This is a genomic window from Sulfuricurvum sp. (genome assembly GCF_041651515.1).
Taxonomy (GTDB): Bacteria; Campylobacterota; Campylobacteria; order Campylobacterales; family Sulfurimonadaceae; genus Sulfuricurvum.
The window spans coordinates 346,030-461,372 of sequence record NZ_JBAZJF010000001.1 but is presented as its reverse complement, the minus strand read 5'-3'; the positions used below and the strand labels follow the sequence as shown (position 1 = coordinate 461,372).

Genomic DNA, 115,343 nt, shown 5'->3' with positions numbered 1-115,343 from the left:
TTTTTGCCGCTTCTTAAAACCAATGCAGCGGATTTGATCGATTATCATATGCCGGAGAACGGGGTATTCCATAATCTTATTTTGGCGAAAATGAAGCCCTTGTACAAAGGACATGCGAAGCAATTTATGCATATATTTTGGGGATCAGGGCAAATGAGTTTTGTAAAACATGCCCTCTTTTTTGGAGAAGATGCTCCAAAATTGAACAATTATGAGGCTTTGATTACCTATGCATTGAACCGATTTATCCCTAAATGTATCTTTATCTCTGAGGGGATTACCGATGCTCTGGATCATTCCAGTCCCGAAGCTCTTGTCGGTGGAAAAATGGGGATTGATTTAACCGCTTCATACTCACCTATGGCTCCGATATCGATACAAAGTACCGAGTTACTTGAAAAATTACGACCTTTGATCCCTGAAATATCCGATGTGACACAGTATATGCGTCATACTGCCAATCCTATTACCGTCATTAGTATCTCTAAAGTACGTGCGCTTCGCGAGTGTTTTTCTCTTTTGGAGTCATTGAAAACGTATTTGCGAATTGTTGTTTTTGTGGATGAAGCGAAAAATGATATACACAACCCATACATGCTGATTTGGCGAGTGACCAATAATATGGATGCGGTTCGTGATGTGTATCGCAGTGAATCGATTGTTGCGATAGACGGTACGACTAAAACGGATTTAGACGGATTTGAGCGCGAATGGCCAGGAGATGTAGAGTGTACCCCTTCTGTGGTGCAACGACTCAAAGAGCTTTCACTTTGGGATTTAGATCTAAAATTAGAGCAAAAATATCGTCTATGACGCTTTATTTCCCCTTTTTTAGGGGATTGTAATTAAGCACTTTATTAGATTTAGTAATGTAACATTAATAAAGATTTTATTTAACGAGGAAGACCAATTCCGATGTACAAATTTTATGCTACAGTAGCAATTACTTTATTGGCTGGTTCGACATTGTTAAATGCAGCCACCTACAAAGGGCAAAAAGTTTATATTGAGACATGCAAAGCGTGCCATGGCGGCGGTCAAGCACTTGCCGGATCAAAAAAGCAGCGTGTGTGGGGGAAAATGATGGATAATAAAGGGGAAAAACTTGCCGAAATTCACCTCTCCTCTAAGAAAGCACAACCTTCATGGGAATATTTCAGCAGTCGTAATTACTCCAAAGATGCTAAACATCTTGAAGATTTTTTAGTAGATTATGCGTCTGATAGCGGTAATGTGCCGGCTTGTAATTAATCATCTCCTCCCTTTTACCGCTTTGCGGTAATCTTTTCTAAACCAAAGTTCGCTAAAATACCTCACTTACTTATTATTCGGAGATACTATGGAAAAAATGTGGTCCGGACGTTTCGCGCAAGATGCGTCAACCCTTTTAGAAAAATTTAATGCATCCATTATGTTTGATAAAAAACTCTATCGTGAAGACATTGAAGGCTCAATCGCACATGCTCAAATGTTAACCCATCAGGGTATTTTGACTCATGAGGAACTAAGTGCGATTGAATCAGGGATGGCACAAGTGCTTGAAGAGATCGAATCGGGCGTGTTTGAGTGGAAAATCGGTGACGAAGACCTTCATATGGCGATCGAAAAACGGCTTACGGCAATCGTCGGCGAAGCGGGAAAAAAACTTCATACGGCGCGTAGTCGTAATGATCAGGTAGCGCTCGACTTCCGGCGCTTTGTTTTACGTAAAAACCGTGAAATCGTTGAACAAATCAAATCGTTAATGGGGACGATCCTCGATATTTCGCGCGATCATACTGCAACATTACTTCCGGGTATGACGCATTTACAGCACGCTCAGCCGATTAATTTTGCGTTTCATCTGCTTGCGTATGTTTCAATGTTCAAACGTGATTGCGAGCGATTTGAGAGCAGTGCGGCACGTAATAATATCTCTCCGATCGGATGTGCCGCACTCGCCGGAACTCCTCATAATATTGACCGTGAGATGACGGCTAAAACGCTCGGCTTTGATTCGGTGAGCGTCAATTGTCTCGATACGGTCAGTGACCGTGATTTCGCACTGGAAATTTTGTTTAATATTTCGACGTTAATGATGCATATTTCACGACTGGCCGAAGAGATCATCCTCTGGTCGAGTTATGAGTTTCGTTTTGTGGAACTTTCCGATGCGTATTCGACAGGTTCGTCTATTATGCCTCAAAAGAAAAACCCTGATGTACCGGAATTACTTCGTGGAAAAACAGGGCGGGTAAACGGGAACTTGATCGGTCTTTTGACGGTTATGAAAGGGCTTCCGTTAGCCTACAACAAAGATACTCAAGAGGATAAAGAAGGAGTTTTTGATAGTGTTGAGACCGCTGAAATCTCTCTTGAAATCTTGCGTGAAGCGCTTAAGACGATGACCATAAAGCCTCATAATATGGAACGTGCGTGTAAACTTGGACATCTTAGTGCCACCGATTTGGCCGATTATTTGGTTGAGCATTGTGATGTTCCATTTCGTGAAGCGCATCATATTACTGGGCGCGCTGTTGCGCGTGCCGAAGCCCTTGGAATTGATCTAAGCGATATTGAATTCAAAGAGCTCCATGCCATTGATAATCGTATTAAAGAGGATGTATGTCCCTTTTTGGCGATTGAACACTCCATGAATGCCCGAACATCTCAGGGGGGAACGGCAGAGCTGCGAACCCTGGAGCAAATACTCTATTTTGACCACTATCTAAAAGACGTAAAATAAAGGACAATAGTATGAAAATTACCCTCTCCCATCAAGACGGTATGCGCTTTGAAGCTAAAACTGAAAAAAGCAGTTTTATTATCGACTGTCCTCAAATCTCGCCGATCGAATATTTTCTGAGCGGGATTATCGGCTGCAGTGCAACCGACGTTGTGATGCTTCCGCAAAAACAAGGGTATGAGGTTAAAAATCTTGAAGTGGACGGAGACGTTGTCCGTAATGAGAGTGCACCGCGTAAATTTAATTCCCTACATCTTGAATACCGTTTTGATTCTAATGCCGATGATACTATGGCGGCACGCTGGGTTATGGCAAGCTTAGAGACCTATTGTTCGACGATTAACACCATTCGTGACAGCGTCGTTATTACTTATACGATTAAACACAACGGCACTGTAATTCGGGAGAATGAAAAGATGATCAGCGGTGGAGGAAGTGCCATTGATTTTGGCACACTGCAAGGGTGTAATGCATAGTGCAGTTAAAAAAAAAGGACGCAAGGGTGTGCGAGCTCTCTACCGAAGAGAACTCAGCGTTAGCGTAGCCAATCGGGATTTTATTCCGATGGCGTTTAAATCAGATAATTAAAAAAAGTCTTTTGGATCGGCATCAGCGAAGTGTCCCCATCGGAGTTTTGCTCCGCCGATAAGGTGAAAATGGAGATGGGACACTTCTTGTCCGCCGTTTTCTCCGATATTACTGATAATTCGGTATCCGCTTTGATCGACGCCCAGAGTTTTAGCTACTTCTTGCATGAACGTCCCCATTTTTCCCATCAATTCTCCCGGAATATCGTTGAAACTGTCGTAATGTTTTTTCGGAATTACAAGGACATGGACGGGAGCTTTTGGGTTAATATCATGGAATGCAAAAAAGTCCTCATTTTCTTGGACTAAATTGGATGGGATTTCTCGGTTAACGATTTTACAAAAAATACACATAGGTAACCTCATTTTTTAGGGGTATTGTAGCACATGGCGTAAGGCTTGAAGCTTATTATAAAAGAGAATAGATTACAATACGCGAACTTTAAGACTTTTGGAGACGCTATTTTGCAAGAGTGGTATGACGCTATAAAATCGGCCGATTCGATTGATAAAATTGAAGAGATCCGTATTGCCGTATTTGGTAAAAAAGGGATAATGAACGCTGAGTTCGCCCGTATGAAAGATATTCCCGACGCTGAAAAAGGGATGTTTGCTAAAGAGCTGAATATCCATAAAGAAGGGTTGAACGCTTTATTGGTTGAACGTAAACTCGTATTGGCAATGGCCCATTTGGAAGAAACAATGAAGCGTGAACAGATTGATGTGAGCCTTTATTCAACCACCAGTGAGCGTGGATCGTTGCATCCGGTTATGGAGACAATGGATCGAATCGTCGAGTATTTTATCGCGATGAATTTCTCGGTACAAACGGGTCCAATGGTCGAAGATGATTTCCACAATTTCGAAGCATTAAATCTCCCTAAATATCATCCGGCGCGCGACATGCAGGATACGTTTTATTTCAAAGATTCAAAACTTCTCCGCACCCACACCTCTCCGGTACAGATCAGAACGATGCTGAGTACGAAGCCTCCGATCCGTATGATCGCTCCCGGTTCGGTGTTTCGCCGTGATTATGATATCACCCATACACCGATGTTTCATCAGGTTGAAGGGTTGGTGGTTGAAGAGGCCGGAAAAGTATCCTTTGCCAATCTGAAATTTATTTTGGAAGATTTCCTTAAAACCATGTTCGGGGATGTCGATGTCCGTTTTCGTCCTAGCTTTTTCCCGTTTACGGAACCTTCGGCCGAAGTGGATATTAGTTGTATTTTTTGCGCTGGTGAGGGATGTCGTGTGTGCTCAAAAACCGGCTGGCTTGAAGTTTTGGGATGCGGCATTGTTGATCCGAACGTCTTTAAAGCGGTTGGCTATGAGAATGTCAGCGGCTATGCGTTTGGCCTTGGCGTAGAACGGTTTGCAATGTTGATTCACCGTATCGGAGATTTACGCTCGCTGTTCGAGGGAGACGTTAGATTATTGGAGCAGTTTAGATGATCGTAACAAAAAATTGGTTAGATGAATGGATCGATCTAAGCGGAGTGAGCACGGAGCATCTCCTTAAAACTTTTAATGCTATTGGTTTGGAAGTGGATCGGCACGATGTGATCCGTATTCCGGATAAAGTGGTTATTGGATATGTCGAGAGCTGTGAACGTCATCCGGATGCCGATAAGCTAAATGTATGTCAGGTTAATGTCGGAGAGGGTATTCGTCAAATTGTGTGCGGAGCTTCCAATGTTCGTGCCGGAATTTACATTGCCTTAGCAACGGTTGGAGCAGAACTGCCCGGCGGATTAATGATCAAAGAGGCAAAACTTCGCGGCGTAGAGTCTCATGGGATGATTTGTTCAGCAAAAGAGATTGGGTTACCTCCGATGGGTGAGGGGATCATGATCTTTGATCCGAGTATCGGCGAGCTTGAAGCGGGTAAAGCCCTTAATGCCTATGATGTATTTAATGATGATGTGATTGAGATAGAGTTAACCGCAAACCGAGGGGATTGTTTAAGTATTTACGGTATTGCCCGTGATCTTCGCGCCGCGTTAAATAAGCCGTTGCGGGAAACGCTGAAAAAAGAGAAACCGGAAGGGAGACTCGGGATTGGGCGTTTATTACAACTGCATCATAGCGATATGGTCGATGTGGATCTCCGTTTCGGTGCGGTAGAGGTTAAAGAGCTTGAAACCCCGTTTTTAATAGGACTCCGCCTCGCCTTGATTGAAGAAGTATGCAACAGTGCTATGGATGCAATGTTACTCTATACGACGCACAGTACGGGGGTTATCTTACGTGCATACCCTTTTGAAAAATTTGATGATCCCGATACCGCAAAAGGGATTATAACCCTCGAAAATGATGAGAACGGTTTTGCCGCTTTATACGGCAAAGAGAAAGTTTCCGTTATTGGGGTTTCGCAAGCTAAAGAGGCTCATTTCAGTGCTAAAGAGGGGCTTGCTATTATTGAAGCCAGCTATATACAACCTGAAATCATCGCCAAAAAAATGGGTGAAAACAAAGTTCAAAGCTGTCCCCATTACTATCGCAGTTCACGCGGAAGCGAGCCAAAAATTGATTCGGGGATCGATTATGTAATGGAGCTGTTGGAAACTTATTCTTCTTCTCAGATTTATGCAGGAACCATAGAGCTTCAGTCGGCGTATGAACCTCGTACGGTCAGTATGTGCGAAGAAGAGTTTGAATCGTTTATCGGAATGAAAATCGACAAAACGACGATTACAACAATTTTTAAAAATTTGGGGATGGATATCGGTAAACCGAAAGGATCTACCTTTGCTATCGGTATTCCAAGATTTCGCCATGATATTACGAATAAACAAGATATCGTAGAAGAGATCGTTCGTATTGTTGGGATTGATAATATCCCTTCCAAAGCATTGGTTTTTTCAGAAGCGAATCAAATGAGTGATGATTTGTCGGCATACAAAAAAACACGCGAATACCGTCACCGCGCGGCGCAAAGCGGATTTTTTGAGTCTGTTCATTTCGTCTTTAATGAGCGTGCCCAAGTTGAAAAATTCGGGTTTGCTTGTACGGATTCTACTAAAGAGCTTTTAAATCCGATTACTGCGACTTTTGATACGCTTCGTCCGACCTTGTTGGTCGGATTGTTGAATTCGGCTTCTGCCAATGTCAAAGTAAATCAGAAGAAAATTTCATTATTTGAATCAGGGATGGTTTTCGATACCGATCGAAATGAGTCCAAACGGATCGGATTCATTATTTCAGGTCCGATGGAAAATGAAAAAATTGCAAATGCGGGAAAACCTGCACCGGTCGATTTCGCAGCGTTTACCCAACTCATTTCCAATGTAATCGGATCTTTTGATTTGGTTACACATATACCGGTACATACCCTTGCACACCCTTATCTGTGTGCAAAAGTGATGATCGATGGCAAAGAAGCGGGGGAAATATTCCGCGTTCACCCTCATATTGAGGAAGCGTTTGATTTAGCCCAAACCTTTATGTGTGAAATTCATACGGATCTCCTTCCGTATGGGTTAATTGAAGCTGCTCCCTATTCAAAGTATCAAGCATCCTTTCGGGATTTGAGTATTCTGGTCTCTCAAACGCTTACTTTCGATGCGATCAAAGCGGTCATTCAAAAGCATTCGTCTGAACAGATCAAACGCTTTTATCCGGTAGACCGGTATGTATCCGAAGCGTTAGGCGATCAAATGAGTCTTACTCTCCGATTCGTATTGCAGTCGGATGAAAAGACCCTTGAAGAAGAAGATATTAATGCGGCAATGGAGTGGATTTTGAGTGGTCTGCGAGATGAGCTTGGAGTGAGTTTGCGATGACAAAAGCAAAAGTTTATCCTGCACACCCTTTTGTGCTAAAAAGCGATGCAATCGCTCCTGATAAATCGATTTCGCACCGATGTGCAATGTTTGCCGTTCTTGCCGAAGGGGAGAGCCGTATTGAGAATTTTTTACGAGCGGAAGATACCTTTAATACCCTCAAAATCGTCGGTCATCTCGGGGCTGAAATCCATGATGACGGAAAAATTATTACTATTTGTTCTAATGGGATAAAAGAGACATCTGAAATTCTTGATTGCGGCAATTCCGGTACGGGAATGCGTTTGTTTTGCGGGCTCCTTTCCTCAGCTGAAGGACATTTTGTTTTGAGCGGCGATGAGTATCTTAAACGTCGTCCGATGAAGCGGGTTACACAACCCCTTCGAGGTATCGGAGCAAAACTCGACGGTCGAAACAACGGTGATCTAGCCCCCCTCTCTATTCGCGGAGCATCGCTTAAAGCCTTCGATTATACTTCCCCGATTGCGTCGGCGCAGGTTAAAAGTGCAATGATGCTTGCCGCTTTGCGCTCTGATGGAGTTTGTACCTTTAAGGAACCCGAGCTTAGCCGCGATCATACGGAACGTATGCTCAGAGGGATGGGTGCCCAGGTGGAAATAAATGGCCTTGAAACGAAGATTTGGCCATTGAAAGCCCCTCTTTCTCCCTTAAATATCCGCGTCCCTGCTGACCCTTCCAGTGCCTTTTTCTTTGCGGTGGCGGCAGCTATAACTCCGGATTCATCTGCTCTGATTGAAGGGGTTACCCTTAACCCTACCCGTATCGAAGCCTTTAAAGTACTTGAAAAAATGGGTGCTAAAATCACCTATACTCTTATCGATGAACGCTATGAACCGATCGGAAATATTTACATAGAATACGCACCGCTTAAAGCGGTACGTGTCGAAGAAAATATTGCATGGCTGATTGATGAACTTCCCGCATTATCTATTGCTATGGCGTGTGCCAAAGGGACAAGTTATGTCAAAAATGCCGAAGAACTTCGGGTAAAAGAATCCGATCGGATCAAAACGGTTGTTGACAATTTGAATCTGTGCGGTATCGAAACCGAAGAATATCCGGATGGCTATGCGGTAATCGGTGGAGAACTTAACGCTGCATCTATCAAGAGTTACGGTGATCACAGAATAGCAATGAGTTTTTTAATCGCAGGGTTAAAATGCGGTATGGAGGTTGAGGATATCGATTGTATCAACACCTCGTTTCCCAACTTTTTTGAACTTCTTTCACAGTGCGCTCGAGTAGAAAAATGAAAATTCAGCTTGCCGAGAGTTACGGATTTTGCTTCGGCGTTAAACGGGCTATTAAAATCGCCGAAGAGAATAAAAACTCTGCAACTTATGGTCCTTTAATCCATAATGCCAATGAAATCGATCGCCTTAAAAATGATTTTAACGTGGCATTGAGTGAAAATATCAATACATTTAAAGCAGGAGATATTGCGGTTATACGGACTCACGGTATCCCTAAACAAGAACTTTCTCTCTTGAAATCACGAGCGGTTAATGTTGTCGATGCTACTTGTCCTTATGTGACCAAGCCCCAGCAGATTTGTGAAGAGATGTCGGCTCAAGGGTATGATATTGTTATTTTCGGAGATGAAGCACATCCTGAAATCAAAGGGGTCAAAAGTTACGCCGATGAGCATGTTTTTGTTGTAAACAGCGGGGATGAAGTGGATCTTTTACGATTACGGGAAAAAGTAGCGGTCGTTGCCCAAACAACCCGTAAAATTGAAGAGTATCAAGAGATTGTCGGGAAACTGATGGCGACGCACAAAGAAGTCCGAGTTTTTAATACGATATGCAATGCGACGTTTGATAATCAAGACGCCGTTCGGAAACTCTCTCAAGAAGCCGATGTTATGATTATAATCGGGGGGAAAAACTCTTCTAATACGAAGCAACTCCATTCGATTGCAAAAGATTATTGTACGGACAGTTATCATATTGAAAGTCAAGATGACCTTCAAGAGAGCTGGTTTAAGGATAAAAACTTTTGTGGTATCAGTGCCGGTGCTTCTACTCCGGATTGGATTATTGATGACGTAATCAAGCGAATCCAAGCAATTTCAAACTCTTAAAAAAACATCGTCTAAACTCCAAAAAAGCATTTTTTCGCTATAATCAGCCAATTTTTAGTTACAAGGGAATAGGCATGGCTTTCGATAACGAAGCATTTGAAGAAGAAAATTTTGCTGAAATGCTGGAGGCATCTTTCAAAGAGCAAGAATCCACACGCATTACAGAGGGTGAAGTAGTAGAAATTCAAGAGAGTGACAACCGCGCGTTGGTAGGCGTCGGAGAGAAACTTGAGGGGATTATTTCACTGGATGAAATTCGTGATGCGGAGGGGAAACTCCTCTTTAATGTCGGCGATAAAATTATGGTGATGGTGATGGGACACTACAATGAGCGTCCTAAAATCTCGTACAAAAAAGTACTTGAACAAGAGAAAACTTTGGCGTTTATCAATGCGCATAAAGAAGATTTTGAATCGGTAGTCATTGAAGCGTTGGTTACGAAGAAAAATAAGGGCGGTTATTTGCTCGAAGCCGATGATGTCCATTTCTTCCTTCCACGTTCACTTGCAGCGTTTAAAGATACTGACCAAGTGGTTGGTAAAACGATCAAAGCACAAGTGGTTAAAGTGGATGCGGCTGAAGCATCCATTGTTGTCTCTCGACGTAAGCTGTTCAATGATGAGCGCAAGCGTAAAAAAGAGGTCATCGATGCGTTGATGGAAGAGGGTAAAATTATCGAAGGTACCGTTAAAAAGATCACTAGTTACGGTATGTTCGTTGATGTCGGCGGAATTGACGGTTTGGTTCATTACAATGAAATCAGCTATAAAGGGCCGGTTAACCCTTCTAAACTTTATAAAGAAGGGGATGTCGTTACAGTTAAAGCGATTGCGTACGATAAAGACAAACGTCATCTTTCCCTCTCTATTAAAGCGGTACAGCCTGATCCGTGGAGAGAAGTAGAAGAAGCGTTGGAAGAGGGTGATACTATCACCGTTACCGTAAGCAATATCGAGCCTTACGGTATTTTTGTTGATTTGGGTAACGATATTGAAGGATTCCTTCACATCTCTGAAATCACATGGGATAAAAATATCAAACATCCTAAAGATTACTTGACCGTTGGTCAAGAGATCGATGTGGAAGTTATCGAAATTAACTCTAAAACGCATAAGTTACGCGTATCGTACAAACGTCTTCAACCGAAACCGTTTGAAGAGTTCACCAAAAAATTCAAAGAGGGTGATCTTGTTAAAGGGACCGTAACCTCATTGACCGATTTCGGTGCATTTGTGAAAGTCGGTACAGTAGAGGGATTGCTTCATAACCAAGATCTTTCTTGGGATAAAAATGCAAAATGTAAAGAGACCCTCAAAGTCGGAGACGAGATTGAAGTAAAAATTGCCAAGATCAATTCCGAAGACGAAAAAATTTCCTTGAACCGCAAATCATTGGAAGAGAGCCCGATCGATCAATTTGCAGCTAAGCATAAAATGAACGAAGTTCTTACTGCTACGGTACGTGATATTAAAGATTTCGGTGTGTTCGTCTCTATTGACGGCGGTGTTGATGCACTCATTCGTAACGAAGACCTTTATCCGATGACTCCGGAAGAACTGACTATCGGTCAAACCATCGAAGCAGCCATTTTGGTTATCGATGCAAAACGTGACCGTATCCGTCTTTCCGTTAAAAAATTAGAGCGTATTAAAGATCAAGAGATGCTTGACGAGATCAATGACAACGATGCGCACAGTCTCGGTGATTTGATTAAAGATAAATTGAAATAAATCGATGCGACGATTTGCCTACTGGCTGTTTCCCCTTATAGCGGTTTCGGTAGCGGCATTCATCGTTATGTTTATGTTTCAAATGAATGCAGCCTCACCGGAATCATCGGGTGAGGCCCAAATGCAAATACAACAGCGTACAAAAACCACACCGGATGAGAGCGTTGGATGGCTTGAACGTTTCTCATTGGGAGAAGATAAAGGATACATGTATCCGGTGAATGAGCTGACCTTAAAGCTGGATACACCCAATGTTCCAGAGAGTCCTACTCATTAATCTCGCTATATGTCTCTTGTAACAAAACTAAAAACCTACCAAATTACGGCGATCGTCTCGCCGGTCATAGAGGAAAAGTAATGGAAAAATTTAAAATTGTTGTATGTGATCATATCCATGAAGAGGGATTAAACTTACTTCGTCGTGATGACAAGATCGAGATGATTTTCGCTGCTGATATGGATAAAACTGCACTTTTAGATGTTATTAAAGATGCAGATGTTGCAATTACCCGTAGCTCAACGGATGTTGATGATAAATTTATCAATGCTGTCAAAGGGAAAATGAAAGCTATCGTTCGTGCCGGTGTCGGGGTTGATAATGTCGATATTCCGGGATGTTCAAAAGAGGGGATTATCGTTATGAATGTCCCTACCGCTAATACCATTGCTGCGGTTGAACTTACCATGACGCATATGCTCTCCTGTATGCGTATGTTTCCGTATTCTCACGATCATTTGAAAAATCAACGTGTGTGGAAACGTGAAAAATGGTACGGGTATGAGCTTAAGGGTAAAAAACTCGGTGTTATCGGTTTTGGTAATATCGGAAGCCGTGTAGGTATCCGTTCTAAAGCGTTCGAGATGGATGTTATCGCGTATGACCCTTATATCCATCCGTCCAAAGCAACCGATGTGGGTGTTAAATATACTACCAATTTTGATGATATTTTAGCGTGTGACATCATTACTATTCACACTCCGAAAAATAAAGAGACCATCGGAATGATTGCTGCGGATGAAATCGCTAAGATGAAAGACGGCGTTGTTCTGATCAATTGTGCACGCGGTGGATTGTACGATGAAGATGCGCTGTATGATGGTCTTAAATCAGGAAAAATCCGTTTTGCCGGTATTGATGTATTTAACAAAGAACCTGCTATTAATAATAAACTGCTTGATTTGGACAATATCTGTGTCTCTCCACATTTGGGTGCCAATACCTTTGAATCTCAACTCGGTATTGCTCTTGAAGCAGCACAACAAGCGATAGAAGCGGCAAAAGGGATCGCATATCCTCATGCATTGAACTTGCCGATCGATGAGACGAAGATTCCTGCATTTGTGAAACCGTTTTTGGAAATGGGTCAAAAAATAGGATTTTTAGCTTCACAAATGAATAAAGCGCCAATTGTCTCAATAAAAGTAAGCGGACGAGGTGATATTGCCGAATACGTTAACTCTTTGGCAACCTTTGTAACTGTTGGCGCATTGGCTGATATTTCAGGGGATACGATTAATTACGTCAATGCTGATTTTGTCGCCAGTGAGCGCGGTATCAAGATCGAGACGGAAGAACTTCCGGCAAGTATCGTATACAAAAATCTTGTAACCGTTAAACTGACTACGGATAAAGATGTTATCGAAATTAGTGCAACGATGTTCAATGACGATGTACAGCGTATTGTCGATATCAACGGTTTCGGTGTCGATGTTGAACCAAAAGGGAATATGATCCTTTTCAAAAATACCGATGTACCGGGTGTTATCGGACAAGTGGGCACATTACTTGCCGCACATGAAGTTAATATTGCCGATTTTCGTCTCGGACGTAATAAAAGTGGCGAAGCCCTTGCCGTCATTATCGTCGATTCTGCGGTTAACGATAAAACAATCAAAGAGCTCTCAAGCCTTAACGCTTGTATTAGTGTTTCTTACGCTCGAATGTAATCTTTTTCCCTTCGGGGAACCCCTCTTTATACTTTCTTGATACTTCCACACATCATCCTGAGATCGCGCTGATAAAAATCAATTTATAATTCTTGTTATAGAAATCCTATTCTAAAGGGACGTTATGACATTACGAGAACGTATTAAAAGTGAGATGATGGTAATCAAATCACTGGGTGTTGTGTATGGAGATATCGGAACCAGCCCGATCTATACCTTTGCTGTTATTTTGCTCTTGGTACAGCCAACGAGTGAGACAATTTTTCAAATACTATCGATGGTATTTTGGACGATGCTTATGCTTGTCACCGTTCAATATGCGTGGTTGGCCACCAGCCTCTCCAAACGGGGTGAGGGGGGAACGGTGGTATTGGTTCAACTCCTCCTTCCCTATCTTAAAGGGGCGCGTATCACCGCTATTGTGGGGGCATTGGGTTTTCTCGGCATATCACTGATGATCGGGGATGGGGTTATTACCCCTGCGATCAGTATTCTGAGCTCCGTTGAGGGGATTGCATTGATCCCAGGATACGAGGAGACCCCGAAAATTATATTGCTTCTCATCGCGGCAGGAATTGCGTTTGCCCTCTTTGCCGTTCAGAAAAAAGGGGTCGAAAAAGTCGCCAGTGCATTCGGTCCGATTATGGTCGTGTGGTTTTTTGTCCTTGCTTTAGGGGGCGGCTACTATCTCCTCCAATCCCCCGAAGTGTTAAAGGCAATCTCACCGCTCTACGCGATCGATTTTATTGTTCAGCACCCCTATATCGCTTTTGTAGTGTTAGCTGATGTCCTCTTATGTGCGACGGGAGGTGAAGCATTATACGCCGATATGGGGCATCTGGGTCGTCTTCCGATCCTCAAGGGGTGGTTATTCGCCTCAATAGCGCTACTCATCTCCTATTACGGGCAAGGGGCATTTTTACTCTCCCACCCCGAAGCGGCAAAAGCGCCGTTCTTTGAACTCTATCACACGCTCGTTCCGAGCTTATACGTTCCGTTGGTATTGTTGAGCGTTATCGCGACGGTTATCGCCTCACAAGCGATGATCAGCGGTATTTTCTCCGTTCTCTATCAGGCGATGACGACCCGTATCTTCCCGCATTTCAATGTTAACTACACCTCCAACGAATTGCGCAGTCAAATCTATGTCGGTTCGATCAACTGGTTTTTGTTTATCTGTGTCGTCGCGATGCTCTTTATCTTCGGTGAATCGGGAAAATTGGCGGCGGCATACGGACTCTCGGTTGCGGGGGCGATGAGTATCACGGGGGTACTGATGAGTATGATTTTCATGTATAAACGCCAATATCTCAAAATGGCGGTTTCCATCATCGCGGGACTCACGAGCCTAGTGTTCTTTGTCTCATGTTGGCTAAAAATTCCAAATGGCGGGTATTGGTCCCTCATCATAGCCTCGGTTCCACTCTTTATCGTGATCCTCTATACCCAAGGGCAAAAACGGCTATACGCCTCATTCGTACCGATTGATAAGGATCTTTTTTTAGCAGAATACCTTAAACGCTATGCGCAGGGGTTCCATGTGGAGGGTACGGCTCTCTTTTTTGCCCGTCATGCCGATGCGATTCCTGCTTATATCTCTAAAACAATGTTTCAAAACGGGATCATGTATGAGCGTAATATCATCGTAACAGTGCACCCCTCTTATGAGCCACACGGGATTATCAGTGAACTTTCACCCATTGGTGAGGGGCTTGATTTATTGAGTATCCGGCCGGGGTACATGGAGACGTTGAACGTTGAAGCCCTTTTACGTGAAAAAAATATCGATGAGCGAACGATTTTTTACGGTGATGAGGAGATAGTATCTGAAAGCTTACTATGGAAAATCTTTGCCTTTATCAAAGATGTCTCCCCAAATTTTGTCAGCTTCTACCATTTCCCGCATGAGAAATTGATCGGAGTTGCCCGCAGAGCGGAGATTTAACGATGAAAATATTGGCTTGTATTCTTTTGGGTATGTCACTTTTTGGATCGGATTTTCTCCCTGAGCGGCAAATGCAAACGGTCTCTCAAACGCCAGAGTCGTTGATGTGGCAGGACGATGAGCAGGTTTCGGAGCAAAAAATGAGTTATAAAAGTGCCATGAGTTATTGCGAATCGCTCGGACTAGGGGATATGACCGACTGGCGTATGCCGACTCGATCGGAGTTAATGCGGATTGTTGATACACAGCGTACACCGACAATCTTCCCTGTTTTTGCCCATACGGCAACGGAGTGTTATTGGACCATGTCGAAAGATCAAAATAACCGTGTAAGCTTTATCGATTTTGCAACAGGTAAAGCGATGAATGTCATTGGGATAAATCATTCATGCTTGATTCGATGTGTCCGCAAGACGAAATAGAATATAATTCAGCTATGTACCCGATAATACCCCCATTTTTGCTCCTGATAGCTCTATCCCTGATCTCCAAACTCTTTAGCGAGGAGCTCCAACTGGTCAATATCGGGATGATCCACCTAATCCCCATCCTTTATGCCGCAATGCGGCTAGGGCGTAGAGATACATTGATCATTTCATTGGCTTCTGTACTCTCATTTGATTTCTTTTTTATCCCGCCGACATTAACATTTACGGTACATGATGTCCGTTATATTTTCAGCTTTGCAATTATGATCGTGGTAGGACAAATTGTTTCATGGTTGAGTGCACGGGCTGCTATTGCCAAAGAGCTGGAGACGTCTGAGCGGCTTCAAGAGACCCTTTTAGGGTCACTATCGCATGAGCTCCGTACACCCCTTGCCGCCATTATGGGTGCATCGTCTGGTTTGCTTACCGAAGAACTCGATCTTAATCCTGAGCAGAAAAAAGAGCTTTATTGGACAATTGATAATGGTGCCCATCGGATGCGACGTTTGATTGATAATCTTCTCGATACCGCCCGTATCCAAAGCGGTATGTTAAAGCTCAAGATGCAAGAGTGCTATATTCCCGATCTATTGGGAAGTGCTCTTTCCAAAACCGAGAATGTTTTTCCGGCGACTTTGATGATAGAGGAGGGGCTGTCCTCGATCCAAGGGGATGCTGTTTTGATCGAACAGGCGCTTTTTAACCTGTTGGAAAACGCATTTAAATACGGTGATGCTGTAAACGTTGCGGTAGAACACGACCCTAATGGGATAATGGTCCGTATATGCAATACGGGTTCTATTCCACCGGAACATGAAGCTTCTATGGCATGGAAAGCATTTTCGAGATTGAGTAACGTACGTGGTGAAGAGGGGATTGGATTGGGGCTGTATGTGGCTTATCGAATCGCCAAAATGCACGGTGGAAGTGTTGAGACAATGAGTGATGGGATAGTATTTTGTGCGACGATGCGACTTTTGCATAGAGGTGAGGGATGAAAGAGACAATTTTGGTAGTAGATGATGACAGTGCAATCCGCAAACTTCTTGAAGTGGCACTGGGTGCAGCAGGATATCATCCCGTCTGTATCGCTACAGGCAAAGAGGGGCTCAATCGTGCAGCAATCGATGCTCCGGCATTGGTACTGCTTGATTTAGGATTACCCGATATGGATGGTAAAGAGTTTTTGAGTCGCTTTCGTGAATGGAGCCAATCGCCCGTGATTGTCCTCTCCGCCCGTTCAGGTGAAAGTGAGAAAATAGCGGCATTGGAGGGGGGGTGCGATGATTATTTAACCAAACCGTTCGGTACCGGAGAACTTCTTGCCCGTATCAAAGCAGCGCTTCGCCGTCGTGGCAACAGTATGGACGATTCTTCTGCCGGTTTACTGAGTGATAATCTCTCATTGGATATTACTTCCCATACGGTGATGCTTGATAAGGAAGAGCTAAAACTGACACCTAAAGAGTTTGAACTCCTCAAGATTTTGATGCAAAACAGTGGTAAAGTCCTCACCCACGCATGGCTGCTTAAAGCGATATGGGGGGTAGGATATCAAAATGAGACACACTATCTACGGGTTTTTATTAATCAACTCCGCCAAAAGATCGAAACCGATTCTGCCCGTCCAAAGCGGATTATTACCGAGACTGGGATCGGATATCGGTTTGTGAAGTAAGGTTTTCTGATGCTTCCTTTATCATTTCTTAATACAAAGCTTATGAAAATCACCATATAATAAAAAACGGCTTCTATTTGCAAGGAAATCAATGACTTTAAAAGAACGCATTAAAAATGAAATGATGGTGATTAAATCACTCGGGGTCGTGTATGGTGATATTGGAACCAGCCCCATCTATACTTTTGCGGTTATATTACTCCTCGTACAACCGACAAAAGAGAGCGTATTTCAAATTCTATCCATGATTGTATGGACATTGACAATGCTTGTTACGGTACAGTATGCGTGGCTGGCAACCAGTCTTTCCAAAAGAGGAGAGGGGGGGACGGTAGTGCTCGTACAAATTTTACTCCCCTATCTCAAAGGAGCCCGTTTAGCCGCACTTGTCACTGTATTGGGATTCCTCGGTATATCGCTGATGATCGGAGATGGGGTTATCACTCCTGCTATCAGTATCCTGAGTGCCGTTGAGGGGATTATGTTAATTCCGGGATATGAAAGTACCCCGAAACTGGTATTGCTCATTATTGCCACTGGGATCGCATTTGCACTTTTTGCCGTTCAGAAGAAGGGGGTTGAAAAAGTCGCCAGTGCATTTGGTCCGATTATGGTGGTATGGTTTTTTGCTTTGGGGATTGTCGGCGGGTACTTTATCTTCCAAAATCCTGAAGTGCTCTATGCTCTTTCACCGTTTTATGCGGTGCAATTTATTATCCAACACCCGTTTATTGCTTTTGTTGTTTTGGCTGACGTTTTGTTGTGCGCAACGGGAGGGGAAGCCTTATATGCCGATATGGGGCATCTCGGACGGCTTCCCATCCTGAAGGGGTGGCTTTTTGCTTCAGCGGCATTGATATTATGTTATTACGGACAGGGTGCATTCTTGCTTTCTCATCCTGATAGTGTAAAAAGTCCGTTTTTTGAGATGTTCCACGCTTTTGCACCGACACTCTATATTCCATTAGTAATATTGGCTATTTTTGCAACGGTTATTGCCTCACAAGCAATGATTAGCGGTGTTTTTTCGGTGCTGTATCAGGCAATGACGACTCGTATTTTCCCCCATTTCAACGTTGATTACACCTCCGATGAACTTCGCAGCCAAATCTATGTCGGATCAATCAACTGGTTTTTATTCTTTTGTGTCGTTTTAATCCTTTTTGATTTTGGAGAATCGGCTAAACTCGCCGCAGCGTACGGTCTTTCTGTCGCGGGAGCAATGAGTATTACGGGTATTTTAATGAGCATGATTTTTATGGTTAAACGAGAATATTTGAAAATGAGTGTTGCAATGTTTACCGGTTTAATGAGTTTTGCTTTCTTTGTTTCCAGTTGGATGAAGATCCCTCATGGGGGCTATTGGTCATTGATTATTGCCTCTGTTCCTCTTTTTATCATTGTTCTTTATACCCAAGGGCAAAAGCGTCTTTACGCCTCTTTGGTTCCCGTGGATAAAGATGTTTTTTTAGAGGAGTATTCCAAACGCTATCGATCGGGAGATCACGTAGCCGGAACTGCCCTTTTCTTTGCCCGTAATACCGATGCTATCCCTGCGTACATTGCTAAAACGATGTTTCAAAACGGTATTATTTACGATTATAATCTTATCGTTATTATTAAAACGTCGCATGACCCTCATGGGATATCCAGTGAACTTTCTCCCTTGGGTGAAGCGCTGGATTTGTTGATTATACGTCCGGGATATATGGAAAAACTCAATGTTGAAAAGTTATTGCGTGAACGAAATATCAACGAACGCTCAATTTTTTACGGAGATGAAGAGATTGTTTCAGACAGTTTTATATGGAAAATATTTGCTATGATTAAAGATCTGTCACCGAATTTTGTGAGCTTTTATAATTTCCCGCATGAAAAACTGATTGGGGTCGCACGTCGGGCGAAGATTTAAAGCTTGATACTTTCCTGACACGATCTGCGCTACACTTTCCGCATGAAAAAGACACTTTTAATTTATGTGGCGTTAATCCTTTTCTTCGGGATCGCCATTGCGGGAATTCTCCATTACGGAACGCTTTTAGAGAGCCATCTATTCTCTGAAATCATCGCCCCTGCGGCTTCGTCGCTACCTACAACGATTGGTGATACGTTTCTCAAACAGCTTCATCATCCACTCCCTCTGTTGCTGATTCAGTTTATTGTTATCATGGTGGTTACACGGCTGTTTGGCTATCTGGTCTCCTTTGTTGCTCAACCCACCGTTGTGGGTGAGATTATTGCGGGAATTATCCTCGGTCCCTCACTCATGGGAGCATTGTTTCCCGATATGTTTATCGCTCTTTTTCCCAAAGATTCACTCGGCAACCTCCATCTCATCAGCCAACTGGGATTGATCTTTTTTATGTTTGTCGTGGGGATGGAGCTGGATTTCGATAAAATCAAAAAACAATCGAGTGCTTCGGTATTTATCAGCCATGTCAGCATCATCTTCCCTTTTTTCTTGGGGGTGGCATTGGCCTACTGGCTCTATCCGATCTTCGCACCCAAAAACATCTCGTTTATCCCTTTTGCCCTGTTTATCGGTATAGCAATGAGTATCACCGCATTTCCCGTACTGGCGCGGATTATCAAAGAAAAAAATCTCAGTGATACGAATTATGGGTCGATGGCAATCACCTGTGCCGCTGCCGATGACATTACGGCATGGTATATCTTGGCTTTGATTATCGCCATTTCCGTTTCAGGATCACTCAGCTCCTCTTTCGTGTTATTGCTCCTCATCGCCTTGTATGTCGTTATTATGTTTTACGTCATTCGCCCCCTTTTCGCCAGAATCGGACATGCTCAGAGTGAACGGCTCAGTATGAACGGGATGTCGTTTATCATCGTCTTGCTACTCCTCTCCTCTCTCGCTACCGAAGCGATAGGAGTTCATGCGCTGTTTGGTGCGTTTATGGCGGGGGCGATGATGCCCTCATCGACCGTATCGAGACTTAAAGAGCTCATTGCGCCGCGCTTGGAATACGTCAGTCTATTAGTATTACTGCCCCTCTTTTTCGCCCTAACAGGATTACGCAGTGAAATCGGCTTGCTCAACAGTGTAGATGCGTGGCTGATCTGCGGCGGAATCATCGTTCTTGCGGTGTTTGGTAAACTCTTCGGAAGCGCACTTGCCTCCAGATACATGGGATTTAGCTGGCGCGATTCGTTTGCTCTGGGGACACTCATGAACACACGGGGGCTGATGGAGTTGGTCGTTCTGAATATCGGGTATGAGATGGGGATACTTTCGACTGAATTATTCACCATGTTTGTCGTCATGGCACTGGCAACAACCATTATGACCGGACCGTTTCTAAATCTCATCACCCGTGGATTCAAAGAGAATAAAGTCGTCGAAACGATGCAAAAAAGTATAATCGATCTCCTCTCTCACGAACTGCGTACACCGCTGACTTTGATACGAGGAGCTGCCAGCAATTTATCCAATCCCCAATTCGCACTTGAAGATAAGGATAAAGAGGAGATGGTGCAGACCATTGTAGAGGGGTCACGCCGTATGGAAAAAGTGATCGATAATTTACTGGTTAACGCGCGATTTCGTGAGGGAAAAACACCTCTGAACCGGACAATGGTGCGATTGGAAGAGGTGGTTTCATCGGCTTTGGCGGTAGCTGAAAATGACTGGAATCGACAGGCTAAACTCTCCTTTTCACCTGATATCCCACCCCTGTCTGCTGATATTGCCTTGCTTCAGTTAGCGATCGGTAATCTTTTGGATAATGCGTTTAAATACGGGGATGAGGTGAGTGTTGAGATGAGCAGTGCGTTTAATGAAATCAACTTGGTTATTTGCAATAACGGTGATCTCCCCACCGCTGATATGATAGTAAACCTTGGAAATACACCCGGTAGGCTTGATAATGCGCTGGGAAAACCGGGTTCAGGGATCGGCTTGCGTCTTTCGCAAAATATCATTGAGGTTCATGGCGGAAAATTAACGATAGATATGGAAAACGATCATTTCTGCGTTCGAGTAAGCCTTCGGAGTGAGTCGTGATTTCTAAAATTTTAATCGTTGATGATGATCCATCCATACGACGGTTGCTGGCTATGACCATTGCATTCGCAGGATTTATGACGGAGATGGCATCAACGGCAAAAGAGGGGTTAAAAAAAGGAATCGATGATCATTTTGATTTGATTTTACTCGATTTAGGATTGCCCGACATGAGCGGGGTTAAATTTTTAGAGCGTTATCGCGAGAATAAACAAACCCCTGTCATTGTCGTTTCCGCAATCCACGATGAAGCGGATAAAATTGCTGCGCTCAATGCGGGGGCAGATGATTATGTTACCAAACCGTTTAATGCAGACGAACTGATTGCCCGTATAAAAGCAAATCTGCGTCGTGTCCCTCCTGCTCAGGAAGTTTCACCACTTTTAGTTGTTGGCACAATGCGTATGGATGTTACGAACCGAATCGTAACGATAGCGGATGAACTCATCAAGTTGACCCCGAAAGAGTTTAAACTTCTCCGCATATTTATGGAGAATCAGGGAAAAGCATTGACTCATTCATGGCTGCTTAAAGCAATTTGGGGAGTTGGGTATCAACATGAGACGCACTATTTACGCGTTTTTATCAATCAACTCCGCCAAAAGATCGAAACCGATTCTGCCCGTCCGAAATGGATCATCACCGAAACGGGTATCGGGTATCGGTTTGTTGGGTAAGATTCATATTATTCTACTCGAGCATGATGTGTGGATCATCAATTTATAGAGTTGTGCTATACTTTTTACACCAATAATTTATGAGGTCGCACCATGACTACGACATTCAGACTCAACACAGATGAGATGACCCCCGCTTTCTTCGATTCTTTGAAACTCCTCTTTCAGGGAAAAGAGATTGAAATAATCGCCCGATCAATAGATCCGGAGTTTGAACGTGAAAAAGAAGAGTACACGCAAGCTCTTCGTGAAGTCGAAATGGGAAATAGCTATCCAATAAACGAAAGTTTTTGGGAGAAAATGCACGCATCCATCGAAGCTGTCTAACAACGATGCAGCTGAAAAGAAGCGAAAAGTTCGCCGAGGATTTGGAAAAAATCCTCATCTATATTGCCAAAGACTCTAAACCCTCAGCACACCGATTTGTTAATGAACTTTACGAAACGCTTTACAGCATTGAACCCTATCTTTACAAATACCGTAAATCCATCTATTTTGACGACGAAACGATCCGAGATTGTATTTTCAAGGGGTATGTGATCCCTTATAAAATTTCCGATACTAAAATTGTTTTATTGGGGATGACAAAATACCGTAGAGGGTTGTAGAGTTAATACTCTTCCGTCATACCCTATAGGGGACGAGTACCTCTACGAGGTTCCCGCAAAGGTGGGAATCCAGTTATCTTTTGAATATATTTTTAGCATCTTCAATGATTGAAAATATGATACACGTGATACTAAATGAGAAAAATCGGAAATTCCGAATTTTCTATCAAACCTACTAATTTTTTCTCGCTTACATTTTCAAAGTTGGCGTGTATAGCGTCAGTCTGCATTCCACCTCAGGAGAGGTGGAACGAGAGAAAATATTTTTTATATCTTAATATGTGCAATTATCCAAAGATAATGCAATAAATCTTGTTTTATAATGGAATTGATGATAAAAAAATATGAAATCAATATTTATGATATAGATAAGTTTTTAACTCTCGTAAATAAAGAGGTTCAAAAATATATTGAAGACTATCATTTTGCATACCAAGCAGTCGAATATATTGATCCACTCAAACCAAGCAAAGAGCCTGATGTTTTTTTCTCCAAACATTTTAAGTTTACATATCAAAATGAATTTCGCTTAATTTGGGTACCAGAAAATCCATCAATGGATATTGAACCATTTTTTATTGAGATTGGAAATATGGATGAATATGCTAAATTGGTTGTTTTATAAAATCAAATAGTGGAGTAATAGATAGATATGTAAATATATTGAAAAATAAATAAGCAAAAAATAAATTGAACACCATAAAAACAAAATAGCGAATATAGTCTCTTTTTAGCCCCTCTAAGTTATAATAAAACCATAATATTTAATGATGAATTTACCTGCAAGGGTAGCACAATGTCCGATTAGGTCGGGAATGACGAAATGCTGTGGAGATGCGATGAATACGGAAGAACTAGGAGCAATACTAAACGATAAAAAGAAGCTCCTCTCCGAAATCTATTTCGAACTCCAACTAGCATGTGAAGAAAAATACGGACCTGATACCATTGTTATCATCGAAGTAGGGTCATTTTTCGAGATTTATGAGGTCAATAATGCTGAATGCAAGGTTGGCCGAGCGAAAGAGGTCGCCGAGTTCCTCAATATCCAGCTTACCCGTAAAAATAAAACTATTTTAGAGAACTCCATCCAAAACCCTCTCCTCGCAGGGGTTCCGACCGTCTCCATCGAACGGTATCTCAGCCGTCTCGTGCAGTCGAAAAAATACACCATTGTCCTCGTCCGTCAGCAGGGGGAAGTTCCTCATATCCGCCGTTATATCTCCAACATCATCTCTCCGGGGACAAATTTCGATTATATTGCCGAAGCAAGTGAGAACTATATCGCTTCACTTTTGATCGATCAAAACAATGGGGTTTACTCGGTCGGTTACTCCGCTATCGATGTCGGGACGGGAAAAACCCTGATCAATGAAATCCACGGAACCCGTGAAGACAAAACGTATGCTCTGGATGAAGTGTTTACCCTCTTGCAAAGCTATCAAACTTCTGAGGTTGTAGTGACGTTTTGTGCCGGAGATATTGATCGTGAGGAAGTGAGCCGCTATCTGGAGATCAAAAATCATCACCGTACCTCGATGAATGAAAAGCGGCTGCGGATCGATTACCAAAACGAGCTTTTTGAGCGGATTTATCAGATACGCTCACTTCTCAGCCCGATCGAGTATCTCGATTTGGAACGCTACCCCTACGCCTCCGAATCGCTCTGTATTCTGATCAACGTTATTATCGATCACGATGCCCTAATTATCGAAAAGATGAACCGTCCTACGTTTTTGGGGACTTCTCGCTATATGTATCTGGGGAACAATGCGGCAGAACAGTTGGGGATTATTTCGCGTGATCATGATGAGATGACGCTGCTCAAACTCATCGACAAAACCTCTACGGCGATGGGGAAACGGTTGTTGCGTGAGCGGCTGCTCAATCCGATCTGTGATGTGAAACTCCTCGAAGAGCGGTACGATTTGATCGATAAGATGAGTGATCATATCGCGCCGTTTGAGACGAAACTCAAAGAGGTATACGATCTTGAACGGATACTTCGCCGTTTGAAACTCGGAAAGCTCCACCCGTTTGAGCTTGCCTATTTTTACGCGTCGCTGAGTGCAGCGGAGAGTCTATTTGCGGATGCTGCACGTTTGGGCGTTGTTTATGATAAGTCGAGCGCACAAGAATGCGCCCATTGCGCCTCGGAGCTACGACGGATATTTAATATTGAAGCGTGTGCTAAATTTAGACGCGATCAAGTGGATGAGAATCTCTTTAACGAGGGGATCGACCCCTCTATCGATGCGCTGGAACAGCTCCAAAGCAACAACGTCTCAAAATTGGATACGATAATAGAACATATCGACACCTTTTTCGAGTCGGGCGGTTCGTACGCGCAGGTTGGATGGCTGGAGAGTGAAGGATATCATCTGTTGATGACCCGTAATCGCTATGTAAGCGTTGAAGAAGCATTACATAACAGCTTTTTCACACTGGAGGGTCAGCACTATTTTTTCCGCGATTTCCAGATTCGTAAACTCAAAACCAGTGTCAAACTCTCCTCAACACTGTTGGATGAACTCTCCATTGAAAATGCCGGAGCTAAATCACGGATGATCGCTCAGGTCAAAGAGCGCTACCGTGAACATCTTGAAGAGATTGAGCGGCGCTTTTCCCATGCGATAGAGCATCTGATCTCATTTCTTGCGGTTGTGGATGTCAGTTTGAGCGGTGCAAAATGTGCAAAACAATATCGTTATATCCGTCCTAGCATTGTCCCCTCATCTAAAGCATTTATCGAAACGGTGGGGCTTCGTCATCCTCTCATCGAATCACGTGAAGAGAACGGTATTTTTATTCCGAATGATCTCTTTTTGGGAGCGGCAGAATACCATACCTATGAGGAGCATTCGACATTAGAAAACGGTGAGGATGTTAAAGGGGTATTGTTATACGGCATCAATTCCAGCGGTAAATCATCTCTTATGAAGAGTATCGGGCTCTCGGTCGTGATGGCGCAGGGGGGATTTTTCGTCCCGTGCGCGATGATGCGTTTTTCTCCGGTCGATAAGCTCCTCACCCGTATCGTCTCTAAAGACAATCTCTACAAAGGGCTTTCAACGTTTGCGGTGGAGATGCTGGAACTGCGCAATATCTTCAACCGTGCGACGGAAAACACTCTCATTCTCGGAGATGAGATCAGCCACGGGACCGAGACCGAATCGGCACTTGCTATCGTGGCAAGTGCTATCCTTAAGCTTCGAGAGATTGGTAGTATGTTTATCTTTGCAACCCACCTGCATCAACTCTCTTCACTGGAAGAGATCAAGAAAGCGCGTGAGATTGTTTTGCTTCATTTAGGAGTTTACTACGATGAAGCGAGTGATAAACTGGTGTATGACCGTAAGCTCAAAAGCGGGAGCGGCTCAACCCTCTACGGACTGGAGTTTGCCAAATCGCTTCATATGGATGAGACCTTTTTGAAAAAAGCGTACGAGATTCGGGGACGGATTACCGACAAAACCCACGAAGCCTCGATGCTCAAACGTGAGAAAAAGAGTCGCTATAACAACAAGCTCTTTCTTACGAAATGCGCGTTGTGCGATGAAGCGGTAGATGAGGTGCATCACATCGTCCCTCAGGCGAATGCCGATGATGGCGGTTCCATCGGACATTATGGGATGAATCATCGATATAATTTAATACCTCTGTGTTCAAAGCACCACCGCCTCGTCCATGATGGGAAGATTGCCATCCACGGATTTGTGATGAGCGAAGAGGGCTTACAGCTCAGATATACCGAAAATACTTTTTTTACTAAAAAATAGATACAATTTACCTTATTCATTAAAAGGGTTGATATGAAAAAAAGTTATACTAGTAATGTTTTGTCTAGTAAATTTATGAGTTTAGTATGTGTTGCGGCGTTCTTAAGTCCTGTCGCAGGTTATTGCAGTGCTGATAAATTTATAGATAGTGGTGACTATAAAGCAAAAGATTTTAAACAATGTATTATCTCAGACTACAGTGATATGGTTGAGGGTGATGATATCAAATGGGAGTGGGCAGCAGCAGATACCAAACTTGCCGATTTTAAATTGAATTTACGTAAAGTAGAAAATAAATCGGAAAAAGAGAAAAAATCGGTAACAGATATGGTCAAATCAACTTTTCAAAAAGTTTTAAAAGATACTAAAACAGGTAAAGGTCAACCACTCAATATTGATGTATGTATCTATGAGACCCAAGAATTTAGTCCGGGCAAAGCATGGATTCCGTTTGTAGGTGGTCACGAGGCACAAGCAGGAATTGGAGTTGAGATGGTTTTAAGTGATAAAAATAGTAAAGCTATTGCAAAATTTAGACATTTTGCTCGTGAAGGTGCTAGAGTAGAAGATGCTGCCAATGAAGCAGCTGAAGATTTATTTAAATATATTTCTAATCATTAAAGTAAAACTGTTTTCACGCCATCACTTTATGCAAGGGGCGTGAATAGGGCTGGATGAGCTGTCCATAGATTTTCGGAATATCAAGGATGGATATCATCTCATTTCCGAAATCTTCGGCGCGATCTGGGATAATTACCGCTTTGGTTAGTGAATTTTCATTTTTTAAGACATTGCTGTAATGACTGATGGATCGGATCGGAATTTCAGGGCTGCTGTAGATAGCATCCACTGCTAGTCCGAGATAAACCACCTGTTTTTCGATAACCGCTTTTACGAGAATGATAGTGTCACGCTCTTTGTCATATTTTTTCTCCATCCCAAGCAATTTAGCGAGAGATATAACACTTACCATCCGTTTGTCATAGCTTATGACGCCCAAATTGTATTCACTGGCATGTAATATCGAGGTGAGCTCTTGATGCGCAAGCGAACATACGACATTTTTCGATTCGATCGCAAAGAGGGAACCACCGACAAAAAAAGTTGATATTTCGGAGGTCTCTTCGGCTCCGTTTGCTTTAGGGTAGGTATAAATACGTTGCTCCGGTGCTTCGTTTTCAATCGCTTGAATTTCACCGATAGGGCGGTATAGAAGGGCGATAATATCGTTATCGTAACCGTCGCTTTGTTTGTACTCTCGATACCCATTGGAGCAGGTTGCACCGATAGCATAATAGACTCCGTTATAGGGGAGAATTTGCGCATCGCTTTGTCCGGGGGTGAGTTCCAATATCGATACCGGTAGTTGCATCATCTCACCTACTCTGATTTCGGAGCTGGTGCTAGAGATGACACGGCTGCTGCGATCAATAAAGAGGGCAAACATCCCCTCCGGAATTTGATGATTTTCATCTTTTGGGAGGGTATCGTGCAGCATCGCCTCAAACTGAGATTCGGCATCAAAAACAATTCCGATACCGCCGACATTCTCTTCCTCAAAATTCCGGATACAGGCATTGTAAATATAGGTTGAGCGGTTATTATAATAGGGACTCGGTTCGAAGGTGGATACGACGTAATCCTGCGTGGTTTTTAAATCCAGAGTCTCCAAAGCCCATGAATAGCCTACTTTTTTATCGATGATCGAATTCTCGGTCGGATTGGAAACCGCTAAAACCACCCCGTCTCGATCATAAATGAACATGGTGCTGTACACGGTATAAAGGTCGTTGATATAAGCCAATATGGAGCCCATTTTTTTCCGATTATCATCACTTATATTTCCCTGCGATAAACATTCACGAAAGGTTGTTGTCAATGCCCACCATCGGCAATCGTTTGCCCGCTCGTAGAGATTGCGATCCATAATGTCGATCGCGAGAGACGATTGGAATTTTAAATCTTCAAGATACTGAACGAGCATTGCCGTGTTGAGATTGGCAACGGTGTGGTCAAAAACCCGTTTCGTCTCTTCCCCGGTTTTCGATATTTCGGAGAGAAGGGCTTTGGTAAAGGGGCTTTCGTGGCCGGAGGTATTGGCTATTTGGACATTACCGTTCCAGACCGTGATATCGAGTTCGCTTTGGATTTTTTTGGCTTTCTCCAAGATGTCTTGCAGCTCTTGCGGATAATAGGCTTTGGTATCCGACACCGAATCAAACAGATCGTTTTTTAGAAACGATGGACGGGTAGAGGAACGAAACGCCAAGTGAAGGGGTACCATAGCATGTCCAATCCATCCTGAACCGTTGTATCCTTGATATCCGGTTGTTTTCACCGCTTTATAGAGGTATTCGAAACCGGCATAATAGGTTTGGTGATCGTCATTGTTGCGAGGGGTCAGATGCGATCCGACCGGAACGTGGTGCACCGATGATGAGGCAATAACGTCACCGTTAGGGCTGAGAAGTTCGAGAGCGATATAAGGATTATCTCGGGTAAGTTTGTGAAAAATGCTTTTCAGTTCATTATCAAAGCGAAAAATTAGGCACAGTACCCCAAGCGGTTCTTCATTATCTGGGTTGCAGACACGGTAAGAATAGATAAGTGAGGATTTGTTGTGGGTAAGATCACTTGAACGATACGTTTCAACATATCCTTGATACGTTCGTAATGATTCTTGGAGCAGAGGATCTTTTGAAAAGGTGATCGGATTGGTATGATCGAGTTGTACCAGCACCTTACCTTTTGTATCAAGAAGAATAATATTTTCATAGACACTGTATTTGGAAACGTATTCGGCAAACCGTTCCGTAAGAGCCTCTTTTTTCTTGATTTTAATGCCGCGTAACTCATCGGAAACGGAGAGATCGGCTGAGTGTACAAAGAGGAGGTAATCGCGGATATCATCATCGGTAGCGAGGAATCCAATATCGGCAGTGCGTTCGAAAAGGTTTCGAATCAGAATATCTACCGCTGTTTGGGCTTTGGATTCAAGTTCATTGAGACTTTTGTTGAAGGTTGCCTCAATAAGACGTTTAAGCGGCTCATCCAGTAAGTCTTCGAAGGCTTTACGTGTTTCACTGGTATCCATCCCAATATTGGACATGGAACCAAGGAGGGTGAGCAGATCCCATTTTCCGGAGAGGGTATTCATGTTTTTTTCAAAATTTTGAACATCGGACATATAGCTGATAAGGTGATTGCGTTGCATAAGTGCTCCTGCATAATAATAATTTAGGTTGAATGGCAGTGACAGTATAAAGAGGTATTGAAAAAAATAATCGGGAAAATTGATCAAAAAATAATCACTTTTTTGTGGATTACTTTTTGATCACAATTTATATGATGAAGAAATAAGCTTTCGGAAATGTAGTCAAAGCCGCTCGTTAGGAGGAGCAACTCAGTTTTAGATTCGTGTGGTGAAGCGGGGTAACTCCGGCATAACGCTCAAACTCGTTATGCTCATCATAGGGGTTGTGTGCCAATGTAAGCAGATCATTCACTAGAATAAAGTCATTTTTTTCTGCCGCATCTATCGCTTCTTGGAGAATATAGTTTTTTAATATATATTTGGGATTGGTACGGAGCATTTTTTCATGGCGCAGCTCGGTTGATGATGTATTGAGGAGGAGTCTCTCATCGTATTGATTGAGCCATTCGTTTAACTGGTTTGGCGCAAGGGTGAGTGCAAGCAGTTGCTCTCGATTTCCGTTATAGCGGCTGAGGGTACGGAAAAATGGAGTCATATCGATACGACCGTTTTCCATGAGCGTAAATAAGGAGCGCAGTAGATCGCTGTCCTTTTCACACGGTGCATCAAGACCGAGTTTAGCACGTAAAAGTTCCATGAGATAGGTTGTGAAATAATCGCCGTATTTGTTCAGTTCAGATTCGAGTTTCTCTGCAGGGATGAGAGGGGAGAGGGCATGGGCGAGGCGTTCTAAATTCCAGTAGCCGATCCGGGGTTGGTTGTCGTAGCTGTATCGTCCTTGGGCATCGGTATGATTACAGATGTAACCGCTCTCAAACGTATCCATAAAGGCAAAGGGGCCGTAATCGATGGTGATACCTATTGCAGACATATTATCGGTGTTCATCACTCCGTGGTTAAAGCCGACCGACTGCCATAGCGCTATCAATTGCGCAGTACGTTTTACGATTTCACCGAACATTTTCAGATAAGCCTCTTCAACTCCGACAAACTCAGGGAAGGATTCTTGGAGTAGAAAATCAGCTAAATGTTCGAGTTCTTGGTGTTTATGGGCATGGAAAAAGTACTCAAAACTCCCAAATCGTATCCATGACGGAGCCAAACGTAATACAATGGCTCCCTTTTCCCATTTTTCACGTGCTACTTTTTCATCGGAACCGATAATCGCTAATGCCCGACTGGTCGGAATACCCAGTCCATGCATCGCTTCACTCATCAGATATTCGCGAATGGAGGAGCGTAATACGGCACGGCCGTCCCCTTGGCGGGAGTAGAGCGTCTGTCCGGAACCTTTTAGCTGTAAATTCCATCTATTTACACCCCCTAAATTGATAGCTCGTCCATCCCCGAGGCGCGGAACGTAATATCCGAATTGATGGCCGGCATAGCACATTGCATACGGTTGTGAACCGTTGAGGAGGCGTGTGCCGTTTAGAAGAGCGATTAACTCTTCGTCAGAGATTTGGGCGGGATCTAAACCGATCAGCTCTGCCGCCTCGACATTGAAACTTATGAGTTTAGGGTTTTGCAAAGGGGCAGGGGCAACTTTATGGTAAAAAATCGGATCAAGAGAGAGATACGGAGCGGTTAGGGTAAGTTCTTGTATTTTCATAAGAGAGTTTTACCTCAAAAAGTTAAAACGCTCTGCCGATAAATAAAGAAGTTAATTTTTTTTAGGATTCCACTATAAGCCGTTTTTCGTCCCCCTCACGGCGTAGTCGGACATGCGTAGCTTTGCCTTTTGGGGAGATGGCATACTCTTGATGCGTTTTAGGGTCAATAAACACGATTCGATCATGGCCGCTGTAATTGCCGTGATGGGTGACTACTGCATGCAAATCCGCGTCATAGAACTTTTCGAGTTCTGTGCGTAAGGTATCTATATGGGCCTCTTTCTCACGCAATTCTTCGGCCGTTTGTTTCAGGGTTTCGGCTTCTGCTCTATATTGTTGAATACGTGCAACATCGGCTTTCATAGGTGTCGTTCCATTTTTTTGAGCGTCGATAATACGTTGTTGGAACTGCTTTATACGGGAACTTTTTTCTTTAAATGAAATTTGACGCGCTATGAACTCTTTGCTTTCTTCTTGGAGGTGGGAATTTTTTGTTCGAATATCCGTTTCCAGTGCAGCTATTTGTTCATGATAGGCATTAATAGAATGCGGATTGATAATCAAATTATTTCCTTCTCCTTTGATGTTGTCAATGGTGATGGATTCAAGTGCCGTAATGCGGGCATTGGAATAGAGTGTTTCAATATGGACAATACGTGCAATGATCTCTCCCCCCGCCATCTCTTTAATACGGACGATATCGGCTTCAATTTTCCCCGCTTCCAGAATATTGATATTGGCCTCTTTTGCTTTTAGATTTCCGCGATGAAGATGGATATTGGCGATTTCAGTGACATTGATTTGCGATTTTTTATGGGTTTGCGACCCGATAGTGAGTTCGCATGCCTGAATTTTGGCGTTGTCTCCTACTGTACCGCTGATATCCAGTTTCTGGACATCGATATTGACCCCCATTCCCACGGCATCTTGGCTGGAAATATTTTGTTTGATAGTGAGTGCAATATCTTTATCCATTCCTGCTTCGATGGAACCGGTTTTTTTGAAACTGGCGGATTCGATTTTTAATTCTTGTGCGATAGAAAAAATCTCTTTTTGGCGCTGTATAAATCCTGAAACACTGGCATAAAATCGGATGCTTTCTTCATTCTGCTCACTTCTGATCGTGGCATCATCGATCACAATAAATCCGGAGTATTTGACGATAGGTTCAGGTACTGCAATGTGTTGACCGTTACAACTTCTGCCATCACGTCCGTGTTTTGGAAAAACATATTCTAAGAGCAGATCCCCGGGGTGAACCCCTTCAATAAGATTCTTTTCTTTTTTGAGTTGTTTGTAATGGAGCAATACCGCATCATTGAGAGGGGCGACTGAAGGGAAGCATTCAGCAATAGGCAAGCGATAAGGGGCAGTTAATGGCCCCTCTTTTTGAATTTTGAGTAAAAGACGGTTGATCTCTTGGTCAAGATTATCTTCTCCTATCCCTATGAATAATTTATGGAGAAGTTTTTTGCGTGTAATTGCCTCTTTGATCCATTCTTGTACCCCTTTTTTAAGAGGAATGGTGGAGGAAGGATCAAGGATAGCGACCGCTTTACTTTTAGTTTTATCGGTAGCGATAGAGAAACGCAAATCGAGATAGGGGTGAGGCTTTGGAGATCGGATACGGATCTGATACTCCTGGCGAAGTTGAAAGTGCTCGGAACGGATTTCAATTTCAGTTGTTTGTGTCAGTAAGTCGTTACCTTCGAGTAACTGCCACTCTTCATCTACCGTCCCTTTGAAATAGGTTTCATAGGAGAGGAGATCAAAATCAACTCTGTCTGCTGATATTCCGCGACTATTAGCAGCATTGAGTAAGTCTTCCGGTATATCGGTAGAACTTTTGACGATGGGGGTAAACTTCATATATTCTAAGGCTCCATTATAGAGACCGCTTTGCGTTCGTGGAAGTTAAAATGTCGTTCCAAATCAGAATTATCGATGAGAACCGGCACCACCACGAGTGAAGCGATTACTGCTGCAATTGTACCAAAAATAAGTGAGACGCCAAGTCCTCCGAAAACAGCATCGCTTGCAAGGAGGGTAGATGCAAGGATAATCGCTGCCGCTGTTAGGAAAATAGGTTTAGCACGGGTAGCGGTCGCATAAGCAATCGCCTCTTTTTTATGCATCCCTTTATCGAGCATGAGCGATTTGGTAAAATCGATCAGGAGCAGTGAATTACGTGAACTGATCCCGATCAGGGCAATAAATCCGATCAAAGAGGTCGCCGTTAGAAAGAAGGTATCGGCCGTAAAAATGTTCATAATGAAATGGCCGAAAATAACCCCGATAATGGAAAGAAAGCTTCCGAGCAATACAATTCCGCTGATGACAAAACTTTTATAATAGACGACCATCAGTAAGAATATGAGTACGAGTGCGGCGATAAATGCACCCCCTAAATCGACAAAAGTATCGAGGGTAACTTTCATCTCGCCATCCCATTTCAATTCATATATCTGCTTGGTTGTTTTATTCATAAGTTCAAGATTGAAAAGCCCTGTTTTGGTGATTTCATATTCGTCACTAAACGTATCCAAAATAGTATTACGTGCCGCCATCAACGGATAGACTTGGGAAACCATATCGGTTTCGGCTAAAACATTGGTCATCTCATGGAGATCTTTAGACATGATCATCGGATTGGATTTGACCGGTACGATATCAACCACTTCGGTAACCGGGACCATCATCCCCATCTGATTCATGAGTTTAAGCCCTGCAAATTTCATTTCGATGGAACGTTTGTCACGAGAGGCAAATTTTTTCCCTTCAGGTGAGAGGGTGAGATAGATAGGAATCTGCTCGGTCGCTTTTTGCGAGTTCTTGACAGCAACATCCATCCCCTCAAAAGCGAGATACAAAATATCGTTAACCTGCTTGATATCCAGACCCGATTTGGTGATTTTATCGCTGTTGACCCGTATTTCAAATTTATCATAGATTTCATCTTGCATGATATCAATATCAACAAGTCCATCGGTTTTTTTAAAAACATTGCGTACCCGTTCACTCAGATGGCGAATACCTGAGGCATCATTGCCGTAGACTTCCGCAACGACGGCTGCCATAGTCGGAGGTCCAGCAGGCGGTTCGATAAATTTAATATTGGTTTGAGGATAGAGGGCTTCGCACTTGTGCTGAATAATGGGTCGTAGACGCTGAACCATCATATACGAAGGCTCATCACGATGGTGCTTTTTGGTCAGATTGAGGACGATTTCAGCAACATTTTCACTGTTTTTGAAATGGCTTCCTTTGATCAGTCCGGCGAAATCAAGGGGTGAACCGCTCCCTAAAAAGACTTCGGTATCAAGTACTTCTTTTTCATTTTGAATGATATTGACGGTACATTCGCTAACCTCTTTGGTCTGTTCGATGGAACTGCCGTTTGGGAGATCGATATAGATGCTGTAGGTATCGTTATTTTTGCCCGGAAGCATTTTGGCTAAAACCAATTTAGTCGGGATAAGGGCAACGGCAATAATAAATGCGGCGAGCGTAGCCCATAGGATCATTTTTTTCTTGGAGGGGGTATTTAAAACACCCAATAAATAATTTTCAAATTTTTTGTACATTAGTGAGCTTCTCCGTGGTGGTCGGGTTTTTTAAGGAGTCGTACCGCCAGATACGGGGTGAAAATATAGGCGACAAACAGGGATGCGACCAGAGCGACGGGGACATTTGCCGGAATCGGTTTCATAAACTGTCCCATCATTTGTCCTACAAATGCCATCGGTACCATGGTAAGGATGATCGCCAGTGTCGCAATATTGGTCGGTGCTCCGATCTCATCGGTCGCTTCGATCATCAGCTGATCAACATCTTTATCAGCTGCACCCGGAGCATGAAAATGGCGATGGATATTTTCGATAACGATGATTGCAGCATCCACCAGTAGCCCTAGACTGAGCAAGAAAGCAAAGAGGGTTATACGATTGACCGTTTGACCTGTCATATAGGCAATAAAGAGGGTGATCGCCAAGATCGCCGGTACGGTAAAGGTGACGATTAACGACTCTCTCCATCCCAATACAAAGATGAGGAGAATAGCGATGATAACAATCGAGAGAACCAGGTGAAATACGAGTTCGTTGACCGCTTCATTCGCACGTTCGCCGTCGTTACGGGTGATAACGTAGTTAATCCCTTGTGCCTTCATCTGCTCTTTGTATTTTTCAAGTTCTTCTTTGACCGCTTCGGCAATGATAACGGCATTGGTCCCTTGGAGTTTTGAAACGGTTAGGGTTATCTGATCTTTAAGGGGAGAGAACTTTCCATCCTCTTTTTTGATACTGACAAGCGCCGATTTAAAATTTTGGATATCTTGACCGGCTGTTACGGTTGCGATATCACGCAGATAGATGGCAGACCCGCCGTACTGTGCCACAATAATATTGCCGACATCTTCGACACTTTCGATGGCATTACGCACGCCGATCATGACGATCTCATTGTTTTGCGTTTTTCCTTTAATTTCAGGAACATTATAGGAGAGTGATTGCACCGCTTGGACGATTTGGCCTAAAGAGAGATTGTATCCGGATAGGCGGTTCATATCAACTAAAACATTGTATTGATGTTTTTTCGCCCCCTTGATATCGGTAACGGCGACGTTAGGAAGACCGTTGATATGATGCTGGATCTCTTTTACCCGATCATATAAGAGGGTAGGGTCAATTTTAGGATCATTGGAGTAAAACGCTACTGATACGACAGGGATATCGACATCAATATCGAGCGGCTTGATAATCGGCTGCATCGCCCCTTTAGGGAGAATACTGATATTTTGCATGATCTTATCGTAGATTTTGAGGTTGGAATCCTCTTTGGCTTCTCCGATATAGAAAGCGGCATTGATGACGGCAACGTTATCCATCGCCATGCCGTAGATGTGTTCGATCCCCTTGATCTCTTTAAGCTTACGCTCTAGGGGTTTGATAATGACGTTTTGAACTTCATTGGCAGTTGCACCGGGGAGGGCAATAATAACGGTTGAACCGCTGACCACCATTTGAGGATTCTCTTCGCGAGGCATCATTATTAATGCCATATATCCCAAGAGGAGCAAAAATATCCCCAGTATCGGGGTGAGGGGATTGCGTAAAAAAGATTTTGCCAGTTTTCCGGCAGAATCTTTGGGTTCATAGGAGTGCGGTGTGTGCATCAAACTCTCCTATTCGATATCAACGGTAGCGTACATCCCCGGATAAACGGTTTGCCCAGCTTTGAACGATACTTTGATTTTAAACGAATGCGTTACAGGATTGGAACTTGGAACCACGGCACTGACCCGTCCGATTCCGACAAATCCGACCGATGGGATAGAAACTTTTACTTGTTTCCCTACCGGGACAAGTTTGAGATTGTTTTCAGCCACTTCGACATCAATTTTCAAATCGCTTAAATCTGCTAATACGATGGCAGGCATTCCGGGCATTGCCATCTCACCTACTTTGATATTTTTGGCAACAACAACGCCGCTGTTGGGTGCACTGACGCGTAGGTAGTTATATTGGTTATTAACCTCTTTTAGACGCGCTTTGGCTTGTCCGACTTGGCGTTCTGCGATACTGATCATATTTTGGAGATTTTTTCGGGAGAGCTCGAGATTCTCGACTTCATATTTAGAGACCATGTCTTGTTGCAACAGACGTTTATTGCGATCCAAATTGAGTTCCAGATTGACGTATTGATTTTGGTACATTTGCAAAGAGAGTTCCGCTTGGGCAATCCCCATTTCGACTTGTGTTTTGGCCGAATCAATCTCACGAGAGTCGATGGTGTAGAGGATGTCCCCTTTGCGGACGCGTGAGCCTTCTGAAACATTAACGGAGGTGACAAATCCCATGTTGCGGCTGGTAATCATTTTTTGGTTATCACTGATAACACTTCCTGAGAGGCTGAGTCCTGCTGCGCTTAAAGTGGCGCCGAGGGCGAGAGTCGTAATCCATAGTTTCATTATTTGGCTCCGTTACTAAGTTTTTCAAGAGCGAAAATCCGCTCGTTGCGTTGATTTTTGACCGATTGGAGGTTAAGAACTTTTTCAATCTGTCCCGATTGTTTAATGATAACATCGCTCATCGATGCGAGGTGCTCATGATAGCGCCCCTCATAGTTTTTGTAAATCGCTTCGGCAAGTTCCAGCTCTTTTTCGAGGCTTTTAACCTGAGAATCGAGGCTCTCTATTTCGGTACGAATTTTATCGTATTGCAGGGCGATCCCTTTTTTAGCCAGTTCGACTTGGGTTGCCGTTTTAAGTTTTTCGATGCGCGCTTTTTCCAGAGCGCCGTTATCTACACCGCCGTTAAAGAGATTCCAGCTGAGTTTTGCTCCGATCGTATAGCCTTTGTGCTCATTGAAATTGCCTAAAAACGTATCATTTGCGCTGCTTGCCTCCGCAAATGCACCGATTTGCGGTAAGAATGGGGCATAAGCGAGATCGACCATTTTACCTCGAATTTTCAACCCTTCCGCTGCTTTTTGCAAATCAATGTTGTTTGCCAGTACATCCGATTCATTTGGAATGGAAGAAGCTCGATCATTGGAGGGCAGTTCGATCTCTTGTACCTCTTGATTAAGGAGAAAGCTGAGGTAGTGGTAAAGGAGCTTTTTATTGGCTTCCATCTCGGTCAGGGTTCGTTCGACATTGGCTTTTTTGGATTCTACTTCGAGTAAATCGACTTTTTTGGCATACCCCTCTTGGATCATCACTTCGGTCGTATGTTCTAAGGTTGCAATATTGGAGCGAATGATCGTTATCTGATCGATGGAGTGTTGAAGCAAAGCCATATCGTAATAACTTTTACGCGTTTCATAAATCTTTTCGGTTTTGATTTGATCGGCATCGAGTTTTTTGATTTTTTCCATTTTTTCAGAAATTTCGCCGTAACTGCTCAATTTTCCCCCCGTATAGAGCGGAAGCATATAGGTGAGTTTACTTTGAAAAAAGTTTTGGTAGCCGGGATAGTTAAGGTCTTTAGGTTGGGTGGCTAGGAGTTGTTGCTGACCTGTAGGGGTTCCAATACTTCCAATTTGAGATAAAAACTCATTAAATCCAAAATCTCCAAAATTAGCCTGTCGGGAACTGAGTTTAAATCCGAACACATTGCCGGCATCATTGGAGCGGACAGCGTTTTCGGTAAAATCGAGTGACCCGTAGTTATACCCATGGGCAATGGTGACATCACTGTGGGCACTTTGAAGATCCAGAGCAGCCGCTTTGATTTCTAGATTTTGATTTTCGAGTAATTCAAGTGCTTGCGGAAGTGACAAGCCTGCGGCAAAGAGGTGACAAGAGCCTAGAATTAAAGAGGCACTTAGTACACGCGAAATTGTTGTCATGCGTACAATCCTTGTGATATATTTGTGATCTTAATCAATCGTATAAGTATTATTATACACATTTGGGAGTTTAAAGAATATAAAAACATAATAATAGCACGTTAGATTACGGCATTGAAATACCATATGTTACACAGGGTTTGAATTTCAATGCTGTTTCGGGTAAAATTCGCCCACTATATAAATAACAATGTCCTAAGGAATCAGCATGGCAACAATCGGTATGGGTGATATTAAAAAAGGGGTTCGCCTTGAGATTACGGGTGTACCGTACAAAGTCGTTGAGTTTCAACACGTTAAACCGGGTAAAGGTGCGGCGTTTGTTCGTTGTAAAGTAAAAAGCTTTTTGAACGGTAAAGTGATCGAAAAAACGATCCATGCCGGAGATAAATTTGAAGTACCGAATTTGGTACATACCACAATGCAGTTTTTGTATGATGACGGCGAAATGCTTCAATTTATGGATAACGAAAGCTATGAGCAACTCGGTCTTACGTACGATCAATGTGAAGATGCAATGAAATGGATCAAAGACGGTACCAATGTTCAAATGATCTTCCACAACGGCAATGCAATCAGTGTTGAAGCACCGGAAATCATGGAATTAAAAATCGTTGAAACTCCGCCAAACTTTAAAGGCGATACCTCAAGTGCCTCTAAAAAACCGGCAACTCTCGAAACGGGAGCGGTAGTACAAGTTCCGTATCACGTGTTAGAAGGTGATATGATTAAAGTGAACACCGTTGATGGCGAATATCTCGAAAAAGTAAAGTAATTCACCCTCCCTTTTTCCCGTTCGCCTTGAGCCAGTCGAAGGATTTCTTCTTCGTCATTCCCGACTTGATCGGGCATTGTGCCCTTTGCGGGTAAATTCAGCCACAAAATCTCAAATAAATCCACATTTTCTTAATTCAGTGTACAATAACACTATATAAATTCACAAAAGCCGAATGACGAGATGACAAAAAACGAAATTCTTCAAACGCTCAAAGCACTTAAACCAAAATATCAAAAAGATGGGCTTATTCTCATAGGATTGTTCGGCAGTTTTTCACGCGGTGAAGAACAAAGCGAGAGTGATATTGACATCGTTTATGAAATCGAAAAAGATAAAAAGTTTTCGATGTTCAAATATCTCAAATACCTCGGTGATCTCGAAAAATCACTTAACCATAAAGTCGATTTAGTCAGAGCGGAAACGATTAAAGCTGATTTGAAACCATACATTCTCAAAGATTTGATTTATGTCTAGGGATTGGAAGTTATATCTTAGAGACATTATTACCGAATGTCAGAACATACGAAAATTTACAGCCAATGTTACTTTTGAAGAGTTTACCGAGAATACCGAAAAAGTATATGCAACGGCCAAAGCGTTCGAAAATATTGGAGAAGCTGTAAAACAAATACCAAAAGAGATTCAGGAAGAATTCAATACGGTTCCGTGGAGTGAAATCGCGAAAATGAGGGATGTTTTAACGCACCATTATTTCGGTTTGGATGATAAAGTGCTTTGGGATACGTTGGAAGATGATTTCGTTCAATTTGAAGTTACATTAGAAAAAATAGGCGAAAAATATTTGTAAAAGGAGTCTGCCATGCCAAAAGTTTTAGTCCCTATTGCTACCGGGTTTGAAGAGATTGAAGCGATTGCTATTATCGATGTACTGCGTCGCGCTGGGATCGAGGTCATTATGGGTTCGCTGGATGAGAATGATCTCGTTAAAGGTGCCCACGGCATTGTCCTCCAAACGGATCACCCGATCAAAGGGCTTAACGCTGATGAACTCGATATGATCGTCCTCCCCGGAGGGTGGGGCGGTACGAAAGCTCTCTCCTCTGATAGGGCGGTACAAGCTCTGCTCAAAGCGATGGATGCGCAAGACAAAAACATTGGTGCCATCTGCGCCGCTCCCTACGCATTGCACGCCGCCGGAGTTCTCAAAGAGGGATACACCTGCTATCCCGGTATCGAAGATGAGATTGATATGGCGGGGTTTGCAGGGGATAAAGATGCGGTCGTTCAAAGCGGCAATATTATGACCTCGCGCGGTCCCGGCACAGCAATCTGTTTTGCTCTTGCTATCGTTAAAAAGCTTGTAGGACAGGCGGTGTATGAGAAGCTTCGTACAGAGCTTTTGGCTAATAACTGTGCGGCTCTGTAATTTCTTCTTCCTTTCTCTTGTCTCTTCTCTCGCATGGGGAGATGTTCATCTCTCTTCCAGCGAGTCGTATTCTCAGGAACAAGCTCATGATTATTGTCGTGATCGGGGAGTCAACTGGCGTCAAATGACGATTAGCGAGATCTATGCTCTACCCAAAAATACTCCCTTCAAAGAGGGATTCAGTTATTGGTCTTCGAGTAAAACCGGTTCCGATACTACCGAAATCGGTACCGGCAGTGAAGGGGATGGTGGTATTATCGCGATGGTGGGATTCAGCTTTTTCCCGAAAGAGCGTAATATCACTCTCTCTCCAGGCTGGAAAAAGATCGCGGCAGCGTGCACAAATGAGCCGGAGATTAAACGGATTCGAAATTATCGTTTGACACCGGAGGGGACAATTGATCCTTTTTCGAACCTTATATGGCATCCTCTCGATGCAAACGATAAACGGATGAAATACACCTACGATGATGCTAAAGAGATGTGTGAAAATCTGACTCTCTACGGGCGCTCATGGCGCCTGCCTACCACTGAAGAGCTGTACGGTATTATCGATTATGATTTCACCCGACCGAGTGTGGATATGAAGTTTTTCGGGGTGATGATGCAGCGGTATTACTGGACGGATGATTCCTTGAATGAAAAAGAGGCGTATGTTGTTGGGTTTAAGCTCGGTTCTATCGCCACCGCTCCTAAAAAAGAGTCGGCGTATGCACGGTGCGTGAGTGAATAAAATCTACTTGGACTCTAATATCATATAGCTTCCCATGAGGATTAAAAATGCACCAAAGATGATTTTTAGCGTGTGTGCATCGATGTGATTAACGCTGCGCGCCCCAATCCACCCTCCGATAATTGCCATAAAGGCAATAATCAGTGCCGCCCGAAAATCTACATTTCCGGTGTGGTAATATTCTAAAACTGCCGCAATACCGATTGGCGGTAATAAAACGGCTAGACTTGTACCAATGGCCATTTTCTGAGAAAATCCGGCCAGATACATAAGTGCAGGTACAATGAGGACACCTCCCCCAATACCGAAAATTCCGGCTAGGACACCCGATGATAAACCTATGGCTATCAAGGTAAACCAATGCATACTCATCTCCTTTTTTTAGCTTGTTAATCAAAAACACGGATTGCTACAAAGTAGAGCAATTGTAACTGCTTTAACATAATATTCACGTCTTTTGTGCTTCATAAAATTGCCATAGCTTAAAGAGACAATAATTCCGCTATAATGTCGTTAATTAAAACGGAAAATCCGTAAGCTGTCTAATCTCTGCACATTTTCTAATCCTCTTTGTTTGCGCTATTCGTCTGCTTGAACCACCCAAAGGAACCATCCATCATGTTATTTACCGAACTCAACCTCTCAGCACCGATTTTAAAAGCGGTTAGCGAAGAGGGCTACACCACTCCTACACCTGTACAGGCACAAGCGATCCCGTTTATCCTAGACGGTCGTGATATGCTCGCCGGTGCCCAAACGGGTACGGGAAAAACGGCAGGATTCACCCTTCCGATGCTCGAAATACTCTCTCGTAATCATCACACCAAAGGGCCGCGCCACGTTCGTGTACTCATCCTTACTCCGACACGTGAGTTAGCCGCTCAAGTCGGCGAGAGTGTCAAAACGTACGGTAAATATCTTCCGTTTAAAAGTACGGTCATATTCGGCGGTGTCGGCATACAGCCGCAAATTACGACGTTGCGCAACGGGGTAGATATCCTGATCGCCACTCCGGGACGTCTTCTTGATCACGTTTCTCAGGGGACGGTTGATTTGCGTCATGTCGAGATGCTCATACTGGATGAAGCCGACCGTATGCTTGATATGGGGTTTGTAAAAGATATTCGTCGTGTGATTGCGATTTTGCCTCAAAAACGTCAAAATCTCCTATTTTCGGCAACTTACTCGGACGAGATCAAAAAACTGTGCGAATCTATTTTACGCAATCCTGCCGTCGTAGAGGTCGCTCGACGTAATACCTCCAGTGAACTTGTGACTCAACGGGTTATTCTCGTGGATTGCGCTCGAAAAAGTGCTTTGTTCGGTCATTTGGTCAAGGAAAATAAATGGGAGCAGGTTCTTGTCTTTACCCGCACCAAACATCAAGCGAACAAGCTTTCTGAATATCTTCAAAAGATTGGGATTGCTTCCGCCGCGATCCATGGTAACAAAAGTCAAGCAGCCCGTACCAAAGCATTGAGTGATTTCAAAGAAGGTAAAGTCAAAATTCTTGTAGCGACCGATATCGCGGCGCGCGGTTTGGATATCGATCAGCTCCCTCACGTTGTCAATCTCGAACTTCCGAATATCGCCGAAGACTACGTTCACCGTATCGGACGTACCGGGCGTGCAGGTAATGAGGGGGAAGCAATCTCTCTTGTGTGTGTGGATGAGTACGATTACCTTAAAGGGATCGAAAAATTGATCAACCGTAAATTGGATCGCGATATTGTTGCAGGTTTTGAACCTGATCCCGATATCCCGGCAATGCCGATCGTCCAAGGACGCGGAGGCGGAGGCGGTCGCGGTAATTCACAACGTCCTCAAGGGGCTAAACCTCAAGGCGCAAAACCCCAAGGTTCACGCAGAGAGCCACAAAAACGCGATGGCAGCAGCCACAGAAGCGAAGGTCGCAGCAACGACAGCCGACGCGGAAGATAACTTCAGCCACTAAATAGGTACCTCAGAGGCTCCGTGGTGTATAATCGCGGATATTTTTTAACCGAGGTACTTATGAGCCACGATTCATCCCTCAATCAGCAGGCATTGCTTTATCATGAGCAGCCACATCCCGGCAAAATTGCCACCCTCATTACGAAGCCTTTTTCCACTCAAAACGATTTAAGTCTGGCCTATTCTCCCGGTGTAGCCGCTCCATGTCTGGAGATCCAGAAAAATCCTGACGATGCCTATCGTTATACTTCGAAAGGAAATCTGATCGGGGTAATCTCCAACGGAACGGCAGTCCTTGGACTGGGAAATTTGGGGGCATTAGCTTCCAAACCTGTCATGGAGGGGAAAGCGATCCTCTTTAAAAAATTCAGTGATTTGGATGCGTACGATATTGAAGTGGATGAGACCGATATAGAGCGTTTTTGCGATACGGTTGCGGCGATTGCTCCGACGTTTGGGGGGATTAATCTTGAAGATATTAAAGCTCCCGAATGTTTTGAGATCGAGCGTCGGCTTGTGGAGCGACTCGATATCCCGGTTATGCATGACGATCAGCACGGTACAGCGGTAATTTCGTTGGCAGGGATCATGAACGGTTGTTTAGTAACCGGACGCACTTTGGAAGATATTAAAGTCGTAATCATCGGTGCAGGGGCAGCCGCGATCAGCTGCGGACGGATTTACCGTTTCATGGGAGTTCACGAGATTTATATGTCCGATTCAAAAGGGCTGATCCAAGCAGGACGAAATGATCTCAATGCACAAAAACTTGAATTTGTTGCCCCTGAGGGGATGAGCCAACGTGAAGCGTTTGAGAATGCTGACGTTGTCGTAGGGCTTTCGGCACCGGGAAGTTTTTCTCTGCAAGATATAGCTTGTATGTCATCAAATCCGATCATTTTTACCCTCGCCAATCCTGTTCCTGAACTTTTTCCCGAAGAGGTAAGAGCTGCTCGCCCCGATGCGATTATCGCGACCGGACGGAGCGATTATCCCAATCAGGTAAACAATGTTTTAGGGTTTCCGTTTATTTTTCGCGGAGCGATGGATGTACGCTCTTGTACGATTAATATGGAGATGAAAGTGGCTGCTTCGCAGGCACTGGCCGCCTTAGCACGTGCTGAGATACCGGAGTATTTGAATGAAATTTACAAAACCCGATTGAGTTTTGGCAAAGAGTACATTATCCCTAAACCGTTTGACAAACGGCTTATCGTTGAAGTATCGGCCAGTGTAGCGGAAGCAGCGGTGAAAAGCGGTGTAGCACGTGTCGAGGCGTTTGATGTGGACGTCTACAAACAACAACTCTCCGAAAGGTTAAAATAATGGGTTGGCTTATCGCAAAATATTTGGTGACGGCAGGTTTGATTATACTGATTTCCGAGGCGGCGAAGCGGAGCGAAAAACTGGGAGCCTTGATCACCGCTTTGCCGTTGGTAACGTTTAGTGTTTTGATCTGGATGTACATGGAAAAACAGCCGATGGATAAAATCGGCAATTATGTTGGATATGTTTTTTGGTATGCATTACCGACTATGCCGATGTTTCTCCTTTTTCCGATGATCTTGGGAAAAATCGGATTTTGGCCGACACTTGGGGTTTCAGCGCTTATAACGATCGTCTGTTTCGGGATAGAGGTTATGATTTTAAAACGCTATGGCATCGAGTTATTATAGATGCGTGATGGGTATCCAAAAGTATTGATAGTTGGGGCTGTTTCGCTTATTGTTTTATTGATCTATTCGGGGCTTCATTCCTATGATTTGCTGACATGGTTTATGGAAACCCTCCCTATAATGATCGCTTTGCCGATATTAGCTGCTACTTATCGCTCGTTTCCTTTGACATCACTCCTCTATCTGGTCATTTTTATCCATGCGATTGTTTTGATTTTCGGAGGAATGTATACCTATGCACGTGTCCCACTCGGATTTGAGATTGCACAGTGGCTTGATCTTTCTCGAAACCCTTACGATAAGATTGGTCATTTTATGCAGGGGTTTGCTCCGGCACTTATAACGCGTGAAATTTTAATTCGAGGGAATTATATAAATGGCCGTCGAATGCTGAACTTTATCGTCATTTGTATTGTTTTGGCGATTAGTGCATCGTATGAGCTGATCGAGTGGGGAGCGGCACTCTGGATGGGGCAGGGGGCTGATGAGTTTTTAGGGACGCAGGGGGATATTTGGGATACACAGTCCGATATGTTCTTCGCCTTGATCGGTTCTACTGTTGCTATCATTTTTTTCACAAAACTGCATGACAAATGGATTAAAAAGGTTGTTGATAATGAAAATTCTCGTTGATGCCGATGCGTTTCCCAATGCACTGAAAGAAATTCTGCTCCGTGCGGTATTGAAACGTCAAATAACGACGATATTTATCGCCAACAAGCAAATCGGGATTCCGAATGTTCACCATGTCTCGATGGAAGTGGTGGCACAAGGTCCGGATGAAGCCGATCACCGTATTGCCGAGTTGTGCGAGGCGGAGGATTTTGTTATTACGGCTGATATCCCTTTGGCGGATCGAATCGTCACGATCGGGGCTGTCGCACTTGACCCTCGCGGGACGATTTATGATGAAAATAACATCAAACATCTCCTCGCCATGCGAAATCTGATGGAAGAGTTGCGCAATAATGGAGAGATCACGGGAGGCCCTTCCGCAATCGGAGAAAAAACGGTAAGGGCGTTTGCGGACGGGTTGAATAAATTGCTCTCGAAAAGAGTGTAAGTATTACGACCGATTTTTCCAATAAAACGGTTTTTGATTTTGGTGCATGAGTGCAATGATGATAATTTCATTATTGATGTGTTGATAAATGACACCGAAAGGGAAGCGGTTCGTTAAACATCGTCGTGTTTTGGCTGTCATCGGTTGCCAAGCGTGGGGAAAGTCGATAATGCGGTGGATGGTAGCGTAAACCTCTTGGGCAAATTCCAAACCTAAACGGTTTTGGCACTCCTCATAATAATCAATTGCATGGTTAAACTCGATTTCCGCATCGGGATGAAATCGAAAATTCATTGTTCAAAACGGGCTTTTATTTTTCGAAAAACGTCGTTTCCGTCGATGAGGTTCACAGCACCTTTTTCGATGGATGCGACACGAGAATTGATTTCTTCTTTCCACAACGTTTCTATATCGTGATGTGGTGGATTGAGACTACTTAGTAATTTTTCAATGAGTTTTGTTTTGAGATCAATAGGCATTGAATCAACTTCGGATAATAGCTGATGAGTATTAAGCGCGACCATGTTGAACCTCATTGTGTAGATGGTGTCATTATAGCATTTGAAATGGTTAAATCAGATATTAATTGCTCCTAGACTATAATCTTTTTACATTTTTTCAAGGCATTTTTTTATGAGCATTCCTCCTTTTACCCATTTGCATCTCCATACCGAATATTCCCTGCTTGATGGCGCAAACAAGATTTCAGCCCTTGCCGCTCGCGTCAAAGAGTTGGGGATGACGTCGGTGGCGATGAGCGATCACGGCAACATGTTCGGTGCGATCGATTTTTATCAGCAAATGCGCGGAGCGGGGCTTAAGCCGATCATCGGAATGGAAGCGTATATTCATAACGGGGAAGAACTGGGGGATAAAACGATCAAACAGCGTTTTCACGTCTGTTTGTTTGCCAAAAACGAAGCGGGTTATAAAAATCTGATGTATCTCTCTTCTCAAGCCTATATCAACGGTTTTTACTACTTTCCACGGATTAATAAACAGCTCCTTCGTGAGAATTGCGAGGGGATTATTTGTACTTCGGCGTGTCTGCAAGGGGAAATCAACTGGCATCTCAATACCAACAGCGAACGTAATGTCCGAAACGGGGCATTGGGGTATGATGAGGCAAAACGGATTGCGTTGGAGTACAAAGAGATCTTTGGAGATGATTTTTACATGGAGATCATGCGGCACGGGATCAGCGACCAGCTCTTTATCGATGAGCAGGTGGTAAAAATCTCTCAAGAGTGCGGGATCAAGCTGATCGCGACCAACGATACCCATTACACGTACGCGGGTGATGCACAGTACCACGAAGCGTTTATGTGTATCGGGATGAATAAACTCTATGATGATCCGAAGCGTATGCGCCACTCGGTGCATGAGTTTTACATCAAATCCCCCGAGCAGATGGCACGATTGTTTGCCGACATCCCCGAAGCCCTTTATAACACCCAAGAGATCGTCGATAAGTGTCAATTAGAGCTCAAACTCGGAAATCCGACACCACCAAACTTTAAATTTACCACCGAATACGCCCTTGAAGAGGGGCTCACGATCGAAGAGGACTCCGAGTACTTTATCCACCGTTGCCGTATCGGTCTGGAAATGCGGCTTGAACACGTTCCGAGTGAGCGTCATCAAGAGTATCGAGATCGTTTAGAGTTTGAGATGCAGGTGATCAACCAGATGAAGTTTCCCGGCTATATGCTGATCGTTTGGGATTTCGTTCGCGAGGCGAAACGGATGGGGATCGCCGTAGGACCGGGTCGTGGTTCGGCGGCAGGGAGTCTTGTGGCCTACTCGTTGGAGATTACCGATATCGACCCGATGAAATACGATCTGCTGTTTGAGCGTTTTCTCAATCCGGAGCGGGTATCGATGCCCGATATCGATATGGACTTTATGCAGGCACGTCGCGGTGAGATTATTGACTACGTCGTCCGTAAATACGGGCGTGAGCAGGTAGCGCAGATCATTACGTTCGGTTCGCTCCTCGCCAAAGGGGTCATCCGTGACGTTGCTCGGGTTTTGGAGATGCCGCTCGCACAAGCGGACATGATGGCGAAACTGATCCCTGATGAGCTGGGGATCACCCTCAACGGTAAAACCAAAAGCGGAGAGTTTAAACCCGGAGCGTTCCAAAAAGAGCCGAAAATTCAAGAACTCATCGAAAATGATGAGCAAGCAGCACGGGTGTGGGAATTCTCTAAAAAACTCGAAGGGCTCAAACGCAATGCGGGGATGCACGCGGCAGGAGTTGTAATCTCCAATGAGCCTTTGTGGAAGAAAACCCCGATCTACAAACCCTCGGGCGAGGAGACGTTTGTAACCCAGTATTCGCTCAACTACCTCGAAGATATCGACCTGATCAAATTCGACTTCTTGGGACTTAAAACCCTCGACGTTATCGATAATGCGATCAAACTGATCAAAAAGCGTTATGACGTAGAGGTAAATTGGCATAAAATCGATGAAAATGACCCCAAAGTGTACGATATTATCCAAAGCGGTGATACGATCGGGATGTTCCAGATAGAGAGCTCGGGGATGCAGGATTTGAATCGTCGATTGAAGCCCAGCGTATTTGAGGACTTGATTGCGGTACTCGCCCTCTATCGTCCGGGGCCGATGGAATCAGGGATGCTCGATGACTTTATTGAACGTAAACACGGACGTCAAGCGATTACCTATGTTTTCCCTGCACTGGAGCCGATCTTAAAACCCACCTACGGAGTTATCGTTTATCAAGAGCAGGTTATGCAGATCGTACAAACCATCGGGGGATTCAGCCTCGGCGGGGCGGATATCGTTCGTCGTGCGATGGGGAAAAAGAAACTCGAAGAGATGCAAAAATACAACCGTGAGTTCAGTGAAGGGGCGCAGAACCAAGGGTTGGATTATCAAAAAGCTTCGGAACTCTTTGACCTGATCGAAAAATTCGCCGGATACGGGTTCAACAAATCCCACTCGGCAGCGTACGCGATGGTCACATTCCAGACGGCGTGGCTCAAAACCTACTACCCGCAAGAGTTTATGGCGGCACTCCTCACCTCGGAAAAAGACAACACCGACAAAGTCGTTAAATACATCGACGAAGCCAAACGGATGAAAATCTTCCTCGGCGCTCCCGACATCAACCACTCCCAGCTCGAATTTTCCGCGATCAACAAAGACGGACAGGATCAAATCCTCTTTGGTCTTGGGGCGATAAAAGGGGTCGGGGAAGCGGCAGTTGAGTCGATCCTCGAAGCACGCTCTGAGGGTGAGTTCACAGATATTCAGGATTTCATCAACCGTATCGAACCCCAAAAAGTGAACAAGCGGGTGATCGAGTGCATCATCAAGGCCGGAGGATTGGACGGTTTCGGCTATTCGCGCCGCGCGCTGATCGAGCAGGTCGAAATCATGGTTGAGACGGCAAAAAAAGGCTCATCCCTGAAAAAAGATGCTCAATTCAGCCTTTTCGGAGATGACGATGAAGTGATGACCGTCGAACTCAGTCTCAAAAATTACGACGAATACGAGCTAAAAGCTCTCCTCGATTTCGAGAAAGATACCCTCGGATTCTACGTCTCCGGCCATCCGCTCGATAACTTCCGTGACCAGATCGACGCGATCAACTATACCCTCTCCTCCGAAGTGGAGAACATTGCTGATGGTTCTACCGCTATTTTCATCGGAAAAGTCGAAGAGATCACGAAAAAGATGTCGAAAAAAGGGTCACAGTTCGGGCTGGTGAGTCTGATGGACTTCCACGGCAATATCGAAGTGATGCTCTTCAGCGACAAGATCGAACAGCTTGAAAAAATGGATCTGGACGAGCCGATTGCATTCAAGGTAAAAGTCACTCACACCGAGATGTTCACCCGCATCAGCGTGACCAAAATCATGACCCTCGCCGAAGCAAAAAAAGAGGCAAAAAAGGTAGAGACTAAGATCGTCGAAAATCTTCCGCCGCAGGAGCCGTTGCAATTGCGCATTCGCCTGAGCGATAATCTCGAATCACTCGAAAAACTCTATACCCTCGTCCGCCGTCATCCGGGACGACGAGAGATCAAACTCACCATCGTCTCGAAACTGTGTGATGTCGTGATTGATTCGGCGATACGGGTCGATAACAAGGTGATTGAAGAGTTAAGTGCGTTGGAAGATGTGGTTGTGATATGATATTACCATTACATTCATTTTAAATTCAATAGGCACATGGGATGAGCAATGTTAAAGTTGATATAAAATTAAGACCTATAAGATTTGTTTTTCTTGTAAAGCCTGATGACAAAAAAAATATTCTTAAAATTTTTCAAATCAACACTTTCTTATGGGGTGGAAAATTCAATCCTATCGTTCCATTTTTTAAAAAAGTTCCAAAATGGTGGTCTAAATATGATCACCTAAAATTTAATGCACAACAGATAATAGATGATTACTTAGATTTTTTCGAACCTGATTTTATCGTTGAGGCAGAAAAAGGACTTGCTGATGATATTGATTTTAATAAAGATAGAATATTATTATTAGATAATCTACTTCATGATGGTAAATATGGTGAGAATGAATATGGGTTAATTGTAAATGATTTATATATTCATTTATACGAAAAAAAATACCAATTTGAGAGAAGACATAAGGTAGATATTGTAAATGTTACAGCAAAGGAAATATATTTACAAAAATTTGCTTCCTGTATTTTTGGTTCTTTTCCAGAAGATGATGACTTTTTATATCTTGAAAAGAATTATATAGATATTTTCGAACCTGCTACCATAGAGTTAGATGCTAAATCGTTAATGGAACTCTACTCATCTCAACATTTTACACCTTTAGACATTGGACATACACGAATAGATATTAATTTTTCCGAAAGAACACCTGATCCTAGGCTTTTTATTTTAGATATGAATGAAACTAGAGACTTAATAGATTTTTGGAATTTGAGAATTATTTATCGAGAAGTTATAGCGATACCTAAACAATGGATAAAGGAACTTTCTCCTTTTTGTAAAGAGTTTATTTTAAAACATCATCGTCCCTCTCCTTGGCAACCAGACTATATGTTTAATTCTACTACTATGTTTTCTCGTTCTATATCAGATGAAGAAGTGAAAAAAATCTATAGTCAATATATTCAAATTGATAAATTAGGAGCAAACCAAATACAATTTTGCTATCCTGATATTAAGGTAGAACAATCTAATCAAATTCATGGGTTACGTCGGCCTATTTTAACTTATCAACAAGACAGTAAAGAAGTTAATTTATCAAATGATGAAGATAGCCAAATGTCTTTTAATACATTATCACCTGATTTTGCAGAAAAATATGGCAATAAAATTCGTTGGGCAAACGTTATAAATATTGAAGATTGGAGCTCTGAAAATAAAATAACAACCGTTTTTCCGACTAACTACAGAAATCCAATATTTCCAAAATTTGGAATTTTTAATGAACATTTATTGTCTACAACGGAGGGTTTGATTATCTTCCCTGAATATAAAGACAATAACGAGCATTGGAGATTAGAAAATGGTACAGTTACTATCAATCAATGGCTAAAAGCATATGGCATATCAGCTACAGTCTCTGATGCCGGAAAATCTACACAACAAATAATAGAAACTTTAAGTGGTCTGATTCATGTTAGGAGTATAGCTAATAAAAATATTATCGAAACACTTGATAAAATGGCAAAAACACCGCTTACAAGAAGTTTTCAAGTAAATAAATTTGAGAACATGATAAATAAATATATTAAGAAACAAAAATGGTCTGCTCCTCGATCAGAAATTTTAGCTAGTCATAATATAGTAGAACTTGGGCTGGAAGTGAAATGTTCCAAGTGTGATAGTTGGAGTTGGTATACACTCAAAGAAATAGATTACACTCTCACCTGTAGTCGATGTTTGAAAAAATTTGATTTTCCCATTACAAAACCATCTAAGTCTGAATATTCACGATGGTCATATCGGGTTATAGGTCCATTTGCTATACCAAATTATGCTAGAGGGGGATATGCTTCTTCTTTAGCAATACATTTTTTTGAGAGAAATATTGGAAATGCGCGAGAATTAAAAATGACTTGGTCGGCAGGACAAGAGTTAACGCTAAAATCAGGTGAAAAAGCGGAAGCGGATTTTATACTCTGGACACAAAAACAAGATTTTTTAGAATTGAATGGATCGACTAATATTATATTTGGAGAAGCGAAAAGTTTTGCACAAGATGCTTTTAAAAATGAAGATATTGAAAAAATGAAATTGCTTGCGGAAACATTTCCCAATTCTATACTTGTATTTGCCACGATGAAAGATCATGAAGAATTTTCCAAAGATGAAATTAATCGACTTAAAAAGTTTGCACAATGGGGTAGAAAATATAACACTAAGAATCATGAAAGAAGAGCACATGTCATGATTTTAACTGGATTAGAACTTTTTATAGAGGATTATGCCGGATTGTCAAGTGCTTGGGAAAATAAAGGTGGTAAGCATCAGGAGTTAATTTCAGCACATATAATTAAATACAATTTAAATAATTTGGAACTTTTAGCGGAGTTAACACAACAAGTTTATTTAGATATGCCTTCATACTGGGAGGATTTGAAAAAGATCAAAAAATATAGTACAGATATATGAAGTAAAATAGAGACATAGCTAATTCAGTAAATTTGACAACACGTATACTTTTTTTGCATCAAAATGGCTATTGGAAAGTATCACTAAATATTTGTTATAATGTTTTAACTTTCCATGAGGAAAATATTATGGCTGAATACCAATCCATCATCACCATTAACCCTCAAATACGTTCGGGTAAACCGACCATTCGCGGGATGCGTATCAGTGTCTATGACATCCTCGATATGCTCGCAAGCAAGATGAGTTTTGCCGACATCATCGAAGATTTCCCTGAACTCACCGAAGAGGATATTCTCGCGGCACTCTCCTATGCGGCGGATAAAGAACACAAAGTTTCGATCTGCGCATGAAACTTTTGTTTGACCAAAATCTCTCCTATAGATTGGTCGCAAAAGTGAGTGATATTTTCCCAGAATCTGCACATGTTGCCGCATTGGGTCTCGATAAAGCCTCCGATTATGACGTTTGGGAATTCGCCAAAATTAACGGTTTTGTTATCGTTACCAAAGACTCTGATTTCAACGATCTCACCACCTATCACGGATTCCCCCCTCATATTATTTGGCTTCGTTCAGGAAACAGTTCTGTCGATAAAAACGCGGAGCTTTTGCTAGGGTATGCGGAACGGATTAAAACGATGATTTTGAGTAACGAGACGGGGATCGTCGAAGTTATCGGGTAATAAAAATTAAATTTAGATAATCCGGTTTAAATAACAATCTGCCATATTTTAGTAGTGATACAGAGTCGAGAGCTATAATATAAGAATTTTGTAGAGAGGGAAAATGTAGATGAAACATCAACACCAACCAACACAGTTTTTACTCTACAAATCCGAAAACGGAAAAATCAAAGTTGATGTATTGGTAGAAGATGAGACGGTATGGCTGACACAAGAACAGATGGCAGGTCTTTTTGGACGTGATAGAACCGTTATTACAAAACACATCAATAATATTTTTAAAGAGGGTGAACTAGAAGAAAAAAGCAATGTGCAAAATTTGCACTTTGCTCATTCAGACAAACCAATAAAATATTATAATCTCGATATTATAATCTCCGTAGGCTACAGGGTTAAATCACTCCAAGGGACACGGTTTCGCCAGTGGGCGACACAGCACCTCAAAGAGTTTATCATCAAAGGCTTTACGATGGATGATGAGCGGCTCAAAGATTCAAGAACGATATTTGGAAAAGACTATTTTGATGAACAGTTGGAGCGAATCCGAGATGTACGGAGCAGTGAGAGAAGACTCTATCAAAAGATTACCGATATTTATACACAGTGCAGTGTGGATTATGACCCAAATCATGAAACGAGCAAAGAGTTTTTTGCGACCGTGCAAAATAAACTTCATTGGGCAATAGTTGGCGAAACAGCTGCTGAAATCATCTATAATCGAGCGGGTAGTAGTAAACAAAATATGGGGCTTACAAGCTGGAAAAATTCTCCCCATGGTAAAATCAGAAGAGCCGATGTGGTAGTAGCCAAAAACTATCTCACATTAGAAGAACTCGATTTTTTCAATCGGATTGTAACGATGTATCTTGATTATGCCGAGTTTCAAGCCAAAAACAAACAAGTGATGACCATGAAAGATTGGGTAGCTAAACTCGATGCTTTTTTACAGTTCAACGACAAAGAAGTGTTAGAGCATAAAGGTAAAATTTCTCATGAGGTAGCTGTTGCATTAGCTTTAGATGAATATGAAAAATTCAGAGTGATTCACGACAAGGAATATGTGAGTGATTTTGATAAGTTGCTTTTAGAAATTGAAAAGAAAGGGTAATTATGCGCGAATTTAACGAAGAGATGATCAACTTTATCGATGCTTCCCCGACCCCCTTTCATGCGGTGGGAGAAATGGCAAAAGCGTTAGAGGCAAAAGGGTTCGTAAGACTCGATGAATGCGAGCCGTGGAAATTGGAAAACGAGAAAGGGTATTACGTCACCCGTAACGACTCCTCGATTATCGCCTTTACCTACCCTCCGTGCCCGGACAAAGGGTATACCATCGTGGGGGCACATACCGATTCTCCCCATCTGCGTCTCAAACCCAATCCCGTGACCAAGAGTGCTGGGACAATACGGCTGGGGGTGGAGCCGTACGGCGGAGTGCTTCTGAACCCGTGGTTTGACCGTGATCTGAGCCTCGCGGGACGGATCGTCTATTTGAACGGTGCGGGAGAGCGGTGTGAGAAGCTGATCGATCTGAAACGTCCGATTGCGGTTGTCTCTTCGCTCGCCATCCATCTTGATCGTGAGGCGAACTCATCGCACTCCATTAATGCACAAACCGATATTGTCCCTTTGATCGCGTGCGGCGAGGAGTTTGATTTTGAATCGTGGATACTGGAAGCCTTAGGCGAGAGCGGCGGGAAACTTCTTGCTCACGAACTGAGTTTTTATGACGTCCAAAAAGGGAGCTTTCTCGGAATCAATGAGGAGTTTATTACTTCGGCGCGTCTGGATAATCTGTTGAGCTGCTATGTAGGATTAAAGGCTGTAATGGAGTCTAAAACGCCGATGATGATAGCATGTATGGATCATGAAGAGGTGGGGAGCGATTCGCATGTCGGGGCAGGGGGGACGTTTCTTGAAGAGACGCTTCGTCGTATTGCGGGGGAGAATTTTGGATCGCTGATGCGCCGATCGTTGATGGTGTCGTGCGACAACGCCCATGCCCTTCACCCCAATTTTCCGACCAAATACGAAAGCGAGCATGCCCCGCTGCTGAATCGCGGGGTAGCGATCAAGATCAACTCCAATCAGCGCTACGCGACCAGCGCACGGACACAGGGACGATTTGTGCAGTGTGCGCAAACTATCGGCGTTGCGACGCAGACGTTTATTACCCGCAGCGATACAGGGTGCGGTTCGACGATCGGCCCTATCACGGCGACCCGCTTGGGGGTTGAGACGATCGACGTCGGAGTACCGACCCTCGCGATGCACTCGATACGTGAACTTTCCGGGACGGAAGATGCCTATGGGCTTTACCGGATACTCCTTAAGATCGGAGAATTCTGATGTCGGAGATGATCTCGGCTGAAGAGCTTAAAGCACTGATTGAGCAGACCTATAAGGTCGAAGAGGAGTATGTCTCCCTGCGCCAGTCGTATGAGCATCTGCAATCGACGGTTGAGCAGGTGATTGAATTTTTGCCCAATGCGATCTGGATTATCGAATCGGACGGCTCTATCTTTTTGCAAAATTCTCAAGCCAAAGAGCTTGAAAGCTTATTTGAGACCCTCCGTTTTGATGTCCAAGATTATGAGGTAAATTTTAATGAGCGTTCCTATTTGATCAAATCGGCGCACCACAACGAAAAAGACCTGCTCAGTGCAACCGACATCACCGAACAAAAGCGTAAAGAAAATTTGGCGACAATGGGACAAATGGCGGCACATTTGAGTCATGAGATCCGAAACCCGATAGGCTCCATTGCATTGTTGGCCTCGACGTTGATGAAACGGGTCAAAGAGGAAAATAAACCGATTGTGACGGAGATCCAAAAGTCGCTTTATCGGATAGAACGGATTATCAAAGCAACCCTGATGTTTTCCAAAGGGGTAAGTGCTCAAAAAAGTACATTACGATGGTGGCAAATACGCGAGGCACTTGAATCGGCAATCGGATATTACAGTTATGCCAAAAAAATCGATTTTACCTTACCGGATGAAGATTTTGAACTGGTCGGAGATTTGGATCTTCTGGTGATGCTTTTTAGCAATTTTATTTTCAACGCGATAGATGCGATTGAATTGGACGAAAACGATGAGGGGGAGATCGAGATGCGCCATCACTGTGATGGACAGCACCATGTTTTTGAGATTTACGACAGTGGAATACCGATAGAGAATGCAAAATGGCTTTTTGAAGCGTTTAAAAGCACCAAAGAGCGCGGAAATGGATTAGGATTGGTATTGGCAAGAAACATTGCCCAAGCCCACGGTGGAGACATTACCTTATGCGAAGGGGATCGTAAAGGATTTCGAATTGTGATCGGGTTATAAAGGCTTTGGCTCACCCAGATAATAGCCTTGAATATAATCGATTTCGAGTTCTTTACATTTATTATAAATCGCTTCGGAGTGGACAAACTCAGCTACCGTTTTTAGACCGAGACGTTTGGAAAAAGCGGTAACAGCAGTAATGATCGTTTGAGCATTTACATCGGTATCGAGATTACGTATCAGCGAACCGTCAATTTTGAGAAGATCGACGTCGAGTTGAATAATATGGGCGAAGTTGGAATACCCTGTACCGAAATCATCGATGGCTATTTTACATCCATAGTGTTTTACCTCGGCAATAAAAGAAGAAACCTCGCTGTAATTTTCAATCCCCTCACTCTCTAAAAGTTCGAATATAAGCCGATTGGCATGGCGGCATCGGTGTAAGTTTTGGATTAAAAATTCTCTTGTCGGGGCATCAAATATATCATCTACCGAAAGGTTGATAGAATAATGGTGCGATGTTGTTTCCAGCATCTTAAAAATGGTATCAATAACAAAGTGCGATATATACGGGTAGAGACGAGATTGTTTTGCTGCAGGGAGAAAATAGACCGGTGAGATGGCTGCACCTTCAGAGTCGATCATGCGTAGAAGCGCTTCATACTCGATCACTTGCCCTTCATAATTCATAATGGGTTGATAATAAAGGGCAAAACGATTTTGTTCGATCGATTCTTTAACCTTTTTGCTCCATAAAATATTGTGCTGATACTCTTGTTTAATTTGCATGGTTTCATCGTACAAGAGGTAACTGAGATGGCGTTTTTTGGCTGCTTTAAGTGCCATATCGGCATTAACCAATAAGCTATTGATAGTATGATTGGGAGTTTGTTTTAACAATATATCCATTCCCATGGTGAGAGTAACGTAAATACTTGCGCCGTGTAAATCATAATGCTTTGATTGCAGGTGGTGGATAATCGATAATCGTGCCGCTTCAAGCTGTGATGAGCTCATCGGGCTGGTGAGAGTTATAGCATACTCATCAGAGGGCATTTTGTAGAGATTCATCGGTAACGTTTTTGTTATATCATGGATAGAGTCACTGACCGAAAGGAGCGTCTTGTCTCCGATCTCATGGCCATAAAAGTCATTGATTTCTTTAAAATTATCAATATTCAGAAGCATCAGTGCATAAATTCGAGTATCTTGAATATCTCGTAGCAATGCGTGCCGATTCGGAATACCGGTAAGTCGGTCAGTATAGAGCTGATGTTCGAGCTTTTGATTTAGGGCACGAGTGATTTCAGCGTCGCGGTTGATGCGTCGAATTAAGATTTGAAATCCGATATGGAGAACAAATCCGATGATGGCAAGTAAAAGTACACTGATAAGGAGCAGATTGCGAATCTCTTGTTTATATTCATGGACATCTTCTGTGATATCAAAGGCACAGGTCATTATAGCGACGGGTTCATTTTTAAAATCGGTGAGTTTACGGGATGCTATGATGTAATTGCGCTTATCAATTTCATAGCGGTCACTATTATCAAAACTAAAGGTGGAGGGAAGATGTTCAAAAAGAGGATCATTGGAAGAGACGAGCGAATAGTTATGGTACGTTGTTTTAATGGCATCGGGAATCAGAGAATGGAGTTTTTTCGTATCAAAAGCAATGGCACTTTTAATCCCTGAATGGGCATCGAGACGTTTTTGGATTCGATTGATTTTGGCAACGGTCTGGATAATCCCGATAAACGTGTTGTCTTTGTAAATCGGTAAGATGGTGACAAGAGCTACATCGTACAGGGTAACATCTAAAGAGCTGACAGGTCTGCGGATATGTAATGCATAAGTTAAAATGGGGCGTTTTTTAGTGATATTATCACCAAATTTATGGGGATCCTGCATTCGCAAAAAATGGGTTCCGTCCGCTTTTATAAATCCCGCCAAATCGGCTTCATCACGCTCTTTGGCATCCAAAAAATAGGGCTTGGATAAACGGTAGAGTGTTTCTCGATCCCCTGCTGCAAAAGCATCGACGATATCACGGTTAGAAGCAATTTTACAGGCTAAGGCGTTAAGCCCTTTTTGAGTATCCAATATGGAGAGTTCAAAGGAACTTTTGAGGAGAGCACGATGCGCATCCGTTTTTTCTTCTAGAACCTTCTTTTTATCCTGAACAATGGTGACGATAAAAATAATAACGAGCAGGGCAATGAGTCCCATAGCATAAAATGTAGCTCGTTTTTTGATCTGTTTCACGCCTAACCTTCGTGGTGTCTAGCCACCTATTTGATAGGATTATAACATAGCTTGGGCAAGTCTTAGTGGATTAATAAGGATTTTTTGTAAAAAACTACGATTTCGGAAACAAGATTGAACCTAATCGAACCATGGTTGCACCGCATTCAATAGCTAGCTCAAAATCGCTGCTCATCCCCATTGAACAGATGGTAGCATCAGGGAGAAATTCAAATAAATGGCGTGTTGTTTCGAAGCTTTTTTTGATCGCAGTTATATCATTACTGTGAGCACCGATACTCATAATCCCTTGAAGATGCAAGTGGGGACATTCTTGCTGAATTTGGGCGTAACGCTCCTGAAATTCTTCGGGTGTGAACCCTGATTTGCTCTCTTCATACGCTGAATTCACCTGCACCAACGCACGAAGCGTTTTTCCATCGCGTGCAAGCCTTTCATTAAGGGCATGGGCAAGATCCAACGAATCGATGGAGTGAACTAAGTGGGGATTGAGGGCTAAAAGATGGTTGATTTTATTTTTTTGCAATGAGCCGATGAAATGCCATTCAATCGGTAAATCTTCCAAGACTTCACTTTTGGTCACTAGGTCCTGGACTTTGTTCTCTCCAAAGGCTCTTTGCCCTATGGCATAGAGTGCGCGTATCGCTTCTGCATCAACGTATTTGCTCGCCGCGACAATTTTGACAATGTGGTGGTCACTGACCCGCAAGCGTGCTTTTTCTATCCGTTCAATAATACGGTCAAAATGGCGTTTTTGTTCTATTATACTCATTTCATTAGCCTCGTGATATCGTTGTACAGCCCTAATGACATTAGCCCAAGGAGCATTATCCATCCGCCGATAGTGAGCTGGGTAATAACTGCTTCACTAGGGGCTTTTCGTCGGATCATCTCATACAGGTTAAACATAATATGTCCACCGTCAAGTGCAGGAATCGGCAGTAAATTGAGCACTCCCAAATTGACTGAAATCAAGGCCGAGAAGAAAAAGAGACTCATCCATCCATACGCTGTAGCATCAGCAGTGATTTGCACGATACTGACGACGCCACCGACTTCTTTCGCCGGAACAACGCCGGTGATAAGTTTTTGGACACTTTGAAAGATGAGTAAAGAGGAGTTATACGTCTCTTTAGTGGCATAGGTGAGAGCATCTATCGGGCTTAGATTCAATGTGATCGTTGCACCGGAAGCGGCAATTCCCACCATAGGTTGATAAACTGTCTCTTTGAAAAGATTGTGAGATTCAGTTATTTTTGGGGTGACGACAACGATTTGAATCGCATTAGAGCGTTGAATTTGAAGATTCAATGCACCGAGAGAGGATTTGACATGGTCGGATACGTCATTCCACGTTGTGATCTCTTCACCGTTGATAGTGAGGATGGTATCACCGCTTTGTAATCCGGAAATGTGTGCCGGTGAATCGGGGAGAACTTTTCCGATAATCGGGGAGAGAGCTTTTGGTCCGCCCAATGCGATTGCCAACAATAAAATCCAAGCGAGCAGAAAATTGGCTAACGGTCCTGCGAGGAGGATAATGATCCGTTGCCACGGTTTTTTAGAATTATAACTGTCGTTATCACTGCTGAGCGCAGTAGGATCAAGGTCATCTTGGCCTTTCATTTTGACGTAACCGCCCAGCGGAATGGCGGATATTTGCCAACGGGTATTGAGCCACATGAAGGAGCCTAGTTTTTTACCGAAACCGATACTGAAGACTTCCACATAAACACCAAAAAATCGTGCAGCACTGTAATGTCCCAGTTCGTGAAAGAAAATCATAGCCGATAAGACGGCGAGCGCTTCGATCCAACTCATACTGTCTCCTTACTAGTGTACGCTTTGCTAAATCCTACGAGATACTCACCACCGGAGTAGAGGGTTAATGCAACGGCAATCCAAAGGAGAACATCCGCGAGCGGCCAGTGCATCAGTAAAAAACCTATCGCGATCATTTGCGCCACTGTTTTCACTTTACCTGCCCATGATGCACTGATATCGATCCCCTCGGAGAGAGAGAGGGTACGAAGACCCGTGATAAAGAGCTCTCGGACGATAATTATATAAATTGCCCATGCCGATGCGGCACCGCTCATCATTAACCCTAAAAAAGCGGCAAGAGTGAGCATTTTATCGGCTAACGGATCGAGAATCTGTCCGACAATGGTGATTTGATCGAGTTCACGGGCGATATAGCCATCAAAAAAATCGGTAGCACTGGCGATCACAAAAAGGAGTGATGCCATATAATAGTTCCAACTAATATCCCATCCGGCATTGGTAAAGAGTTGCGGATTCAGGATAATCCAAAACATTACCGGAGCGATAAGGAGACGAGAGAGAGCAAGGAGATTGGGAAGGTTAAACACCCTGTGAGCCTTTGATTAATTCTAAAAAAGCGCGTTAGCGATTTTAAAAAGGCGCAAGCGCCGTGAGTCTGCTGCTGAAGCAAACCCAGTGTTAACGTAGGCTAGCGGGCTTTGCCCGCAGCCGTATTAAATTTATTGAAACGTCGTTCCGCCGTCTACCACGATGGTTTGTCCGGTGAGCCATGAAGAACCGTTACCGCAGAGGAATAAACATGCCCCTGTCAAATCTTCGGCTTCACCCATACGGCTAAGCGGTGAGCGTTTAATCACTTCCCCTTTTACCTCTTCGTAGTTCGGGAAAGCTTTGAGTGCATCGGTATCGATCGGTCCGCCGCTGACGGCATTAACACGGATCCCTTTTTCGCCCAGTTCGGCTGCTGCGTAACGGACCATCGCTTCGACTGCTGCTTTGTTGGTTCCGTGCCCCGCATAGTTTGGAGTATACACCAAATTTCCAGTAGAACTCATAGATATGATGGAACCACCGCCGGTTTTTTCCATCCGTTTTGCCGCTTCTTGAGCTCCGACGACAAACGCATCAACCGTTGCGGTATAGATATTGTTCAACCCTTTAGGTTTGAGACGCATAAACGGTCCGAAACCGCCGACGACGGCACGACCGGAGATGATAGCATTCGAGATAAAAAAGTCGAGGCGATCAAACTCTTCGTCAAATTTTGCATAGACCTCTTTGTACTCATCCGGTTCAAGAATATTAAGTGCATAACCACGGCATTTGACGCCATGATTTTTTTCAACATCGTTTGCAATTTCTTGGGCAATTTCACTGTTTGAATTATAGGTAAATGCGACATTTACCCCTTTTGCGGCGAACGCATAAACGATTGCTTTTCCGATACCGCGGGTTCCGCCGCTGATGAGTAGAGTTTTCCCTTGCATTGACAAATTAAGCTCCTTGAATAGTGTAATTTTTCATAACCTCTTCGATCCGATTGAGGTTGGCGATACTTGGTGCGACGAGCGGTAAACGATATTCTAAGGTATCGATCAGTCCGGCAATGAACATTGCCGCTTTGATCATAACGGGATTCGATTCAAGAAATAGCGCTTTATTGATAGGGAACAAAGCATCGTTTAATGCTTTGGAGCCACTCAAATCACCACTTAGGGCTTTGGCAACCAGTTGACTTTTCAAATCGGGTAGAAGATTTGACGTAACCGATGTGATTCCTGCCCCACCATTAGCGAGTATGGCATAGTCGATAGCATCATCGCCGGAAAATACTTTGAGTTCAGGTCTACGTGAAAGCAATTCGATGGTGCGTTCTATGCTTCCGGTTGCTTCTTTGATTCCGTAAATATTGTTAACATCATCGAAAAGGCGGATAACCGTATCGGCACTGATATCGACCACGGTTCGCCCAGGGACATTGTAAAGCATAAACGGGAGTTCAGGAACCGATTGGGCAATCGCTTTATAGTGCTGATAAAGCCCCTCTTGAGAAGGCTTGTTATAATAAGGGGCGACGGAAAATATAGCATCAACACCACATTTTTGCGCCATTTTGGCCGCTTCTATCGCTTCCGCAGTTGAATTGCTTCCCGCTCCGGCTAAAACTTTTGTCGCAGTACCGCGACACACTTCAACAGCGATTTCCATACATCGTCTATCTTCATCATAGGTTAAGGTCGCACTTTCCCCAGTCGTCCCGACGGGACAGACGGCATTAATGCCATGTTTGATTTGTCTTTTGATCAGGTCAGCATATTTTTGCTCGTCTAATTGTCCATTTTTAAACGGGGTGATTAAGGCGGTTGTTGAACCGGTCACAATGTTCATTTTTTCCCTTTTCTCAGAATAAGTGTCGTTGATTTATTAGGATCAAGATACTGCTGCGCTGCTTGCTGAATGTCGGATGGTTTTAGCGCAATGATCGATTTTTCGTATTTTTCCAAAGGTGCAATATCTCCGCGTGCCAAATAACTGCCGAATAATTCGGCTACCGATGTAGAACTCTCCAATGAGTAGATAAAATCGGCTTTGGTATTGATCTTGACTTTGTCGAGTTCTGCTTGTTCCACCACTTTTTCTTGGAGCGATCGGATCACTTTCCAAATCTCTTCTTCAACGGTTTCTGCTTTTACCCCATTATTACACACCGCTAAAAAAAGAAATACGCCCGGATCGATATTTTCCATATTATAGGCATAGATTTGGTTTACAAGCCGTTTTTCGTCCACCAATATCCGGTTTAGTTTTGAGCTTTTCCCTGAACTGAGCATTTCGCTCATGGCAGAGAGTTTAGGCTGATCGGGATGCTGAAAATTAGGGATGGGGAAACTGATCGCAAGCATTTCCACTTCACTCTCTTTATTGACGATAACACGGCGTGCACCGTCTTGCTCCGGCTCGATGGTTTTAACCGATGGGATATCAAGGGTATTGGCAATGGTTCCAAACTGTTTTTTGGCTTCGGTAAAAACTTGCTCAGGTTTAATATCGCCGGTAACCACCAAAATCGCGTTTTTAGGTTGATAGTAGGTTTGATGAAATTTCTGAATATCTTCTAAGCTCCAAGTTTGGATGTCGTTCATAAATCCGATCGGCGTCCAGTGGTAGGGATGATAAACGTACGCACTGTTAAAGAGGCGAAAATACAAATACCCCATAGGGTTATTATCGGTTCTCCAGCGGCGTTCTTCCGCAACGACGTTACGTTCCGGTTGAAACTCTTCGTCTTTGAGGTTGAGATGCTCCATTAATTCTGCAAACAATGAGAGCGATTTAGGAAGATTTTCATTACTTGATTTGATGTAATAATGGGTAAAGTCAAAACCGGTGGAAGCATTGTTGAGTCCTCCGATGCTTTTAACCTCTTCGTCAAATTCTCCGGCTTTGAGTTTTTTCGTCGATTTGAAGTTCATGTGTTCAAGCATGTGGGCAATCCCGCTTTTCCCCATCACTTCGTTTCGACTTCCCACTTTGTAAAAAATATCGGTCGAAATAACTTTGGAACCGTTATCCAAGGGGATTGCAACGACTTGAAGGCCATTGTCTAAGATTGTCGTTTCATAATGAGGCAAAGATGAGGCCATTAGGGTTCCTAAAAGTAAAAATAATCCGGTGAAGGCTTTCATGATCAGCGATCAGCACCGATAGCTTGGGTAATCGAGGTGTAGCCATCCTGCGCGATGAGATCGATCAAACCGCTGTTGATCTCTTCGACCACTTCCATCCCCTTAAAAATCAGGGCACTGTAAACCTGCACCAGAGAAGCTCCGGCGCGGATACGGCGATACGCCTCTTCGGGTGTTGAAATACCGCCGACGCTGATAAGGGTCGTTTTTCCGTAAAGCTCGCGGGCAATGGCGTCAAAAATATAAAAACTGCGCTCTCTTAGGACTTCACCGCTGAGTCCCCCGATCTCTTCGGGTTCACTGACCAGCGAGTAATCGATCGTCGTATTGGTCGCGATGATTCCGTCTGCTCCGCTCTCCACGGCGTGGGCACAGAGGCTGACGGCTTGATCTTCGGACATATCGGGGGAAATTTTAAGTAAAATCGGTTTGGAGGTGATCGCTTTTGCTTCGCTGAACAGCTGCGTGATAAACGCTTCGTTTTGCAAATCACGCAACCCCGGAGTGTTTGGCGATGAGATATTGATAACCATATAATCCGCATAACTGTGAAGTGCTTTGATCAGGGTGGTGTAATCTTTGATCGCTTTATCATCCGGGGTAAGTTTGTTTTTTCCGATGTTGACACCGATAGGGGTACTGAACGGATAGATGCTCTTGAGGCGGTGAGAAATGCGAAAAACTCCGTCATTATTAAATCCCATCGCATTTTGGAGGGATTCTTCTTCAATATGGCGCCATAGGCGTGGACGCGGATTCCCCTCTTGGGGTTTTGGGGTGAGGGTGCCGATTTCGGTAAAACCGAACCCCATGGATAAAACGCCTTGAAACATTGTTGCATTTTTATCAAATCCTGCGGCAAGACCTACGGGATTGAGAAACGTTCGCCCGAAAAGTTCTTGGGACAGGGAGGGATGGGTTATGAAATTTTTAGCGATCCATTTGTTAAACAGGGGAGGACAAAAATCGGCACTGCGTAAGAGTGCGGCAGCAAGGGTATGGGCACTTTCGGGCTGCAGTTTAAATAACCACGGTTTGAGAGATTCGTAATCGATCATTTGACCCTACCTCTATATACAAAAAATTGATGCGATTATACTCAAAAAAGGATTAACAACTCTTTATTCTCCCATTTTGCCTGCAAGACGTCGGTATGCTTCGGATGTAGCCAAAAGCTCGTTGTGGCTTCCACGATCAACGATTTGCCCTTCTTCGAAATACAAAATAACGTCAGCGTGTTCAATAGTACTGAGGCGATGGGCAATCATAATGGTGATTTTATCTTTAGCATAGGCTTCCAATGCAGCTTGAATTCTTTTTTCACTTTCATTATCCAGAGCGCTGGTTGCTTCGTCTAAAATCAGTAAGGATGCGTGTTTGTAGATTGCTCGGGCAATGGCGATACGTTGGCGCTGACCTCCTGAGAGATTGGAACCGAACTCCTGCATCATCGTATATATTCCCTCAGGAAGGGCATTAGCAAATTCAAACGCATCGGCCATTTTGAGTGCTGCTTTAACGTGTTCTTCATCTATATCGGCTCCGTATGCTACATTGGCGGCCAACGTATCCTGGAAGATATAGACCCGCTGCGAAACGGCAGCAATTTGATGACGCAGAGAGTTTTGTGTGTACTCTTTTGCATTGCGATTATTGAGGATTACGCTCCCGGTATCGGGGTCATAAAAACGGAGCAGCAAATTGACCAATGAGCTTTTACCGCCGCCGCTTTGTCCGACGAGAGCAACGGTCTGTCCTGCATGAATAGAGAGATTTAATTGAGAAAGAGCCGTTTTGTCCCCAAATTTCAACGTTACATCGCGAAACTCGATGGATTGTATCGGTTCATCGAATACTATCGGACCGTCTGTGACTCTATTTTCGAGTTCAAATATATCGAATACCCGTTCGGTAGCTGCTTGGGCATCTTGGATTTTACCGTAAATGGAGCTTACACGGCGCAATGGCTGGAATACCAGTCCGACTGCCGTTAAGAAGGCGGTGAACTCTCCGACGCTCATCGCTCCGGCATACACCTCTTGCCCTCCGACGAAAATAACGGCGGATAGACCGATTGCGGCGATGATTTCCATAATCGGAGAGACAAGCTCATTGGTGTAGGTTGATTTCATATTTATATGGAAAAACCGTTCGTTTTCGTCAGAAAAACGGTTCATTTCGTAGGCTTCCGTAGCATTCGCTTTAATGATTTCACTGTTATTGAACACTTCCGTCAGACGGGTGAGTACATCGGCATTTTTCTCTTGAGAACGGTGGGAAAGTTTTTTGAGTCGTTTGGCAATTAAAATCAATGGATAAATGACGGTCGGCATAACGATGAGCGCCCAAAACGATAAGACGGCATTTAAATAAATGACGTAACCCACGAGGGCTAAAACAGTGAGGGATTCGCGGATAAGCTCCGGGAGCATTGTCGAGACAAAATATTGCACCCGAGCGATATCATTGGTAATACGAGAGATCAGTTCACCGCTTCGATTAAGATACAAAAATCGCATGTCCATGTGAATCATTTTGGCTAAGAGATCTTCACGGAGACGCGAGACAATATGCAGACCGATATAATTGGTATAAACCGATTGTAAATAGCGCCCTGCCGATTTCGCAATGTAAATCACAATCAACATCAGAGGTATCAGGTAGAGCATTTTGGGATCTTTGGCAATAAACATATCGTCCATAATCGGTTTCATGATGTGAGCTGTCGCCGCAGTAGCTGTTACGGTTAGTACAATTCCAATGACTACGAGGATATATTGAAGTCTATATCCTTTCATGTAAGGCAAATAGTAGCTAATAGTTTTTTTCAATCTCGTATCTCCCAAAAAGTTCCTGCAGGAGTATCCATAATAGAAACCCCTAACGCCGTTAGCTCATCGCGAAGTGCATCGGACGCGGCAAAATCTTTTTCTTTTTTGGCAAGAGTCCGTTTCGCGATTAAATCATCAATTTTTACTTTAGCCGCCGTATCCAGACCGAACTGAAAATATTCATACGGATTTTGCCCCCCGAATCCCAAAACCGTTTCGATTGTGGAGAGTGAAGAGAGTAGGCTTTGTCGATAGAGCTTATCTTTAGGATTTGCATCGAGCATTTCGTTCGCATCGGCAATGAGCTCATCGATCAGGGCATAGGCACGAGAGACATTCAAATCATCTCCCAACGCTTCCAACAGGGCTTTTCTGAATTCCGTTTCAATTATTGGAGCGGTGAGCCCGAAAAGGCGCTTTTTGAGGCGATAGAGACGATCAAGACGACGTTTGGAACCGAGCAGGTCTTCTTCATTAAAATTAAAATCCCCTCGGTAGTGGGTGCTAAGAAGATAAAATCGTAATACTTCTCCATCGTAGGCTTTGAGAGCGTCTTTGAGAAAAAAACTGTTTCCTAAGCTTTTGGACATTTTTTCACCGTCTATTGTGACAAATCCGTTGTGCATCCAGTACTTTGCCAGTTCATGGTTCGTTGCGCAGCGGGTTTGTGCCGCTTCGTTTTCATGGTGAGGAAAAAGAAGGTCTGCTCCGCCGCCGTGGATATCAATTGCATATTCATGAACGCCGTCGCTTACATAGTGTTCTATCATTGCCGAACATTCCAAATGCCATCCCGGGCGTCCGCGTCCAAAGGGAGAATCAAAAGCTACACTATCATCATGAACGGCTTTCCAAAGGGCGAAGTCGGCTTCATTTTTTTTCTCGCTCACTTTTTCGACGCGGCTGATATTTTCCATACTTTGGCGGTTGGAAAGGCTCAGATAGCTTTTATCGCTGGAGGTATCAAAATAGATGTCTCCGTTGCTGATAGTGTAGGCATGATGTCTATCCAGCAGCTTTTGGATCATATCGCACATTGCACCGATAGATTCCGTTGCTTTGGGCTCCAATGTCGGAGCTTTGACCCCTATCGCATCCATATCACGGTGATAAGCAGCACTGTATCGCTCGGCTATTTCGCGGGTGCTTACCCCTAATTCACGTGCTTTATTGATGATTTTATCGTCGATATCGGTAATGTTTCGAGCGAAGAGAACATCATACCCTTTTGCTTCTAATACACGACAGAGAAGATCAAATACGAGTGCGCTTTTAGCGTGCCCAAGATGAGCGTCATCATACACGGTAGGTCCGCAGACATAGAGGGATACTTTCCCTTCTATGAGGGATTTAAACGGTAGTTTGGATTTTTTTACACTGTCATAAATAAACATGGAACCCCTAGTCATTAACGTATCAAGTTTAGCAAATATAGATTTAAAGTATAAAATAGTACCCCAAATATGCTCATACCGGCAATAAAGTAAACGGTTGTTTTTGTTTTTAGAATATCAAAAAAGATTGCCCAGCCCACTTCTCGTATCGTAAGTATCATTTGCACTGCACCGCCGATACTTCCTGCCAATGCCAATCCGGCCGCCCCCATCGGTTTCATAAGAATAAGGGAAAAAATAAGATTGATGATAAGTGATGCTGCGGCAATTTTAGCGGCTTTGATGTGTTTGTGCATGGCATACAGGTAGAGCGAAAAAAGTTTTGCAAGTCCGAAAGGGACTAAGCCTACCATATACATCATTAACACATTCGCGGTGTTGTGCGTATCGGTAATGGTGAAATGCCCTCGTTCAAATAAGAGCCAAATGATGGGTTCGGCTAAGAGCACCCCCCCCAGTACCGATATGCCTAATAAAGCGCTAAGCAGCCAAAATGATTTAGTAAGATTTTTGTAGGCAAGGGTATGATTTTCATTTTTAATCGCTTTGGCGATCGTAGGAAAGAGTGCGGTGGTAATGGCTAACGCAATAATGGCAAAAGGGAGTTGAAAAATTCGGTTGGCATAAAAGAGATACGATACCGAACCTGCTGCTAAAAACGATGCCAAAGAGGTATCAATAAACGAAGCGATTTGAGCCGTCGAATTACCCAAAACCGAAGGAAAAAAGAGGGAAGCAAATTTGGATTCTTCGGCTTTGACATTTTTGGTTTTTCGGTAATTCCACCCTCCGATCAGGATTTTTAAAAGCCCTTTTTGGCGGATGGTGTAAAGGTGGGTCAGTACTTGAAACGCTCCACCGACCAAAATCGAAAAACTTAACGCGTAGACGATCGTTTTCGGATCGCTTTGGCTAAACAGGAGTAAGGAAGCAATCATGGCAATATTCAGCCATACGGTTGAAAATGCGGTCGTAAAAAAATGTTCTTTATGTTGGAGCAGTGTCCCTAAAAAGGTAACGATAAAAATAAGATCCAAGTACCAAAAGTTAATGGTTGTCAGGGGGGCGGTTTTAGAGATAAGTTCGGTATCCCAATCCCAGGCTAGCAGTTTTGTGAAAAATGCCGGAAACAGAGTTACCAATAGGGACAAAGCGACAATAAAAATCATAAAACGGATGAAAATAGCTATCGCAAAGACACTTTTTTGTTTTGAAGCAATGTACGAGGGCATGAAGCTTTGGGTAAAGGAGCCTTCCGCAAAAATACGCCGAAAGAGATTCGGAAATTTGAAGGCCATAAAAAAGATATCACTCCACATATTGGCACCCAAAGCCGATGTCATTAAAATATCGCGTGCCAGTCCTGTTATACGCGAGATTAGAATGCCAAAAGAATTGGAGAATATGGATTTAAACATACGTTATGCAGTGCCTACAATAAAGTTTTACGAAAGTTTAACGAATATGTGATTAAAATAGGCTCACTGTTTAGAAAGGGAAATTATGGGACTGTTTGCCAAAGAGAATGAGAGTGAGCCATCCGTATCACAGATGAAGCCAATTATTGTTCGTACCGGGAATGTTGCCAAAGAGTTGTTGCAAGTCGCATCAAATGCTAAAATTCCTGTTCAATCTTTAGATTTTAAACTTCTTGATACCCAGACGTTTAGCCGATTAAATGGCGAAGTGGGATTAGAAGATTGGATTGAACTTACTGCGGATGAGGTCAAAGATATCACCGAAGAACATTTTCTCAACCCGAAATTTGAACTTAAACAAACCTATGAAATTGAAATTTTTGTTATTTCTGAACTTAGCCCATTGGACTCTATTGAGATGTCTATTGGTGGAAATTCTACACTGTGTAAAATATATTTAACGATTAAAGCCGGAAGCATTGTCCGTTATTATGAGTCATTTGAACAGGATTTTCTGGTGGCGGTAAACAAAAAAAAGCTCCGCGCCAATTTGATGATCGGATTATTTGATTCCGTTATGCCGAAAAATTTGGGAGAGCTCCTTGCCAAAATTCGAATTGCCGGAGAATATCATTTTGAAGTGCAAGAACGCTATTTGATTGCACAATCTTATGAGCCGGTTCCGACGACTAATGATAAATTGATTCTCCATTTTGAAGTTAACCGTCAAAACCAAGATGAGAATGGACGGATTGATTACGCCAAACGGGGATATTTGATCAGCGCGGTTGAAAATGAGTTGTTGATTGAATACATTAAACCTTTACGGGGAGGGGATGGCCGTAGCTGTAGAGGAGATTTTATTGCTTCTAAAGAGCCGATTGTCCGTTATGAACCTACATTTACGACAGGGGAAAAAATTACCGTTATTGATACTCCGACAACAATTGAATATCGAGCCAAAAGCGGAGGATATGTCACCTATGAGGGGGGGATGTATGATATCCGAACCGAAATGGATGTCACCGAAATCAGCTTTAAAACGACCGGTTCCATTGATTCACAAATGGATGCGGATGTTTCGATCAATGTAAAAGAAAAAGATCCGTTTAAAGACGCCATCGGAATAGGGATGGAGGTTACGGTCAATGTCATCAATGTTGAGGGAAATGTCGGTGCGAATGCCAAGGTTACGGCAAAGAAAGCCAGCATTGACGGTCAAGTTCATCAAAGTGCTGTAATCAGGGCCGATGAATTGAAAATTAATATTCTCAAAGGGGAAGCTTATGGTAAAAACATTCAGATTACCCGTTTGGAACAAGGGAGCGTTGAATCTGAGAAAGTGAGTGTTCAGCAGGCTACCGGGGGGAAAATTAGAGCAAAATATATTACGGTTGAGACACTGGGTTCACATGTAAAAATGACAGCTTCGCATACGATTGAGATACACCACTTAATGGGTGGGGAAAATCAGTTTATTATTGACCCCTTATTGAATGAATCGAGAGAGAGTTTGGCAGAACAGACGAAAAAAATCATTGAGGTAAAGACAGCCGTTAATTCTATTCAAAAAGAGTTGGAAGGATATGAAAAAACGGATTTAGAAAACGGTCCCGCGATGGAAGAACTCAAACGTAAACTTGCCCATTATAAAAGCAACGGGATTACCTTGCCTGTCGCGTTCGTCCAAAAATATCGGCAGTTTCAAGATTTTAAACAAAAACTCGAATCGCTGCGGGGCGAATTAAAAGAGAAAAAAGATCAATTGGAACGGCTAACCAGTCAAATGTCTGCTTTACAAAGTGATATTTTTGAAGCTCGTATTATTAACCATGATCGCTGGAAAAATCATAATGAGATTATTTTCAAACTGATTGATCCTGATATTGAAGTAGTGTATGTTCCCTCCGAGAACAGTGATGAGAAATTTTTGGGCTTGCATAAAGACGAAGATGGAAGTTTTTCAATAAAGGTGTTGAATAAATGATTGTAGGATTAGACGGTATAGTAGAATATAAAGAGCCTACTTTGCTCCATCTTAATGTAAGCGGCGTCGTTTATGAAGTTTTTATTTCGCTGCATACGTATGGGGCTCTATCGTCTGAACGATGTAAAATTCACACGGCTCATATTATTCGTGAGGATGCACAACAACTCTATGGATTTGCCCAAAAAAGTGAAAAAATTCTGTTTGAGGGGATGTTAAAAATTAACGGAATCGGTCCCAAAGCGGCATTGGCTATTTGCTCAACCTTTACGCCGGAGCAGTTTGCGGGTATTATTTCATCCAAAGATGTCAATGCACTTAAAAAAGTTCCGGGAATCGGACCCAAAAGTGCAGCTCGAATTATGGTTGAATTAGCCGGATTTGATGCGCTGCTGTTAAATTCAGGAGTGTCGGTAAGTTCTGCTGCTACCGAGGCGTCTATGGCACTCGAATCGCTTGGTTTTAAACGGGAACAGATTGCCAAGGCCCTGAGTGCATCCACGGCAACCGATACGGCCTCTTTAGTCAAAGAAGCATTGAAACAATTACAAAAACTTTAAAAGGAAACATGTGAAATTAGCAATTTTATTCGGCGGAGCCAGTTTTGAACACGAAATCAGTATTGTCAGTGCTATCACGGTAAAAGAGAAGCTAAGTCGTTTTGAGCTTAGTTTTATTTTTTGCGATCAGGATCATCAATTCTACCTTATCGATCCGGCAAAAATGAAAGCTGTTACGTTTTCACGCGGCGAACACCGTAAAATGCCAAAGTTAGTATTGACGGACGGCGGATTTGAACAACGCGGATTATTTGGATCAAAAAAACATGAGATGCCTATTCTTAACCTTATCCACGGCGGGGATGGCGAAGATGGCTCTATCGCAGCTTTGATGGATTTTTTCCATATTCCGTTTATCGGCCCTCGTAAAGAGGCCTCTATGCTCAGTTTTGACAAGCATTATACCAAATGGTTCGCCGCATCGCTTGGAGTCAAAACACTCCCTTTCGAAGTGATCCGAAAAGAGGATAAAAGGGCAGTTGCTACAGCGTATCCGTTTATCGTGAAACCGGCTCGATTGGGAAGCTCTATCGGTGTGAGTATTGTTCGTAATGCTAGCGAGTTAGATTATGCGTTGGACGTTGCGTTTGAATTTGATGAGGTTATTGTTATTGAGCCGTTTATTTCCGGGGTCAAAGAGTATAACTTAGCAGGTTTTAGTGCGCGCGGTGAGATTACTTACTCTATCGTTGAAGAGCCTCAAAAAGCGGAATTCCTTGATTTTGAGAAAAAGTATCTCGATTTCTCCCGTTCCGGAAATGTCGCAGAAGCTTCGGTAAGCGATACGTTGGTAACTCAGTTGCGGGATGCATTTAAAACGATTTATTCCCCATTATTTGAAGGGGCATTAATCCGTTGTGATTTCTTCGAGATTGACGGCGAAGTGTATCTCAATGAGGTCAATCCGATTCCGGGGTCAATGGCTAATTACCTTTTTGAGGATTTCAGCGGTGCGATTCAAAAACTGTTGGGTTCATTGCCTGATAAAAAAGCGATTCGGGTGAATTACGATTATATTCACTCTATTTCACAAGCCAAAGGCAAATAAGCGTGGCGGTTAAAACAGTTCAGTATAAACAGCACACCTTTTCGATCAGTTATGAAATACTCAACCCGTCCTCTCATATTGATATGATTTTTCTGCATGGATGGGGGTCTCATAAAAATTTGATGAAGCATGCGTTTGCGGCTCATTTAAAGCAATTCCGCCACATCTATATTGATATGCCGGGTTTTGGCAACAGCACGTGTAATATGACCCTTACCACGGATGATTATGCCACTATTATAGAGTCCTTCTTATCCATGATTGAAGCCGATAAAACGATTGTTTTAGGGCACTCATTCGGAGGCAAAGTAGCATCACTTCTCAATCCCGATTTACTGGTACTGGTGGGTTCAGCAGGTATTTTAGTACCCAAACCGTTGAAAATCCGTCTAAAAATTGCCCTCTTTAAATTACTCAAAATCAGCGGACTTACCTCGTTGCGCCGTTTTTTTGTTGCGCCCGATGCACAAGGCCTTTCTCAGCCGATGTATGAAACATTCAAACAAGTCGTTAATGAAGATTTTACCGATAAGTTTCGTGCATTCAAAGGTAAAGCATTGCTCTGCTTTGGTCATCAAGATACCGCAACCCCTTTGTGGACAGCGTATAAGATTGCAGAGCTCATCCCCGAGTCCAACGTGGTTGAATTCGATGGCGACCACTATTTCTTTTTGGAGCAGGGCGCTAGCGTAGCCAAAGAGATTGAAAAAAGTGTATTAAAAAGTTTAGAGCATTAAGGAAATAGGATGGATTACACACAAACAGCCGCATTTATAACCAATACCCTTTTTGTTATGACGTTGGGGTGGTATCTGATTACCAACCTCCAATGGTACGATTATCGCATTGAGAGGGTAGTGTTGCGTCATCATAAAAGCTGGTGGCATTTGGTCTATTTTATTCTCCCTTTTATCGCCTATTACGTATCGGGCGAGTATTTTTGGATTCTTTTCTACGGAGTGATTGCCCCTTCAATTTTCATGTGGCATCGTAAACTCGATAAAAAAGTGGTATTGACGTGGCGGGTCAAGCGTTTTTTGATTTTGCTGATTTTCATTACCCTCTTTTTAAATTTTGTCTGTACGTTAAAAGCCTTCTGTCATGTGTACAGTGTTTTCTTCCCGCTTGCACTTGCTTACGCTCTTTCATGGGGAACGGAACGATTTTTATTTGAGACCTATAAACGCCAAGCCAAACAAAAAATAGCCTCGATGGGCGAATTGACGATCATCTGTGTTACCGGCAGTTATGGCAAGACGTCGATGAAAAATTTTATTGCTCAAGTCCTTTCTTCGAAGTTCAATGTTTATGCAACGCCGCGCAGTGTCAATACACTCGGAGGGATTATCCGCGATGTGAATGAATCGCTCCCTTTGAATGCACAAGTTTATATTTGTGAAGCGGGTGCTCGGGAGATCGGAGATATCTATGCGATAGCGCAATTACTCCATCCTCAAATCGTGGTTGTAGGAAAAGTGGGGCCGCAACATTTGGAATATTTTAAAACCTTGGAACGGATTCAGCGGACAAAGCTTGAAATTATCCATTCAAATCGTCTTAAACGGGCATTTATCCATACCTCAGTAACAGATCAGCCACATGAGAAAGTGACCTTTTTCGGTGAAGATATTCAGAATCTCACAGCGACGTTGGAAGGGACTGATTTTGATATGAATATGGACGGAGAGCTGCACCATTTTCACACTTCTGTTTTGGGGGGATTCCAAACTATCAATATCAACGCGGCAATTTTGATTGCACGTGAATTGGGAATGGAACCGGATGCGATTATCCATGCGGTTGAAAAGCTTAAAAGTGTCGAACACCGACTGGAGCGGATCGATGCGGGGGGAAAAATTATCCTTGATGACGGTTACAATGGAAACATTGACGGAATGCTGGAGGGGGTTCGTTTATGTTCACTCCATAACGGTCGTAAAGTGATTGTGACTCCCGGTCTTGTCGAGAGTACCGAAGAGCTTAACCGTGAGCTGATCCATGCCATTAACGGGGTTTTTGATATTGCGATTATTACCGGGCAACTTAATGCCGCACAGTTTGACAAAGAGTTGCATGTTCCTCAAAAAATTATGCTGGCGGATAAATCGCAAATGGTTAAAACATTGGGTGAAGTGACTCGCGCTGGCGATATCATTCTCTTTGCTAACGATGCGCCGAATTTTATCTGATGGAAAACATTTTATACGCTCCATGGCGCGATGAGTATGTAACGGGTGAAAAAATCGATGGATGTGTATTTTGCTACATCAGTACCCATCCGCAGGACGATGAGTCCCTTCATGTCTTGTACCGTGATGAGCACTGTTTTATTGTAATGAATCGATATCCCTACACTCCGGGCCATTTTATGATTATCCCTCATCATCACACCGATGCGCTTGAATCACTTGATCCGAACACGTGGCTCCATATAACCGCATTAGCTCAAAAAGGGGTACGGCTTCTTAAGGAGTCCTTCGGTGCACATGGTGTCAATTTGGGGATGAATCTGGGCAAAGCCGGGGGTGCGGGTATTGCAGAACATATCCATTTGCATCTGGTTCCCAGATGGGAACGGGATACTAATTTTATTACGGCTATCGCCGAAACTCGGGTGTATTCTACCGATTTTGAGAAAATATATCAGAAACTAAAAGAGGTGGCTAACTTCAATCTGCTTTGAGCTTAGAAAATTATAAAAATAAAATATAATTTTACGATAAAATTATATTTTATTTTTAGTATTAAAGAATTTAATTAGTAAGGATTTCTGTATGACTTTGCATGAAGCTGTTAATACAGCAGAAGTGATTTTGATTGAAGGGGATAGAGGAGCTGGTAAAAATACTTTAGCTACTTTTTTTGCATCTCTTTCTAAGACGAAGTATGAATCTGCAGAATTAGTGGCTATTCCAAAAGAGACCTATTTTAAAAAACAAGAAATTTATAATAATATGTTAAAAGAAAATAAATATGAATACACTCATATTTTTTTCTTGTTTGAGCAATGGAGAGAATTAAAAGGGAGATATGGACTTTCTTTCCTTTTAAACGATATTGAAAAAATTCTTGATACTACTAAAGTACAGATTTTATATTTTCAACGAATTGATCAGATTTTTGATATGAATGATCAAGCAGATACTTTTCAAATTGTTTCTGAGATTGCACGCCTTGCATTGAGTCGAAAAGTTAAGCTAATTGTCTCCTTGTTGAAATCAAGTGACAACTATATTTTGGTACATAATGCACTTCTTAATTTTGCTGATTTAACACTCTCAATTGAAAATGACAATGATCGAAGAGGGCGTTTGGTTAAAATTATTTCATCATTTTATCCGATTGAGCATTCGACTTATATGTTCAAATTTGGAAATAACCAATTTGTACTTCAAGAAAAGCACAATGAAACTATTACTGATGAGCTAAAACCGGTTGTTACATTAGAGAGGGTAGATGAGAAGGCTTTTAAAGCAGAAATTTCGAAGAAAACAACTTTTAATTTTGTTTTTGTGAGTCAAAACCAGCAAATTATTAATTGGACAGCCTATTTATTTGGTAATTTAGCATCTCTCTCCTTAAGACAATTTCGAAATATATCGGAGCTTTCTACTGAAATTTGGGAACAAACTGATGTAATTATTTACAGTTCAGAAACAATAGAAGAGATTTTTAATTTTTACCATTATGCACAAGAAAAAAATCCACTTGTAAAAACATTTGGATGGCTTTTAAACGGGTATGTCCGAGCCGATGATAAGATGAAAGCCCACTCTTATAGCAGTGGTGAATTATTTGGATTAGGGACACGTCAAACCGATTATATTTTAGCGTTGGAAAAAAGTCTTTCTGTCCCTTTTTATTCCAAAACGATTGAATATCGTCAGCAATCTTCTACCGTTGATTCATCCAGCAGTTTTGTTGATTTGATAGAGGAAGCTCTACGTGTTCGGCGAATATTTTCAATTTTTATTTTTGCCTATACTGTCCCTTTTGAAGATCAGAATTTTGAAACTACTTTTCGTGAAGAAGATGTCGCATATTTGGATGAAGTACATCATAAAATTTATCTCTTATTTATGAATGCACAAGAACAAGATTCTCATATTCTTTTGAAAAAGCTTTTATCGATTAAAGAGGATATAACTTTTGAAAAAGTGATTGAAGCTCCTGCTTTATTTGGAGGTCACGAGAATCTTTTTGATCATACGTTTTTACAAAAGGACAGTGTATGATCAAACGTACCTCCTTGTTGCTGTGTGCTCTTTTAGCGCATAGCACACTTAGTGGTGCCATATGGGTGGATGAGAAAGTTCTAAAAGATAATATTAAAAAAAATCCTTTAGATATTCAAAGCCGTTTGATTTATGCTAGGTGGCTAATGGATCAAAATGAAACGGCGAAAGCGCGTATCCTTTTTGAGAATATCAATACCAAAAATCATGTAGGTGCTGAAAATATTAAAAAAGAGTTTCAGCAATATGATGAGGATATGAAGCTTCTGAAAACTTTCAAGTTATCGACGCCGAAAGATCAAGAAAAATTTTTACCAAAAGTGACATTAATGTCACCGAAAGAGACTGAAAATATTTACCGTATATTGATTCGATTTAATATACCAATAACCAGTACTTTTTTAAAAGAGTTATACAATCAAATTGATAAAGGACCAAACGTTATATTGGCCCGTACCATCGCTTTATCTCTTCCTTCTGGACAAACTGTTGAAACAAAGGTAGGTAAGGTAACTGAAGAAGTGAAAACGCAAGAAAAGGTTGAAGTCTTACCCCAAACCATCAACGATGCACTAGAACAATATCGCCAAAATCCAACTTATCCAAATGTACAAAATGTAGTTGCATTTTATACTACCGCGAGAGAAGAACAAAAAAAGATTGATTTTTTAAAAAATCATTGCCGTATCAACCCTTTTGATTCACAAAGTAAAATTGAACTGGCTCGTTATTTGTCATGGGAAGGGAAGAATACGGAAGCATTAGTTTATTTGAATGGGATTAGTGGAGAGAACCATCTAGAAGCATTGTTAATATCGGGTCAAATAGAGTCATGGAATGGTAACTATGAATTAGCAAATAAAAACTTGAATGAAGTTCTTCGGTATGGAACACCTAAGCAACGATATGATGCTGAAAAAAGTTTAGCATATATTGCAAGATGGAGAGGTGATAATGGTACAGCAAGTTCCTTATTTGCTAAATTACAACGCGAAGATCCTTCGGATAGCGAGGTATCTGAAGAGGTTATGATCGATCAAAAAAATTTTACCCCTTTGATTCAACAATATGAAAAAATGGCAGAGGGTAATCCAAAAGCACTTGAAAGGCTTGTCTATTTGTTGCAGTTGGCAGGCGAATCGGAAAAAGCTCTTTTTTATCTTGAAAAACAGTATAAACTGACTAACAATAATCTTTTATTGATGGAAATGGGAAATATTGCGATCAGTATGAAGCAGACTCAAAAAGGGTTGCTGTACTGGAAGCAATATGCAACGGCGATGAATACACCGATTGCTTGGCTTGGTTATGGAAAGAATCTTTATTGGGCGGCTGAATACGAGAATGCTATAGCTGTTTTAAAACCTATTGCAATGGAACCGGATGTTAAAGTTGAGGCGGATGAATTGATTCAAACAATGCAACGTGTGTTGGAGGAACGTCAAGCAGTATCTTCGGATATAGTTGTGTCAGATAGTATACAATCTTCAGGAAATGATAAAATTGAAGTGGCAGAGGGACAATACCGTGAGGGAAAGCTTGATAGTGCCGCGAGTGAGTACCGTTTATTATATATTCGAACGGGGAATATCGAGTATGCTAAACGCTACATTCAGATTCTTGAAGAATCGGGTAAAACAGAAGAAGCGGAAGCTATAAAAAAGACATTTGACTTTATAGCTGAATCAGCACCATCCAAAATAGAAGAAGAACCTCTCCTCTCAAATGATCAACCTCTTCGTGCAGATAGCGAGATAAAAAGAGACCTGATTGTTGAAGGAGGAGGAAAGCTCACTACGGGTATGGTTGTTGAACACTTAAAAGACAATGCAGGAGTGAGTGTTTCATCCGTCAATTTAATTGGAAGTTATACAACAGAGAAACAGATTGAATTTAAATCGAAAGTGGGGGAGTACCGCTTTAAAAATAGCACTGATTCGTTAAAAGGGGAAAGTGGATTTGTATCTGTAGGCAATGAAGCATTTGAAGCCGGTGCATTTATAGATAATATCGAAGGGAGTACAGAGGTTAATCCTTATCTTAGATTTACACATGTAACGGGCCCCCATTCAATCAGTTTAATAGGGTATCGTCGTAACGTTGGATTTATTAAGAATTCAATTATTCCACTTCAACAGAAGAATACATTAACAACGATTCAAGTGACGGATTATGCACTGTTCCCAGATCAAAATGAGTTGTGGGCATCCTTTGATGTTTCACGAGATGAAAAGGAAAATACTATTTTTACTCCTCAGTTCCAATATCGTTTTTTTCAAATTCCCGTAATGGAAGCACTTTGGTCATGGTCGGTTGATGGATGGTATTTGGCGAATACTCATCCTACATCCGATTATTATTCACCCAAAAGAGAAGATGGAACCTATGCATCAACAAACTTTTCCCTTCCATTAGGGAATAAATTTGAATTAAATATTATGGGTGGATTAGGATATTCATTTCAAAATAATATTTATTTGTATAAAGCAGGTGGATGGATATCCAGAACAATCAACGATGGTTTATCGTTACGAATAGGATGTTCTGATCACAGCTCAATATCTAATGGTAAATCATTTGTTCCGTATGCTTACGACGTGTGTGATGCAAGCATTTACTATCGTTGGTAATATTGATGCCATTTTTTATTATTTTTTTACTTTTAACGTTGACTTATCTGGCTTTTAGCAATCTTACTGATCTTTATATTTTTTACCGGATGATTGATAATGGATTTATCCTTTTTTCCGTTATTTTGATAATGGTTTTTACTGGTATTGTTATTTTACGTTATTTGGCATTGATGTTTTTTTCTATTTTTAAGGTGGCGATAAAAACAGAAATCCAGATGAAGCAAAAAGTCTTTCATACTCATTTACGTGTTTCGATTATTGTTCCGGCCTATAATGAAGAGGTAGTTATTGGCCGATCTATTATTTCATTGCTGGAGCAAACGTATCCCAATATGGAAATCCTTGTTGTGGATGATGGTTCGAAAGATGGAACCTACCGTAATGCCAAGAGATATGAAGGGCATAAGGTAAAAGTAATCACCAAGCCAAATGGTGGAAAGTCTAGAGCGATCAATACCGGTATCGCTCATGCATCTGGGGATCTCGTGATGGTAGTTGATGCTGATTCACGTTTAAATCATGATGCTGTAGGGTTGATGGTACAGTATTTTGAAAACCAAAATATTGCTGCTGTTGCAGGATCTGTATATGTTGTAAATCAGGTAAATTCTATAACACGGCTTCAAGCATTGGAATACATCGAAGGGCTCAATATGGTTCGAAATGGGCAATCCTTCTTGAAGCTTGTCAATATTATCCCAGGGCCTATCGGGATGTTTCGTGTTGAGGCTCTTCAAAAAGTGGGTCTTTATGATCATGATACTTTTGCTGAGGATTGTGACGTTACCCTAAAACTCTTAGCGGAAGGCTATTCTGTCGATTTTGAATCAGATGCAATCGCGTATACTGAGGCTCCGGAACATTTACTGGATTTAATCAAACAGCGTTACCGCTGGACGCGGGGCATATTACAAGCTATTCGCAAGCATAGGGGATTTTTATTTCATACTAAAGGACGTCCATCCATGACTCTTGTTCTGTGGTATATGTTATTTGAATCTATTGTTTGGCCATTTATGGATGTATTTGCAACGATATTTCTTTTGTACATCACATTGATAACAGGAGTTAACTCGCTCCTCTTTTTTTGGTGGTCCTTGTTTACTGTTTTGGATCTTGCCGGAGCACTGTATTGTGTGCTGATTACCAGAGAAAAACTTTCACTTGTTTTTTATGCGATCCTTTACCGGCTGTATTTTATTGGTATAATTAATCTAGCAAAAATATTTGCAACGATAGAAGAGTGGTTTGGTATAGGAATGACATGGGGTAAACTTGATCGAAAAGGGAGAATTTAAATGAATCTAATTACATTTATGACATTTGCTATTTTAGTAATTACTATTTTAACACTAGTGTTTGGGGTGTTAGCTTATTTTTTATACAAAATTAGAGAATCCAAAAAAAAGCCTCAGCAATCTGAGGGGAGCTATGAGGAGATTTTGTTAGGTCGTAATTCAGAATTACTTTTTTTTAAAAAGGAGATAAGTTATGACTCACTCGTACTCAATGAGGTATTATAAACCTTCATATGGTGCCAATGCATATTTTTTAATTTTATTAATTGCAGTGTTAATGTCTCCTATTTTTTATTTTTTATTCAATAATTATGCCCCTGCAAATTTTATGATTATGGGTGGAGAATCAGAGAAAATTTATATTATTCGCTCCGAAGAAACTATTGAACGTCTCAAAACGATAGGGGTAGATGTACAAGGCTATGACTCTCGTTTGAAAGAAGTCAAGGGGATACTTGCTGATCAAGGGTATAACCCAAATATTATTTCTGAAAATGAGCTGATAACACTGAAATCAACTGATACCCTTTTTCTAATAGATGCAATTGCTTTGAGTGATAAAACGACTCAAATTATTGAACGATTTGTGGAGAGTGGTGGATCTCTCGTGTTTAACTATTACAGTGGGTTTAGTGGTGACCATGGTAAATGGCGTGGAGATGAATTCATTCGTACTTTGACTAAGCTTTCCGTTGACCCAAAAATACATACTCTAGCAAAACAGCAAGGGGTATTTATTACTCCAAAACTTCTTTCTCCCATAACAGGTTATCTTAAAGAGGGACCATTGGTTAGTTTCGTTTATTATGATGATATTCCCCTCTTTATTTCTCCTGATACTATGAGTCCGGATTTATATTTAACCGATTGGTCCCAATTTTCGACTCCAAAAGTGATGGACTTGCCTCTTCCGATAGAATTAAGCGGTGCATTATGGCATGGCTATTATGGGAAAGGAAATTGGATTTATTTTAATTTCCCTTCTTATGTATTGACTTCCTCAGGTACAGATGATGACAAGTACAGATCTCTTTTTCAGGGTATTGTAGACTTTACTCTCAAAGGAGTTGTTGCAAAACTTCATCCGTATTTGAATGACATTGATCCTGTTTTTGTTTCCGAAGATACCGAATTTCGTTTTGAAAATGCTAAATATTTTTCGGAGATGGTTCAGCGTTTAGAGATCCCAAGTACTGCTTTTTGTGTTGCAATGTTAGCTGAACGCAATCCAGACGTGACAAAGCAATTGGCAAAAAATCCTTTTATTGAATTGGGATCGCACAGTTATTCTCATGGAGAGATCGTTGGCGTCAATGAAAACGTGCTGAATAAAGAATTGATCGGTTCAAAAGAAATTTTAGAAAATTTATCAAAAACAAAGATAGAAGGATTTCGACCTCCTCGGGAAGAAATTGATGACGAAATTGCTAAAAAATTGGTTGAAGCTGGCTATTCTTATACGATGGAGAAGAACAAAAATCATCTTTACCCAACGATTGTCCGAAAAAAAATCGTCGTTATCTCACGTGTAGGTACAGATGATTACGGTTATATGGCTAATCACTCTTTGGATGAACAAAAAATTCTTGAAGAAATGAAACAAGAAGAACTATTGTTAAGAAAACTGAACGGTATTTATACTTTGAGCATTCACACTCATCTTTTTTCTGATCCTAATAATATTCATTTGGTTGAAAAATTTTTGAGTGGTTTGAAAGAAGAAAATGAAGTAACCTTTGTTCAAGGAAAAGAGATCACCGATCGTGTTCGAAAAGTGAATAATATTGATGTAAGTGTTTCGGTAAGTCCAGAAAATTATCTGGTTTCAGTTATCAATAATAACCCTGAAATAGTGAAGAGTGCAACCGTTCGCCTTTACTGGCCTAGATGGGGAAGTGTACAATCGGTTACTTCCAATACGAGTGGAGTACATTTTTTGATCAAACACAATGCAACAGATCGTTTTAGTGACATCACTTTACTTGATTTACAACCCCGAAAACAGTTAACTCTTTTGGCTGGATATAGCAGATGAAACGGTTTAGTTATGGCATGATACTGTGGTTTACAATGTCATCATTGTATGGATTTGATTGGATAGGCACAGGTGGTTTTGAATATCAAAAGATTACAAAAGGGCCGTATATTCCTATTACAGATATTTTGGAAGAGAATAATCTTACTAATGTCAATGCAATATCCATGTGGTTGACACGAAAATGGAGTGCTGATTGGTATCCAGCGGAAGAGGTTAATCATTCGATTATCGAATCTGGTCATCTTCCTATTTTTATCATTTACTGGTTTGCTGATGAAATATCGGTTGAGTATATTCATAAGCATAAAGGTGAGTATTTTACCTATCTTCGGCGGATTCGGGAATATCTAGATACAGTTGACGGTAAAAAAGTGATTGTTTTAAACCCTGAATACAATGAACATGGTGTTGAAGGTTGGACAGGATACAATCAATTACTACTTGAAAGTAAAAAAATACTGGATAAAGGGGATATTATCATCGGTCCGTGTGTGGGTGATTTTGGTGATTACAGTCGAAATTCTGATGTTAAAAATTGGAAAAAATTTGATCCTTCTCTTAATAAAGCAATTGCTTCTTTCGATTTTATTGCCTTTCAAGAAATGCGTTCATTGACTAAAAATAAACCTTCTGATATTGCTTCACTTCCACAACGGATTGAACACTTTAGCGAGTACTTGCATAGTGTTTATAACAAACCTGTTTTTTTGGCATATTTGGCTTTGTCAACGTGGGGAAAAGATGCTGAATTGATTCAAGCTGAAGTACTTCAAAAGCTTTCTACACGTCAATTAGTATTGCAATCAAAGGGGTTGATGGGAATCAATTTTTTTCATTTGCTTGATGTTCCGAATCACGTAGGCTATTTTGAGGAGGGTGAAAAATATTTTGGTTTATTTCACTCCAATTTTCTTCCCAAAGAGAGTATTGCCCCTTTTAAACGGTTGCAGTTGATCCCAAAAGGGAAGTTTTAAAACCATTTAGAGTAGAATTATAAAGTTTCACTATACATTAAAAGGTAAAACATGAAATTATTTAAAAAAGATCGCACGGGTGTGGAAATAAAAAACTCTTCTCAGCCTTTGTTTTCTATACCAAATGAAAAATCTGAAATTAAAGATACCTCTAACCCTTTATTTACTACTCCAAATGAAAATACGGAGTATAAAAGTATTTCTCAGGCTCTATTTGAGGTACCAAAAGAACGCTATATTAGAGCAAATTTTCCTAATCTAATTGATGATTTAAAAGGCGAATTTACTTTACACTTCTCTGATAATTATCTATTGTTTACCTTGCTTACGCAGCTTCATAGCTTAGGGGACAGAAATGATTTTCAAGTGATTTTAAAATCATGGGGAGAGATCATTGCGAAAGATATAATTCAAAAAGGAAATTTTTTGAATGATGAAAATGGCTTTGAAGGAGTTATCGAATATTTGAATCAAATACTTATGATGAGAAAATTTGGTTTTCTACAGTGCCGTATTGATGAACATGCTCGTAGTTTAGTTCTTATCTATCACTATACTCCTTTTGATATGCAAATGCTAAAGATGTTTGGTGAAGATATATTGATTACTTTTTATACTGTTTTATTTCAGTTATTGTTCAGCGGATTGATGGAAACCACTTTCCAGATTGCGTCTATTGAAGATATGGATACATCTTGGAATTTCACGCTAGAATCGTAACTGCTTATTTTAAGGAATTGAAAAAAGTTTTTTAAGCATTTGCAGGAGTGTTTGGTAAAGTGGCGAATTAGGATTGTATTCATAGAGGGTTTCCACTCTGGTTGCTGCAACTTTAACATTAGAGTCAAATGGAAGCGCAAAGAGGTAAAGTTTATCAAATAGATAGCGATACAATGCTTCAAAGTTTACGCTGATCTCATCAGCAGCAACCTTATTGGTAACAAAATAAATTTGTTTTTCCTGCCCATAACTATTTTTTACTTTTGTAAGAGTATTTTGCATTAACTCAAGTGTAGCATATGAGGTTGCATCTGCCTCCAATACACCGATGATAGTATCGGAAACTTTCATAGCTAAATTCGTCATCGGACTGAATCCTGGAGGGGTATCAATCAAGACGATATCGTAATACCCAATGAGTGATTTCAGAGCTGTCTCAAACTGATCTGGATATTGTAAGAGCATGGTAATATAATCATTGGTCTCTTCAATCGCCATAATACCCGAGGGGAGAATATCAAATCCCTTGGTTGTTTTTTGGACAAGCTTCTCTACCGGATGATTAAAAATTTCGGAAAGTCCAAGATGATTCCGAATACCAAGAACCCCTGATAAGCTATTTTGTGGATCTGTGTCCACTACAAGTACGCGCTGTCCTGATGTGGATAATATCTGAGCAATATTTAAAGTAAGAGTTGTTTTTCCAACCCCTCCTTTAGAAGAGTAAATAGTAATACATCGTTTCATTGAAACATCTCTCTGGCATGATAAGATCGCATATAATCATTTGGGGTCATCTCTTTATCCTTGTCAAAATAATACAACAAACTCACTCCTGCAAACATTGAATTGTATTCGGGTGCTTTAGAAAATCCTATCATACCCATGGTGTGTAAATTCTGATTTATTTTGTATCCGCCTAGGGCTTTGATATTAAATCCAACCCCTGATTGGCTGGTTGTAGGATAGGTGTCTCCTACATCACTAGAGAGAGGGAAGTAGGGTGCGGATGATTCGGTAAAATTTAATAAGGCAACATTACCTTTAATATTGATAAAAGAGTTGTTATTGTAAATATAGGTATAGTCACCATATAAACCTGTAAGAAGAAAAGAGGTTGGACTGAAATAACCACCACTCCCCATAGTAAAATGGTTGGTAGAATGGTTATAGCTATCATATACCACAAGTGGTCCTAATAAAAAAGTTTCTTGTTCATTCTTTAAAAAATTTTTGCCGATAAAAAAAGATGCCTTAGCTTCTTTATTGGATATGGTATTAATTCCTTCAATTTTTGGGGAGTAATTAAATGTCAAAGAAGTAGACCAATCACTTTGATGCTTCAAAGCTACTTCATAGCCAGTTTTCATAGATCTGCCCCATACTGTCCCATCGACAGGATCTTTTGCACCGATATACGAAAGCATGGTTTCATTGATGGCTTCCCGTGATGTTTTTAGTGAAATACTAAGTGGAGCTAAATATATTCCCCCTTTCATAAACCATGTGAGTGCACTGGTATCGATTTCATTGCTGATGGGTGTTGAGCCAATTCCTGCTTCCATAAAATAATGATCATTATCGTACCGGTACTCAATAAAAGGGACAATAGCACTCAATGACTCTATATGAAAATTTCCTTTTTGAGTTTGCCCTGAAGCAAATTGTACTCGGTTTTCAGAGGATAAAGTACCTGTATCAAGCCGTAAAAAATTTGTACCAAGTCGTAGAAGGTGGTTAAATGAAGGGACGAGTGTCGCCTCAGCCGATAATCCAATAGTACTTAATTGATCAATCCCTGCAATTCCGGATCTTGTATTAAACAAAAGTCCACTTGACACAGAGCTTTGTTTCTTGTTTATAATTTCATTTTTTAACTGTGCAACTTTTTCAGTTGAATTTAGTGAATTGATGAAGATACTCCTTTTGGGGAGATGTTTTAGTGTCATTGCTTGGAATATTTAAAAGTAATGTAGGTTTTTTCCCAATATCCGATGAAATAAAAGGATTATAAATGCCATTATAATCATATGTGTCTTGAGACAATGAAGGTGATTTTGAAGTAGATAGTGTATTTATGGATTGTTTTTTGGATGAAGTTGATGAATTATGTTCTAATTCTTCTATGAGATGAATGGTGTCGAGACTTTCTTGTTTATATCCCATTTGAAGATAAAGTTCTGCTATTTTTTGCAATAAGAGGATATCTTTAGTTTTTGAAGCAAGTAAGAGATATGAAAATGCCTTTTTATCGTCTTTTAATATATGTGATGAGAGTGCTCCAGCATAAAAAAGATTGGCTGATGGTTGTTGTTGTAGAAGGATTTCAAATTGTTCCAAAGCCTCTTTTGTTTTATTTTGATGGAAAAGACTCCATCCCAAATTTTCAATTAAATCAGCATCATTAGCGATTAGCAAACCGCTTCTCAAAGTATTTTCTGCTGATACAAACTCTTTTTGTTCTAATTGAAACGAAGAGAGTTTTTTGTAATAGGTCAAATAGAGTGCTTTGAGAGATTCTCGTTCTTTTGCTGATAAAGATTTTTGAGTAAGAGTATTGAAGTATGTTTCTGCTTGCGAAAAACGATTTTCACTGAGTAGGGCATAAACGAGAGAGATAAAATCTCCTATTGAATTGGATTGACGATAAGCAAGTGAACGATAATATATTGCTTCTTCGGGATAAATATGCTCTCCTACTGCCCCTAAGAGCCTAATGGTTTCGATACGATTGGGCTGTAATTGATGCAATTGTTTTGCACTATTCCACCCTTTTTCATACTCTTTTTGTTCAAGATAGAAAGCGATTTTGGCAGATTGATAAGTATATTCGACATCACTATTCCATTTTGTGCGATCCAGTTTTTCAAACGTCACAAGAGCATTTTTGTATTTTTTTTGTGCAATATACGTATTCGCTGAACCAATCAATGCCAATGAATTTTTGGGAGAAGAGGAGAGTGCTGTTTGGTAGTACTCTTGTGCTATGTTGTATTTATTCATTCGACTATAAACTTCGCCCAAACGTAATAGAACGTTTATATCCATTGGATTTTTGATATAAAGTGTTTGGAGTATGGAAGCTGCTTGCTCCAGCTCATTTTTAGAAATAGCATCGATGGCATTTTTCATATCTGCATCGGATGCCTTGATTGGCTCGGTTGTATTTTTAAGACTTTTCAAAATTTCAACTGTTTGTACAGGTTCAATAGACTCTTTAAGCTTTTTGGATTCTGTTAGAGCCATTTCGTAAAGATCTGATATGTCTTGACGGTGATACTTTTTTGAAATGGGTTCTAACAGTTTAATCACATCATTCCAGTTATTTTGCTTTGATAAAATAATTGCTTTACCGTAGCGGGCATCTCCATTTTTTGGTCTTGCTTTTAATACTTGATCAAAATATAGTTGAGCATTTCTGACATCGTTTTCTTCTAAAGCTTGGAATCCTTGTTTGATCAATAGATGTTTTGTTTCTTCCGTTATTGCTGAGTTTTGGGTTATTTTGACTATTTGTACATTTTTTTTAGTTGATTTCTGTAATGAAGAGGTGGTTGATGTTTTTTTCGATGGCTCTTTTTTTTGAGATAAACGGTTAATTGCTTGGGATATTATCGTTTGATTTGGATCTAATTCTAAAATATGTCGATACACTTGAATCGCCTCTTCTATTTTGCCTTGTTTTTCGTATTCTTTGGCGAGAGTTGTAAGATTATTGAAGCTGGCGGGACTAATATCGGTAGCACTCAAGGGGGAGAGTGCTGAACAAGCCAAGGCTATCGCCATAATAGGAAGTCTTTTTTTCATTAATCACCTCGTTTTTACTCAGATTAGTATTAGTAAATATTTTACTATAATAAAGCAAAGAATTTTGCATAGCTCCAGACTCATCATGGTCCAATGAAACGGTATTGTTTACTAAATCAACAAAGATTGGAAAGTAGGGTAAAGCAAGAATGTTTTGATATCCTTCAAGGTAATGAAGTACTTCTGCCCCGGGATTAAGTTTGCTCCAAATACTCCAAAAAAGAGGGATACGTATAGCGTCATAACTAAAATAAGGACGCATTGAGGGAAGAGAAAAAGTATGTCTTTCTTTGTTATAAATCATCCAATCAGCATGAAGGTGAAAGGTACTATAACACATATTGAGAAGTGCTAAGGAATCATATTTGAGGTTATTCCAAATTATATTATGGCTTTCAATGTAAAATGCATCGAAAATGAAAGGGATGGAATACGATGGATTGATTGTGATTGTTGCATTGGTTTCAAATCCTTGTATTCCAGGCAAGAGAAATATATGATTGTCAACGGTACGAGTTAAATGTAGTTGGATTGATTGAATGAGTTCAAGAGCTTTAGTCCGATATTTTTCGTCTTTAAATTTTTTGGAAGCGGATAGCCATGCATAAGCAATCCACATATCGCCGTCTGTTGCATTGTTTGTGTCTAAAACTGTCCATGATTTTTTTTCATTTTCTCCCCATTTCCATGGATAGAGACCTTGTTCATTTTTAGGCATATTGTTTTCGAGCCAATGATTAAGTTTTTGAAATGTTTCTTTGTCGTTATAGCAGACGGAAAAAAACAGTGCATATCCAATCCCCTCGGTATGGGTTATATTATTGTTTTGACGGTCTACTACCCGTCCATCAGGCTGAATATAAGAGGTTTTGAAATTGTCCCAAGAATCAGCAAATGCTATGTTGGCTAAGAATGTAATAGCGATTGCAATTCGAGCAATATTAAACATCAGGATGATGTTTTTCTTTGAAATGTTTCAAGAAACGACGTACAAAATATACTAATATCACGACGAGGATAAAAGAAAAAAGACTAAAAACGAGAGGATCTCCTGTCACGTAGAAACGCATTTGATCTAAAAGAGACAAATCCCCTAAAAAATATTTTTTTCCGATTTCAAATGAAGAAATTTTATCAAGATCAGTATCAATGATTAAGACATCACTGGTGTGTCCAATTGTTTTTTCTTTGGAAAATAAGGTATTTATCCCTTGCTCAATCCCTTGCGGACTATCGTATTCAATTCCTATAACCGAGCGTGATCCGTCAAAGGGAGATTTAAATAACTGAACCAAAACATGTTTTTCAGAAGCACTTGATGCTTCCAGCTGTTTTTGATATCGAAATGGCTCAAGTCGATTGGTGTCGTAAAAAGGGAGATAGTCAATGAATTTATAAATCAAAGGAAAAGTAGTGGAGAATGATTTCCCCACTACTTTAACGGGTGCTTTTTCAAATAATTCATCATTGTGATGACTATAAGAACCAACATAAATAATATCACGGTCTTCAACATTTTTGGTTGAAGTACTTACGGATAAACGATAGAGTGGATATTCGATCTCTTTGCCCAGGAAAAAAGCGATTTTGAAAGCTGCTGTTAAATTGGAAGGTGAAAACGAACTAAGGACTATAGCGGTTTTTCGCCCATCAGGATAGACGGAGTAGGGGTATGCACCATATAAAAAGTAGTGCAGATAAGGCATCTCGATCCAATGAGGGACTGTTGGAAGTTCAATGGAAGATGTGTCAAGAATAGTAGTTTGTAAGTTTTCTAGATTATAAAGTTCGCAAAAACCTTTTTTGAATGGAACCATCGCGGGTTGCAGCGAAAGTTTATTGCTTCCATCGCCCATAAGATATGCTGGAAATGAATCTGATTTTTTGAAATTGAGTAGCTCAGAAATACTAAGCTCTTTAGAAATTTTTTCATCAAATGATAATTGGGCGGCAAAGTTATCATTTAAAGAAATATTGAGAACTGAATCATGGCGAACTTTACGTGGATAAATACCATTAATATTCAATTTTATGGTTGCTTTTTCTTCAAAGAAAAGGTCCGGATATATTTTGAAATGTATATCTAAAGGGGCAGGGTACATGTATTTAAACAAGGTATTTTTCTGTCCCATTTCTCTAAAGGTAATTTTCTGACCAAGAGGGAGGTAATTTGGAGCAGTATATGCAACTGATTCTTCTGGAAGTTTAATTGTACCTACACGTAAACCATATCCTTTATAGAGATTAAAATCATGAGTAGCAAAAAAGTAGGCACTATCGGCTACTTCTTGATCGGTTTGTCCTGTTAGACAAATAATTCCATACTGAGGATTGGAAGGATTAGCAAAAAAAAGTATTGAATTGTTTTGAATTTTAGGAATAAGAGAATCAGCTCCCATTGAAAACGATGACGTTAAAATCGCTTTGAGTTGATCCCGGGTTGCTAGGACCAATACATCGCTATTGGACGGGATAGTTGATGTGACAAACATGTCCATATCACGAAATTTTAACTTTTCACCGATGGCACTGGATGTAATAGCCGCCGCAGTTACAAGAGTATTAGACTTTTGCGTAGGCAGGACAAATCCAATACGATTTTTTTCAATATTTTTAGAATCAAACAGATAGTGATCTATCATCCCCAAACTATTCGTTAACACTTTTGGCAAAACAGTAAGTTCGATATAACTATTGCTTCCATCAACCTTAGTCCATAATTCTGGTGCTGTTTCATCTTCACAGTGATCGATAGTGTAGTGCTGATAACTATTAATGGTTAAGCGATTGAACTCTTTGAATTGGCTGGGAGAGAGTTTGACTTCCATGGAAGATTCTACTCCCCGATCTTGTACATTGATCCACTTTTGAGAAATTGGTTTCTCATTAAAAGAAACACTTAAAACAGAGCGTTCAGGGATAATTGCTAACGATGAAGTATAGGTTAATTTAAGGCGCGCAGAGAGGACTAACCAGCGTGAAGCAAGCGGAAAATTTATTTGCTGTTCGGCTCTTGCACCTCGAAGAATAAATTGAGTAATACTTTTTGATTCATAATTTAAGGGGATACGAATGGTTTGTGTCCCATCTGGATTGGAAACGATCAGGGTCCCTTCTTTTCCATAAAGTGATGTAAAAAGTAAAAATAAGAGAATTATGAGAAAACGCATTTATAAACCTTTTTGTGGAATGAAATGAAAAGTTTTGGTTAAAAATTGAAATATTATACGCTTCAATTTTAGTTCAGTATGAATTTTAGATACAAGACTAAAAAAAGAGCCTATAGGTGTAGGATGGGATTCTAGACGTTCATAACTAATCCATTTTGTGTTATCCCCGAAAATAATAGTAATTAATTTTTTACGAAGTTCAATATCCGTATCAACTTCCATAAAACGAAGAACAGCATTTGAGCGAAAATTATGAAGGTACTTGGCTTGTATGAATACCATACGTCCACTCTCCTCTTTAATTAATACGGAACAATCTGTATTGGATTTCAAATGTTTATTCACCGATTCAAGAATTGCATCTGGAAATGAAATGGATACACCACCCATTGAGATATCGGTGATTTTACCATAAAATGTTTCAGAATTTATCGTAAAAACGGCATTGTCATTGGAAGGAATACGTGCATAACGTCGAAGTTGTTTTTTTTCATACACAATAACCAATGCGGATAAAATGAGAAAAAGATTAAAAGCATTCCATGCCAGGGTAACGAGAGTAATGGTTAATAGCTCTGGATGCGCAAATAAACGATAGATTCCCATTCCAAATCCGGCAATAATAAGGAGAAAAATGATCACAAACGGGGTATAGAGCTGGCTAATAAAATCATCATCGGCATTTTCCCCTTTGGGCGTTACGGCAAACTCTGGGGCTCTTGGGTTTAAAAAGACTGAAAATATTGCTGGCAAAGTAAATAAGGATAATGCTGTTTCATACACTTCTGAATAAAAGCTCCATCGGACCTCTTTGTAAAGGTAGTATGAAAGCATTATTGCCAATATCAAATGGGGAATAGGATAGACCAAAATTTCAGTAGGTGTGGCATGATAGATCCGTAAACCGAATAGTAGATAAGCTAACGGAGCAAGAAGATAAATAACGCGTGCATATGAAAAAAACCAAAAAAAAGTGGCACTGAAATAACTAAGTTTTTGATGTAATTTAAGCGATTGGAGTAAAGGATTTTTAAGTAAAAAGATTTGTACCATTCCTTGCGACCAGCGTATGCGTTGAAGAACGAGGGCACTGAACGTTTCGGGTTGAAGACCTCGTATCATGGGGATATCGATATAGGCACTTTTGTATCCACGTGCATGTAATCCCAGTGCTGTTTCGGCATCTTCGGTGATAGTTTCTCCTGCGATACCTCCCACTTCATTCAGATATTTTCTCCGTAAAAGAGCTGCAGAACCGCAAAAGAAAGAGCTTTCCCAAAAATCGTGACCTTTTTGGATATGGTAGTAAAACATTTCATTTTCAGAAGGGGCATTTCGAAAAACATTAAGATTCTTTTCAATAGGATCGGGATTGTAAAAGGCATGTGGAGTTTGAACCAAAAACATTTTAGGATCTTTTAAAAATTCTCCTACAGTATTACTCAAAAAATCGTGAGTCGGTATATGATCGCAATCCAAAATTAAGATTAAATCACCGGAAACCGATTCGAGTGCGGTATTGATATTACCAGCTTTAGCATGGAGATTTTTTTCACGTGTTAAGTACGTTAATCCATGATTAGCTGCAAATTTTTGAAATATTTTGCGTCGTTCGTATGCTTGTGCTGCTTTTATGGGATCTAAGTCGTTAATTTTTTGGTCAGTGCCTCCATCATCCAGGATACAAATCCGAAGTTTGTCTTTAGGATAGCGAAGCATCGAAGCTGCTAACGCAGTATTGGATACAATATCAAAATTTTCATTGTATGTTGGGATCAACACATCGACAGAAGGAAGTTGATCGATCGGAACGTGACTAATATTGATCGGTTTACGATCCAATAAATTCAGAGAGGTGAAGATTCCGAGTGAAGCGATGGTAATACCATACATTTCGGCGAGTACAAGAAGTAGGGTTCCAATAAAATCAAAGAAACCAGTATAGATGATTGTTTCGCTAAGTCTCCAAAAAATATATCTCCAAGAGATATACAGTGTGAGAAAGAGCAAAAGGAGGCGGACACGTTCTGTGAATTTAAAGATAAAGGCAAGAATAAAAAATAAAATCGTTGAATAGGCTAATAGTGCTTGAGACGTATTGTTGTAATGGGCGGTAATAATGATGAAAAAAGGAAATATTGTAAGTAGTAAAAAGTAATTAGTTTGTTCATCTATATATTTTTTTATTTTTGAAGATACACTATGAAATATCATTACTAATGTCTATAAATTTTTTTTATTTTTCCAAATGTTAATATTTTCTGCTCACTTTCTTGTTTAAGAAAAGGAGATTGTTTTTCAGAAGGTTGAAGTGTATGAATAGATTTTTGATAACGTTGAAAATCTTTTACTATCGGCATCGTAACTTCCATTGAAGCAATTTCATTTGGAACCATATCACCAAACATTATAGACATTGCCACTCACTTTACATTATAGATTTAACACTATAGCATCTAATTTCTTAATAGAGAGTGTGGATATAAAGTCGTATTGCTAAAAGATTAATCGCCTCGTAGGGCGATTAATCTTTTTTTTTCTTGCTCATAAGTACAACGGCAAAAATAGCTACTATTGCAAGTAGGATATAAATATTCCCTTGTTGATCCATTAAATCTCCTTTAACAGTTTTTTCATAATGCAGATGTGATAGCTCTCTTGAAAATTGATAAATTCAAAAAAGCTAGAGAGCTTTTCATCGGTGATGGTTGATGAGAGTTTACGACACTCTTCTTTAGCATTCTCTTCTTCGAGGATACCGTCATGTAAAAATTTTTCCATATTCTCGATTTGATAAGTGCGGGGATGGAGGGTACGCGGAAGCGCTAAAATGCCCATCTTCGCCATCATTTCTCCAAAGGAACGGAGATGAAAGTGCGATTCATCGATTAAATCCTGAAAATGGGTTACTTGTGCTGCCGTTGTTGCACGAATCTGTCGGTAAAAGTAGATCATAATCAGTTCGTACTCTTTGTAAAGCTCTTCGAACAAAAAGAGGGTGAGTGCATTGGTTTCGGATGTACTGAGCAGAGCGTCTGGCCATTGGCGAGAACGATCAAAGGCATTGAGGGATTCATCCAGCGAGAGTTTGGATAAATAGGCGCTAAGGGTTGAGAGGATGTATGCCTCGTCGTGAGCCATCCGCTCGCATAACGGGGTTTTCCCGTATAGAAGATGGAGTGCTTTGATCTCATTAATCGTTGTATGAACGAGGCTAAAAAATGATTCGCTCTCAATGGTAAATTTCGGATCGCGCTCATAGTCATATTCGGCATGGTTTTCATAAAGCGATTGTGCCAGCCATTTGAGATGACGAAATTCGATTTGGGAAAATTCATACAGTCGATTTTTCACCCACGGATCGTTTACCGAAAAGGAGATAAAAGCAATTCTAAGCCACAGTTGGTGTTTTTGTCGAAAGAGCGTTGCATCAATCATTGTTTACCTCACATTCCATACCGATTTCAATCGCGTGTAAATCTTCCGTGCTTCCGTGAGCTTTTTGCGTTTGATGAATCTTAGCCGCTTCAAATGCGGTGAGAACCATCTGTGCGCAGGCTTGCTGTTTTACGGGTCCAAGGGCGACTTTTTCCCGGAGTTTGAGGGCAGCGCTCTGGGCATATTCAAGCGATTCGCCTTTAATCATCTCGGTAAACATCGAACCCAGCACGACTGTATCGTGACATCCGTTAGTGGCATAACCGACGTTTTGGAGTATCCCCTCTTGTTCATCAAGATAAAAGATGACAAATTCTCCGCTTTGTTCACTGTGCCCCACTCCTACACCGGTAGGATTGTCGAGGGGGCCGTAATTTTTAGGGTGCATGAGATGCTCAATGATCTCTTGGTCTAATTGAGTTGTATTTTCCATGCAACTATTATAACGTACCTTATAGCCCTTTGTAAGAGAGAGTGGCGTACAATCGCACTATGAAAATAACTCCTGAAACTTTACGCTATCTTCCGACAACACGTGCCGAAATGGAGGCACGAGGATGGGATCAGTGTGACGTTATCCTCATCTCCGGCGATGCTTATATTGACTCACCGTTTATCGGCGTAGCCGTCGTAGGGCGGATATTGGAGCGAGAAGGGTATCGAGTAGGTATTATCGGACAGCCCGATATCACAGCAGACGATGTAATGCGCTTAGGGGAACCGAAACTCTTTTGGGGGGTAAGCGGCGGAAGTGTCGATTCGATGGTTTCCAACTATACCGCAACCAAAAAATTCCGTAACAGCGATGACTATACCCCCGGCGGAGTCAATAACGCCCGCCCTGACCGTGCAACGCTGGTTTATACCAATTTGATCCGCAAACATTTTAAAAACACTGTCCCTATCGTACTGGGTGGGATTGAAGCGAGTTTGCGCCGTGTGAGCCATTATGACTACTGGACAAACAAACTGCGCAAACCGATTTTATTTGATTCCAAAGCCGATTATCTGATTTACGGGATGGGGGAGGGGGCGATCATCGCTCTGCCCAAAGCGCTCGAAGAAGGAAAACCTCCGCACGATATCCGAGGGGTGTGTTATATTTCCAAAGAGCCGCGCGCAGGGTATATGACATTGCCCTCACATGCGGAGTGTTTGGAGAATAAAGAGAAATACATCGATCTGTTTGATCTGTTTTATAACCATAACGATCCCATTTCGGCAAAGGGGCTGTGTCAGGAAGTGGACGGACGCTACAGCATCCAAAATCCCCCCGCCGATTATCTGGATGAAAATGAGATGGATGCCGTGAGTGCCTTGCCTTTTACCCGCGAGCTTCACCCCTACCATCGTCCGCAAGGTGCAGTCAAGTGTTTAGAGACGATCAAATTCTCTATCATGACTCATCAGGGATGCTGGGGAGAGTGTAACTTTTGTGCCATCGGTGTCCATCAAGGGCGCACCATCCGAACTCGCAGTGAATCATCGATTTTAAAAGAGGCGGCTCAGTTTACTGAGTACAAAGATTTCAAAGGGATTATCAGTGACGTCGGAGGCCCTACGGCTAACATGTACGGCTATGAGTGTAACAAGAAGCTAAAACATGGCACGTGTGATCATCAGCGGTGTGTCGATGACACCCACCTGTGCAAATCGATGAAAGTGGATCACACCCGTGTTATTAATCTTCTTCGTAGTCTGCGTGAAATACGGGGAATTAAAAAAGCGTTTGTCGCATCGGGTGTCCGTTATGATCTAATCAACGAGGACAAACGCCAAGGGTATGAGTATCTCAAAGAGATGGTAAAACATCACATCTCAGGACAGATGAAAGTTGCCCCCGAACACACCTCGGATCACGTGCTTCATCTGATGAACAAGCCGGGGAAACAGACCCTCGTCGATTTTAAAAAACTCTATGACAAGCTTAATAAAGAAGAGGGGAAAAAGCAGTTTTTGACTTACTATCTGATCGCCGCTCATCCGGGGTGTACCGAAAAAGATATGCACGATTTGAAGCGTTTTACTACGGATGAATTAAAGATGAATCCCGAACAGGCTCAGGTCTTTACCCCGACCCCCGGTACGTATTCGGCGGTGATGTATTACACCGAGATGGACCCTGCAACACGCGAAAAAATCTTCGTTGAAAAAGATACGGCGCGCAAAGAGAAACAAAAACAGATCGTCGTTGCCAAAGATAGTTTTAAAAGCGGATTTGCAAGTTAAATCTTAGAGGACAAAATTGTGGAACAATTTTTGCGCTCTTACCTCTCTTTTAGCTTCATTTCTCTACAATAAGCCACTAAATTTATAATGTGGAACTTTTTTTGCGTATCGATAAATTTCTCAATGCGGTCAATCTGACCAAACGCCGTGCCGTCGCTCAGGATATGATCTCTGAGGGGGTTGTCTACATCAATGATAAAGCGGTCAAAGCTTCTAAAAATGTTGCTATAGGGGATATTATTACCCTTGTATACCTTGAAAAGCAGCTTCGTTATGAAGTATTGGCTCTTCCGACGATCAAATCAACCCCAAAATCCCAGCAACACCTTTATGTTAAGGAACTCGTATGAATCCGACTAAGGGCGATTTTGAGGCACTCTTTGAACATCGATTGAATGATGAGGAGATGCGGGAGTTTTTACTCTCACTGACGTTAAATGAAAATACCTCTTCCTCTATGATCGCAACGGCTGCGGAGGTGATGAAGCAGCATGCTATCACACTCGAAGTTTCTCCCCAATTGCGATATAAACTGATCGATGTAGTAGGGACGGGGGGAGATAAAAGCGGAAGTTTCAATGTCTCATCTACCGTTTCGATTCTCCTTGCCGCGTGCGGTGCGTATGTAGCAAAACATGGAAATCGCTCTATTACCTCTAAATCGGGAAGTGCGGATGTATTGGAACATTTGGGGGTAAAACTCGATTTGAGTCTTGATAAAAGTGCCCGTCTTCTCGAAGAGACCGGATTTACCTTTTTGTTTGCCCAATATCACCACCCCGCAATGAAGTTTATCGGCCCGATTCGACGAAGTATCCCTGAAAAAACCCTCTTTAATATCTTAGGCCCCCTCACCAATCCTGTAGGATTATCGAAAATCCTTTTGGGGGTTTTTGATGAAGTGTTTGTCCCGAAAATGGCCGAAGCGGTTCGTGAGGAGGGGATGACATCGGCCATTGTGGTGAGTTCGCGCGAAAAAATGGATGAGATCAGCATCAGCGACATCACCTATGCAGCGCAGCTTCACGGGGAGAAGATCGATTATTTCGAGATTGATCCTCAACGGCTCGGTATCAAAAAAGTCCCTTTTGAAGCGATTCTTGGTGGAGACGTAACTCTGAATGCCGCTATATTCAGAGATATTCTAAACAATAAAGCAACCGATGCACAGCGCGATATGGTGCTCATTAACGCAGCGTATGCGCTGATTGCCGATGGGATGGCGCGTGATGTTCAAGAAGGGCTTGAGATTGCCCGTGACGGTCTTCGGAGTGGTAAAGCAGCAGCTAAACTGGCTCAAATCGTGAAAATGTCGTCTGCACTATGATGAAATTGGATCTATTGCAACTGCCGCAACTGTGTGAACAAATCGTTTCGCTTCTTCCGAATGGGGGCGTCATTGTTTTACAAGGGGATCTAGCCAGTGGAAAAACGACGTTTACGCAAAGTTTTGCAGCTTATTTAGGGTTGGATGATGCTGTTACCTCTCCTACGTTTTCTCTTCAGCAGGTTTATGGTGATAAATTTTACCATTATGACTTGTATAACTATGGGTTTGAGGCATTTTTGTCTCTGGGGATGATGGAAGAGCTTGAAGTTCCGGGATACCATTTGATCGAATGGGGCGATGAGACACTGATCGAGTGGCTTAAACGAGCCGGAATGGATACCGTGATTGTAAAAATTACCAAAGGCGATGAGAAATCGCGATATTACGAGGTGCAGCGTGCATGAGTTGAAAGTTGAAAATCTGGTCAAAACGATCAAAAATCATGAGATCGTTCGCGGTATCAGTATGGAGTTGCGAACCGGTGAAGTCGTAGGGCTACTTGGACCCAATGGAGCAGGAAAAACCACCACGTTTTATATGATTTGCGGTCTTGTCGAAGCGACAGAGGGGAAAGTGTATATTGACGGTGTCGATGTATCGGATCTCCCTTTGCATAGGCGGTCTCAACTCGGGATCGGTTATTTGCCTCAGGAAGCGTCCATATTCAAAGATCTTACCGTAGAAGAGAATCTTATTATTGCCGCTCAAGCGGGAAAATTGGGTAAAGAGACCTATGAACAGCGGATCGAAGAGTTATTGGAGATGTTTAACATCGAGCCGATTCGAAGTCGTCGCGGTATTAATCTCAGCGGTGGAGAGCGACGGCGTGCCGAGATTGCCCGTGCGCTTGTCAACAAGCCCCGCTTCTTGCTCCTTGATGAACCTTTCGCCGGGGTTGATCCGATTGCCGTTATGGATATTCAAAGTGTTATTACGCAATTGGTTGAGTACGGCATCGGAGTCCTTATTACCGACCATAACGTTCGCGAAACGTTAGCGGTGTGTGATCGTGCATACGTTATCAAAAGCGGTTCTTTGTTAGCATCGGGAACCAGTGATGAGATTGCCCATAACTCCGATGTGCGTCAGCACTATCTCGGTGAATCGTTTAAGTTTTAGCCCTCATGCTAAGGGTCAAAACCAGCGTCGAGCTTAAATCCAAGCTTTCCAATACACTGCGCAATTGGCTGCCGATTCTTCACTCCAGTCTGAGTGATTTGGGTGAAGCGATGGCACCGTTTGTCGAAGGCAATCCCCTTATAGAGATTAAATCAGGATTCGAAGAGTCTTTTGAAGCGAGAATTCCGAAAAAAATTCAAGCCGGATACGTTCAAAATTCGCACAGCGAGGCTATAGAAGCACTAACGGTTCAACACAAAAGTCTCTTTGATGTTTTGGAAGAACAGCTGGATGGCTCATTATTTCCTACTCCAATCTCCCGCCTTGTCGCCCGTCATGTTGTCGAAAATTTGGATGAGGGGGGATATTACGAGGGGGATGCCGAAGCCTTTTGTCAGCACAATTCTATAACGCTGGAGCAATTTGAAAAAATACGCCTCCGTTTTATCCATATTGAGCCGATCGGTATCGGGGCGCGCGATGTGAGAGAATCGTTTATGTTCCAGCTTGAATCGGCACAGATTAGCGATGCCGGTTACACTTTGGCCTCCGAATTGATCGGCCATTTAGAAGATATCGGGCGTTATCGGAAAAATCCTCTCTTCGATGAAGCGATGCGGGTGATCGGAAGTTTTAAAAATCCCCCTGCAATTGATTTTAATGAAGAATCGGCGCATGTTGTCCCTGATCTTATTATTCTGAATGATCCTGAAGATGGGATTGAAGTAAAGCTCAATGATCGCTATTACCCCGCTATTACCATCGATAATGGTTATGGTGTCGATCATCCGTTTGTCCGAGAGAAGATCAAAGAGGCAAAAAGTCTTGTCGATGCACTGGAAATGCGCAAAGCGACTCTTTACAAAGTGGGATTGATGATTGTTGAATACCAATACGATTTTTTTACCGGTGGTGCTATCCGCCCTTTGACCCTCAAAACCCTGGCGGATGAGTTTGGGCATAATCCCTCGACCATTTCGCGTGCCATTGCCAATAAATACATTGCGTGCGATCGAGGAATGTATCCTATGAAAGACTTTTTCACAACGGCTATCGATGAGGATGTCTCTAATGCCGCGATCAAAGATTATGTGGCGGAATTGGTCAAAAACGAATCGCATAAAAAACCTCTGAGCGATATGAAACTTCTTGAGTTGATACAAGATAAATTCAAAATCACGATGGTACGCCGGACCATTGCGAAATACCGAAAACAGCTTAATATCGCAGGTTCAAGTGAGCGAAAAGGGTTGTATCAACTGGGGAGATCGTGAGAGAGATAAAATTACGTCTGGATGCTGAGGTGTGCAAACGCAATTGCGAGGGAGAGTTGTGTGAAACCCGTCCCGATCCGCTAATGATCGCCCGTCGTTATAATGATGAAATAATTTCCCTTGCGTGTGCTCTCTTTGCATACGGAAGTGCAGTTGCGATCGTCAAATTTTTGGATAGGGTAGATTTTTCTCTTATCGATCGGGAGGAGAATGAGATTATTGAAGCGTGTCAACCTCTTTATTATCGGTTTCAAAGCGGTGAGGATTGCGCTCAGTTTATAATAACGCTTAAACGTCTGCGACAATCAGGCGGTGCTCATAGTGTATTTGAAACCGGCTACACTCAAAACGGTATTATCGGAGGGTTGAACAGCCTCATCAACCGAATGTATGAACTTAATGCCTATCGGAGCAGCGGCTATACATTTCTTATCGGCAAACCGGTTGAGAGTATTGCAAAAGCAAGTGCCATGAAACGATGGATGATGTATTTACGGTGGATGGTACGCCGTGATGCTTTGGATATGGGGTTATGGAGCGATATAAGAGCATCTGACTTGATAATACCTTTAGATACGCATACCTTTAATGTTTCAAGCCGTTTAGGTCTTTTGAAGCGCTCATCTTGCGATTTGCGGGCAGCACTGGAACTGACGGAGAGCTTACGAAATTTTGACCCGGACGATCCGATCAAATACGATTTTGCTCTTTATCGTCTGGGACAAGAAAAAAAGGGCTAAAAAATGGTAAAATTCCCACAAAATATGGATTTTTATTCTATAAAGAAGCAGTTTTATGAAAAAAATTTTGATCGTTAGCGACGGAGCAATAGGACGCCATTTCATTGAGCGTGTTATCGGTACGTATACTTCCGAAAATCTTTATTATGTTGTCGAAACCAGGGCAAATAAATACGAGGGGTATAATCCGGCTCGATATAAATTTTTTGAATTTGATTCGACCAGTTACTATAAAATTGCCAATTTATTAAAAATGGATTTTACCCAAGTCATTTTAGCTGTAGAAAACCAAACTGATCTTGAAAATACGATCAAAAACATTCAACATACAAAACCAAATCTTCGTATAGTAGCTCTTGATTTATGGAATACGATTAGTGCCAATGATGGGGTCGAGTGGATCAATATGCAAGAGCTTATTGCCGCGAATCTTATCGATTATCTTCCGAATATTCCGATCTTGGCTCAAAATATTGGGCTTGGTTCGGGTGAAATCATGGAGGTTTTGGTCCCTTTTGGAAGTTCTTTTGTCTATCGCCATCTTGGGTCAATTGAGCAAAAAAACTGGAAAATTGCTGCTATCTATCGGAATCGACAGTTAATTATTCCCTCTGACAATAAGATGATTCAACCGAATGATTCGCTTGTATTAGTGGGAGATCCGACGGTACTTAGATCGATTTATCGAGCTATTAAACGTGAACTCGGACAATTTCCTGCCCCTTTTGGAAGTAAACTTTATCTTTATATTGATATGGCAGTTGAAAATACTCCCTCCATTATGGCACTGGTAAGGCGAAGTGTATACATCCAAAAGAAGCTCAAGAAACCGCTAATAATCAAAGTCCTTCATCCGGGTGATATTGATGTGCTTCGTATGATTAAAGCTTCCGCACAAGGGGATATTACGATTGATATCGAGTACGATTCGGCTGTGGATGAGAGGATCGTCTTTGATGATATAAAAAAATATCATGTCGGTCTTGTGATGGTTTCCCAAACCACATTTCGCCGCAAATCGACCCGTAAAAAACTCTATTCAGCGAATGTACCGGTGTTAAAACTTGCGGATAGATCGTTTTCTGCATTAAAAGAGTCGGTAGTTGTGTTGCATGAAGATAGTTATATTGAACATATTTCTACTACCATTTTTGACGTAGCGGCACAATTTGGTTTTGATTTGGAATTAATCGATTATAAAGGGGAAGAGGGGGAATATAGACAAGAAATTATCGCCCATTTTCAGAATCTTTCTACTATTTTTTCTAAATCGATTCACGTCAGTGCTGAAGAGCAAAATCCGATTCGCTTGCTGCGTGAAAAAGATAATTTTTTACAGTGCCTCCCGTTTACTTCAAAGATGTTTGCATCCCCGTGGGAACGGTTTTTAGCAACTGACACCGAAATGCTCTATTTTAAGCTGGATGCTTACCATCAGCTTTTTATTCCTACACAAATTTAGTCACCTTTTTTTAAGTCACTTTCGAGTATCATATAGCCTATTTGTACAATTCATTTCTATAGGCTTTTTATGAAGATAGATATTACCCTTAACCGCATAATTGATGACTCTTATTCTATTCATATCGGTGAATTGCCTCTACTGGAATTTCCAGGAAAAGTGGCTATTTTGACCAATCCGAAAGTAGCCGGTTTACATTTACAGACGTTACTTTCACGTTTAAGTGCAAAGGAAGTTTACATCATCACGATTCCTGATGGTGAGCAATACAAAACACTTTCCCATATCGAATTTATCTTGGATCGGATGTTTGACCACCGGTTAAACCGAAAATCGCACCTTATTGCATTTGGCGGTGGTGTAATCGGTGATATGGGAGGATTTGCATCGAGTCTTTATAACCGTGGAATCGATTTTATTCAGATCCCTACGACACTTCTGTCTCAAGTGGATGCGAGTGTAGGGGGGAAAACGGGAGTTAACAACAAATTCGGTAAAAATCTTATCGGTGCCTTTCATCAGCCCAAAGCGGTTTATATCGATCCGGCTTTTTTGAGTACCCTTCCTGCACGTGAGTTTGGGGCGGGTGTCGCCGAGATCGTTAAAATGGCCGTCACTTTCAATAGCTCTTTCTTTGAATGGCTTGAATCGCATGATTTGCGTGAGGGAGATAATCTCTCTGTTGCAATCCGTAAAGCCGTTGAGACCAAAGCCCGTGTTGTCGAAGAAGATGAAAAAGAGCAGGGGCTTCGCGCGGCACTCAATTATGGGCATACTTTCGGGCATGTGATTGAAAATGAGACCAAGTATGAGACCTATTTGCATGGGGAGAGTGTTGCCATAGGAATGGTAATGGCAAATGAACTCGCGTGTGCGACGGGATTGATGAGTGAGGAAGAGGCTACTCGGGTGAAAAATCTCCTTGCCCGTTATGATTTGCCGCTTGATTATCCGATTGCCGATGTTGAGAAATTTTATCAAGCATTTTTCTTGGATAAGAAAAGTGCCGACAGTGCTATCACCTTTATCCTTCCCAACGGTATTGGAGGGGTAGAAATTACGGATAAGATTGTCCCCGAACAGGTTAAAACGATCCTTTTAGGTTTTACAGGAAAGATTGCGTGAAAATATTTTTAGCTATTTTACTTGTCTTTTTTACCTCTGCAGGTATGCTCCATGCTGCAACCAAAAAAGAGCTAAAAGAGCAAAAAGCCCTTCAAGCCAAGCAGGAGGCTGCAGCTAAAGAGGTTGAACTCAAAAATGATCAGGAAGAGTTGTCAAAAATCCAAAAAGAGCTTTCCAAAGGGAGCAGCATTTGGATCAAGAGTTACAACTCCTATATGGCGTATCAAGAATCGCGTAAAAACCTCCGTGAGGTGAAACGGCGGATTGAGCAACTGCAAGACCGCTCATCGACTGTCGAACGTAAGCTTGAATCCGAAGCCCTACAAGCCAAAGAAAAGATTCTTACCGATCAGGTGGAATTGCTGAAAGCGCAGGGGACATCCCCGTTTGTGTCACTCCTTAGACCCGATGAAGCAGGAGAACTCCCCACTATTACAAATCCATTTGAAATAGTCACAGGGCTTTCTTACGTCAAACGGATCAACAGCCAGTATAAAGATTACGTTTTACGCGAAGAGGAGCTGCAAGAGGTTGTTTCGTTGTTGGAACGGCAAGTTACCCTATATAAAGAGATGACTCTTTTAAATCCGAAGGGAGACTACGAGGTAGAGCTCGAAGCAACATTGCTGCAGGTAGAAAAATTTAAACTTGCCTTGGAGACATTGATATCGACTGCCGATGTGTATGAGAAACGGATTGAATCAACTGAAGCAAAAATCAATAAAGAGATTAAAGATCAAATATATAAACTATTAAATATCGGTGTTGTTATTGTGGTTCTTTTTGCTTTTTCGCTTCTTTTAAAGCGTATCGCCAAACGTTATATTACAGATAACGAACGATTTTATACGGCAAATAAAATTGTGACATTTATCAATGTTACCCTTATTATTTTGATTTTCATATTCACGTATATTGATAATGTCGGTTATTTGGCTACGGTACTTGGATTTGCATCTGCGGGTCTTGCTATCGCTATGCGTGACTGGTTCATGAGTGCGTTGGGATGGTTGGTCATTATTGTGGGCGGAGCGATTCATGTCGGTGATCGTATTCGGGTAGAGAAAGACGGGATGATTTATCTAGGAGACGTTTTGGATATTTCACTTCAGCGGATAACTATTTTAGAAGACGTAACGTTGACGACGGTCGAACACAATCGCCGCGGGGGACGAATCATTTTTGTTCCAAACAATTATATTTTTACGTCATTGATCGCAAATTATACCCATGGCGCACTCAAGACAGTTTGGGATGGGATAGATATTATTATTACTTTTGACTCAAATCATAAAAAAGCGACCCATTTAGTGAAAGAGATTTGCCGTAAATATTCTAAAGGGTATACCGATATTACGCGTAAGCAACTGAATAAACTGCGTGACCGTTATAGTTTGAAGAATACAAACGTCGAACCGCGTATATTTACCTTTATTGAGCCGAACGGGATAAAAGTGAGTGCATGGTATCTTACGAATGCTTACGCTACATTAACGCTGCGAAGTACCATTTCTGCTGATATTATTGATGCATTTAACGCTGAACACGATATTACTATTGCCTATCCGACACAGACCTTTTATACGGGGCCGATTCCACCCAAAGTACAACTTCCGATGGAAGAAGCATGAAGCAAAAAGTTTATTTTAAAACCTTCGGATGCCGAACCAACGTGTTTGACTCGCAGGTGATGATGAGTGCCCTCAAAGATTACGAGGTCACCGAAGATGAAGCACAAGCCGATATCGTCGTCGTAAACTCCTGTACGGTAACCAACGGTGCGGACGTCAGTGTACGAGGATACATCAACCAAATCGAGCGGCAGGCGAAAAAAGTGTTTTTAACCGGATGCGGCGCCCATACCAAAGGGGAGAGTCTTTTTGGCGCTGCAAAAGTACACGGGGTATTCGGACAATCGGAAAAAATGAAGATTAATACGCTCCTATCCAGTGAGAACCGGTTTTACGAAATCGGTGATCTGAACTACATTGATGATGCGATCGTGGATGAGTTCGTCGGAAAATCGCGCGCTTTTATCAAGATTCAAGAAGGGTGCAATTTCCGCTGCAGTTACTGTATTATCCCCTTTGTGCGTGGTGACGCCCGGAGTATGGATGAGACTAAGATTTTAGAACAAGTGAGCCGTTTAGCAGGGAACGGATTCGGAGAATTTGTCCTAACCGGGACGAATGTCGGTAGTTACGGACAGGGTGAGGGGAAAAATATTGCCTCTTTGATGCAGAAGATGTCTCTTATTCGAGGGGTACGCCGTATCCGTGTCGGAAGTCTTGAACCGATCCAGATCAACGAAGCATTTCGGGAGATTTTAGACGAGCCGTGGTTGGAGCGTCATCTGCATATCGCCATTCAGCACAGCTCAGATGCTATGCTTCGTATTATGAATCGCCGTAATCGCCACGACACGGATCGGGAGTTATTCGGGATGCTGCATGCGAAAGGGTTTGCTCTTGGGACCGATTTTATCGTCGGTCATCCGGGTGAAACCGATGCACTATGGGGGGAAGCTATGGGAAACTTAAATCATCTTCATCTCACCCATATCCACCCCTTTACATTCTCTAAGCGGGACGGAACTCCAAGTGCTACGATGAAACCTGAAGTCAATGGCATCGTTGCCAGTGAGCGGATGAAAGAACTCACCGCATCTATCGAAGCTAACAATCTTGCTTTTCGTCATCAAGTTAAGGTTCCCCTAGAGGTACTGGTCGAGTCCGAATCGGATGGAATCTACAGCGGATACGATCAATTTTATAATAAAGTGGAGATTGAATCGGACGAGGATCTCAGCGGAAACTGGGTAACTTTGGAACACTATGAGGTACACAATGAACATAACATGGCCAAACTTTAACCGTAATCAGCTGATCTTAGTCGTCTCGGGGGGAATTATCCTCTTGTTGCTGTTGTATGCTCTGTTACGCGATGGGACTAAGACGGTAACCCTTGACGAAGCATCTCGTCTCGTCGAATCAAATCAAGTAGAAAAAGCATTCACGGATGAGGGATATACCTATCTCTCGACCAAAGATGAAGGGGTCGTAAAGATCGCTTCTTCCCAGCTACCTCCAGAAATTGCCGGACATATTAAAATTGAGCCTAAAGGGGGATCGGGATGGGGTTGGTTTATCCTATTCTTGATTGTTGCGGGTGGCGGCGGTTATTGGGCATGGAAGACAAAGCTCGGATTTTTTGATGATGCTGCACCTGAACCGACCGTTGTGAAGGCAACAGAGAGTGCGGATACGACTCCGATCACTGTTTCTCCGGCAAAGTCGAATGTCCATTTTAGTGATATCGGCGGTATTACTGATGTTAAAGAGGAACTTGAAGAGATCATTGATTTCCTCCGCAATCCTAAGCGCTACTACAGTTTCGGGGCACGAATGCCGCGCGGGGTATTGTTGGTCGGCCCTCCCGGCGTCGGTAAAACAATGATCGCCAAAGCGGTTGCTGCTGAAGCGGATGTTCCGTTTTTCTACCAAAGCGGTGCTTCGTTTGTCCAGATTTATGTCGGTATGGGGGCAAAACGGGTGAGTGAACTTTTCTCTGCCGCCAAGAAAAATGCCCCCGCCATTATTTTTATCGATGAGATTGATGCCGTCGGTAAAAAACGAGACGGCGGACGAAACGAAGAGCGGGAGGGGACTTTGAATCAACTTCTCACCGAGATGGACGGATTCGAAGAGACCAGCGGTATTGTGGTTATTGCCGCGACCAACAACATTGAAGTAATGGATGCCGCACTGCTTCGCGCAGGACGGTTCGATCGTCGTATTTTTGTTGAACTACCCACCGCAAGCGAGCGTGTTTCGATTATCGGTAAATACTTGCACTCTGTTCCGCACGATTTGGATATTGAAGAGATTGCCAAAATGACGGTGGGCTTTAACGGTGCCTCACTCGCTGCATTGGTGAACGAAGCGGCGCTCCTTTGTTTACGTCAACGTGAGTTTCAAGTACGCCTTGAACACTTTTTAGCGGTCAAAGACAAAGTGATGTTCGGAAAGAAAAAAATTGCAATGCTCACTCCTGAACAGCGTCTCTATCATGCTAGATACCAAGCAGGACGGGTATTTGCTGCGACATGGTTTGATCTTCCGTACGAGAAGATCACCCTTAGTAATGAAAATATCACCCCTCCGAGTGCAGAGCCGTTGTTGAAACACGAGATTGAAGCGCACGTTCGGATTCACTTGGCCGGTATCGCAGCGTGTGAACTTCGTTTCGGTGAACATGCTTCGAATGCATCGCATGATTTAAAACTCGTATATGAGATGGTGCATTCGATGGTGTATGAGTATGGAATGGGCCGTTCTTTGATTCCGACGCAGGAGGATGAAACGGCATTATTGGATCGACTCTATCAAGAGACCCTTACCCTCTTGACCCGTCATCAACATGCTATTAATGCCCTTGAAGAGATTTTAAATGAATACGAGCAGATTTCCAAAGCTCTTGCCCAAGCGACCATGAATGATATTTCATAGTGGATTTTCACTTCGTAATGACCACTTGTTTTTTGAGAGTTTTTTAAAAAAAAGTGCTTATTGCGTAGCAGGATTTAGCTACGGGGCGATTCATGCGGCACTTTTTGCGGCTGATAGCGATGAACGTATCGATACTCTACAGCTTTTTTCCCCCGCGTTTTTTCAAACCCAAAAAGAGTCGTTTAAACGGCTTCAGGTGGCAGGGTATCTTAAAGACAGCGTCCTATATACCGAGAAATTTATCGAGAGCTGTTTTGCCCCGTGCCCGGTGGGAGAGGTTGAACTCGATTCCGATGCATCCGAGGAGCAGTTACGTGAATTGCTCTATTTTGAGTGGACGCCTGATCTCATGAGCGCCATTCGAGCCAAAGGGATACGGACCGAAGTCTATCTGGGACTTGAAGACCGTGTTATTGACGTGGCGGGAGCCAGAGAATTTTTTATCCCTTACGCGACGGTCACGTCGATACGGGGAGCTAACCATTTTTTACAGGAGTGCAAATGATTAAAATAGGCGTTATAACTGCATCAGACCGTGCCAGTGCAGGAATCTATGAAGATATATCCGGGGTAGCCATTCAGGAGACTTTGAGCGATTATTTGACGTCAGCGCATGAGATCGTTTACCGCTGTATTCCTGATGTTCAGGCGACCATCGAAGAAACGATGATCGAGCTGTGTGACAATGAGGGGTGCTGTCTCGTCGTCACTACCGGAGGGACGGGTCCCGCATTGCGCGACGTAACCCCTGAAGCGACGGAAAAGGTCTGCGAGAAGATGATGCCTGGGTTTGGCGAACTGATGCGTCAGGTGAGTCTTAAATACGTTCCTACGGCAATTTTGTCCCGTCAGAGCGCAGGAATTCGAGGTAAGTCTCTTATCATCAATCTTCCGGGTAAGCCCAAATCGATCCGTGAATGTCTGGACGCTGTGTTTCCAGCTGTTCCGTACTGTATCGATCTGATTGAAGGGCCGTATCTGGAGTGCAATGAAGAAGTTATCAAGGCGTTTCGGCCGAAGCAGTAAATATTAATTTTCCTTATCTCCTAACTGCCTTATGCAGGGTTGGCTTAGTCTATAACGTGATAACATTGTAATTTTTTATGATAAAATATTCATTACGTCGTCAAAGAGGAATATATGGCAGGGGTAAATACTATTTCATCAGACAATAACGACGGGATTGACGAACTTGATCTGTTTCGCAGTCTCATCGATCAATCACACGACATGGTTTTTTTTATACGTATTGATAACGCATATATCGAATATATCAATCAAACGACCAAAACAATGCTCGGCTATTCACTTGAAGAAATGCGCTCAATCGGGGTTGAAGGGTTTCGTCGTCCACTTAAAGAAAACGAGCTTTTTTTAACTCATCTTCAAGAATTAAAAGAGAAAGGGCGTCTAACAGATTACTCTATTCTCATGCGTAAAGACGGAAGCGAATTTCCGGTTGAAGCCAATGTTTCTGTTGTCCATTACCATGGAATCGACTATAACATTGCCATCGTGCGGGATATTACTGAACGATTTCAATTTGAAGAGAAGTTACAACAAGTCAATCTAGAGCTTGAAACGATGGTTCAGGATCGTACTCGTGAATTGGAAAAACATGTTTCAAGGCTGCAAAGTTACAAAGATGCTTTGGATGCGAACAGTATTGTTTCCATCTCTGATAGCGATGGAAAAATCATCTACGTTAATGACCGTTTTTGTACGGTTTCAGGATATACCGCCAATGAGGTTTTTGGCAAACAGCATAGTATTCTTCGTCACCCCGATACAACCGATGCGACCTTCAAAGAACTTTGGGACACGATCACGGCCAAAAAAGTGTGGAAGGGGATTCTGAAAAATCGGAATAAACGTGGAGAAGCTTATATTGTCGATATTGCTATCCTTCCAATTCTTGATGAAAAAGGGGAAATTATCGAATATATCGCGATTCGTCATGAGATTACCCAATTGATGAAGCAGAAAGAGGCATTAAGACGCCAAGCGTATATCGATGAGATGACAGGGTTTGGAAGCCGGTTGAAATTATTAAAAGAGATAATCACGGTAGATTATCCGCTATTAAGCTACATTGATATAGATAAATTTAATACTATAAATGATTTTTACGGATTAGAATTTGGTGACCGCTTGTTACATGAGTTTGCCCGTCGCTTAACAGAAGAATTTGGAGAAGATGTCCATTATTACCGACTACACGGTGATCAATTCGCTATTCTAGCCGCTAAAGATGATCAGAAAAATTTTGAAACAAAAATACGTACTTTTGTTGAAAAATCACATAGAGAAAATTTTTTATTCGAAGATAAAGAGATTACCTTACGGGTCACGGCGAGTCTCTCTGCAGAAGAGAGTGGCAAATTATTGTCTACGTGTGATTTAGCTAAACGATTCGCTAAAAAGCATGATAAACCCTTTGTTATCTATACTCCATCTTTGGGATTAGAAGAAGAAGTTCGTACCAATATGGCTTGTGCCGTAAAATTGCAACATGCATTGAAACAAGACCGTATTAGTGTGTTTTGTCAGCCTATTGCTTCGAGCGGTACGCTCTCGATAGATAAATATGAGTGTCTTGTGCGTCTTATAGAGGAGGATGGGACTATTATTTCCCCTTTTCATTTTCTCAATACGGCTAAGCAATCAAAACAGTATGTGGAATTGTCAAAAATAATTATTACTAAATCGTTTGAGCTTATTAACAGGTATCAGGATAAAACATTTTCGATTAACATTACGATAGAAGATATTCTTAATGAGGAGATAGTCTCGCTTATTTTGGAAAAATTGGCAACCAAGAGTTCTAAAATGCCGGTAATATTTGAATTGGTTGAATCGGAAGGGATTGAAAAGTTTAATGAAGTTCTACACTTTATTAAACTGATAAAGAGCTACGGTTCTTTATTAGCGATTGACGATTTTGGAACGGGTTATTCCAATTTTGAGTATCTGCTCAAATTAGACACCGATTTTATTAAGATTGACGGTTCGTTAATTCGTAATATTGAGACAGATGTTAATATTCAGGAAATTGTCAAATTGATTACAGAGTTTGCAAAACGCCAAAATATTCGGACGGTTGCTGAATTTGTCTCTTCCGCAGAGATTTTAGATAAAGTCATAGAAATTGGAATTGATTTTGTACAGGGGTATCATATCGGAAAGCCAGAACCATTGGTAGGATAATATACTTTCTAAGATGATTATTAGCTAATCGCGTATGCTCGATATGAAATAAAAGAGGTAAAACTGCACTTAAAATAGCACTTTTAAGAAGGTCTACACCCATAAGGGTGAAGAGCTTAAACGAAATCGACTTTGGTAACGTGGTGGTTTAGTCCAAGCTCAGCTGGCGTACAACCGAGTGCAAGACCTACCATCTGTTGCATATGAAGCACCGGAAGGGAAACTTCGCGACCGATTGCAATGGAAGCATGGTGTGTTTGGGTATCAAGTTTGAGATGACAAAGAGGACATGGAGTGACCATCCAGTCCGCATTCGCATCCATTGCTCCGGCAACGGCATTACCTGTCAATACTGCTGCAGTATGCGGAGCTTGAAGTTCGGCATGGAAACCACAGCATTTGTTTTTCTCGGCATAATTGACATTAGCGCCGCCACATGCGATGATAAGGTCATCAAGTGAAGTGGGTGCATAAGCGTTTTCATGCTTTTTATGAGACTCGTTTTGAAGCTCTGAGGGACGAATATTGTGACAACCATAGAAAGGGGCAATATTGAATTGGCTCAAAGGTTTCACAACCATCTCTTTAATTTTATCAAGACCGAAATCATCGATGATAGCGTATAGGAAATGGGTGATTTGGGAAGTCCCTTTGTACTCCAATCCAACTTCTGCGAGTTTTGCATTTACTTTTGCTTTTAGCTCTGCATTATGATCAAGACGGTGTTTGGTCATAGCGGTATTGAGCTGACACGTATTACAAATGGTAACCATTGTAAGAGCGTGTTTTTCAGCATACGCGATATTACGCGCATTTAAAACCAAAGATAAAAAGTCATCATAATCTTGTAAGTGCGAAGCTCCACAACAAGAAGCTTCAGTCAGCTCAACAAGCTCAATTCCCAGTTTTTTTGCAACTGCCAGAGTCGACATCATCTGCTCTGGCGTACTCTCTTTTGCTGTACAGCCGGTAAAGAGTGCATATTTTAATTTTTCCATTGACTACTCCCTAAAACTTTGCTGTTGATGAAGATTTGATAAGTTTTTTGATCTCATCTAATTTATCTGCTTTTGGCATATTCCATGGCAATACGATTTTACCTTTAGTAAACATTTTAAGTGCGACCGGAACATGTTTTAGGACACCAATATTCCCCTCTGAATAACGGACGAGTTCCCCCTCATCGAGGAGTCCGTGTTTAGCGATAGAGTGGGCAAATCCAACGGCATGGCGTGTGGCAACATTGTTTTTAGCAATATTGGCTTGGAATATCATGTTATGGAGTTTGGTAATTTTTTCGATCGGATTGACCTCTTTCGGACAAACTTCGGCACACTCCATACATTTGACACAATCCCAAACCCCTTGAGCCTCTTCGTTTACGGTGTGAAGGCGATTGAGGGCATTTTCATCACGCACATCGGCAGAAAAACGGTACGCTGCAGCAAATGCAGCAGGCCCGATGTACTCTTCATTGATTGCTAGGGACGGACATGAATAGTGGCATGCTCCGCACTGGATGCAGTAATCAGCTTCGAGCAGCATCTCTGCATCGTGTGGACTGACAAGATGCTCTTGCGCCGGATGCTCTTCGATATCACTCACCAAATAAGGTTGGACTTGTGCGTGTTTGTCCCAGAAATCTTTTTTATCAATAATGAGGTCTTTGATGACCCGCTTAGTGCTCAACGGTTCGATGATAATTTCATTACCGAAAACATTAACGAGATCAAATAGACGTGACTTACACGCTAAGATAGCTTTACCGTTTACTTTGATGGAGCAGACGCCGCAAATACCGTGGCGGCAGCTTCGGCGATACGATAGGCTACCGTCGTGATCCCATTTAATGCGGTTGAGAATATCGAGTACAACCTCTTCGTGTGTTACGTCGAGGACATAGGTATTGTAATAAGGGAGATAATCGGTCTCTTCGTTGAAACGGAAGACCTTAAATGTCACCTGTTGTGATTTGAGTGTATCCATGCCGCTCTTCCTTAGTATGATCTAGCTTTGAGTTCATGACGTCCCAGCGTGACATCCATATAATCAAGGGTTACATTGCCTGACTCATCCATATACGCCATGGTATGTTTCAAGAATTTTTCATCATCACGTGTAGGGAAATCTTCACGGAAGTGTGCACCACGGCTTTCTTGGCGATCTAAGGCACTGGCTACGATGAAAAGAGAATAATCAAGCATATGCCCGAATTCGATCGCTTCTTGCAATTCAGTATTAAAGATTTTTGATTTATCGGCAATACGGATATGCTGATAACGGCTACGTAAATCTTTTAGAATAGCCATTTGTGCAATAAGGGTATCAGCCGTTCGGAAAACACCTGCGTTATCTGTCATCGATTGTTGGAGCTCATCACGAAGTACAGAAACAGACTCTTGCCCGTTATTCGTCAATATCCACTCCATCTCGTCGACCATCCGTTCAGCATCAGAGACACTAGCACGGCGTAACGGGATATTATCCACTTCATCCACCATTGTTTTACCGACAAAACGGCCAAACAATAAAGCTTCAAGAACGGAATTTGCACCAAGGCGATTCGCACCGTGGACGGATGAACATGAACATTCACCTGCAGCATAAAACCCTTCTACAAACTCCGTATTATTTTTGCGGACATGTCCCAGTTTATCCATCGGAATACCGCCCATAGAGT

The 115,343-nt window shown here is 42.0% G+C and carries 102 protein-coding genes (2 of these 102 only partly in view); 68 read left to right on the top strand and 34 right to left on the bottom strand.

What is annotated here, in order from left to right; genetic code table 11:
• From WC407_RS02255 to WC407_RS02240, 4 genes are all read left to right on the top strand, one after another.
• Positions 1-813, top strand: partial view of a menaquinone biosynthesis decarboxylase gene (locus WC407_RS02255; protein ID WP_373021092.1) — the 3' portion only. 1,002 nt of this gene lie to the left of the window's left edge; the window shows 813 of its 1,815 coding nt (coding positions 1,003-1,815); its start codon lies off the left edge, out of view; the stop codon is at positions 811-813.
• A 102-nt stretch (positions 814-915) separates the two neighbouring features.
• Positions 916-1,251 carry a c-type cytochrome gene (locus tag WC407_RS02250; RefSeq protein ID WP_373020790.1) on the top strand — a complete coding sequence of 112 codons (336 nt, stop codon included), beginning with the start codon at positions 916-918 and terminating at the stop codon, positions 1,249-1,251.
• 88 nt (positions 1,252-1,339) lie between these two features.
• Positions 1,340-2,725 carry an argininosuccinate lyase gene (gene argH / locus WC407_RS02245; protein WP_373020788.1) on the top strand — a complete coding sequence of 462 codons (1,386 nt, stop codon included), beginning with the start codon at positions 1,340-1,342 and terminating at the stop codon, positions 2,723-2,725.
• Positions 2,726-2,736: 11 nt separating this feature from the next.
• The gene (locus tag WC407_RS02240) at positions 2,737-3,201 is read left to right on the top strand and encodes an OsmC family protein (protein ID WP_373020786.1); all 465 of its coding nucleotides are present in this window, start codon (positions 2,737-2,739) and stop codon (positions 3,199-3,201) included.
• 108 nt (positions 3,202-3,309) lie between these two features.
• Here the strand turns inward: WC407_RS02240 and WC407_RS02235 are convergent, their stop codons facing one another.
• Complete coding sequence (locus tag WC407_RS02235) at positions 3,310-3,666, bottom strand: histidine triad nucleotide-binding protein (protein ID WP_373020784.1); 357 nt, start codon at positions 3,664-3,666, stop codon at positions 3,310-3,312.
• Between the two features lie 111 nt (positions 3,667-3,777).
• On the opposite strand from WC407_RS02235, the gene pheS reads away from it, so the two are divergent.
• From pheS to WC407_RS02140, 19 genes are all read left to right on the top strand, one after another.
• On the top strand, positions 3,778-4,770 hold the full coding sequence (pheS, locus tag WC407_RS02230; protein ID WP_373021091.1) for a phenylalanine--tRNA ligase subunit alpha: 993 nt from the start codon (positions 3,778-3,780) through the stop codon (positions 4,768-4,770).
• On the top strand, positions 4,767-7,100 hold the full coding sequence (gene pheT, locus WC407_RS02225; RefSeq protein WP_373020782.1) for a phenylalanine--tRNA ligase subunit beta: 2,334 nt from the start codon (positions 4,767-4,769) through the stop codon (positions 7,098-7,100). The genes pheS and pheT overlap by 4 nt, the downstream gene beginning before the upstream one ends.
• Positions 7,097-8,374, top strand: a complete 1,278-nt coding sequence (aroA, locus tag WC407_RS02220) for a 3-phosphoshikimate 1-carboxyvinyltransferase (RefSeq protein WP_373020777.1) — start codon at positions 7,097-7,099, stop codon at positions 8,372-8,374. Before pheT ends, aroA begins: the two co-directional genes overlap by 4 nt.
• Positions 8,371-9,204 (top strand): 4-hydroxy-3-methylbut-2-enyl diphosphate reductase, encoded by an 834-nt coding sequence (locus WC407_RS02215; RefSeq protein WP_373020775.1) that lies wholly within the window; start codon positions 8,371-8,373, stop codon positions 9,202-9,204. The genes aroA and WC407_RS02215 overlap by 4 nt, the downstream gene beginning before the upstream one ends.
• A gap of 74 nt (positions 9,205-9,278) precedes the next feature.
• Positions 9,279-10,934, top strand: coding sequence for a 30S ribosomal protein S1 (locus WC407_RS02210; RefSeq protein WP_373020773.1), 1,656 nt, complete (start codon positions 9,279-9,281; stop codon positions 10,932-10,934).
• Positions 10,935-10,938: 4 nt separating this feature from the next.
• Entirely contained in the window at positions 10,939-11,211 is a 273-nt protein-coding gene (locus tag WC407_RS02205) for a hypothetical protein (RefSeq protein ID WP_373020771.1), read from the top strand.
• A gap of 80 nt (positions 11,212-11,291) precedes the next feature.
• Complete coding sequence (serA, locus tag WC407_RS02200) at positions 11,292-12,881, top strand: phosphoglycerate dehydrogenase (RefSeq protein ID WP_373020768.1); 1,590 nt, start codon at positions 11,292-11,294, stop codon at positions 12,879-12,881.
• Between the two features lie 124 nt (positions 12,882-13,005).
• Positions 13,006-14,826 carry a KUP/HAK/KT family potassium transporter gene (locus WC407_RS02195; protein WP_373020764.1) on the top strand — a complete coding sequence of 607 codons (1,821 nt, stop codon included), beginning with the start codon at positions 13,006-13,008 and terminating at the stop codon, positions 14,824-14,826.
• 2 nt (positions 14,827-14,828) lie between these two features.
• Positions 14,829-15,248, top strand: coding sequence for a DUF1566 domain-containing protein (locus WC407_RS02190; RefSeq protein WP_373020762.1), 420 nt, complete (start codon positions 14,829-14,831; stop codon positions 15,246-15,248).
• Positions 15,215-16,252 carry a DUF4118 domain-containing protein gene (locus tag WC407_RS02185; RefSeq protein WP_373020760.1) on the top strand — a complete coding sequence of 346 codons (1,038 nt, stop codon included), beginning with the start codon at positions 15,215-15,217 and terminating at the stop codon, positions 16,250-16,252. The genes WC407_RS02190 and WC407_RS02185 overlap by 34 nt, the downstream gene beginning before the upstream one ends.
• The gene (locus tag WC407_RS02180) at positions 16,249-16,932 is read left to right on the top strand and encodes a winged helix-turn-helix domain-containing protein (protein ID WP_373020756.1); all 684 of its coding nucleotides are present in this window, start codon (positions 16,249-16,251) and stop codon (positions 16,930-16,932) included. Before WC407_RS02185 ends, WC407_RS02180 begins: the two co-directional genes overlap by 4 nt.
• A gap of 91 nt (positions 16,933-17,023) precedes the next feature.
• Positions 17,024-18,844: a KUP/HAK/KT family potassium transporter gene (locus WC407_RS02175; protein ID WP_373020754.1), complete on the top strand. Its 1,821-nt coding sequence runs from the start codon at positions 17,024-17,026 to the stop codon at positions 18,842-18,844.
• A 42-nt stretch (positions 18,845-18,886) separates the two neighbouring features.
• A complete protein-coding gene (locus WC407_RS02170) occupies positions 18,887-20,953 on the top strand; it encodes a cation:proton antiporter (RefSeq protein ID WP_373020752.1) in 2,067 nt (688 codons plus the stop codon).
• A complete protein-coding gene (locus WC407_RS02165; RefSeq protein WP_373020748.1) occupies positions 20,950-21,630 on the top strand; it encodes a response regulator in 681 nt (226 codons plus the stop codon). Before WC407_RS02170 ends, WC407_RS02165 begins: the two co-directional genes overlap by 4 nt.
• Positions 21,631-21,723: 93 nt before the next feature.
• On the top strand, positions 21,724-21,957 hold the full coding sequence (locus WC407_RS02160; RefSeq protein ID WP_373020746.1) for a hypothetical protein: 234 nt from the start codon (positions 21,724-21,726) through the stop codon (positions 21,955-21,957).
• A gap of 5 nt (positions 21,958-21,962) precedes the next feature.
• Positions 21,963-22,238 carry a type II toxin-antitoxin system RelE/ParE family toxin gene (locus WC407_RS02155; RefSeq protein WP_373020745.1) on the top strand — a complete coding sequence of 92 codons (276 nt, stop codon included), beginning with the start codon at positions 21,963-21,965 and terminating at the stop codon, positions 22,236-22,238.
• A gap of 322 nt (positions 22,239-22,560) precedes the next feature.
• Complete coding sequence (locus tag WC407_RS02150) at positions 22,561-22,863, top strand: hypothetical protein (protein WP_373020740.1); 303 nt, start codon at positions 22,561-22,563, stop codon at positions 22,861-22,863.
• A 214-nt stretch (positions 22,864-23,077) separates the two neighbouring features.
• A complete protein-coding gene (locus WC407_RS02145; RefSeq protein ID WP_373020738.1) occupies positions 23,078-26,017 on the top strand; it encodes an HNH endonuclease in 2,940 nt (979 codons plus the stop codon).
• A gap of 33 nt (positions 26,018-26,050) precedes the next feature.
• Entirely contained in the window at positions 26,051-26,638 is a 588-nt protein-coding gene (locus tag WC407_RS02140; protein ID WP_373020736.1) for a hypothetical protein, read from the top strand.
• 13 nt (positions 26,639-26,651) lie between these two features.
• Here the strand turns inward: WC407_RS02140 and WC407_RS02135 are convergent, their stop codons facing one another.
• From WC407_RS02135 to WC407_RS02105, 7 genes are all read right to left on the bottom strand, one after another.
• Positions 26,652-29,231, bottom strand: a complete 2,580-nt coding sequence (locus WC407_RS02135) for a chemotaxis protein CheW (protein WP_373020732.1) — start codon at positions 29,229-29,231, stop codon at positions 26,652-26,654.
• Positions 29,232-29,406: 175 nt separating this feature from the next.
• A complete protein-coding gene (locus WC407_RS02130; RefSeq protein ID WP_373020730.1) occupies positions 29,407-30,843 on the bottom strand; it encodes a YdiU family protein in 1,437 nt (478 codons plus the stop codon).
• 61 nt (positions 30,844-30,904) lie between these two features.
• A complete protein-coding gene (locus WC407_RS02125) occupies positions 30,905-32,713 on the bottom strand; it encodes a hypothetical protein (RefSeq protein WP_373020728.1) in 1,809 nt (602 codons plus the stop codon).
• A 5-nt stretch (positions 32,714-32,718) separates the two neighbouring features.
• A complete protein-coding gene (locus WC407_RS02120; RefSeq protein ID WP_373020726.1) occupies positions 32,719-34,428 on the bottom strand; it encodes an efflux RND transporter permease subunit in 1,710 nt (569 codons plus the stop codon).
• Positions 34,428-36,017 (bottom strand): efflux RND transporter permease subunit, encoded by a 1,590-nt coding sequence (locus tag WC407_RS02115; RefSeq protein ID WP_373020721.1) that lies wholly within the window; start codon positions 36,015-36,017, stop codon positions 34,428-34,430. Before WC407_RS02115 ends, WC407_RS02120 begins: the two co-directional genes overlap by 1 nt.
• Before the next feature lie 9 nt (positions 36,018-36,026).
• The gene (locus WC407_RS02110; RefSeq protein ID WP_373020719.1) at positions 36,027-36,812 is read right to left on the bottom strand and encodes an efflux RND transporter periplasmic adaptor subunit; all 786 of its coding nucleotides are present in this window, start codon (positions 36,810-36,812) and stop codon (positions 36,027-36,029) included.
• A complete protein-coding gene (locus WC407_RS02105) occupies positions 36,812-38,194 on the bottom strand; it encodes a TolC family protein (protein WP_373020717.1) in 1,383 nt (460 codons plus the stop codon). The genes WC407_RS02110 and WC407_RS02105 overlap by 1 nt, the downstream gene beginning before the upstream one ends.
• Positions 38,195-38,402: 208 nt before the next feature.
• Between WC407_RS02105 and efp the strand changes: the two genes are divergently transcribed.
• The 5 genes from efp (at position 38,403) to WC407_RS02080 (ending at position 41,092) form a co-directional block, all read left to right on the top strand.
• Positions 38,403-38,969 carry an elongation factor P gene (gene efp, locus WC407_RS02100; RefSeq protein WP_373020715.1) on the top strand — a complete coding sequence of 189 codons (567 nt, stop codon included), beginning with the start codon at positions 38,403-38,405 and terminating at the stop codon, positions 38,967-38,969.
• A gap of 183 nt (positions 38,970-39,152) precedes the next feature.
• Positions 39,153-39,446 carry a nucleotidyltransferase family protein gene (locus WC407_RS02095; protein ID WP_373020710.1) on the top strand — a complete coding sequence of 98 codons (294 nt, stop codon included), beginning with the start codon at positions 39,153-39,155 and terminating at the stop codon, positions 39,444-39,446.
• On the top strand, positions 39,439-39,780 hold the full coding sequence (locus WC407_RS02090) for a DUF86 domain-containing protein (protein ID WP_373020708.1): 342 nt from the start codon (positions 39,439-39,441) through the stop codon (positions 39,778-39,780). Before WC407_RS02095 ends, WC407_RS02090 begins: the two co-directional genes overlap by 8 nt.
• A 12-nt stretch (positions 39,781-39,792) precedes the next feature.
• Complete coding sequence (locus tag WC407_RS02085; protein ID WP_373020706.1) at positions 39,793-40,359, top strand: DJ-1 family glyoxalase III; 567 nt, start codon at positions 39,793-39,795, stop codon at positions 40,357-40,359.
• Positions 40,310-41,092, top strand: a complete 783-nt coding sequence (locus WC407_RS02080) for a DUF1566 domain-containing protein (RefSeq protein WP_373020704.1) — start codon at positions 40,310-40,312, stop codon at positions 41,090-41,092. Before WC407_RS02085 ends, WC407_RS02080 begins: the two co-directional genes overlap by 50 nt.
• A gap of 3 nt (positions 41,093-41,095) precedes the next feature.
• On the opposite strand, the gene WC407_RS02075 is transcribed toward WC407_RS02080, so the two are convergent.
• Positions 41,096-41,458 (bottom strand): sulfite exporter TauE/SafE family protein, encoded by a 363-nt coding sequence (locus tag WC407_RS02075; protein ID WP_373020702.1) that lies wholly within the window; start codon positions 41,456-41,458, stop codon positions 41,096-41,098.
• A gap of 252 nt (positions 41,459-41,710) precedes the next feature.
• On the opposite strand from WC407_RS02075, the gene WC407_RS02070 reads away from it, so the two are divergent.
• The 5 genes from WC407_RS02070 (at position 41,711) to WC407_RS02050 (ending at position 45,784) form a co-directional block, all read left to right on the top strand.
• Positions 41,711-43,033, top strand: coding sequence for a DEAD/DEAH box helicase (locus WC407_RS02070; protein ID WP_373020700.1), 1,323 nt, complete (start codon positions 41,711-41,713; stop codon positions 43,031-43,033).
• A 72-nt stretch (positions 43,034-43,105) separates the two neighbouring features.
• Complete coding sequence (locus tag WC407_RS02065; protein WP_373020697.1) at positions 43,106-44,371, top strand: malic enzyme-like NAD(P)-binding protein; 1,266 nt, start codon at positions 43,106-43,108, stop codon at positions 44,369-44,371.
• The gene (locus tag WC407_RS02060; protein WP_373020692.1) at positions 44,371-44,721 is read left to right on the top strand and encodes a DUF3147 family protein; all 351 of its coding nucleotides are present in this window, start codon (positions 44,371-44,373) and stop codon (positions 44,719-44,721) included. Before WC407_RS02065 ends, WC407_RS02060 begins: the two co-directional genes overlap by 1 nt.
• Complete coding sequence (locus WC407_RS02055) at positions 44,722-45,354, top strand: DUF2238 domain-containing protein (RefSeq protein WP_373020690.1); 633 nt, start codon at positions 44,722-44,724, stop codon at positions 45,352-45,354.
• Positions 45,338-45,784 carry a YaiI/YqxD family protein gene (locus WC407_RS02050; protein ID WP_373020688.1) on the top strand — a complete coding sequence of 149 codons (447 nt, stop codon included), beginning with the start codon at positions 45,338-45,340 and terminating at the stop codon, positions 45,782-45,784. Before WC407_RS02055 ends, WC407_RS02050 begins: the two co-directional genes overlap by 17 nt.
• A gap of 3 nt (positions 45,785-45,787) precedes the next feature.
• Here WC407_RS02050 and WC407_RS02045 read toward each other — a convergent pair whose 3' ends face one another.
• A complete protein-coding gene (locus WC407_RS02045; protein ID WP_373020686.1) occupies positions 45,788-46,078 on the bottom strand; it encodes a type II toxin-antitoxin system RelE/ParE family toxin in 291 nt (96 codons plus the stop codon).
• Positions 46,075-46,308, bottom strand: a complete 234-nt coding sequence (locus tag WC407_RS02040; RefSeq protein ID WP_373020684.1) for an addiction module protein — start codon at positions 46,306-46,308, stop codon at positions 46,075-46,077. Before WC407_RS02040 ends, WC407_RS02045 begins: the two co-directional genes overlap by 4 nt.
• 109 nt (positions 46,309-46,417) lie before the next feature.
• Here WC407_RS02040 and dnaE point away from each other — a divergent pair, with 109 nt between their 5' ends.
• From dnaE to WC407_RS02005, 7 genes are all read left to right on the top strand, one after another.
• The gene (dnaE, locus tag WC407_RS02035) at positions 46,418-49,954 is read left to right on the top strand and encodes a DNA polymerase III subunit alpha (RefSeq protein ID WP_373020679.1); all 3,537 of its coding nucleotides are present in this window, start codon (positions 46,418-46,420) and stop codon (positions 49,952-49,954) included.
• Between the two features lie 41 nt (positions 49,955-49,995).
• On the top strand, positions 49,996-52,419 hold the full coding sequence (locus WC407_RS02030; protein ID WP_373020677.1) for a hypothetical protein: 2,424 nt from the start codon (positions 49,996-49,998) through the stop codon (positions 52,417-52,419).
• Positions 52,420-52,547: 128 nt separating this feature from the next.
• Complete coding sequence (locus WC407_RS02025) at positions 52,548-52,772, top strand: DUF433 domain-containing protein (RefSeq protein WP_373020675.1); 225 nt, start codon at positions 52,548-52,550, stop codon at positions 52,770-52,772.
• A complete protein-coding gene (locus WC407_RS02020) occupies positions 52,769-53,104 on the top strand; it encodes a DUF5615 family PIN-like protein (RefSeq protein WP_373020673.1) in 336 nt (111 codons plus the stop codon). Before WC407_RS02025 ends, WC407_RS02020 begins: the two co-directional genes overlap by 4 nt.
• 109 nt (positions 53,105-53,213) lie before the next feature.
• Positions 53,214-54,212, top strand: coding sequence for a virulence RhuM family protein (locus tag WC407_RS02015; RefSeq protein ID WP_373020671.1), 999 nt, complete (start codon positions 53,214-53,216; stop codon positions 54,210-54,212).
• A 2-nt stretch (positions 54,213-54,214) separates the two neighbouring features.
• A complete protein-coding gene (locus tag WC407_RS02010; RefSeq protein ID WP_373020669.1) occupies positions 54,215-55,453 on the top strand; it encodes a M18 family aminopeptidase in 1,239 nt (412 codons plus the stop codon).
• Positions 55,453-56,439 (top strand): PAS domain-containing sensor histidine kinase, encoded by a 987-nt coding sequence (locus tag WC407_RS02005; RefSeq protein ID WP_373020664.1) that lies wholly within the window; start codon positions 55,453-55,455, stop codon positions 56,437-56,439. Before WC407_RS02010 ends, WC407_RS02005 begins: the two co-directional genes overlap by 1 nt.
• Here WC407_RS02005 and WC407_RS02000 read toward each other — a convergent pair.
• The 11 genes from WC407_RS02000 to murJ all read right to left on the bottom strand — a co-directional run bounded on the left by WC407_RS02000 (position 56,434) and on the right by murJ (position 69,761).
• The gene (locus WC407_RS02000; protein WP_373020662.1) at positions 56,434-58,647 is read right to left on the bottom strand and encodes an EAL domain-containing protein; all 2,214 of its coding nucleotides are present in this window, start codon (positions 58,645-58,647) and stop codon (positions 56,434-56,436) included. The genes WC407_RS02005 and WC407_RS02000 overlap by 6 nt on opposite strands.
• Before the next feature lie 94 nt (positions 58,648-58,741).
• The gene (locus WC407_RS01995; protein WP_373020660.1) at positions 58,742-59,419 is read right to left on the bottom strand and encodes a YggS family pyridoxal phosphate-dependent enzyme; all 678 of its coding nucleotides are present in this window, start codon (positions 59,417-59,419) and stop codon (positions 58,742-58,744) included.
• Positions 59,416-60,468, bottom strand: a complete 1,053-nt coding sequence (rseP, locus tag WC407_RS01990) for an RIP metalloprotease RseP (protein WP_373020658.1) — start codon at positions 60,466-60,468, stop codon at positions 59,416-59,418. The genes WC407_RS01995 and rseP overlap by 4 nt, the downstream gene beginning before the upstream one ends.
• On the bottom strand, positions 60,465-61,019 hold the full coding sequence (gene pgsA / locus WC407_RS01985; protein ID WP_373020653.1) for a CDP-diacylglycerol--glycerol-3-phosphate 3-phosphatidyltransferase: 555 nt from the start codon (positions 61,017-61,019) through the stop codon (positions 60,465-60,467). The genes rseP and pgsA overlap by 4 nt, the downstream gene beginning before the upstream one ends.
• A 132-nt stretch (positions 61,020-61,151) precedes the next feature.
• Positions 61,152-61,919: an enoyl-ACP reductase gene (locus WC407_RS01980; protein WP_373020651.1), complete on the bottom strand. Its 768-nt coding sequence runs from the start codon at positions 61,917-61,919 to the stop codon at positions 61,152-61,154.
• A gap of 7 nt (positions 61,920-61,926) precedes the next feature.
• Positions 61,927-62,820, bottom strand: coding sequence for a 4-hydroxy-tetrahydrodipicolinate synthase (gene dapA / locus WC407_RS01975; RefSeq protein ID WP_373020649.1), 894 nt, complete (start codon positions 62,818-62,820; stop codon positions 61,927-61,929).
• Positions 62,817-64,076, bottom strand: coding sequence for a M16 family metallopeptidase (locus WC407_RS01970; protein WP_373020647.1), 1,260 nt, complete (start codon positions 64,074-64,076; stop codon positions 62,817-62,819). Before WC407_RS01970 ends, dapA begins: the two co-directional genes overlap by 4 nt.
• 44 nt (positions 64,077-64,120) lie before the next feature.
• The gene (locus WC407_RS01965) at positions 64,121-65,176 is read right to left on the bottom strand and encodes a quinone-dependent dihydroorotate dehydrogenase (protein WP_373020642.1); all 1,056 of its coding nucleotides are present in this window, start codon (positions 65,174-65,176) and stop codon (positions 64,121-64,123) included.
• 63 nt (positions 65,177-65,239) lie between these two features.
• Positions 65,240-66,949 carry an ABC transporter ATP-binding protein gene (locus WC407_RS01960; RefSeq protein WP_373020640.1) on the bottom strand — a complete coding sequence of 570 codons (1,710 nt, stop codon included), beginning with the start codon at positions 66,947-66,949 and terminating at the stop codon, positions 65,240-65,242.
• Positions 66,946-68,343, bottom strand: a complete 1,398-nt coding sequence (cysS, locus tag WC407_RS01955; protein WP_373020638.1) for a cysteine--tRNA ligase — start codon at positions 68,341-68,343, stop codon at positions 66,946-66,948. The genes WC407_RS01960 and cysS overlap by 4 nt, the downstream gene beginning before the upstream one ends.
• 14 nt (positions 68,344-68,357) lie before the next feature.
• Complete coding sequence (murJ, locus tag WC407_RS01950) at positions 68,358-69,761, bottom strand: murein biosynthesis integral membrane protein MurJ (protein ID WP_373020636.1); 1,404 nt, start codon at positions 69,759-69,761, stop codon at positions 68,358-68,360.
• A gap of 85 nt (positions 69,762-69,846) precedes the next feature.
• Between murJ and WC407_RS01945 the strand changes: the two genes are divergently transcribed.
• The 13 genes from WC407_RS01945 (at position 69,847) to WC407_RS01885 (ending at position 85,254) form a co-directional block, all read left to right on the top strand.
• Positions 69,847-71,748 carry a flagellar assembly protein A gene (locus WC407_RS01945; protein ID WP_373020634.1) on the top strand — a complete coding sequence of 634 codons (1,902 nt, stop codon included), beginning with the start codon at positions 69,847-69,849 and terminating at the stop codon, positions 71,746-71,748.
• Positions 71,745-72,308, top strand: a complete 564-nt coding sequence (gene ruvA, locus WC407_RS01940) for a Holliday junction branch migration protein RuvA (RefSeq protein ID WP_373020632.1) — start codon at positions 71,745-71,747, stop codon at positions 72,306-72,308. Before WC407_RS01945 ends, ruvA begins: the two co-directional genes overlap by 4 nt.
• 10 nt (positions 72,309-72,318) lie before the next feature.
• Complete coding sequence (locus tag WC407_RS01935) at positions 72,319-73,356, top strand: D-alanine--D-alanine ligase (protein WP_373020628.1); 1,038 nt, start codon at positions 72,319-72,321, stop codon at positions 73,354-73,356.
• A 2-nt stretch (positions 73,357-73,358) separates the two neighbouring features.
• A complete protein-coding gene (locus tag WC407_RS01930; RefSeq protein WP_373020626.1) occupies positions 73,359-74,093 on the top strand; it encodes an alpha/beta fold hydrolase in 735 nt (244 codons plus the stop codon).
• Positions 74,094-74,102: 9 nt separating this feature from the next.
• The gene (locus WC407_RS01925) at positions 74,103-75,545 is read left to right on the top strand and encodes a Mur ligase family protein (protein ID WP_373020624.1); all 1,443 of its coding nucleotides are present in this window, start codon (positions 74,103-74,105) and stop codon (positions 75,543-75,545) included.
• Positions 75,545-76,039, top strand: a complete 495-nt coding sequence (locus WC407_RS01920; RefSeq protein WP_373020622.1) for an HIT domain-containing protein — start codon at positions 75,545-75,547, stop codon at positions 76,037-76,039. The genes WC407_RS01925 and WC407_RS01920 overlap by 1 nt, the downstream gene beginning before the upstream one ends.
• A gap of 91 nt (positions 76,040-76,130) precedes the next feature.
• Positions 76,131-77,591 carry a hypothetical protein gene (locus tag WC407_RS01915; protein WP_373020618.1) on the top strand — a complete coding sequence of 487 codons (1,461 nt, stop codon included), beginning with the start codon at positions 76,131-76,133 and terminating at the stop codon, positions 77,589-77,591.
• Entirely contained in the window at positions 77,588-80,221 is a 2,634-nt protein-coding gene (locus tag WC407_RS01910; RefSeq protein ID WP_373020616.1) for a tetratricopeptide repeat protein, read from the top strand. The genes WC407_RS01915 and WC407_RS01910 overlap by 4 nt, the downstream gene beginning before the upstream one ends.
• Before the next feature lie 218 nt (positions 80,222-80,439).
• Positions 80,440-81,522: a glycosyltransferase gene (locus WC407_RS01905; RefSeq protein WP_373020614.1), complete on the top strand. Its 1,083-nt coding sequence runs from the start codon at positions 80,440-80,442 to the stop codon at positions 81,520-81,522.
• Entirely contained in the window at positions 81,523-81,747 is a 225-nt protein-coding gene (locus tag WC407_RS01900) for a hypothetical protein (RefSeq protein ID WP_373020612.1), read from the top strand. It begins immediately after the preceding gene.
• Positions 81,716-83,557 carry a polysaccharide deacetylase family protein gene (locus tag WC407_RS01895; RefSeq protein WP_373020610.1) on the top strand — a complete coding sequence of 614 codons (1,842 nt, stop codon included), beginning with the start codon at positions 81,716-81,718 and terminating at the stop codon, positions 83,555-83,557. Before WC407_RS01900 ends, WC407_RS01895 begins: the two co-directional genes overlap by 32 nt.
• Before the next feature lie 35 nt (positions 83,558-83,592).
• On the top strand, positions 83,593-84,534 hold the full coding sequence (locus WC407_RS01890; RefSeq protein WP_373020605.1) for a hypothetical protein: 942 nt from the start codon (positions 83,593-83,595) through the stop codon (positions 84,532-84,534).
• Between the two features lie 51 nt (positions 84,535-84,585).
• Positions 84,586-85,254 carry a hypothetical protein gene (locus tag WC407_RS01885; protein WP_373020603.1) on the top strand — a complete coding sequence of 223 codons (669 nt, stop codon included), beginning with the start codon at positions 84,586-84,588 and terminating at the stop codon, positions 85,252-85,254.
• 9 nt (positions 85,255-85,263) lie between these two features.
• On the opposite strand, the gene WC407_RS01880 is transcribed toward WC407_RS01885, so the two are convergent.
• The 9 genes from WC407_RS01880 to WC407_RS01840 all read right to left on the bottom strand — a co-directional run bounded on the left by WC407_RS01880 (position 85,264) and on the right by WC407_RS01840 (position 96,102).
• Positions 85,264-86,001 (bottom strand): ParA family protein, encoded by a 738-nt coding sequence (locus WC407_RS01880; protein ID WP_373020601.1) that lies wholly within the window; start codon positions 85,999-86,001, stop codon positions 85,264-85,266.
• Positions 85,998-87,203 carry a cellulose synthase subunit BcsC-related outer membrane protein gene (locus WC407_RS01875; protein ID WP_373020599.1) on the bottom strand — a complete coding sequence of 402 codons (1,206 nt, stop codon included), beginning with the start codon at positions 87,201-87,203 and terminating at the stop codon, positions 85,998-86,000. The genes WC407_RS01880 and WC407_RS01875 overlap by 4 nt, the downstream gene beginning before the upstream one ends.
• A complete protein-coding gene (locus WC407_RS01870; RefSeq protein ID WP_373020597.1) occupies positions 87,145-89,061 on the bottom strand; it encodes a tetratricopeptide repeat protein in 1,917 nt (638 codons plus the stop codon). Before WC407_RS01870 ends, WC407_RS01875 begins: the two co-directional genes overlap by 59 nt.
• Positions 88,985-90,010: a glycosyl hydrolase family 8 gene (locus WC407_RS01865; RefSeq protein ID WP_373020593.1), complete on the bottom strand. Its 1,026-nt coding sequence runs from the start codon at positions 90,008-90,010 to the stop codon at positions 88,985-88,987. The genes WC407_RS01870 and WC407_RS01865 overlap by 77 nt, the downstream gene beginning before the upstream one ends.
• Positions 90,003-92,231, bottom strand: a complete 2,229-nt coding sequence (locus WC407_RS01860; RefSeq protein WP_373020591.1) for a cellulose biosynthesis cyclic di-GMP-binding regulatory protein BcsB — start codon at positions 92,229-92,231, stop codon at positions 90,003-90,005. The genes WC407_RS01865 and WC407_RS01860 overlap by 8 nt, the downstream gene beginning before the upstream one ends.
• A complete protein-coding gene (gene bcsA / locus WC407_RS01855; RefSeq protein WP_373020589.1) occupies positions 92,232-94,445 on the bottom strand; it encodes a UDP-forming cellulose synthase catalytic subunit in 2,214 nt (737 codons plus the stop codon).
• A 2-nt stretch (positions 94,446-94,447) separates the two neighbouring features.
• A complete protein-coding gene (locus tag WC407_RS01850; RefSeq protein ID WP_373020587.1) occupies positions 94,448-94,648 on the bottom strand; it encodes a hypothetical protein in 201 nt (66 codons plus the stop codon).
• A gap of 193 nt (positions 94,649-94,841) precedes the next feature.
• Positions 94,842-95,669, bottom strand: coding sequence for an iron-binding protein (locus WC407_RS01845; RefSeq protein WP_373020585.1), 828 nt, complete (start codon positions 95,667-95,669; stop codon positions 94,842-94,844).
• Positions 95,662-96,102: an iron-sulfur cluster assembly scaffold protein gene (locus WC407_RS01840; RefSeq protein WP_373020583.1), complete on the bottom strand. Its 441-nt coding sequence runs from the start codon at positions 96,100-96,102 to the stop codon at positions 95,662-95,664. The genes WC407_RS01845 and WC407_RS01840 overlap by 8 nt, the downstream gene beginning before the upstream one ends.
• Positions 96,103-96,161: 59 nt before the next feature.
• Between WC407_RS01840 and WC407_RS01835 the strand changes: the two genes are divergently transcribed.
• The 15 genes from WC407_RS01835 to WC407_RS01765 all read left to right on the top strand — a co-directional run bounded on the left by WC407_RS01835 (position 96,162) and on the right by WC407_RS01765 (position 112,663).
• A complete protein-coding gene (locus tag WC407_RS01835; protein ID WP_373020579.1) occupies positions 96,162-97,898 on the top strand; it encodes a YgiQ family radical SAM protein in 1,737 nt (578 codons plus the stop codon).
• Between the two features lie 101 nt (positions 97,899-97,999).
• Positions 98,000-98,248 (top strand): RNA-binding S4 domain-containing protein, encoded by a 249-nt coding sequence (locus WC407_RS01830; protein WP_373020577.1) that lies wholly within the window; start codon positions 98,000-98,002, stop codon positions 98,246-98,248.
• The gene (trpD, locus tag WC407_RS01825) at positions 98,245-99,225 is read left to right on the top strand and encodes an anthranilate phosphoribosyltransferase (protein ID WP_373020575.1); all 981 of its coding nucleotides are present in this window, start codon (positions 98,245-98,247) and stop codon (positions 99,223-99,225) included. Before WC407_RS01830 ends, trpD begins: the two co-directional genes overlap by 4 nt.
• Positions 99,222-99,632 (top strand): tRNA (adenosine(37)-N6)-threonylcarbamoyltransferase complex ATPase subunit type 1 TsaE, encoded by a 411-nt coding sequence (gene tsaE, locus WC407_RS01820; RefSeq protein WP_373020573.1) that lies wholly within the window; start codon positions 99,222-99,224, stop codon positions 99,630-99,632. Before trpD ends, tsaE begins: the two co-directional genes overlap by 4 nt.
• Positions 99,625-100,347, top strand: coding sequence for an LPS export ABC transporter ATP-binding protein (gene lptB, locus WC407_RS01815; protein WP_373020571.1), 723 nt, complete (start codon positions 99,625-99,627; stop codon positions 100,345-100,347). Before tsaE ends, lptB begins: the two co-directional genes overlap by 8 nt.
• 5 nt (positions 100,348-100,352) lie before the next feature.
• The gene (locus tag WC407_RS01810; RefSeq protein ID WP_373020569.1) at positions 100,353-101,621 is read left to right on the top strand and encodes an RNA polymerase factor sigma-54; all 1,269 of its coding nucleotides are present in this window, start codon (positions 100,353-100,355) and stop codon (positions 101,619-101,621) included.
• On the top strand, positions 101,618-102,361 hold the full coding sequence (locus WC407_RS01805) for a TIGR02757 family protein (protein ID WP_373020567.1): 744 nt from the start codon (positions 101,618-101,620) through the stop codon (positions 102,359-102,361). The genes WC407_RS01810 and WC407_RS01805 overlap by 4 nt, the downstream gene beginning before the upstream one ends.
• 55 nt (positions 102,362-102,416) lie before the next feature.
• Complete coding sequence (locus tag WC407_RS01800; RefSeq protein ID WP_373020565.1) at positions 102,417-103,823, top strand: COG3400 family protein; 1,407 nt, start codon at positions 102,417-102,419, stop codon at positions 103,821-103,823.
• A 69-nt stretch (positions 103,824-103,892) separates the two neighbouring features.
• On the top strand, positions 103,893-104,948 hold the full coding sequence (gene aroB, locus WC407_RS01795; RefSeq protein WP_373020556.1) for a 3-dehydroquinate synthase: 1,056 nt from the start codon (positions 103,893-103,895) through the stop codon (positions 104,946-104,948).
• Entirely contained in the window at positions 104,945-106,579 is a 1,635-nt protein-coding gene (locus WC407_RS01790) for a mechanosensitive ion channel domain-containing protein (RefSeq protein ID WP_373020554.1), read from the top strand. The genes aroB and WC407_RS01790 overlap by 4 nt, the downstream gene beginning before the upstream one ends.
• Positions 106,576-107,820, top strand: a complete 1,245-nt coding sequence (gene mtaB, locus WC407_RS01785; RefSeq protein ID WP_373020552.1) for a tRNA (N(6)-L-threonylcarbamoyladenosine(37)-C(2))-methylthiotransferase MtaB — start codon at positions 106,576-106,578, stop codon at positions 107,818-107,820. The genes WC407_RS01790 and mtaB overlap by 4 nt, the downstream gene beginning before the upstream one ends.
• Positions 107,795-109,456: an AAA family ATPase gene (locus tag WC407_RS01780; protein WP_373020550.1), complete on the top strand. Its 1,662-nt coding sequence runs from the start codon at positions 107,795-107,797 to the stop codon at positions 109,454-109,456. Before mtaB ends, WC407_RS01780 begins: the two co-directional genes overlap by 26 nt.
• Positions 109,443-109,961, top strand: a complete 519-nt coding sequence (gene bioV, locus WC407_RS01775; protein ID WP_373020548.1) for a pimelyl-ACP methyl ester esterase BioV — start codon at positions 109,443-109,445, stop codon at positions 109,959-109,961. The genes WC407_RS01780 and bioV overlap by 14 nt, the downstream gene beginning before the upstream one ends.
• On the top strand, positions 109,958-110,482 hold the full coding sequence (mog, locus tag WC407_RS01770; protein WP_373020546.1) for a molybdopterin adenylyltransferase: 525 nt from the start codon (positions 109,958-109,960) through the stop codon (positions 110,480-110,482). The genes bioV and mog overlap by 4 nt, the downstream gene beginning before the upstream one ends.
• Positions 110,483-110,596: 114 nt before the next feature.
• Complete coding sequence (locus tag WC407_RS01765; protein ID WP_373020544.1) at positions 110,597-112,663, top strand: EAL domain-containing protein; 2,067 nt, start codon at positions 110,597-110,599, stop codon at positions 112,661-112,663.
• A gap of 116 nt (positions 112,664-112,779) precedes the next feature.
• On the opposite strand, the gene WC407_RS01760 is transcribed toward WC407_RS01765, so the two are convergent.
• The 3 genes in view from WC407_RS01760 to WC407_RS01750 are tightly spaced (at most 11 nt apart) and all read right to left on the bottom strand, a layout consistent with a single transcriptional unit that may run on beyond the window.
• Entirely contained in the window at positions 112,780-113,661 is an 882-nt protein-coding gene (locus WC407_RS01760) for a CoB--CoM heterodisulfide reductase iron-sulfur subunit B family protein (protein WP_373020542.1), read from the bottom strand.
• 10 nt (positions 113,662-113,671) lie between these two features.
• Positions 113,672-114,649, bottom strand: a complete 978-nt coding sequence (locus tag WC407_RS01755) for a succinate dehydrogenase/fumarate reductase iron-sulfur subunit (protein WP_373020540.1) — start codon at positions 114,647-114,649, stop codon at positions 113,672-113,674.
• Positions 114,650-114,660: 11 nt separating this feature from the next.
• Positions 114,661-115,343: the end of an FAD-dependent oxidoreductase gene (locus WC407_RS01750; RefSeq protein WP_373020538.1), read on the bottom strand. It continues 1,030 nt past the right edge of the window; the window shows 683 of its 1,713 coding nt (coding positions 1,031-1,713); its start codon lies beyond the right edge, outside the window; the stop codon is at positions 114,661-114,663.

Bases quoted from the DNA above. Each gene is read 5' to 3' on its own strand.
- WC407_RS01920 (WP_373020622.1), top strand. From the start codon at position 75,545: ATGGAAAACATTTTATACGCTCCATGGCGCGATGAGTATGTAACGGGT.
- WC407_RS01970 (WP_373020647.1), bottom strand. From the start codon at position 64,076: ATGGCCTCATCTTTGCCTCATTATGAAACGACAATCTTAGACAATGGC.
- WC407_RS01925 (WP_373020624.1), top strand. From the start codon at position 74,103: ATGGATTACACACAAACAGCCGCATTTATAACCAATACCCTTTTTGTT.
- WC407_RS02135 (WP_373020732.1), bottom strand. From the start codon at position 29,231: ATGCAACGCAATCACCTTATCAGCTATATGTCCGATGTTCAAAATTTT.
- WC407_RS02170 (WP_373020752.1), top strand. From the start codon at position 18,887: ATGAAAAAGACACTTTTAATTTATGTGGCGTTAATCCTTTTCTTCGGG.
- WC407_RS02175 (WP_373020754.1), top strand. From the start codon at position 17,024: ATGACTTTAAAAGAACGCATTAAAAATGAAATGATGGTGATTAAATCA.
- WC407_RS02105 (WP_373020717.1), bottom strand. From the start codon at position 38,194: ATGACAACAATTTCGCGTGTACTAAGTGCCTCTTTAATTCTAGGCTCT.
- WC407_RS02110 (WP_373020719.1), bottom strand. From the start codon at position 36,812: ATGAAACTATGGATTACGACTCTCGCCCTCGGCGCCACTTTAAGCGCA.
- pheT (WP_373020782.1), top strand. From the start codon at position 4,767: ATGATCGTAACAAAAAATTGGTTAGATGAATGGATCGATCTAAGCGGA.
- WC407_RS02130 (WP_373020730.1), bottom strand. From the start codon at position 30,843: ATGAAAATACAAGAACTTACCCTAACCGCTCCGTATCTCTCTCTTGAT.
- mog (WP_373020546.1), top strand. From the start codon at position 109,958: ATGATTAAAATAGGCGTTATAACTGCATCAGACCGTGCCAGTGCAGGA.
- WC407_RS02215 (WP_373020775.1), top strand. From the start codon at position 8,371: ATGAAAATTCAGCTTGCCGAGAGTTACGGATTTTGCTTCGGCGTTAAA.
- WC407_RS01800 (WP_373020565.1), top strand. From the start codon at position 102,417: ATGAAAAAAATTTTGATCGTTAGCGACGGAGCAATAGGACGCCATTTC.
- mtaB (WP_373020552.1), top strand. From the start codon at position 106,576: ATGAAGCAAAAAGTTTATTTTAAAACCTTCGGATGCCGAACCAACGTG.
- WC407_RS01905 (WP_373020614.1), top strand. From the start codon at position 80,440: ATGAAGCAAAAAGTCTTTCATACTCATTTACGTGTTTCGATTATTGTT.
- WC407_RS02090 (WP_373020708.1), top strand. From the start codon at position 39,439: ATGTCTAGGGATTGGAAGTTATATCTTAGAGACATTATTACCGAATGT.
- rseP (WP_373020658.1), bottom strand. From the start codon at position 60,468: ATGAGTTGGATCGAAGCGCTCGCCGTCTTATCGGCTATGATTTTCTTT.
- WC407_RS02120 (WP_373020726.1), bottom strand. From the start codon at position 34,428: ATGTACAAAAAATTTGAAAATTATTTATTGGGTGTTTTAAATACCCCC.
- WC407_RS02050 (WP_373020688.1), top strand. From the start codon at position 45,338: ATGAAAATTCTCGTTGATGCCGATGCGTTTCCCAATGCACTGAAAGAA.
- WC407_RS02075 (WP_373020702.1), bottom strand. From the start codon at position 41,458: ATGCATTGGTTTACCTTGATAGCCATAGGTTTATCATCGGGTGTCCTA.
- WC407_RS01910 (WP_373020616.1), top strand. From the start codon at position 77,588: ATGATCAAACGTACCTCCTTGTTGCTGTGTGCTCTTTTAGCGCATAGC.
- dnaE (WP_373020679.1), top strand. From the start codon at position 46,418: ATGAGCATTCCTCCTTTTACCCATTTGCATCTCCATACCGAATATTCC.
- WC407_RS02240 (WP_373020786.1), top strand. From the start codon at position 2,737: ATGAAAATTACCCTCTCCCATCAAGACGGTATGCGCTTTGAAGCTAAA.
- WC407_RS01980 (WP_373020651.1), bottom strand. From the start codon at position 61,919: ATGCAAGGGAAAACTCTACTCATCAGCGGCGGAACCCGCGGTATCGGA.
- aroB (WP_373020556.1), top strand. From the start codon at position 103,893: ATGAAGATAGATATTACCCTTAACCGCATAATTGATGACTCTTATTCT.
- WC407_RS01845 (WP_373020585.1), bottom strand. From the start codon at position 95,669: ATGATTGATGCAACGCTCTTTCGACAAAAACACCAACTGTGGCTTAGA.
- WC407_RS02030 (WP_373020677.1), top strand. From the start codon at position 49,996: ATGAGCAATGTTAAAGTTGATATAAAATTAAGACCTATAAGATTTGTT.
- WC407_RS02250 (WP_373020790.1), top strand. From the start codon at position 916: ATGTACAAATTTTATGCTACAGTAGCAATTACTTTATTGGCTGGTTCG.
- WC407_RS02180 (WP_373020756.1), top strand. From the start codon at position 16,249: ATGAAAGAGACAATTTTGGTAGTAGATGATGACAGTGCAATCCGCAAA.
- WC407_RS01880 (WP_373020601.1), bottom strand. From the start codon at position 86,001: ATGAAACGATGTATTACTATTTACTCTTCTAAAGGAGGGGTTGGAAAA.
- WC407_RS01760 (WP_373020542.1), bottom strand. From the start codon at position 113,661: ATGGAAAAATTAAAATATGCACTCTTTACCGGCTGTACAGCAAAAGAG.
- WC407_RS02040 (WP_373020684.1), bottom strand. From the start codon at position 46,308: ATGGTCGCGCTTAATACTCATCAGCTATTATCCGAAGTTGATTCAATG.
- WC407_RS02025 (WP_373020675.1), top strand. From the start codon at position 52,548: ATGGCTGAATACCAATCCATCATCACCATTAACCCTCAAATACGTTCG.
- WC407_RS01860 (WP_373020591.1), bottom strand. From the start codon at position 92,231: ATGCGTTTTCTCATAATTCTCTTATTTTTACTTTTTACATCACTTTAT.
- WC407_RS02015 (WP_373020671.1), top strand. From the start codon at position 53,214: ATGAAACATCAACACCAACCAACACAGTTTTTACTCTACAAATCCGAA.
- WC407_RS01810 (WP_373020569.1), top strand. From the start codon at position 100,353: ATGCTAAGGGTCAAAACCAGCGTCGAGCTTAAATCCAAGCTTTCCAAT.
- tsaE (WP_373020573.1), top strand. From the start codon at position 99,222: ATGATGAAATTGGATCTATTGCAACTGCCGCAACTGTGTGAACAAATC.
- WC407_RS01945 (WP_373020634.1), top strand. From the start codon at position 69,847: ATGGGACTGTTTGCCAAAGAGAATGAGAGTGAGCCATCCGTATCACAG.
- serA (WP_373020768.1), top strand. From the start codon at position 11,292: ATGGAAAAATTTAAAATTGTTGTATGTGATCATATCCATGAAGAGGGA.
- WC407_RS02145 (WP_373020738.1), top strand. From the start codon at position 23,078: ATGAATACGGAAGAACTAGGAGCAATACTAAACGATAAAAAGAAGCTC.
- WC407_RS02065 (WP_373020697.1), top strand. From the start codon at position 43,106: ATGAGCCACGATTCATCCCTCAATCAGCAGGCATTGCTTTATCATGAG.
- WC407_RS02150 (WP_373020740.1), top strand. From the start codon at position 22,561: ATGGAATTGATGATAAAAAAATATGAAATCAATATTTATGATATAGAT.
- WC407_RS02195 (WP_373020764.1), top strand. From the start codon at position 13,006: ATGACATTACGAGAACGTATTAAAAGTGAGATGATGGTAATCAAATCA.
- WC407_RS02070 (WP_373020700.1), top strand. From the start codon at position 41,711: ATGTTATTTACCGAACTCAACCTCTCAGCACCGATTTTAAAAGCGGTT.
- WC407_RS01885 (WP_373020603.1), top strand. From the start codon at position 84,586: ATGAAATTATTTAAAAAAGATCGCACGGGTGTGGAAATAAAAAACTCT.
- WC407_RS01865 (WP_373020593.1), bottom strand. From the start codon at position 90,010: ATGTTTAATATTGCTCGAATTGCAATCGCTATTACATTCTTAGCCAAC.
- WC407_RS01965 (WP_373020642.1), bottom strand. From the start codon at position 65,176: ATGATCGATTACGAATCTCTCAAACCGTGGTTATTTAAACTGCAGCCC.
- argH (WP_373020788.1), top strand. From the start codon at position 1,340: ATGGAAAAAATGTGGTCCGGACGTTTCGCGCAAGATGCGTCAACCCTT.
- WC407_RS02125 (WP_373020728.1), bottom strand. From the start codon at position 32,713: ATGAAGTTTACCCCCATCGTCAAAAGTTCTACCGATATACCGGAAGAC.
- WC407_RS01895 (WP_373020610.1), top strand. From the start codon at position 81,716: ATGACTCACTCGTACTCAATGAGGTATTATAAACCTTCATATGGTGCC.
- WC407_RS02210 (WP_373020773.1), top strand. From the start codon at position 9,279: ATGGCTTTCGATAACGAAGCATTTGAAGAAGAAAATTTTGCTGAAATG.
- WC407_RS02020 (WP_373020673.1), top strand. From the start codon at position 52,769: ATGAAACTTTTGTTTGACCAAAATCTCTCCTATAGATTGGTCGCAAAA.
- WC407_RS01835 (WP_373020579.1), top strand. From the start codon at position 96,162: ATGAAAATAACTCCTGAAACTTTACGCTATCTTCCGACAACACGTGCC.
- WC407_RS01875 (WP_373020599.1), bottom strand. From the start codon at position 87,203: ATGACACTAAAACATCTCCCCAAAAGGAGTATCTTCATCAATTCACTA.
- bioV (WP_373020548.1), top strand. From the start codon at position 109,443: ATGATATTTCATAGTGGATTTTCACTTCGTAATGACCACTTGTTTTTT.
- WC407_RS02185 (WP_373020760.1), top strand. From the start codon at position 15,215: ATGCTTGATTCGATGTGTCCGCAAGACGAAATAGAATATAATTCAGCT.
- WC407_RS01900 (WP_373020612.1), top strand. From the start codon at position 81,523: ATGAATCTAATTACATTTATGACATTTGCTATTTTAGTAATTACTATT.
- WC407_RS02205 (WP_373020771.1), top strand. From the start codon at position 10,939: ATGCGACGATTTGCCTACTGGCTGTTTCCCCTTATAGCGGTTTCGGTA.
- efp (WP_373020715.1), top strand. From the start codon at position 38,403: ATGGCAACAATCGGTATGGGTGATATTAAAAAAGGGGTTCGCCTTGAG.
- WC407_RS02160 (WP_373020746.1), top strand. From the start codon at position 21,724: ATGACTACGACATTCAGACTCAACACAGATGAGATGACCCCCGCTTTC.
- WC407_RS01840 (WP_373020583.1), bottom strand. From the start codon at position 96,102: ATGGAAAATACAACTCAATTAGACCAAGAGATCATTGAGCATCTCATG.
- WC407_RS01995 (WP_373020660.1), bottom strand. From the start codon at position 59,419: ATGAGTATAATAGAACAAAAACGCCATTTTGACCGTATTATTGAACGG.
- WC407_RS02055 (WP_373020690.1), top strand. From the start codon at position 44,722: ATGCGTGATGGGTATCCAAAAGTATTGATAGTTGGGGCTGTTTCGCTT.
- WC407_RS02060 (WP_373020692.1), top strand. From the start codon at position 44,371: ATGGGTTGGCTTATCGCAAAATATTTGGTGACGGCAGGTTTGATTATA.
- WC407_RS02045 (WP_373020686.1), bottom strand. From the start codon at position 46,078: ATGAATTTTCGATTTCATCCCGATGCGGAAATCGAGTTTAACCATGCA.
- WC407_RS01870 (WP_373020597.1), bottom strand. From the start codon at position 89,061: ATGAAAAAAAGACTTCCTATTATGGCGATAGCCTTGGCTTGTTCAGCA.
- WC407_RS02190 (WP_373020762.1), top strand. From the start codon at position 14,829: ATGAAAATATTGGCTTGTATTCTTTTGGGTATGTCACTTTTTGGATCG.
- WC407_RS02085 (WP_373020706.1), top strand. From the start codon at position 39,793: ATGCCAAAAGTTTTAGTCCCTATTGCTACCGGGTTTGAAGAGATTGAA.
- WC407_RS02235 (WP_373020784.1), bottom strand. From the start codon at position 3,666: ATGTGTATTTTTTGTAAAATCGTTAACCGAGAAATCCCATCCAATTTA.
- cysS (WP_373020638.1), bottom strand. From the start codon at position 68,343: ATGTTTATTTATGACAGTGTAAAAAAATCCAAACTACCGTTTAAATCC.
- WC407_RS01850 (WP_373020587.1), bottom strand. From the start codon at position 94,648: ATGTCTATAATGTTTGGTGATATGGTTCCAAATGAAATTGCTTCAATG.
- WC407_RS02010 (WP_373020669.1), top strand. From the start codon at position 54,215: ATGCGCGAATTTAACGAAGAGATGATCAACTTTATCGATGCTTCCCCG.
- WC407_RS02080 (WP_373020704.1), top strand. From the start codon at position 40,310: ATGAGAAGCTTCGTACAGAGCTTTTGGCTAATAACTGTGCGGCTCTGT.
- WC407_RS01915 (WP_373020618.1), top strand. From the start codon at position 76,131: ATGACTTTGCATGAAGCTGTTAATACAGCAGAAGTGATTTTGATTGAA.
- WC407_RS01755 (WP_373020540.1), bottom strand. From the start codon at position 114,649: ATGGATACACTCAAATCACAACAGGTGACATTTAAGGTCTTCCGTTTC.
- WC407_RS02155 (WP_373020745.1), top strand. From the start codon at position 21,963: ATGCAGCTGAAAAGAAGCGAAAAGTTCGCCGAGGATTTGGAAAAAATC.
- WC407_RS02005 (WP_373020664.1), top strand. From the start codon at position 55,453: ATGTCGGAGATGATCTCGGCTGAAGAGCTTAAAGCACTGATTGAGCAG.
- WC407_RS01890 (WP_373020605.1), top strand. From the start codon at position 83,593: ATGTCATCATTGTATGGATTTGATTGGATAGGCACAGGTGGTTTTGAA.
- bcsA (WP_373020589.1), bottom strand. From the start codon at position 94,445: ATGATATTTCATAGTGTATCTTCAAAAATAAAAAAATATATAGATGAA.
- murJ (WP_373020636.1), bottom strand. From the start codon at position 69,761: ATGTTTAAATCCATATTCTCCAATTCTTTTGGCATTCTAATCTCGCGT.
- trpD (WP_373020575.1), top strand. From the start codon at position 98,245: ATGAATCCGACTAAGGGCGATTTTGAGGCACTCTTTGAACATCGATTG.
- WC407_RS02095 (WP_373020710.1), top strand. From the start codon at position 39,153: ATGACAAAAAACGAAATTCTTCAAACGCTCAAAGCACTTAAACCAAAA.
- aroA (WP_373020777.1), top strand. From the start codon at position 7,097: ATGACAAAAGCAAAAGTTTATCCTGCACACCCTTTTGTGCTAAAAAGC.
- WC407_RS01765 (WP_373020544.1), top strand. From the start codon at position 110,597: ATGGCAGGGGTAAATACTATTTCATCAGACAATAACGACGGGATTGAC.
- WC407_RS02140 (WP_373020736.1), top strand. From the start codon at position 26,051: ATGAAAAAAAGTTATACTAGTAATGTTTTGTCTAGTAAATTTATGAGT.
- WC407_RS01780 (WP_373020550.1), top strand. From the start codon at position 107,795: ATGAACATAACATGGCCAAACTTTAACCGTAATCAGCTGATCTTAGTC.
- ruvA (WP_373020632.1), top strand. From the start codon at position 71,745: ATGATTGTAGGATTAGACGGTATAGTAGAATATAAAGAGCCTACTTTG.
- WC407_RS02115 (WP_373020721.1), bottom strand. From the start codon at position 36,017: ATGCACACACCGCACTCCTATGAACCCAAAGATTCTGCCGGAAAACTG.
- dapA (WP_373020649.1), bottom strand. From the start codon at position 62,820: ATGAACATTGTGACCGGTTCAACAACCGCCTTAATCACCCCGTTTAAA.